The organism is Janthinobacterium sp. TB1-E2 (assembly GCF_036885605.1).
In the GTDB taxonomy this organism is placed as follows: domain Bacteria; phylum Pseudomonadota; class Gammaproteobacteria; order Burkholderiales; family Burkholderiaceae_D; genus Janthinobacterium; species Janthinobacterium aestuarii.
In genome coordinates this window covers 458,018-572,424 of the sequence record NZ_CP142523.1, presented here as the reverse complement: position 1 = coordinate 572,424, position 114,407 = coordinate 458,018, and the positions used below count along the sequence as shown (strand labels likewise).

The window sequence follows — 114,407 nt, the reverse complement described above, 5'->3', positions numbered from 1 at the left end:
GGCAGGTAATAGCCGATGGTGGCGCTGACGCACAGCAGCAACAGCAGCACGCTGCGCAGCTGCGCCGCCATGGCGCTGGCCGCATACAGGCCCAGCACGGTGGGAAACAGCAGGGCCAGCACGGTCTTCGCCGCAAAATACAGGGCCGGTGCGCTGGCTTGCCGCCAGCCCGCGTTCATGAAGCGCGTACGCAGCGGCGAACGTTCCCAGCCCTCTTCCGGCAGCGACAGCTTGCTGAACGGCTGCGCCACGCGCGCCACCCTCTCCACCCAGCCATTTTCCACCACCGCCTCGCTGGCGGCAGGCGCCGTGGCGCCAAACAGGCGCTGGCGCAAAGTGCCAGGAAAGAAGATCACCCACGCCAGCAGGGCCAGCGCCACCACCACGGCAAAGACGATCACGAGAAACAGCAGTTGTGCACCGCTCATAGCACCTCCTGTTTTAGATGCGGATGCGGATCACATTGCGCATCCAGACCACGCCCAGCGCCACCATGCCGGCCGCGTACCACAGCAGTTTGATGCCGCTGGGATCGGTCCACAGCAGGCGGATGTATTGCGGGTTGACCAGCGCCATGACGCCGATCATCACCACCGGCATCAGGCCCAGCACCCAGGCCGACATGCGTCCCTCGGCCGACAGCACGCGCACCTGCCCCAGCAGCTTTAGCCGGGCGCGGATGATGCGCGCGATGCTGACCAGCACCTCGGCCAAATTCCCCCCCGATTCGCGCTGCACCAGCACGGCGATGACGAGGTAGCGCAAGTCCGTCAGCGGAATGCGCGCGGCCAGGTTTTGCAGCGCCTCGTTCATCGGCACGCCGTAATTGATCTCTTCGTGCGCCATCTTGAATTCGCCGCTGATCGGCTCATTGAGTTCATCGCCGACCATCTGCAGCACGTTCGAAAACGAGTGCCCGGCGCGCAACGCGCGGGCCAGGAAATCGGCCGCTTCCGGCAGTTGCGCCTCGATCTTTTTCAGCCGCGCCGCGCGCGCGCGCAGCACGCACAAACACGGTGCGCTCACGGCGCAGGACAGTAGCAGCAAGGCGCCGGGCATGGGCATGGAGCATGCCGCCAACAGCAGCAAGGCCGCCAGCAGCAAGGCGCCGGTGCCGCCCAGGAACTGCGCCACCGACCAGGACAAGCCCGATTGCAGCAGCAAGCGGTCAAGCCGCGCCGCCTGCGGCAGGCGCCGCAGCCAGCGCTCGAGACCGGGCGAACGCGCATAGCGGCGCTGCTTGAGGATGGAGACCCGCTCGCCGCCGCCCTCGCCGCGCGCCGCCATCAGCCGCAAGCGCCGGTTGATGCGCCGCGCCGCGCTGCCGTGCGTGCCCGACCACCACAGCCAAACGCCCTCCACCATCAGGATGCAGGCGGCGAACAGCAGCACGGCAAAGCCGTAGAAGACCAGGTCCATGGTTCCCTCCTTACTCGTAGATGCGGTCGGGGTCGAACACGCTGTCTGGCACGGGCGCGCCGAACATGCGCAGCCGTTCCGTAAAGCGCGGCCGCACGCCCGTGGCGCAGAAGTGGCCCTGCACCTTGCCGTCGGCATCGACGCCCGTCTGCTCGAAGCGGAAGATTTCATGCATGGCGATGATGTCGCCTTCCATGCCCGTCACTTCCTGCAGGCTGACCAGCTTGCGCGCGCCGTCCGTCAGGCGCGACACTTGCATCACCACCGTCACGGCCGAACAGATCTGCTGGCGCGTGGCGCGCGGCGTCAGGTTCACGTTGGCCATGCCGACCATGTTTTCCAGCCGCGCCAGCGCGTCGCGCGCCGTGTTCGAGTGGATGGTCGCCAGCGAACCCTCATGGCCCGTGTTCATCGCCTGCAGCATGTCGAGCGCCTCGGCGCCGCGCACCTCGCCCAGGATAATGCGGTCGGGCCGCATGCGCAGCGCATTGCGCACCAGCGCGCGCTGGCTCACTTCGCCCTTGCCCTCGATATTCGGCGGGCGCGTTTCCAGGCGCACCACGTGCGGCTGGCGCAGCGCCAGTTCGGCCGCATCTTCGATGGTGACGATGCGTTCGCTGCCGGGAATGAAGCCGGACAGCACGTTGAGCAAGGTCGTCTTGCCGCTGCCCGTGCCGCCCGAGATCAGGATGTTGACCTTGGCCTGGCCCAGCGCCTGCAGCACCTGCACCATGGGCGGCGTCAGGCTTTTGTAATCGAGCAGGTTGGCGATGGTGAGCGGCTGCACGGCAAAGCGCCGGATCGACAGGATCGGTCCATCGACGGCCAGCGGCGGAATGATGGCGTTCACGCGCGAACCGTCAGGCAGGCGCGCGTCGACCATCGGGCTCGATTCGTCGACCCGCCGTCCCACGCGCGAGACGATCTTTTCGATGATCTTCATCAGGTGCGCATTGTCGTGGAAGGTCACGTCCGTCAACTGCAGCCGCCCGCCCCGTTCCACATACACCTTGTCGCAGGTATTGACGAGGATGTCTGACACGCTGGCATCGGCCAGCAGGGGTTCCAGCGGGCCAAAGCCCAGCATCTCGTGCTGGATGTCGAGCACCAGGCTATGCCGCTCATGCTGGTTCAGCACGATGCGCTCTTCCTCGATCACGCGCTGCACCAGCAGCGCCAGTTCGTGCTTGAACTGCTCCGCCGTCAGGCGTTTTAACCGTTCCAGGTCGATACGGTCGAGTATCGTCTGGTGCATGGTTTTTTTCAGTTCCTGGTAGGCGTGCAGCGCCAGCGCGCCTTGTCCATTCGTGGCGGGGCGCACCGTTTCATTCGCCGCCAGGCGTTCGCGTAAAGTCATCTCGGCTCCCATGATGGCTCCCGGCGGGAGCCTTGACATCGTTCATCGGCGACCGCGTCAAGCCTCGCTACGGCTGAACAAGCGGTCGAACAGGCCGCGGCTTTCCGTCACGCGGCGCGCCGTCACCAGTTCCACCAGTTCGGCCAGGCTGCGCGCCACGGCGCTGGTGCGCGACAGCTGCAGCAGCGGAATGCCCTGGTTGACGGAGTCTGTGGCGGCGATGTAATCGTTGGGCACCGTGTGCACCACTTCCGCGCCCAGCGCCTGTTCCAGGTCCGCCAAGCGCAGCCGACCGCCCTTCTCATAGCGGTTGACGATCAGGCGCAGGCGCTCGCCCGGATAGCCGAGCGAACGGAAAATGTCGAGCAGGCGGCGCCCGTCGCGGATATCGGGCAAGGCCAGCTGCAGCACCGGATAGATGGCGTCGGCGTTGTCGAGCGCGCGCAGCGACAGCGCATCGATCTGGCGCCCCACGTCGAGCACGATGTAGTCGTAGTGCTGGCGCGCCACGGCAAGGATGCGGTCCATGTGCTCGGGCTGCATGTCGACCTTGTGCGAAGGGTCGTCGGCCGCCGCCAGCACGCCGAAGTTCGGCGTCACGTGCACCAGGCACGAGGCAAGGAAGGCGCCGTCCATGCGCGCGATCTGCGCGCAGATGTCGGACAGGGTCATGGCCGGCTTCTGGTCCGACACGTACAAGGTGGCGTCGCCGAACTGGCCGTGCAGGTCGATCAGCAGCACCTTGCAGCCGGCCAGGCTGGCCAGCGCATAGGAAAAATTCGTCGACAGGAAGGTGGCGCCGCTGCCGCCCTTGCACGAGATGAAGGCGAGGACTTTACCGTCGCGCATCTGCGTCACGCCGGCCTGGATATCGACCCTGTCCATCGCCTCGTGAAAGGCCTTGTGCACCAGCGGCAGCTGCAGCACTTCGCGCATGCCGGCGCGCATGGCGCGTATCAGCACATCCTGCTGCTGGCCGCGCGTGAGCAGCATCAGCACGGCCAGCGGATACTGGCGCGCCAGGCGCTCGAGCAGGTCGGCTTCATCGGCATCGATGCCGCTGGCGTCGACAATCACCAGTTCCGGCGCTTCCGGCAGCATGCGTTCGACGGCGTCGCGCAGGCCGCTGCGCCGTTCCAGCAGGCGCAGCACGGGCATGCGGGCCGCCCCCTGCGCGGCAATTTCATCGTGCAAGCTGGCGTCGCGGCTAATCATCAAGGCTTTCATCGCACTTCCTCGCTTCTTTCAGGTCTACACATTCGGCTGCGCCGTCAAGTGGCGCTCAGGGACAAAAACCGGGATTGTCCGGATAGCCCAACGACTCGGCCACCGCCATGGTGGCGCCGTTGGGCAGGCGCACGGCGCCTGCTCCGGAGGGAAACATCACGTTCAGCAGCGGCAGGATGGGCCGGTATGGCACGCTCTCGCAACGCCCGCCGTCGCCAGGCACGCACAGGCGTGCGCGCACGAAACGGATGCAGCTGGCGCCATGCGGGTCGTCCAGGCAATTGATGCGGTTGCGTTGCGGGCAGCCCGGCAATACCGTCACCGGCACGGCCGCCAGCGCGGCGCCGCTGCTCGACTGCGACAGATAATCGATGCGCACATACGCGTCGTTGATACCACCGCCCAGCGGCAGCACACCCGGCGCGGCGCGCAGCACGGCGTGCGCGCGTACGGCCTGCAGCGCGCTTGCATTGCTGAAATCGGTGACGGCCGCGCCGCGCGCGGCACGCCGGGTAATCTCGTGCACCATATTCCATAGGTACACGGCGCGCGCCAATTCCAGCATGGCGAACAGGAAGAGCAGGAACAACAGCGCCAGCATGGCGAATTCGACGGCAAATACGCCGCCCTGGCGCTGGCGGCGCAGGCGCAGGTTAATTGACATAGCGCAATGTCGCGTTGGAACGCAAGGGGATAGGCGCCAGCTGCGGCAGCCACGCGCGCGTCAGGTCGGGCAAGAAGACGATGGGCATGTCCACCGACACCTTGATATGCACCTGCTGCGGCGGCGTCGCGTAATTGCCGCAGTTGTAGGAATCGTCGGCATAGGTACAGTCCACGCTGACCCGGACGGACTCCATCGTGGGCCAGCTTTCCGCCATCGCCTCGACCACCATCTGGCGCGAAAATGCGACGCCCTGGGTCGCCGTGCCGATACTGGCCATCTGCGACAGCGGCATGGTCGCCAGGTAGCGCGCCGCATCGTGCGTACTTTTCTGCAGGGCCGTGTACACCAGCAGAGCGCGGCCGAACAGCAGCACGAAGGGCAACAGGCCCATGAAAAACAGCATGATCAGCGCCAGCTCGATGGCGGCGACACCATGCTGGCGGCGTGGCGCGCGGCAGGGCGGCCTCATTGCAGCAACTCCGCGGGGCCCATCAGCGCGCCCTCGGCCGCCAGGCCGTCAAATTCGGCGCTCAGCACGCCATTGGTAGCCGGCGCCGTCATGAAGAAGCGGCCGATGCCGCGCACTTGCGCCAGCACGTCGCTGCCTGCCGGCAGAGGGCAGGCCAGCAGGGGAATATGCAGCAGGCGCCGCTGCGCCACGCCCGTGTTGCCGGTCGGCGCCGTCTGGAATCCAAGCGTCTGGTAGGGCGGCGTGGCAGGATAGCCGGACTTGGCGGCCGGCGCGGCGGGCAGGGCCGGATACAGCTTGGGCCAGTCGCTGGTGGCAAACGGCAGATAGCCGCCGGCCGGCTTCACGCTGCTGTACTTGACCGCCCTGCCAAACGACCACAGCGGCCCGTAACTGCCGACGGCGGGCGGCGTCGCGTTCGATTCCGGATCGGCCACGGACAGCAGCGGATTGCCGGTGCTCAGGGCGCTCGGCGCGTCAGGCGTGTTCGTCATCCACCAGTTCGCGGCCGCATTCGGATAGGCGCGGATATTCGTGTCGGGCGGCGACGTGACGGGATGGCAGCCGCTGCCCGCGTGCAGGTTGAAGCGTGCGTTGAAGGCCGGCCACAAGGTGGCGGGAAACGGCCGGTGCACGTGCACTTGCGCGCTGCCGATGCGCGGGTACAGCACCGTGCCGCTGCACACAAACGGCAGCACGCTGGTCTCGCCGACCTGCAGCGACGGTCCCACCACACCCGGCTGGCCCAGGGGATTGAGCACGAAATGTTCGGCCGCCGGGCCGTTCGGATTGAGTTTCAACAGGTTATACGCCACGCCGCGGCGAAAGCCATATTCCAGCAGCTCGACGGCCGGCAGCAGCGCCGCATTCGTACGCGCACTGGCCGCGCTGGCCGACAGCGCGCAAACGGCCAGCGGCGTCAGGTTCAGACTGGTACGTCCCGCCACGGCGCGCGCGCCCGTGTCCAGCGTGCGTAGCGCCGGCGACCAGGCGCCCAGGAACGCCGTCGCCACCCGCCCCAGCGACGGCTCATTGGCCTGCGTATCGATGCGCACGAACAGCGCCGTGGCCGCATCGGGCACAGCGCCCGCCGCATGCCATTCGCTGGCGGGCGCGTCGGGCACGCTGGCGAAGCGGATGCTGGCGTCCGACAGGATGGCGCCCTGCATGCGGCGCCGCCATGCGCTCTTGTCGGCCGCGCTGCTCTTGGCCTTCGTCACGGCAGCAAGCAAGCCTTCTGGCGTGCCCACCAGTTCCGCAGCCGCCGCCAGCGCCGCGTTGTCGGCCAGGTTCTGCAATTCCGTCTTGCGGCCGATGACCTGGCCCACGTCGAGCGCCAGGCCGATAAAACCCAGCACCAGGATGAGCAGGATGGAAAAGGCGATCAGCATCGCCCCGCGCTGGCCCTGGCGTCTATTTGCCATTGCCGCCTCCCAGCATGAACTGCACCGGCTGCGGCGCCTGGCCGTTCGGTTCGACGAACGAGGCGCGGTAGCGCTGCATGACGGCGTGCGCGCTGGGCCCGTCCAGGCCGTCGGCAGGCTGGCGATTTCCCGCGCTGGCCGGATCGCGCACCTGCTGCGTCATGGCCAGGCGCACGGCGTCGCCGAAGCGCGGGTCCAGCTGCGGCGTGCTGCTGTGTGCGCAGGCGGCCAGCTGCATGGCCAGAGTCAAGGCGGCCAGGCGCCGCAGCAATATCAGGAGCGAGTTCGGCATGGCGTGTCTCCCCGTCTCATTTCAACTCGAAGCCGTTGGCCGCGCGCGGTGGCGGCACGGACGGCGGCGCCAACGGCAAGGTGCCTTCCATCTTGCCGCGCAACATCAAGTCCGTGCGCGAAGGCGGCGCCAGCTGCGCCGTCGGCAGTACGGCGTCCGCCGGCAAAGGTTTCACGAGATGCGCGGTAATGACGAACAACAATTCCGTGCGGTCATGCTGGAAGTCCGTGCTGCGAAACAGCGCGCCGAGGATCGGCAGCTCGCTGAGCCACGGCACGCCCGTGATGTTGCTCACCTGGTTGTTCTTGATCAAGCCGCCGATGGCATAGCTCTGGCCGTCGTACAGCTGCACCGTGGTCGAGGCGCGCCGCGTGGTGATCACGGGCAAAATAGAACGTCCGCTGACGCCGGCGGCGGAAATGCCCACCCCCTCGCGCGACAGTTCCGACACTTCCGGCGCCACCTTCAAATTGATGCGCCCGCCCGACAGCACGGTGGGCGTAAAACGCAGGCCGACGCCATACTCGCGCTCTTCCAGGGTGATCTTGTTGTTGTCCTGGCCGACGGGAATGAATATCTTGCCGCCCGCCAGAAAACTGCCCTCCTGCCCGCTGATCGCCATCACCGTTGGCTCGGCCAGGATGCGCACCAGGCCATCCTGTTTCTGCGCCTCGATGGTCAGCTGCTGGCCATTCGACTTGCGCACGTCGAGCAGGCCATTGGCCGTGCCGCTCAGGAAATTCGACAGCAAGGTGGTGGCCCAGCTGCCGGACGCGAAGCGCAAGGTGGCGCCCACTTCCAGCCGTTCCAGCAGCGACTTCGACACTTCAGCGATCTGCACGGCCAGCATCACCTGCTGCGGCGCGCTGACGTCGAGCATATTGATGATGCGGCTGTTCGCACCACCAGCACCGCCAGCGGGCGCCGTGGCGGCCGCCGGCATGGCGGCAACGTCGGCGGGCTTGGGCAGCGCCAGCGGTGCGGTAGCGCGGCGCACATACGCGTGCGCCAGCTCGGTGGCGCGCAGCACGGCGCCCGCGTCCTGCACCGTGCCCGACAGTACCAGGGTGTCGGCCACGGCCGTGACGCGGATGGCTTTCTCTTCCGGCATCAGGGCCGCCAGGGTCGTTTGCAGGCCGGACGGGTCCATGCTGACGCTGACGTTCACCACGCTGCACACGCCGCTCCTGCCCTGGATGATCATGTTCGTGCTGCCCACGTCGACACCGACCACATATAAAGTGTCGGGCGCGACCAGCATGGCTTGCAGCATGGCCGGATTGCCGACGCTGCGGGCCAGCACGGCCTCGGGCAGGCGCAGCATGCTCGACTTGCCCACCTGCAGCTGCAAGTTGCCGGGCGTCGCCGCTTCGCCGCCGCAGCGGGGACCAGGATCGGCTGCCGCGCCGGCAAGCGGCAACAGCAGGCAGCACAGTGTCAGCAGGGCGCGGTTCATGAGCGTGTCCATGGTTGGCTAAAAACATTCGCGCGACTGGCGCGTCCCATCGATGACGGTGCTGCACTGGCGCTGTGGTTCCGGCGGCGCCTTCGCCACGCGCACCGGACGCGGCGCGGCGGCCAGCACGGGGGCGGCGGCAGGCACGGGAGCAGGCTCGGCGTCGTGCGGTCCGCCCAGCAAGGTCAGCTTGGTGGCGCCCGCCGTCACGCCCGGCTGCGGATCGACCTGGTTGCGCAGCACCAGCGACAGGCTGCCCACGCTGCGCGCCAGGTCCAGGTTTTCCGCCTGTTCCGGCGTCACTTCCAGGGTCACCGCGTTGACCACGCGCGGCTTGGTCTCGTCGCGCCCCACTTCCTGCGCCACGGCCAGCACGAGGATGCGTTCGAGCACGATCTTGGAAATGTTGCGGCTTTGCGGAAACGCGCGGTCGCCGGCATCTTGCTGGGTACTGACGATGATGTCGACATAGTTGCCCGGCAAGGCGAAGCCGGCCACGCCGATCACGTCGTTGACGCGCACGGTGATGGCGCGCCGCCCTTCCGTGATCAGGGCCGACAGGCCACCCAGGGTGCCGACGGGGGCCAGCTTGGCCTCGCTCAGCGGCTCGCCGCGCAGCACGCTGGTTTTCAGCACGCGTCCCGCCAGTTTTGCCGGGTCTTGCAGCGCGCCTTGCGGCAAGCTTTCCGCCGGCCACTCGGCCAGGCGCAGCATCTCGGGTGTCAGGCGCTGGCCCAGGTTGACATCGGTGGAGGCGACGACGATCTTGCCCTTGCCGGCCGGCGTCTGGCGCAGCAGCCAGTGCGAGGCCAGCAGCACGGCCAGCAGACCCAGCACCACGGCCAGGGCCATCATCAGGAGGGCGCGCCGGTTTTTCATGCGATACGCTCGCACAGGCTGGCGGCCGGCATGTCGCAGCTGGCAAACAGGCTGCTCCAGGCCTGCTCCAGGGCGGCCACCGTCAGGCGCGCTTCACAGCCGGCAAAGCCGGCGAAGTCGCCCATGCGCGCCAGCAATTCCTGCGGATAGCTGGCCAGCAAGGGCCGGCCCTGCGCGCCATGCAGCTGCAGCAGATGGTTCAGGACCAGCTCGTCGATGGCCATACCGGCCAGTCGGCATTGCTGGCGGAACAGGGCGCGATAGGCGTTCTCGGCCAGCGGCCCCACCTGCACCTTGTAGCCGATGCGGCGCAGCAAGGCGGCGTCAAACAGCTCGCCTGGCGGCACGTTCGTGGCCAGCACGAGGGCATTGTCGAACGGTACGCTGATCTGCACGCCGCCGGGCAGGCCCAGCTGGTCGCTGCCGCGCGCCAGCGGCTGCATCAGCCGCGTCAGCAATTCTTGCGCGCCCAGGCGCTGGCGGCCCAGGTCATCGACGATCAGCATGCCGTTATTCGCCCGCACATGGGGCGGCGCCTGGTAGCAGCCACCGCTGGCGTCATGGCGCAGTTCCAGCATGCCGGCGTCGAGCTCGGCACCCACGTGGATCACGGGACGCTGGCACAGCACCCAGCGGATATCCGTGCTGCGCCGTTCCAGCGCCTGCCGCGCATGGCTGACGTGCTGCGGCGCGGGCTGCAGGTGCTGGGCCGGATCGTACAACTGGATGATGTCGTGGCCGACGACGATGGCGTAGGGCACGGCGACGAGACCGTGCAGCAATTGGCCCAGCTGCAGCGCCAGGGTCGACTTGCCGCTGCCGGGCGGACCGTACAGCAGCAGCGAGCGTCCCGAATGCAGGGCCGCGCCGACCACGTCGAGCATGCCCGGCCCCGCATGGGCGCCACCGAGCACGGCGGCCAGGTCATCGCTGCCCACGCGCTGTTCCTGTGCCAGCCACGACTGGCGCGCCACCATGGCGCGGTACGCTTCCAGGGTGACGGGCGCGGCGCCGATATACGCGCAGCGTTCGAGGAAGGCGCTGGCGCGCTGCTTGCCGGCGCCCGTCAGCTGGTACTGCACGTCGATATCGGATTCGCCGCGCCAGGCCACTTCGGCCATCTGCTCCGTCACCATGAAATCGAGCACTTCGCGCAAGACATTGATCGACAGGCGCAAGCGCGTCGTCAGCACCGACAGGTGCGTCTTGCCGCCCACAAACATCAGCTTGGCAATCAATTCGACGACGAGGGGCCACTCGAGTCCCGTTTCACGCAAGCTCTTCGGCTGCGGCGGCAAGGGTGGCATCAGGTTCGCGTCGGCAGGGCGCGGCACGCTGTCGGTGCTCATGGAATAGTCGACCTCGGTCATGCTGCGTCTCCAAGCCGGTTAGGACTGCATTGAACAGAATTCATTCTAGCGAGCGAGAACTGGCGTCCATTGATTCAGAGCAATGAATGCCAATCAGAAATAATTCCGCCCTTGCACCACCAGGCAGCCCAAGGCAACGGCCAGTCCGTACGGCATGTTGCCCACGCTGGCGCCGCTGCCCAGCGCGCTTGGCGCCAGCGGAATGCCGGCCATGCGCGCGATCATCGGCCACATCAGCTGGCGCAGATTGCCGAGGCAAACGCGCCACTTGCCCTGCCAGGTGATCATCAGCACAGCCATCACGCCGCCCAGGACAAATGTGGCAAAACAGATCTGCAGCACGGGCCAGGGACCGACAAAGGCGCCCACCATGGCGATCAGCTTGACGTCGCCGGCGGCCATTCCGCGCAGCACGTACAAGGGTAAAAAGAGGAAAAAACCCGTTGCCATGCCGCCCAGCACCAGTTGCGGCACGCGGTGTGGCCACAGCCACAAATGCAGCGCCAGCGCGGCGAGCATGCCCGCCAGCACCAGCCAATTCGGAATCTTGCGTTGGATCAAATCACTGACGGCGGCCCCCGTCACAAAGCACAGCAGCAGCAGGTCGCACAAGGCAGTTGCAGGCATGGCACACCTCCCGAAAAAAACCCGCCACTGGCCGGCCAGCGGCGGGCACCCGCTTAGGGCGTCAACACCAGGTTCGACGAAATATCGGTGAGGACGGCCAGCAAGTTGGTCTTGATCAGCAAGAAACCGGCCGTGATGGCGGTAGCCATCAACGCCGCGATCAGGCCGTATTCGATTGCCGTAATGCCATCCTCATCCTTGACAAACTGCTGTACTGCCGACAGGAAGGTATGCATGACAAGCTCCCAAAAGTGAATCACAAGTCCCTGGCGCAATCGGGTGGGAAACATTGCCCTTTCCTGCTAATATGTTTCCTGCCGTAAATTTCTGCGCCATTACATTGACTATAAAGCGTCCACGTTTTGGCAAATTGACGCGCCACAAGTTTCCACATGGAAATTATCAAACTCTGGTGAAATGGCGGCTGGCGCAAACAAATGTTGCGATCCGGATTGAAAGCCTGCGTCAGGGCAAGTTTTTTGCAATGCAGTGCATGAATCTCATGTATTTACATGAAATATTGCATACGTTAATTGCCTATTAGGCAAAAAGACATTATCCTGCTTAGCTCTTCTTTGGAAAGGCCTCTCGCCCGGCGGTACAGAGCGTCATGCCACCAAATAAATCTTGGCTTCTTGTAGACGGACGCGAACATGCTCTTGCTTGATGCAATGCTGGTATGACGACACTTGTGTGACCACTTTCCAGAGATCGACAATGGATTCCCTACTGAAACACATGGTGGACATGACCGGGCACCGCGACCACACGATGCTCGACATCTCCGTGATCTCGGCGGTCCAGGAACTCGCTGCCGCGTCGCAGACCCGTGTGTTGGCGCTGACCACCGTGCGTGGCCAGGTGTTCGTGCGGTCGCGGGCCATCATCGTGGCGGGCAGCGTGGCCCGCATGGAAGAGCATAACGACCCGACCCTGCCAGGCGAACCGCTGTCCGACTACCCGGCTCTGGCCGCCTGCATCAAGCGCCATGAAGCGAGCGCCGACACCTTGTGCGCGGACGGCCGCCACCTGCTGTGGCTGCCCATCTGGATCGGCGACCAGGTCACCACCTGCCTGGAAATCACCAATCCCACGCCGTACACGGGCGCCACCATCCAGGTGATCGGCGGCATCGTCAGCGTGTACCGCAATTTCCAGAACCTGCTCGACTACAGCGAACGCGATTCGCTCACCGGCTTGTTGAACCGCAAGACCTTCGACGACCAGCTGGCGAAAATCCTGCACAGCCGCGGCGAACCGGAAGCGGAAAAGCCGCGTCCCGTCGATGAAGAGCGGCGCCACCATACGGACACCGAACGGCAATGGCTGGCCGTGATCGACGTCGATCATTTCAAGCTGGTCAACGATAAATTTGGCCACCTGTATGGCGATGAAGTGCTGATCCTGATCGCCAACCAGCTGCAATCGTCGTTCCGCTCGCAAGACCGCATCTTCCGCTTCGGCGGCGAGGAATTCGTCGTGCTGCTGCGCTCGATCACCCTGGAAAATGCGCAGAAAATCATCGACCGCTTCCGCACCAATGTCGAAGCGCACGACTTCCCGCAAGTGGGCAGAGTGACCGTCAGCGTGGGCTTCGTCAGCATCAACGCCTACGAAGCGCCCGTCATCATCCTCGGCCGCGCCGACCAGGCCTTGTATTACGCCAAGAGCCATGGCCGCAACCTGGCGTGCCACTACGACGAACTGGTGGCAAAAGGCTTGCTGACAACCATTACCTCGAACGATACGGCAGAGTTTTTCTAAGCGTCTGCAAGGGAAAGAAAACGCATGGGATCGACTTGCCACTTGGTGGCCGACTCATGGCCGACGATCTTGTCGGCGCCGCCGAAGCCGAAGCCGCGCGACAGGTCGACCGTTTCCGGCTTGATGTAGGTCTTGCTCTTCGTACTGAAAAACACATTGACCTTCGGCGCCAGCAGATTGCTTTCGTGCGCCTCGATGACGACGGCCAGACGGCCCGATTCCAGCATCACCATGGTGCCCACCGGATAAATTCCCACGCAGCGCATGAAATCCTGCGCGAACACGGGATTGAAGTGGAATTTGCTCCACTCATAGATCTTGCGCAAGGCTTCGGCGGCGGGAATACCCTTGTGATAGCTGCGGTCCGACGTCAGCGCGTCATATACGTCGACGATGGCGGCCATCTGCGCCAGTTCGCTGATGGCGTCGCCGGCCAGCTGGTCCGGGTAGCCGCTGCCGTCGCGCCGTTCGTGATGGTGCAAGGTAATGTCGAGGGGAATGGCGCCCACCTCGGGCGACTGGCGCAGGATGTCGTAGCCGTCGCGCGGATGGCGCTTGATCTGGATAAACTCTTCCGAGCTCAGGGGACCCGGCTTGTTCAGCACGCTATCGGGTACCAGCGCCTTGCCCGTGTCGTGCAGCAAGCCGCCGAGACCGGCCTGGTGCGTGGTGGCCGCATCGATGCCGCGCGAGCGGCAAAACGCCACCAGCAGCGCGCACACGCTGACGGAATGCAGGAAGGTGTAATCATCCTTGCTCTTGATGCGCAACAAGCCGACGAGGGCGCCGGGATTGCGCAGGATCGATTCGGTAATATCCTGCACCGTGTGCTGCACGCGGTCGAGCTCGACCGCCTTGCCCAGGCGCACATCAGCCATCACCGTGCGCACCAGGCTGGCCGCCTGCCGCCGCACCTGCGTGGCGCGCGCCAGTTCCATGCCCAGCGACACGCGCGTGACCACTTGCGGTGGCGTGGCGATCTGCACCAGTTCGCGTTCCGTGTCAGCCTGCGCCTGCGCCACCGTGGGCGCGTCCTGCACGTCGAGGCCCTTGCCGCTGTCGATCACCACGTCGTGGATGCCGGCCTGCACGATCTTGCGGATTTCATCGTCGCTGCGCAACAGGAAACGGTTGCGCACGAATGGATGCGTCATCCAGTCGCAGCTGAGGTCATGAATGTACATGCCCACTTTTAATTGAGACGAATCAACTTTCTTGAGCATGCTGTCATCCCACAAATACGCGGCTGGAACACCGAAGGCGTTAGAATGAGTATAACAAAATTGTTATTCTGCTGGCCGCGTTCGGCGCTGCGGCGCAATATGCTGCTTTTCCGCTCAACGCACCGCTTTTGGGACCCATGGAACTGCGCCAATTACGCTACTTTGTTGCCATCGTCGACCACGGCTCGCTGTCGCGCGCGGCCCTGATCCTGCACGTGGCGCAGCCGGCTCTGACGCAGCAGCTGCGCCAGCTGGAAGAGGAACTGGGCGTGCAGCTGCTGCACCGCTCGGCCCAGGGCGTGCTCAGCACGGACGCGGGCAAGGTGTTTTACGAACATGCGCAAGCGATCCTGAAACAGGTGGCCGACGCCCGCTCGGCCGTCACGCAAAGCGCCACGCGGCCGTCCGGCAACGTCACCCTGGGTTTGCCGCACAGCATATCGGGCGCGCTGGCCCTGCCCCTGCTGCTGGCCGCGCGCGAACGCTACCCTGAAATCACCCTGCAACTGACGGAAGAAATCACGGGCAACCTCAATGAACAGCTCAAATCGGGACGCATCAACCTGGCCGTGCTGTTCGACGATGGCCAGCTGACCCCGTTTGCCTGCAGTCCCCTGGTGGAAGAAGAGATGCGTTTCATCTGCCGCAGCGATTCACCGTTCGCGCCCGCGGGCTCGGCGCTGTCGTTCCCGCAGGCGTTGAGCGCCACCCTGATCCTGCCGGGCCTGCAGCATGGCGTGCGCCCGCGCATCGACAGCCGCGCCCGCGAACTGGGCCTGGAGACGGCGAACGTGATCGAGATCAACTCGATCGCCATCCTGAAATCAGCCATCCTGGCCGGCATGGGCGCCACCATCCTGCCAGCCGCGCCCCTGCTGGCCGAACTCGACAGCGGCGCCATGCGCAGCTACGCCATCCACAGCCCCGTCCTGTCGCGCACGGTCGCCCTGTGCGCCTCGAAAAACATTCCCCTGACGAACGCAGGCAATGCCGTGAAGAACCTCGTGCTGCAAGTGGCCGCCGAACTGTGCGGCAGCGGGCGCTGGGTGGGGGCGCATGTGCTGTAGCGAGCATTATTTTTCCAGCAATAATTTCTCAAAAGAAATAAAATGATGGTCTTATTCATTTCACCATCGTCATCATGTTCTTGCTTACCACTTCCTTGCGCCGTCTGGCGGCAAGCGCCGCCCTGCTGCTGCTAATGCAGGGCGCCCAAGCCGCCCGCCCGCAATCCGAATTTCCCTTGCGCGAAGTGCTACTCAGCGATGTTGCGCAGCCCATTGAAAGAAAAGAAATCGAGGTGGTGGTATTTATTGCGCCGGACAGTTGCACGCCCAAGACCCATGAAAGTACCTGGGGTACCATCGTCTCGTCGGACAACACCTCCCTGTTCAAAAGCTGGGCTTGCCGTGCCTATGTCGACGCTGCCAAGGATCCGAAAGAAGAACTCGCCTTCGTCCCCATGCCGCCCGCGTTCAAGCAACCATCCATCCTCGACACCGTGCAGGGACTGCCTGCCAGCACGACGGGGCGGCGCTACGTGGCTCTGGTGGACTGGAAATATGCAGATACCACGCTAGGAAAATGCAATAGCTATGGCTGCCGTTCTTCCTTCATCATGCTCATTGAAGCGGTGGTATATGACCGAGTGGCGAGTAAAACCATCTGGCATTCCATAGAAACGACGCGTGCCACCATGAAGGACCTTCACTACGATGCAAAAGAGGCCAGATCCATGGGACCACTTAACGTCTCTATTGCGCTGAATGGGATCATGGGACACAAAGCCCAGCACGAAGCAGAGGAACAAGGCCTGCACCGCACGACCGCCCTGGAGCCGTCAAGTGCGCCTGGGCAAGCAGGCACGGTACTCAACAGAAAAGCCAATCTGATCCTCTTTAACCGCATGCCGCAAGAAACGGTAGATAGCGAGAAATTCGAAGATGGCAGCACCTTCTACACTATCGAGGCCAGCCATCTACAGGGCAGCGCGAAAAAAAACCTCTACTATCATGATTCCGGCACACATGTGGCGCTGGAGCTGGCACCGGGCACATACGAGCTCGCATTCTACAAAAAGCGCACGACCGTCAATATCAAGGAAAATGGTCCTCCCATATATCTGAGCTTTGATACAGGTTTCATGAGTAGTCTCAGCGTCAATGAGCTTAGTCCCCAAAAAGCCCTGGAACTGACGCAAGACTCGCTCAATGGCTTGCTGCCCGAATTGACGCCAGTGGCCTATCCCTTGCGCGCGCGCAAGCTGCAATGGACGCAGCCCTAAAGCGTGCACGGCCAACATGGCCTGTCTTGCGGCGCAAGATAGGCCATCAATTTTTCTTATACCCCCATCGGCAAACCATATTTGCCCCTCTCCCCCGCTCGTTCTACACTGACCACATTAACTATTTTAAATTTAAAATAGTTATGTGCCGCCCACACGCGGCCATCCCGTCTGCACAGCGCGCGCCTTACCGGGCGCGTCCCTTGTACAGCCGTCATCTGAAACACCCTTTTGGAGACAGCCATGTCCGTAACCACGGAAAACGGCTCCGCAGCGTTCGCTAGAAACGCCGGTGCCGCGCCATCTACACCCCCCGACACTTCCCGTTTGACCACCGTCAGCCTCGACGACAAATACACAGCCACTTCCGGCGCCATCTTCCTGTCCGGCATCCAGGCCCTCGTACGTCTGCCCATGATGCAGCGCCTGCGCGACCAGGCTGCTGGCCTCAACACGGCCGGTTTCATCTCCGGCTACCGCGGTTCGCCCCTGGGCGGCCTCGATGAAAACCTCTGGAAAGCCAAGAAACAGCTGGAAGCGCACCACGTGCAGTTCGTGCCCGGCGTCAACGAGGACCTGGCCGCGACCGCCGTCTGGGGTTCGCAGCAGGTCGACCTGATCGGCCCGGCCAAGTACGACGGCGTGTTCGCCATGTGGTACGGCAAGGGCCCTGGTGTGGACCGCTGCGGCGATGTCTTCAAGCACATGAACCATGCGGGCACAGCCAAGCTAGGCGGCGTGCTGCTGGTGGCTGGCGACGACCATGGCGCCTATTCGTCGACCCTGCCGCACCAGTCCGACCACCTGTTTTCCGCCTCGATGATCCCCGTCCTGTATCCATGCAATGTGCAGGAATACCTGGACCTGGGCATCCACGGCTGGGCCATGTCGCGCTTTTCCGGCTGCACGGTGGCCTTCAAGGCCCTGGCCGACACGGTCGAATCGTCGGCCTCCATCGATGCCGACCCGTTCCGCGTGGAAGTGAAAATTCCGCAAGATTTCCAGATGCCCGAAGGCGGCCTGAACGCGCGCCTGTCGAGCATCCCGCTGGGCCAGCAGGCGCGCAATCAGGAAGCGCTGATGCAGGATTACAAGATCTATGCGGCCCTCGCTTACGCGCGCGAAAACAAGCTCAACCACACCACCATCGACAGCCCGAACGCCAAGCTGGGCATCATCGCTTCCGGCAAGTCCTACCTGGACGTACTCGAAGCGCTGGAAGAGCTGGGCATCGACGAGCAGATGGCGGCCGACGTCGGCATGCGGCTGTTCAAGGTGGCCATGCCGTGGCCGCTGGAACCGGACAGCGTGCGCGAATTCGCGCAAGGCCTCGATGAAATCCTCGTCGTCGAAGAAAAACGCCAGATCGTCGAATACCAATTAAAAGAGCAGTTGTACAACTGGCGCGACGACGTGCGCCCACGCGTGATCGGCAAATTCGACGAAAAAGGCGAATGGGTGGCGCCGCGCGGCGAATGGCTGCTGACCTCGAAGGCGGATTTTTCCGTCTCGCAAGTGGCGCGGGTCATCGCCAGCCGCATCGCGCGCCTGATTTCCGATCCCGTCACGTGCGACCTGATCAAGGCGCGCTTGAGCTTTCTCGACGCAAAGGATGCGGTATTAAAGAAAGCCGTGAACACGCCGTTCCGCCCCGCGTTCTACTGCTCCGGCTGCCCGCACAACACCTCGACCAAAGTCCCCGACGGCAGCCTGGCGCTGGCCGGCATCGGCTGCCACGTGATGGCCACGTCGATCTACCCGGAAATGAACAAGCTGACCACGCACATGGGCGGCGAAGGCGCGCCATGGATCGGGCAAGCCGCGTTCTCGGAACTGCCGCACGTGTTCCAGAACTTGGGTGACGGTACATATTTTCATTCCGGCTATCTGGCCATCCGCGCCGCGCAGGCGGCCAAGGTCAACATTACCTACAAAATCCTCTACAACGACGCCGTCGCCATGACGGGCGGCCAGCCCGTGGACGGCCTCATCACCGTGCCCATGATGGCGCAGCAGGTGGCGGCCGAAGGCATCGCCCGCATCGCGCTGGTCACGGAAGACCTGAGCCGCTACAGCGACCGCAGCAACCTGCCCGCCCACCTGACCTTGCACGACCGCAAGGACATGGATGCCGTGCAGCGCGAATTGCGCGAAGTGCAAGGTGTATCCGTGCTGATCTACGACCAGACATGCGCGGCCGAGAAACGCCGGCGCAGGAAAAAAGGCGAGTATCCGGACATAGCCAAGCGCATGGTCATCAACGACGCCGTCTGCGAAGGCTGCGGCGACTGCGGCGTGCAGTCGAACTGCGTGTCGATCTTGCCGAAAGAGACGGAATTTGGCCGCAAGCGCACCATCGACCAATCCTCGTGCAACAAGGATTACTCGTGCGCCAAGGGTTTCTGCCCCAGCTTCGTCACCGTCGAGGGCGGCAGCCTGAAGAAGACCAAGACGGGCGCGAACAAAGCAGGCGAGACGGACAACTTCGGCCCGCTGCCGGAACCCGTCCTGCCCGCTTGCGACGCGCCGTACAACATCCTGATCAACGGCATCGGCGGCACCGGTGTCATCACCGTCGGCGCCCTGATGGGCATGGCGGCGCACCTGGAAGGCAAGGGCGCGTCCGTGCTGGACATGACGGGCATGTCGCAAAAGAACGGTTCCGTCACCTCGCACGTGAAAATCGCCAAATCCCCCGCGCACATCCGCGCCCAGCGCATCGCCACGGGCGAAGCGGATCTGATCCTGGGCTGCGACATGCTGACGGCTGGCGCGCAGGATGCCGTGTCGAAAATGCGTCCGGGCCGCAGCCTGGCCGTCGTCAATCTGCACGAGCAGCCGCCGGGCACGTTTGCGCAGAATGCGGACTGGCAATATCCGACGGCGGAAGTGCGCCAGCTGATCGAGGAATCCGTCGGCGGCGCCGATGCGGCCGACTTCATCGACGCCACCAAACTGGCCACCGCGCTGATGGGCGACTCGATTGCCGCCAACTTGTTCATGCTCGGCTACGCCTGGCAAAAGGGCCGTATTCCGTTGACGGAAGCGGCCTTGCTGCGCGCCATCGAATTGAATGGCGTGGGCATCGAATCGAACAAGAAGAGTTTCCTGTGGGGCCGCCGCGCCGCCGTCGACGTGCGCAAGGTGACGCAAATCGCCACGCCAGCGCAAGCGATCATCGTGCAAATGCCGCAAAGCCTCGACAGCGTCATCAAGAAGCGCGTGGAATTCCTCACGGCCTACCAAAACGCCGCGTATGCGGATGGTTATGCGACCTTGGTAAAACAGGTGCGCGACCGCGAAAACACCCTGGGACTGGGCCAGAAACTGTCGATGGCTGTCGCCAAGAGCTATTTCAAATTGCTGGCCTACAAGGATGAATACGAAGTGGCGCGCCTGTACACGGATGGCCGTTTCGTCGAGCAATTGCAGCAGCAGTTCGAAGGGAATTTCTCCGTCAAATTCAACCTGGCGCCGCCACTGTTCGCCAAGAAAGATGCGAAAGGGCATCTGGTGAAAGCGGAGTTCGGTTCGTGGATGTGGCGCGCCTTCAAGCTGCTGGCCAAAGCCAAGGGCTTGCGCGGCGGCACTTTCGACCTCTTCGGTTATACGGCCGAGCGCAAGATGGAACGCGCGCTGATCGTCGAATACCGCGAACTGCTGGCCGGCCTGCTGGTCAACCTGACGGCGGACAACCTGGCCACCTGCGTGGAACTGGCATCGCTGCCCGAGAAAATCCGCGGCTTCGGCCACGTCAAGGAAGCGGCAGTCGATACTTACCGCAAGGATAAGGCGAGACTATTGGCCGTGCTGGCGGATGGAAGCAAGCACGCGGCATAAAAGACAACGCAGAGCCTCGGCTCTGCGTTTTTTTTATTCGGGGCAGCGCCCCACCGTCGCTCCCGGCAACAGCACCGGCTGCCAGATTTCCTGCAGCCGTTCCGGCGGCGTGCCGGCCAGCAGCGATTCCAGCATTTCGACCATCTTTGCGCCGGCGCGGCGCAGGTCGGGCTGGTCGATGGTGGTGACGTTGATGCCGATCAATGTGTCTTCCACATTGCCCCATACGATGACGGAAATCTCCTTGCCGATCTCGATGCCCGCATCCATCAGCGCGCGCACCACGCCCACGCCGGACAAATGGTTGTCGACGATGACGGCCGTGGGACGCGGCGAGCAGGCCAGCAATTGCTGCATGGCCTGGTAGCCGCTGCGGCGATCAAAAGTATTGTCGAGCAGATAGGCGGGATCGACCGGCAAGCCCGCTTGCGCCATGCAGCGGATAAAGCTTTCCTTGCGCTCATACGCAAAATGCAGATCCAGCGGCGCGCTCAGCAGGGCGATGCGCTGGTGGCCATGCGCCGCCAGGAAAGACACGGCCAGGTCGATGCCCGTGTCGTTGTCGTAGTCAAAATAGGCGTACGGCGCATCGATGCGCGTGCGGCCATTCGCGACAAAGGGAAAGCCGACTTTCGTCAGGTAGGCGATGCGTTCGTCGACCACCTTGGTGCGGCCCACCACCAGGCCATCGACCTGGCGCCCGCGCACCATGTTTTCATACGAGGGCTGTTCGTTCTGCGGCGACACGGGCGCGATGATCAAACTCATCTTCGACGCTTCGACGGCGTCGGACATGCCATTGACCACGGAAAGAAAGACGCTGTCGCCCAGGTCGCTGGGCAGCAAGGGGTAGATCATGCCGAGCACATTCGTGCGGCCGACGGCCAGGCTGCGCGCAAGCGGATTGGGCCGGTAGCCGACTTTCTTGGCGGCGGCCAGGACGATTTCACGGGTGCGGGAATTGACTTCCGGATAGCCGTTCAACGCCCTGCTGACTGTCGTTTTCGACATGCCGAGGGCAATTGCGAGGCTCTTGAGATTCATGTTAACTACCTGTCTGTATGGCAAAAGAAACCAACTCTGACCGTCCATTATAGCCCAGAGCGCCAAACAGGCCGCGCATTAGCGGGCGCAGACATGGTATAAAAACAACAATACATTGACTATCTAAAAAGCAACGTTTTAAATGTGAGCACTTGTGCCACTCTACGGCACGGCGTCACCGATGGCAGAGAAACAATGCTCGCAAGCGACAGCATGTACTCACTTCGACAATCATTGCCTCACCTTTGGCATGCCGCTTCGGCAACACAGGGCGCGCGCGATAGCATTATCAAGAAAACATATTGACTGGAACTGTGCGAGAATTTGTCCTACTCTTGATTCAGGTAAAGGTTACTGCCAGGCATGTTGCGTCTGGTGCAGCACATGGCCCGGGCCCCCTCCCTTCCCTGTACGCCTGGACATACTTTCAAAGGTGAACAATGTGGTATCGCTAACGTCCGTCAACAACTTGCAAGCCTCGCTGGCCACGGCGCAGCGCAGGGTCGAACAAGGCCAGAACCAGGTGCAGCGCGACAGCGAACAGCTGGCGCAAAGCCGCCAGTTGCTGGCGCGGGAACAGGAATCGCTGAGCCAAACGCAACGCAGCAGCCAGCAAGCGCAGGCCGATGCCCCGGCTGCCGTCAAGGCACCGCAGCTGGACCAGGCGATCAAGGTGGCCGTGCCGCAACAAGCGGCCCCGGCCGCACCGAAAAGCACGCCCCAGCTGAACGGCTATGGCCAGACCCTGGGACGCCTGATCGACGTGACGGCCTGAGCCAGCGTTACCGCGCCATCTCTTCTTCCAGCATTGCCAGCCACCATTTTTCGCCTTTTTTCGGCTGCGCCAGGTCGACCGCCTCGCCCATCTGCGGCGTGGCCAGGTTCACGCCCTGCTTGGCCGCCAGCCCCGTGATGCGGTCGAACGGTTCGTGCCAGGCATGCAGCCCCAGGTCAAACGTGCCGTTGTGTACGGGCATGAGCCACTTGCCGCGCAAGTCCTGGTGCGCTTGCAAGGTCTGTTCCGGCTGCATGTGCACGTCCGGCCACAGTTTGTCGTAAGCGCCCGTCTCGATCATGGTCATGTCGAACGGGCCGTACTTGTCGCCGATCTGCTTGAAACCGTCGAAATAGCCGGAGTCGCCACTGAAAAACACGCGCACGTCCGGAGCGTCGATGACCCACGACGCCCACAGGGTTTGATTGCTGTCAAACAGGCCGCGCCCCGAGAAATGCTGCGATGGCGTGGCGACGAGTTTCACGCCGGCAATCGTCGTGCCTTGCCACCAGTCGAACTGCTGCACCTTTTCCTTCGGTACGCCCCATTCGACGAGGGTATCGCCCACGCCCAGCGGCGCAACGAAGTGTTCGGTCTTGGCGGCCAGTTGCAGCACGGCGGCATAGTCGAGGTGGTCGTAATGGTTGTGCGACAGGATGATGGCCTTGATCGGCGGCAAGTCAGCGATGCTGATGGGCGGCTGGTGGAAACGTTTCGGTCCCGCCCACTGCACCGGCGAGGCGCGCTCGGAAAACACGGGGTCGGTGAGGAAGAATTCGCCGTTAAGTTTCAGCAGCAGGGTCGAATGGCCGAGGCGAAACAGGCTGTTGTCGGGCGCGGCCAGCAGCTGCGCCCGGGTCAAGGCTTGCACGGGAACGGCCGCGGCCGGCACCGTGCTATCCGGTTTATCAAAGACAAATGTCCACAGCAGCTTGAGCGTTGCTGTCGTGCCCAGCTTGTACATTTCCACGGGATTGCGGAACTTGCCTTCGTGGCGTTGTGGGGATTCAGCGGGCGCGGCAGGCGCGGCGCGCAAGGTGCAAGAACTCATGATGATCAGGACTCCCAGAAAGAAGAGACGACGTGCGGCTCGGTGCAAGTGCATATATGGCCCGGCAAGGAATTAACAAGGATTAAATTACACTACACAGTGTAGTTCCTATTTCTGGCAAAGTAAACCAAGAGGTGTAAAATATTGTTTTCAAAGGAGATTTTCAGCCATGGCCGCACCGCAACGCCTCACCGACCGCAAGCGCGTCGCCATCGTCGATGCCGCCATCGCCGAGTTCCGCGACCACGGCTTTGATGCGACCAGCATGGACAGGATCGCTGCCTCCGCCGCCGTTTCCAAGCGCACCGTGTACAACCATTTCCCCAGCAAGGACGAGTTGTTCGCGGAAATCCTGCAGCGCATGTGGGAAAGCAGCGTGTCCCAACCAGCCGTGCCCTATGTGGCCGACCAGCCGCTACGGCCGCAGGTGCTGGCGCTGGTCGAGCAGAAAATGGAATTGCTGTGCGATCCCACCTTCATCGACCTGGCGCGTGTGATCTTTGGCGAAACCATCCACTCGCCCGAGCGGGCGCAAGCCATGGTGGCGCGCCTGAATGAGAAGGAAACGGGACTGAATATCTGGATCCGCGCGGCGCAGCAAGACGGGCGCATCAAGGCGGGCGAGACCCTGGAAGTGGCGCATCTGCTGATGTCGCCTTTAAAAACCTTTGCCTTTTGGCCGCAGATCACCATGGGTGAGCCCCTGCTGGGCCCGGCACGCCAGCGCGAAGTAGCGGAACTGGCCGTCGATATCTTCCTGTGCTATTACGGCGTGGCAAAACAGACGGCATAAACGGGCGGCAAGTGGGCAGACAGCGTCTGCCAGTGTTCGCCCTCATCGCCCGAATACCAGGCGCCGCCCGTCGTCGACGCCATCAATAAACTGCGCCCGTCGTCGGCCAGCGCCAGCCCGTGGCGGTAGATGAGGTCGTAGCAATGCTGCTGCGGCAGTCCATCGCGCAACACTTCGAAAGTTTTTCCGCCATCGCGCGTGCGCGTGACGGCCAGCGCGCCGTCGATGGGAATGCGCAGCACGTCCGCCTGCGCCGGCACGAACCAGGCCGTACCGCCATCGCGCGGATGCACGGCCACGGCAAAGCCGAAATGCGACAGCGGCGCCGTCGTCACTTCCTGCCAGTGCCAGCCGGCATCGTCCGAGCGCCAGATGCCGTTATGGTGCTGGCACCACAGCGCGTCCGGCGTACCGGCGCTGCGCACGATGCGGTGCGGGTCTTGCACGGCTTCGTTTTCATCGAGCTCGGGCGGCATGTAGTCGGCGCGCATGCCCGTCGCGCTCAAGGCCCAGCTGGCGCCGCCATCGAGCGTTTGCCACACGCCGCCGCAGGACACGCCGACCAGCACTTTGTTGCTGTCGCGCGGGTCGACGCAAATGCTGTGGATGCCGGGCACGTCGTAGCCGCCGCCAAACCACTGCGCCCGCTGCGGCACGTTCCACAAGGACTCCACCAACTGCCAGCTCTCACCGCGGTCGTTGGAGCGGAACAGGCCGCCAGGCAAGGTGCCCGCCCACAGCACGCCGGGCTGATCCGCGCCGCCGGCCGCCAACGACCAGATTTGCCGCAAGGTCCAGTCCACGGTATCGGTGCTGTCCTCGGGCTTGGCGGGATAGGCGGGCACGGCGACTTCCTGCCACGCGCTGGCGCCCGCGTCGAGGCGGTGCAGCTTGGCGCCGAAGTGGCCCAGGTTCAGGGCCGCGTACACGGCACCGTCGCGGCCATCGTGCAGCAGCATGGAGACGGGATCGCCGGCAAACTGCACCAGCGCCAGCTGCCAGGCGCCGGCCGCATCGACATCGAACTGGAACAGCCCCTTGCGAGTGCCGAGATACGCGCGTTGAACCATGCCTTGTCCCATACTTAACCTCCGGAAAGTGCCTGCAAGATATAGACCTGACTGTCGGGCAGCAAGGCATCGTCGAGCACGCGCCGCTCGCGGCAACGGGCGCCGTCGATGAAGATCACCACGTTCGGGCGCAAGGCGCCCTGCTCGTCGAGCACATAACCGCGCAGGCGCGGCTGCTGCGCAAACGCGGCATCGAGGGCGGCGCGCAGGCGTGGTGCATCGACGTCCACCGTGGGGACGTCGAGGTAGCGTGCCAGTTGTTGCGTAAAATGCAGATGCGCCATGCTGCCCTTCGACGTCGTCGGCCTCGACTCATTCTAGTCCGCTTTGCGGCCAATACAATTAAAATAGCGGCAAGCACACAAGGAGGCCAGGCATGACGATTACCCCGGAAGAACTAGCGGTGCTGATGCAGGAAGTGGAGGTGGCCGATCCCATCGATTTTGCCGACCTGCCCTTCAACGAGCAGGAATTGCGCGGACTGATCGCCAACCACCTGTGCGAGATGGCCGACGCCATGGAAAGTTTCAGCCCGGAAGACCGCAACCTGGCCCTGCTGGCCGTGGCGGCCAAGCTGGTGCTGGAAAACCTCGTCTTGCACGTGCAGCTGCTGCGCCGCCACGGCTTGCCCGTCAGCGACAGCGTGGATGCGCTGCTGCAGCGGCTCAAAAGCCCGGGCAAGCCCTAGCCGCCGCGCGGCAAGCCGCTACTGCAGGTTGATGGCGGTCAAGACCATGCTGCTGCCGGGCAAATCCGTACCTTGGCGGATGTACAGCACGCCATGGCGCGACAGTGCCAGGCTGCCGCCCATGCGGTAGGTCCAGACGGCCTTGCGGCTGGCCAGGTCGATCGCATAGGTATTGTTGCGCCCGCCAACAAACAGCAGATTGCCGGTGACGATCAGATCGCCGCCAAAGTACTCATCGAGGGCCGTATCGAGGGGCCAGCGCCACAGGAGCGCACCATCGCCGAGCTGGCGCGCCTCGAGCGACCGGCTGGCCTGGTTGCCCACGTACACGACGCCCTGCGCCACCACCGGCTGCGTGCTGAACTGTCCCTGCACCGTCCAGCGCACGGCGCGGCTATCCACGTCAACCAGGCTCAGGCTATTATCCGCCACCTCGCCGGCCGGCGGTCGCTGATTGAGCACCAGCACACTGCCCGCATCGGCCAGCACGGGCGCCTGGCGCAAGCTGCTCTTGTTCAAGCCGCCCAGCACCTGACCCGGCACCGCCACGCTGAAGCGGGCCGTGCCATCGGCGATATTGAACGCCGTCAATGTCCCTGCCGCATGGCTGTACACCGTGCCCCCACTGACGGCGGGCGTCCAGTCGTTGACGTTGCCCAGCTTGGGCAAGCCGAGGCTGGCAGACCAGCGGGTCTGGCCCGCCGCCGCATCGATGCCGCTGATATCGTTATTGCCGCCCACGTAGACATTGCCGCCAGAAAAGGTGGGGGCCGTCGCCAGGGAAACGCCCAGCAGCGCGCCATTCGTATTCGGCGGACGCACGCCGAGCGGCGCGCCGCCAGCGAGCGCATCGAAGACATACACGGTATCGCTGCCGGCCATGGCCAGCTTGCCGCCCGCAACGGCTGGCGCGCCCAGATAGCCATCCGACGTGAGCGACTGGGTCCAGCGCGCCTGGCTGTCGCTCTCGCTGAGCGCCGTCACGGTCGAGGTGGTCACATATTTGGTGCTGCTGCCTTCCACCGGCGCGGCGGACTGCTGGCTGACATACACGAGGCCGTTGGCAGCCACCACGGGACTGCCGACGAAGCCGCGCGGGGAAGTGGGGCCCAGCCAGGTCCAGCGCCGCGTGAAGCGGCGGCTGTCGAGGGTGACCGGCACCAGGCCCGTATGCGCGGCATTGCCATTCACGCCTTCCCAGTCGCCCACGCCGGGCAAGGCCTGCAGCGCGCCCATGCTGCCGGCGAGCGGCGCGACAGTGACCTTGTAATCGATGCTTTCCGTCTTGTAGAGGCCCACTGTGGCGGGCAGGGACAGCTCGATCCTGCCCGTGTACACGCCCGGCGCCAGGCTCGGCAGCGTCTTGAACGTCAGCAGCCAGCTTCCATCGGCCTGCTTCTGGCGGTCGGCCATCTGCAGCACGCTAGCCGTGCCGCTGGCCGGTTGTTCATGCGGCTGGGGACGCGCATCGGTCACGCCATCGGCCAGACGCACTGTCACGCGGATATCGTCGCAGGTGGCGCCGGGCTGGGCGGTGCAGCTGCCGCTCACTGCCGACAGGGTCATGCCGGGTTTTTCCTGCAAGCCAGGCGGCACGCCAACGCTACTGCCGGAACCGCCGCCACAGGCGGACAAGGTAGTCATGATAGCCAGCGGCAATGCGGCGGCCTGCCACAGCGAAGGGAGTAATGTACGCATGCAATGTCCATGTTGAGGTTTCATTTCCTCCCCAATGGAGGTGTGCTGGAAACCTGGACTGAATGTTATAGCATGAGAAACATTGTTAAAATCTAACAGATACTCACGGCGACGCCTTACTTGCGCACGGCCCGCGCCTGCACCGTGAGATCGCTTTCCGCCACGGCCACGCAGGGCAGGATGTAGCCGTCGAGCCGTTCATCGGGGCTGATGCCGGGCCAGTCCACCGTGTAACGCACCTGGCCCGCCGGCATGTGGCAGAGGCAGGTGCGGCACGTACCATTGCGGCAGGAACTGAGCAGGCGGATGCCGGCCAGCTCGGCGGCAGCCAGGATGGTCGTGCCCGCTTCGGCCGGGAATTGCCAGCCTTGCGGGACGATGGTGATGGTAAAGGGAGGCGCGCTCATGCCTCCAGTTTAACAGTCCGCCAGCGCGGTCCAGCTGGCGCCCGCCGCATGGCTGCGCAGCACGGCTTCCGCAAAGGCCAGGCCCGCCACGCCATCGGCCACCGTCGGCAGCCAGCTCGCTTCCCTGGGCACGGGCGCGCCCGCCTGCAGGGCGCGGATGGCCAGGGCAGCATCCAGGTACAGCTGGGCAAACGCTTCCAGATACCCTTCCGGATGGCCGGCCGGCACGCGCGTGGCGTGGCGCGCGGCGGCGCTGTCGACCCGCCCCGGACGCAACAGCTGGCGGTTGCCGCCCTGCGGCGTACACCACAATTCGTTCGGTTGTTCCTGGTCGAAATCGAGCTGCGCCTTGCTGCCGAACAGGCGCAGACGCACCGTGTTTTCGCAACCGGTCGCTACCTGGCTGGCCCACAAGGTACCCTTGGCCCCATTCGCATAGCGCAGCATCACCTGCACGTGGTCGTCCAGGGTACGGTTCGGAACAAACGTCGATAGTTCCGCCAGCACGGCCTGCGGCGTCAATCCGCTGACGAACTGCGCCAGGTGGTAGGCGTGCAGCCCTACGTCGAGCAGGGTGCCGCCGGGCCCGGCTTTCTGCGGGTCGTTATGCCAGTTGCCTTCGTTCATGCCGCCCGCCGCAATCGCATCGGCCAGCCAATCCTGCGAATACTCGACTTGCACGAGGCGCAGTTCGCCGATCTCGCCCGCCTCGACCATCGCTTTCGCATGACGCAGCAGCGGGTAGCCGCTGTAGGTATGCGTAAGCGCAAACAGCAGATTTTTCTGCTCGGCCAGCGCCGCCAGCTTTTGCCCTTCCGCCAGAGAAATGCCCAGCGGCTTGTCGCAGATCACATGGATGCCCGCTTCCATGAACGCCATGGCGACCGGTGCATGCAAATGGTTGGGCGTGACAATGGCCACGGCTTCGATGCCGTCCGCCCTGGCGGCCTCCGCCTGCGCCATGGCGCGGTAATCGCTGTAGCAGCGTTCGGGCGCCAAATGCAGCGCGGCGCCGCTGTCGCGCGCGCGGTCCGGGTCGGACGACAGGGCGCCCGCCACCAGTTCATACTGGTCGTCGATGCGCGCCGCGATACGGTGCACGGCGCCGATGAAAGCGCCCTGCCCGCCCCCTACCATGCCCAGCCGTAAGCGTCGCTGCATGTCGTTTCCTTATTTCAAGCCAAGCAAATGATTGATTTGATGTTGATCCACCGCGCTGCCCGCGAAATCGTCGAACGCGCGTTCAGCCACGTGGATGATGTGCTCGCGGATGAAACGCGCCCCTTCGGCCGCCCCGTCCTCGGGATGCTTCAGGCAGCATTCCCACTCCAGCACGGCCCAGCCCGGGAAATCGTACTGCGCCATCTTGGAAAAGATCGCCTTGAAGTCGATCTGCCCGTCGCCCAGCGAGCGGAAGCGCCCGGCCCGGTCTTGCCATTCGGCATAGCCGCCATACACGCCCTGGCGCCCGTTCGGCCTGAATTCCGCATCTTTTACATGGAAGGCCTTGATGCGCGCGTGATAGATGTCGATGAATGCCAGGTAATCGAGCTGCTGCAGCACGAAGTGGCTAGGGTCATACAGAATCGACGCGCGCGGGTGGTCGTTGACGGCGGCCAGAAAGCGCTCGAAGGTCACGCCGTCATGCAAGTCCTCGCCCGGATGCAGCTCATAGCAAAGGTCGACGCCGGCGGCGTCGAAGGCGTCCAGGATGGGCAGCCAGCGTTTCGCCAGTTCCGCGAACGCCGTCTCCACCAGGCCGGCGGGCCGCTGCGGCCACGGGTACAGATACGGCCAGGCCAGCGCGCCGGAAAACGTCACGTGCGCCTTGAGGCCAAGGCGCTGCGAAGCGGTGGCCGCCCACAGCAGTTGCTGCGTGGCCCAGGCCGTGCGCGCAGCCGAGTCGCCACGCACATGCTCGGGCGCAAAGCCGTCGAACAGCGCATCGTAGGCGGGATGCACGGCGATCAGCTGGCCCTGCAGATGCGTCGACAATTCCGTCACCTGCAAGCCGTGGCGCGCCAGCAGGGCGACCACGTCGTCGCAGTACTGCTGGCTGGCCGCCGCCTGCTCCAGGTCGAACAGACGCGGCGCCGTCGGCAGCTGCAAGCCCTTGTAACCGAGGCCGGCCGCCCATTGCGCCAGGTGCTCGAGCGAGTCGAACGGCGCTTCATCGCCGAGAAACTGGGCCAGGAAAATGGCCGGGCCCTGGATGGTTTTCATGTCAATGTCCTGTTGGATAAAGCCGGGGTCAGACCCTCAATGCCGCTAACGCACAGGTCATTGCTAGCGGGCGAGGGGGTCTGACCCCAGAATTTAAAAAGGCGAGTTCGGAAAGTAGAATTGCTTGGCGTTCTCGCGCGTGATCAGCACCGATGGGATGATCGTGTTGGCCGGCAATTTATCACCTTTCAGGCGCGCTTCCGTCGTCAGCTTGATGGCGTCGTACATGAACTTGGGCGAGTAGGACACGTCGGCCACGATCAGCGGGTCGGAACCGTCCATGATCTTTTTCACGGCGCCCTTCGCACCCGCGCCGCCGAACACTTGCTTGATGTCCGTCCGCTTCGCTTGCGCGATGGCTTTTTGCACGCCGATGGCCATGTCGTCATCGGCGGCCCAGACGGCGTCGATCTGCTTGAAACGCGTCAAATAATCCTGCATGACCTTGAAGGCATCGTCGCGGTTCCAGTTGCCATACTTGGCGTCCAGGACCTTGATCTCGGGATGGCCCTTCATCACGGCGGAAAACGCGTCATAGCGCTCGTTGTCCAGGGTGGTCGGCATGCCGCGCAGCACGACGATATTACCCTTGCCATTCAGGCTTTTCGCCAGGTACTCGGCCGGCAGCTTGCCGAAGGCCGTGTTGTCGCCGGCGATATACGCATCCTGCGACTGCGTGTTCGTCAAGCCACGGTCGACCACGGTGACGTAGACGCCCTTGTTTTTCACTTGCGCGACAGGCTGCGTCAGCGAGGCCGATTCGATGGGGAAGATCACCAGGGTGTTGATCTTGTTCACCGTCAACATGTCCTGCAACTGGTTCGCCTGCTCGGGCGCCGTGGCGGCCGTCTTGACGATGATTTTCAGCCCCGGATGGGCTTTTTCCAGTTCCGCCTTGGCCTGGTTCGCCCACCAGACGATGCCCGACGTAAAGCTGTGCGTGGCCGTGGGGATGGCCACGCCGACCACCAGTTTTTCCGCCGCCTGCGCGCTCGGCAAGGCCCATGCCTGCATCACCAGCACTGCCATCCCTGCTACCCGTATAAAGCTCTTCATGCTGCTCTCCTCCAAGGTTGTGGGCGCCCGTTGGCTGCCCTTTCAGAACGCCGCTGTGTTTTTATTTGCGGCCTCGCTGCAGGAAGGCGACGGCGATGATCACCACGCCTTGCACTGCGGCATTCAGGTAGACACTGATGATGCTGGTCAAATTCAGGATGTTGCTGATCACGGACAAGAGGATGGCGCCGATCACGGTGCCGACGATGCGTCCCTCTCCCCCCTTCAGCGCCGTGCCGCCGACGACGACGGCGGCGATCGCTTCGAGTTCCCACAGCAAGCCCGTCGTCGGCGTGGCCGAACCCAGGCGCGGCACGTACAGTACCGTGGCGATGCCCACGCAGACGCCCAGCAGCATGTAGGTGGCGATCTTGACTCTATCGACATTGATGGCCGCATAGCGCGCCACTTGCTCATTGGAACCAATCGCCTGCACGTGGCGGCCAAAGGTCGTGCGGTTGAGGATGATGGCGCCGGCCGCGGCAACGAATAAAAAGATCCAGATCGGTATCGGCGCGCCCAGCACGCTCGTGTAGTAGACGGGGCTGTACAGCTCGGACAGGGTCGCGTCCAGGGTCAGCGCGCCGCCATCGGCCAGGTACGTCAACACAGCGCGGAAGATGCCAAGCGTGCCCAGGGTGACGATGAACGGCTCGATATTGCCCTTGCTGATCAACAAGCCATGCATCAGGCCGAATCCGGCACCCAGGACCAGGGCCATGGCGATGCCCAGCACCAGCATGGTGATCGGCGCCAGGTCGCCGCCCGCGCCTTGCGCCAGCGCATTCATGAAATAGATCATGCAGCCGGCGATCAGGGCCGCCATGGAGCCGACCGATAAATCGATGCCGCCCGAGATAATCACGAAGGTCATGCCGACGGCAATGATGCCGATGAAGGCCGTGCGCGTGAGCACGTTCATCAGGTTGTCGAGGGTGGCGAAGTCGCCATTGAGCAAGGTGCCCGCGATGCACAGAGATAACAGGCCCAACACGGGGCCAAAGCCCTTGATGCGCGCGCCAAATTGGGCCAGGGGGGATACGCTCGTATCAGTGCGTGCCGGTTGCATGGGCAATCAACTCCTCTTCAGTCAGGTGGTCAGCAGACAGGGTGGCTTGCAAGGTGCCGGAGCGCATCACGGCGACCCGGTGGCACAGGCCAATCAATTCGATCAGTTCGGATGAAATCACGATCACGGCGCGCCCTTCGGCGGCCAGGCGGTGGATCAAAAAGTAAATGTCGCGCTTGGCGCCCACGTCCACGCCGCGGCTCGGTTCATCGAGCACGACGACACGCGGGTCCGAATGCAGGTATTTCGCCAGCGCCAGCTTTTGCTGGTTACCGCCGGACAGCATGCGCGCGCGGCTGTCGAGGTCGCCCGTGCGGATATTGAAATCCCCGACGGCCTTGGCCAGCGCCGCTTTTTCACCGGCCACATCGAGCCACGGCCGTGCATAGCGCTCCATCGTCATCATCGTGAGGTTTTCGCGCAAGCCCAGGTTCACATGCAGACCTTTTCCCTTGCGGTCTTCGCTCAGGTAGGTCATGCCGTTCTGCATGGCTTGCTTGGGGGTGCGGATGTCCACGGGCCGGCCATTGAGTTCGATCGTGCCCGCGCTGCGCGGACGCAAGCCCAACAAGGCCTCGAACGATTCCGTGCGCCCCGCGCCCACCAGGCCCGCAAAGCCCAGCACTTCACCGGCGCGCACCTCGAACGACAGGTCCCTGGACCAGCCGGGCACGCACAAGCCCTCCACTTTCAGCAACACAGGAGCGTCTTTCGCCAACGCCACCTTGACCGGGAACATGTCCGACAATTCGCGCCCCACCATCAGGTTCGCCATCTGCTGGCGCGTGAGGCTGGCCGTCGGTTCGCGCGTGACGAAACGTCCGTCGCGCATGACGATGACCTCGTCCGTGTTGCGCTCGACTTCATCGAGCTTATGCGAGATATACAAAATCGTCACGCCGTCCGCTTTCAGCTGGGCCATCACGGCGAACAGGCGCTGCGTCTCCGACGACGTCAGGGTGGCCGTCGGTTCATCCATGATCAGAAAGCGGGCGCGGCGCGACAGGGCCTTGGCGATTTCCACCAGCTGCTTCTCGGCGACGATCAGGTCGCGGATTTTCGTGTCGGGCGACACGTCCAGGCCCACCTGTTTCAAATAGCGCGACGCTTCTTCGCGCATGGCGGCCTCGTCAAGCAGCCAGCCGCGCGTTTTTTCGTGGCCCAGAAACATGTTTTGCGCCACCGTCAGGTGTTCGGCCAGGTTGAATTCCTGGTGGATCAGCACGATGCCGGCACTCTCCGCCGCGCGCGAACTGCCAAAGCGCTGGGGCTGGCCATCGATCAGCAGCTGCCCTTCGCTGACGGCTTCATAGCCGGCGAGGATTTTCATCAGGGTCGACTTGCCGGCGCCATTTTCACCGAGCAAGCCATACACGCGCCCGGGCGACAGGCTGAAACTGACGCCATGCAAGACGCGCACGGGGCCGAAATCCTTGCAGACCCCCTCGAAACCGACGGCAACGCTCACTATGCACTCCCTCGCAGAATTAATTGGTGTTGCAGCAGCACGCCAGGCACACTGGCCGCCGGGTCCGCCAAACGTTGTAGCAGCAAGCGGGCCGCCGTCTCGCCCAGTTCGCGCATCGGCTGGGCAATCGTGGTGAGGCCGGGATCGATCTGCGCGGCGATGGCGATATCGTCGAAGCCGATGACGGCCACGTCTTGCGGCACGCGCTTGCCCAGCTGCCGCAGTGCGCTCAGCACGCCAATGGCCAGGGTGTCGGACACGGCAAAGATGGCCGTCGGTGCGTCGGGCTGCGCCATCATCCGCAACGTGGCGGCCGTGCCCGCTTCGTAATCGAGGCTTTGCACCGTGTGCACCCACTGCGGCTGCACGGGCAAGCCGGCCGCCGCCAGGGCGTCCAGGTAGCCCTGCTGGCGTTGCCGCGCGTACAGATAGCGCTCATCGGAATTGATCAGGCCGATGCGCGTATGGCCGCGCGACAGCAGATGCGCGACAGCGTCGGACGCGGCCCGGTGGTTGTCGATACCGACATAGGGCACGGCCACGGCGGGGTCGAACTCGCAGCACGCCACCCACGGCAGGGTGACGGATTCATGCGACAGGGCATGCTGCACCGTGTCCGGATCGAGGCAGATGGCGCCATCGGCACGGTGCATGCGCAGCAAGTCGAAATACGAGCGCTCGCGGCCCGCGTCGGCGCCCGTGTCGCACAGCAGCACGAAGTAGCCGTGTTCGCGCGCCACCGTATCGATGCCGCGCACGATCTGCGCATAGAACGGATTACCCACGTCAGGCACCATGGTGAGCAGCATGCGGCTCTCGGCCGTGCGCAGGCTGCGCGCCAGGTGGTTCATGCGGTAGCCGAGCGCGGCCACGGAAGCGAGCACCTTGTCGCGCGTGGGCGCCCGCACTCCCGCCTGCTCGTTCATCACGCGCGAGACGGTGGCCACCGACACGCCCGCATGCGCGGCGACGGCGCTGATGGAGACGGTTTCTGTCGGCAAAGGAGATGGAACGGCTGCAGGCATGGCGCTTTTCAACAAAATGTAATCGATTACATTTATAAGCCAGTCGCGCGCGCGATGCAAACATTATCGATGCTGCGGTGCGCAAAAAATGAGCAAAAAGCGGCCCTGTACGGGCCGTTGGAAAAGCTATTTCTGGGGCTGCAAGGCATTCTGCTGCACGGCAAAACCGGCGCGCACGGCGGAGAGGGCCGCCACCCACAAGATCAGCCCGGCACCGAGACAGCCGGCGGGATCGAGGGGGCCATGGCGCAGAGTCAGCGGATAACCGACAGCCCACACGCACAGGGCCATGCCGATGGCCAGGTGGCGGCGCGCCTTGAACAGCCAGGCCAGCGGAAAGAAATGCAGGCCCACGATCAAAATGACGGCAGGGATGAACCACGCCTGCAAGCCCATGTTTTTCAGGACGTTGCCGACGATGAAGATGGCGATCCACTGCCCGGCATTGACGACATTGAACAGCCGGCCCACGCGCTTGGCCTGCGGCGATTGTTCCGCCGCCGCATGCGCGGCGCGGTGGCGCCGGAACTGGCGCCACGCCAGCATGAGCAGCAAGACGGTGATTGCGGCCACCGGCAGCAGCCTTAAGGGATGCGCGCCATACGTCTGCACGCACCAGCCGGCCACCCACAGGCCGCCGAACAGGGAAAAGAACATGGCGCCGATGGCGCTGCCGGTAAGGTTGGCGGGGGTTGATGGTGGCATGGTCATGGCAGCACTGGGTGAGTGAAAAAACTTACTGCATCATCGCGCAAAACGTCTCGGGATTGCCGTCAAGGATGACGCCGCTGGGCCAGCGGTGGCTGCGCTGCTGCGCGCGCAACAGCGAGGCGGCCAGGGCCGAGTCACCATCGACCGCGTAGACGAAGACGGGCATATTCAAGCTGGCGGCATCGCTGAGCAAATTCGGATTGGCGTCCAGGCTGCGCGCGTCCACGTGCACGCCCGTGGGCATGCCGATCTGCTGCTGCACGCGCTGCAGCCACGGCTTGTCGAGCTTGGGCGGGCGGGCATTTTTCGCGATATAGCGGCTGACCCGGTTCGTACCGGCCGCCTGCGCATTGCGCGCGTCAAACACGAGCAAGCCCAGGTAGCCTTGCGGATCGGCGCGGCGCGCGCACGCGAGGTTGTTCGGCACGCCCGACGTCAAGAACCAGTTGCCATGCTTGATGTTCGCACGCAACTGCCCCACCAGGGTGGCGATCGGTGCGCACGACGACACGACATCCTTGATTTCCGCGTTCAGGGTTTTACTTGGGAACGCCGTGGCCAGATCGGCGACATCGCTGACGAACGGCGGTGTTTCCGGCGTGGCCACGCCACGGTTCTTCATGCTGGCGGCGCGCCAGTCGTCGGCCGTCAATTGTTTCACGGTGCGGGGCGAACCCGTGTCGACGACTCTGCCCGTCAACAGGTCGTGGTGCACCACCCAGTTGCCATCGCCGAGCAGCTGCAAATCCGTCTCGACGCCGTCCCAGGTGCCGAAATACGTGTTGCGCAGCGCGCTCAGCGAGTTTTCCGGCGCGTTTCCGGCGCCACGGTGGGCGTGCACCTTCATGCCCAGGCAGTCGGCCTGGACAGTCGTGCTGGCCATGGAAAGCAGCAAGGCCAGCGCGGCCGCCTTATTTTTGTCCCGGATGATAGCCATAGTGAATTCCCTGCAAAACGTGGATGCGGATCGCTTCGTTGACGGGGTAGCTGTAGCCCTGCCCCACCGCCACGACGTGCGTGATATTGGCCAGCAAGCCCTTGCCGGCGATTTGCCAGCGCGTACTGTCATCGGCGGCTTGGCGGTTCCAGTCCAGCATCTGGCGGAACAGCTCGCTCTTCGTGACATTATTGTCCGAGAGGGTAAAGATACCCCAGGTTCCCAGGAAGGCGCCAGCTAGCACGCCCGTGGCGATCCAGGCGGAACGGCGGCTCAGCTGGCCATCGGCGCCCGCCTGCTCGCCGCGGCGCGCCGCCAGCACCAGCAAGCCCACCGTGGCGATCAGGTACAGCAATTTCGAGAAGTGACCGATGGCGCCCAGCAAGGAGAAGAACAGGGCGACGGGCGGCACGATGGCCGCGCGCGCCGCTTCCTTACCCTCTTCAAAGTACTTGCCGCCCACTTCGAAATCGTTGCGGCTGGCGCGGTATTCCACGAGCTTTTCCGCCGTCTGGCGCGCGGCGAACTGGTCGAACAGACGGCTGAATTCGGCAGGACTCGCATACGCATCCTGCACCACGGCGCCTTTGGGCAAACGCAAGCCCTTGCTCGCTTCGCTGCCATCGCCGCCATCCGGCCCGTCGCGCAGCACGGCCTGGATGCCGGGGCGCGCGACGAAGGCGGCGAAGGACAAGCCCGGTGGAATGCGGTCGCCCTTGATATGCAAGCCCTTGCTGGCCGCTTCCGACGCATAGCGGCGCTTGACGGCGGCACGGAAGCTCAATTGGTCGGCAGGGTGCCAGTTGGCCGACACGGGCACCTTTTTGCGCACATTGTTGACAACGGCCGCCTTGCGCCGCGCCGGCACGGAATGCGGCTGCCAGCCGTGGCGCGACAGGCTTTGCCGGTAATCGTTCCACGCCGTTTCCTGCTGCTGGCGCAAGCCTGCATCGTCGTCGGGAATCATGCCTGAATACAATTTCCACTTGTCGTGCACTTCGCCAATCGCCTTCTGATACTTGTCATAGTAACCGGCCGCGCCGCCGGCGATCTTGCGGACATTAAAATTGATCAACTGTTCCTTGGCCGGCTCCATGCGCTCATCGAGGTGGCCCACCGAGACGGCCAGGAAGGGGAACAGCGCGAGGAAGGCCTTGCCCTCGGGCTTGGCAAACAGGGTGGCATCATCGACCAGGCCCTGCAATTGCAGGCTGCCGCCCACCAGCGAGCGCTGCATCAGGGTGGTGTTGAAAGCCAGGCGGCGAAATTGCGCGTCGCGCGTTTCGACCAGCACGGTGACCGTCGTTTTCAGAATGCCGAACACGACCGCCGCCGTGGCAACACAGCAAAAGACGATCTTTTTCCAGCTGGGGCCGCTGCCATTGTTCTTCAGGCGGCGGCGCCACATCAGTTGCAGCACCACCAGCGCGGCGGCGATGCCCGACAGGCTGCGGCCGTAGAATTCCACGCCTTCCACGTCCTGCGGCTTGACGTCGCCGCCCACCACGTCGAGCAAACGGGCATTGAAGCCCAGCTCGAAGCACAAATACATGATCGTCAGGACGATCAGGATCAGGGTCTGCCGGATCTGCAGACTGCGCAAGCTCGCGGCCATCTTATTTCCTCAGATCGATGACGACGGGCTTGATCTCTTCTGCCTGGAAGATCATCGGCGCCGCCGGGGCAGCCGCTGCGGCACGCGGCGCGGGCAGGCTGATGGCGGCGGGCGTTGCCACCTTGGCTGCGGTTTCCTGGCGACGCGGCTTGGCGCTGGCGCGGCTGCCCGTTTTCGGCGTGGCAACGGGAGCCGGAGCGGCCGCCGGCGGCGCCGGGATCACGCGCCCGCTGTCGCTGCCGGGCGTGGTGGCGATGGCCGGGCCCGTGCCGCGCAAGGCGTCGTCGGCAAACGGCTGGGCGCGCGTATCGACGCCGGGCGGCACGGCCACGCTGGCGTTGAGCAGGCGGTTGTCCGTGTAGATCATGCGCGACAGGCGGTTGTAGTTGGGGAAATCGATATTCAGCGATTTGCCATCGGACGCCACGTCCACGCGGGGGCGATCCTTGCAATTGCCGACCGTCCACTGCAGCACGTCCGTGCCCTGGAAAGCCAGCACTTCATAGCGGTAGGCGCAGCCGCGCTCCTGGGTTTCCACGATCACCACGGTGCGCTCGCCCACGTTTTCCACGCGCGCCACGCGGGCCGTGATGGCGTTGGCCAGCGGCACGACGCGAAACGCCTGCGACAACTTGATCGAATACTTGCCTTGCGGATCCTTGCGCAAGGTCCCTTCCGTGCCGTCGCGCAGGCGGAAGGTGGAAATCGGCGTGCCGAACAGCTCAGCCGTATCGAGGCCCATCAACACGCCGCCACGGCCGTTCGGCGTCATGGCGCAGCCCGTCAACAGGACGCCGGCAGCCACGCCGACGATCAATTTGCGCCAGTGCGCGGATGCAAAGTTCTTATACGTTGTCATGCTTGATAACTTTCTCTTATTTCTGGGTCAGGGATTGATGACGGCCAGCGGATTGCCCGGGCCTGGCGGCGGCAAGACTTTCTGGCGGTTGCGCGACAGCACGGTGAAGGCGCCCAGGGTGTCCGGTCCGGCGACGATTTCCAGCTGCTCGCGCTGCAGCCACGTGCGGATTTCCGCCTCCGTAGCCTCGGCACGGAACAGCACGCGCGTGCGCACGCCCGTCTCAACGCCGCTGCCGCCGCTGCGGAATTCCGCATTGCCGACGACGGCGCCTTCTTTCGGCAGGAACAGCCACGCCGATTGCACCACCATCACGCTGGCGGCCACGGCCGTAACGATCTTCAGCCAGCGGTTGGCATTGGCCGCCGTCACCGGCGTCTTCACCTGGGGCGCGGCGGCATCAGCCGAAGCGATCTGTAACTGCTGCAGCCCCTGGCGCAGCAGTTGCCGGTACGCCACGCGGCCGTCCTTGCCCAGCTCGCTCGACAGCGGTGTGCCGGTCAAGGCGTAATCATCGCCGGGCAAAGCCACGCGGGCGATCACGCCGGGCGCCGAAGCCGCTCCATTCGCGCGGCCATGCCGCTCCAGCCAGCGCGCCGCCTGCAGGCGCTCCTGGCTGAACACGCCCAGGCAGGCGCCCAGGTCCGTCACGGCCAGGGTCACGGGCATGTCGCACAGCACCAGGCCGGCGCGCGGGTCGGCGGGCGCATCGCGCTCCTCGACCACGAGGCCGCAGGCGTCCGCATACGATGCGTCCGGCGTGACGAGCCAGCCGCGCCAGCGCTGCCGCGTGCTGTCCCAGGCGTCGAGCAGCACGGCGCCAAAGCCGGGAAGGCGCGCCAGCAGGTGGATCTGTCCGCCGGCGATGGGCCGCGCGGCCAACGGCGCGGCATCGCTGCGGCGCTCGAAACGTTCCATCAGGTGTTCCGGCACGGCAATGCCGCGCCAGTCGGGGGTAGTCCCGGCCACTTCGCCCTCCAGCAGTTCGGCGGAAGATGGAGGCGACGGCAGGCGCGCGGCAACGATGGCCAGCGAGGGCGTCAATGCATTCATGCCGATGGCCTTTCATCAGGGTTCGGGTGGGTGGACACGGGGTCCATGTGCAGGGATAACGCGGCCACGCACAAGATATCCAAAACTATTTGCGCCGCCTGCAGGTCGCGTGCGGCCAGGGCATCGCCCACGCGCAGCTTGAGCAGGTTCAAGACCCAGCTGCCCAGTAAGGTGGCGCGGTGGGCCGGCTCGACGATCTGGCGCCCCGCGCTATTGGCCTCGCCCTTCTGCCTGTGCACCAGGCCTAATTTTCCGCCGTGGTAATGCGCGGAAGCGATCTGCTCGGCCAATTCCTTGACGGGCATGCCGCCGCAGCCGCAATGGCGCAGCAGCAAGATCAAATCATCGGGCAAGGTGGTGATGAAAACGTCGGCCGCGTCGCGCACTTGCTGCGGCGTGAGCTGGTAATCGCGCAGCGGTTCCGCATACGCATCGGGTGCCCGCAGCTCGCAGCCCTCTTGCGCATCGGCATCTTCGTCATCACGCTGCTTGCGCAGCTGGTCGATGATGAAGCGCTTGAAGTACAAAAACAGGGCACCGACGTGGTGGGGCGCGGCCTCGCTGTCGCCGTGCAGGACTTTTTCAATGAAGAACTGGTGGCGCAAGTCGGCCAGCGAGTCGCCCAGCGACGCCGCCTCGCGCGGACGGCACGGCGTCAGCGCGGCGATGACGCGCTGGTAAAACTCGCCGAGTTCGCCTTGTGTCAGCTGCTGGCGGCGGGTCCAGAAAGCATGAATCCGTTCAAATTGTTCCGATTGCAAAGCCGGTCCGATCGTGTGTTGGGCGGCACGCGCCACTGGCCGGCGGCGACGTACCGTGCGCTGGCCAGACAAGAGAAACTTGTCAGTAAGGTAAAATGCATTTAAGCAATTTTCTCATATCACAGTAAAAATCGCTAACTTTTGTTACTTTCACGACAATTCCCGAGACGCCGATGCATCGCCTGATTCCCCTGCTTTTGAGCCTCCTCTTTTTACTCTGCGGTAACGTCGCGCAGGCGGCCGTGGGCAACGCCGCCAGCGGTCCCGGCAAGCGCATCGCCCTCGTGATCGGCAATGCGGCCTATCCGCAACCCCTGTTAAATCCCGTGAACGATGCGCGTGCCATGGCCGAGCGCCTGCGCCGCCTGGGCTTTGACGTGCTGTTGCGCACGGACATCAATGCGCAACAGCTGCAAAAGGCGTCGGCCGAGTTTTCCACACAGGCACGCGGCGCCGATATCGCCCTCGTGTTTTACGCGGGCCACGGCGCCCAGGCGGGCGAAGCCAATTATGTGTTGCCGCTGGGCGCCAACATGAATGCATTGAGCGCGGCCGCCATCGCCGCGCAGGGCGTGTCCGTTTCCAGCCTGGCCGGCGACTTGCAGCGCACGGGCGCGCGCGGCGCTGTGCTGATCCTTGACGCTTGCCGCCAGGAATATACTCGGGGCGGCGCCGTGGCGATTCCCGGCGGCGGCAATGCGGCCAGCCACGGCTTTGCCGATACGGCCGCGCCACGCGGCGTGGTGATCGCCTATTCGGCAGGTCCCGGCGCCCTGGCGCGCGACTTCTGGTCGCCCGATTCGCGCAACAGCCCCTACACGAGCGCCCTGCTCGACGCGCTCGATGCGCCGGGCTTGCCGATGAGCGATGTGTTTTCGCAAGTGGCGGCCAAGGTTGCCGCCATGACGCACGACGTGCAAAAGCCCCGCGTGTCGTTTGGCGAAACGTCGGCGCGCCTGGTGCTGAACATGGGCAGCGGCAAGGGCGTCAGCCAGGCAACGCCGGGCGTGCTGGCCGGGGCGCAAGGCCAGGGCGGCGTGCGCGCGCCTGCCCCAACGGTGGAAAAGCCGTCCTTACCGGGCGCCAAGGTATGGCCAGGCAATGTACTGCAAGACATCAACTATGAAATCCGCATGCAGATCGCGGCCCGTCCATTTCCCCGCCAGCAACTGGAAAAGCGCGCACGGGGCGGCGACCTGGTGGCGCTGACTGCCCTCGGCTATGGCATCGGCGGCGGCGACGCTGGAATAAAACAGCCGAAGGCGGGCATGCAGTGGCTGGAAAAGGCGGCTGCGAAAGAATTTCCGATTGCCCAGACCTATTTGGCGGAATTGCTGATGGTCAAGGGCGACCCCGCTTCGCTGAAGCGGGCGGGCGTGCTGCTGGACGCGGCATCGCAAGCCGGCTACAGCCCCGCCCATGCGTATAAATTCGACCTGGCGCGGCGCACGGGCGCACCGCCGCAGGATGCGGCCCGGCATTTGCAGGATGCTTTCATGGGCTTGATGAAGGATTACCAGGGCGCCGCCAAGGACATGATGCAGCCGCCAAAAAATAATTCTAAATAATTTTAGATTTCCCTGAACTGCCCCCGTTATCCGTGGGTACATGCAATAGAGCATGACAGTGACCAGGGAAATCTCATGCAACCATCCAGCACGGCAGCAACCATTACCACCGGCCAGCGTGGCCGCATCCTCGCCTACCAATCGAGCGGACAGGGTTCCGTCAGCGTGGCCGGCATTCAACATGCGTTCGACGTGGCCACGCACTGGCGCTCGGACGTGGCGCCCGCCATCAACGCCGTCGTCGACGTGCGCTTCGATGAGGCCGGCAGCCTCGCCACCGTCAGCGCCGTGGCAACGCAGCAACTGGCGCAGGAAGAAATGGCCGGCGCGGCGAAACTGGCGCGCGACAAAAGCCAGCAGCTGTGGGGCCAGGCCGTGTCCGCCCTGGGCATCAAGGTGCTGGCCAGCCTGGGCGTCCTGATCGCCGGCGCCTTTATCTTCAACACCATCGGCATCCGTTTGTTCGCCTCCGTCTCGCGCACCTACTGGCAGTTGCTGGGCTTGTCCGCCGACAGCCTGGAAAGCTTTGCCCGCGATGGCGGCGGCGGTTTTACGTCGGCACAATTTTTCTTCCTGCTGGCCATTGCCGGATGCTGCGCCACCATGGTTAGCCGCCACCCGAAAGCGGCGCTGGGCAAGTGCGCCCCGCTGCTGTTCATCGTCATCCACAGCAGCGTGCTGTTCATCAAGATCAAGGGCGCCGTCAGCGACGCGGGCAGCGCCATGGGCGGCATCATGGGCACCCGCGCGGCCCGCATGGCCGAGCAGATGGCCAGCGAAATGCTGGGGCAAGTGTGGCAAGGCCTCTCGTTCGGCATCGGCTTTTACCTGGTGCTGGCGTCTTCCATCGTCCTGGCCGCTTACGGCGTCGGCGAATACAAACGTAAAACCATCGGCTAAGCCACCTCTTACACATTCATTGAAGGAAATATCATGCAACGTAGCCTCCCAGCCCTGCTCGCCATCGCCGTCCTGCTGTCCGCCTGCGGTAAAACAGAGACCGTCACACCGGCCGCCTCCGCTCCCGTCGCCGCGAATGTCGCCGACATGGCCGCCAAGGCGCAAGTGAAGGCCGCCGCCGCCAGCCTGCCGCAAGCGGACGCTGCCACGCCAACGTCCAGCTATGTCGACATCACCAGCGGCCACCAGCTGATGTACAGCTACCTCGCCCTGTCCGGCGTGCCGCCCGACTATGCGGCCGTGGCACAGCGCATCTCGCGCGAATATGCGGGCAGCAACGACGCCTTCCGCAAGCAGGAAGTGCTCGACGCCCTGAAACCGCAGATCGACGCCAAGGTCAATGAGGCCAAGGCGAAGCGCTACCTGCGCTACCAGATCAATGGCCAAGGCGCGCTGTCGCCGTACGCCATGGACAAGGCCGCCTTCCCCGCCAAGTTCGCCGACGCGGGCACGTATTACTACATGTACGACAACGGCGACTACAAGCTGGCGTTCACGAATGGCGACGGTTATTCGCTGCTGAAAGTGGACCAGGAGGCGGCGCGCAAGATCGAAGCGGCGCGCAGCGGATACAAGGATTTCGCCATCGTCGTGTATGCCTACGCCCAGGAAGCGGACATGGCCAGCAACCAGGTCAAGGCGCAGATCGTCAAGGTGGCGATCAAGCTGAACGGGGAAGAAATTCCCGTCAGCCAGGCACGGTAGAACGGGCTCGGTTACACTGTTCGCCACATTGCATCGGGATCGGGATCGGGACATATGGGCGAACAGACACTGGCGGAACAACATCTGGCAAACGGGCAAGGGCTGCAGCAGGCGGGCAAGCTGATCGAGGCGATCAACGCCTACCAGGCCGCGTATAAGCTGAACCCGGCCCTGGCCGAAGCCCAGCATTTCCAGGGACTGGCGATGCTGGAGCTGGGCCAGGGCGCCATCGGCCTGGGCTTGCTGAAACTGTCGCTCAAGCAGCAACCGGACAACGCCCTGTTCCACTACAACCTCGGCAACGTGCTGCGCGGCACGGACAGCGAGGCGGCGCTGGCCAGCTACGCCACGGCGGCGCGGCTGGCGCCGCACGAACATGATTTCGCCATCAGCCATGCGGAATTGCTGATGGGAAAACAGCGGCTGATGGAGACCATCGCCGAACTGGAACGGGCCCACGCCCTACGTCCGCAGCGCTGGCAAACCCTGCAGGGACTGGCCGAGCTGTACTACCGCACGGGACAGCAAGAGCTGGCGTTGGAACGCTACGCGCAAGGCCTGGCGCTGCATGCGCCACTGGCGCAAACGTGCCGCATCGGCTTTGCCAGCCCCGGCACGGAAAACACGGAACGGCTGACGGCGCCCGACGTGCCGGCAAGCTTGCACGATTTCCTGCGCGAAACGGATTTGCACATCCTCGACGATTTCCTGCCCGATCCCGCCGCCTGGCGCGCGCAAGCGCTGGCGTTGCCGTTCGAGCAGCAGCGCTATGCGGGGCAAAACTATCCAGGCAGCCAGACGGCGGGCCAGCCCAGCCAGGCCATCATGGAGCGCATCGCCACGGCGCTGGGCCGCCCCATCCGTTTTATCTCGCCCGACAACGGTTCCTACCGCCTCAGCTATGCGGACGCCATGGCGCGCACCGATATCCACGTGGACAACGAGACGGGGAACAATTTCAATTTCTATGCGGGCGTGCTGTATCTGAACCCGCCCGAGCAGTGCCAGGGCGGCACCACCTTCTGGCGCCACCAGCCCAGCGGCTGGTACCGGCGATTACCCGAAACGGACGTGAAAGCGGGCGGCTACGCCAGCTTCAAGGATTTCCAGAAACGCTGGCTGCCGAACAGTAAAGTGCAGAAATTCAACGACTTGCAGGAACAGCGCGACAGTTGGCAAGCGCTGCTGGAAGTGCCGATGCGCCACAACCGCCTGATCGTGTACAAGGGACACTATTTCCACTCGATCAGCAATGTGTTTGGCGACACGCCGGAGAATGGGCGATTGGTGCAGCTGTTTTTCTTTGAAGTACCGGATTGAGTGTAAGGGGCAATTGTCGGATTACGCCCTGCGGGCTAATCCGACCTACCATGCATGTGAACGGTAGGTCGGATTAGCGGAACGCGTAATCCGACAACACCAGCACAGCACTCAATACATATCCGCCGCCGTGGCCCGCACGGCCTTGAGCAGCATATCCGCCCCCGGCGACAGCAAATGATCCTGCTGGCGAATAATGCCGAACGCATCCATCTTGCACGGCAGCTCGATGGGCAAGATGCTCAGCACGTTCAACGATTCGTAGTAATGGGCCACTTCCGTCGGCATCACGTGCAGCGAGTCCGTCTGCTGTAGTAGCGACGTGATCAGGAGCAAGGCGGTGGTGTCGACCACGTCGACAGGCGGCTCCTGGCCCGCGCGGCGGAACATCATGTCGAAGCGGTGGCGCAGGATACTGCCTTGCGGCGGTAGAATCCACGGCTGGCCCGCCAAATCCTTCAATTGCAGATTCTTGCGCGACAGCAGCGGATGGCCATTGCGCGCCACGGCGCTGGCCGGCTCTTCCGTCAATTCCTCGTAGATGAGTCCCGCGCTGCTTTCCTTTTCCAGGATGCGCCCGATCATGAAGTCGAGGGTGCCGTGCTGCAGCATGTCCATCAGCGTATTGCTGTGCTCCAGGTGCACGCCGATGCGCATCAACGGTGCCTGCTGCTTGATGCGGGCAATCGCGCGCGGCAGCAAGGCCATGGCCGGCGTCATGATCACGCCCACCTCCACCTGGCCCGTCAGGCCCGACTTCAGGGCGACGATGTCGTCATGCGCCAAGGACAGGCTCGTCAGGGCCATGCGCGCGTGGCGTATCATCGTCTCGCCGTAGATGGTCGGCTCCATGCCGCGCGGCAACCTGTCGAACAGGCGCACGTCCAGCATCTCTTCCAGGTCCTTGATTTGCTTGGACGCGGCCGGCTGCGTCATGTGCAATTCTTCCGCCGCGCGGTGGATGTTGCGCTGCTCATCAAGGGCGATCAACAGCAGCAATTGCCGCGTCTTCAGGCGGGCTCGCAAGAACCAGTTGGGGTTGAGGGTATCCATGAATAAATCATATCATGATCGATATCAGTTTTAATTCAATATCGATGTTATAGATATCGGTATGTCTCCTTTTTATACTTGGTCAACAAGCGTTCACAATGCCTTGCAGGCGGCGCTCGGGTTGGCGGCCGGGCCAGCCGTTTGCTGGATGAATTCGATGGTGCCGTCCGGCTTGTATTTCAGCTCTTCCACGGCCACGGAACGCCGGTATTCTCCGCCGCCGGGCAACTTGTCGTTGTGATAGAAGATGTAGGACTTGCCATTGAACTCGATGATGGCCTGGTGAATGGTTTTCACGACGGCATTCTTGTCCATGATGGTGCCGCGGAAATGCCAGGGCCCCGTCGGCGTCGGGCCCGTCGAATACGCCGTCTCTTCCGGGAAATTGCGCGAGTACGACAAGTAATACGTACCGGCATGCTTGTGCATATAGGCCGCTTCCGTGAACGCATCCATGCCGAAGGTCAGAATCGGGCCGTCCAGCTCCGTCATATTGGCTTTCAGCTTGGCGTATTTCAAGACCGTGTTACCCCAGTAAATGTAGGCCTGCCCATCCGTGTCGATAAAGACGGCCGGGTCGATATCGTCCCAGGGAATGGCCGTCTGCTTCGTCATGTCGTTGGTGATCAGGGCGCTGCCGCGCGCATCGACGAACGGCCCGGTCGGGCTGTCGGAGACGGCCACACCGATGGCTTTGCCGGGAATGGTTTTATGGTCGACGGTCGAATAGAAATAATATTTATTGCCGCGCTTGACGATGTCACCGGCCCAGGCATCCTTGCCGGCCCACGCGAAGGTGGAAAAGCGCACGGGCGAGCCGTGATCCGTCCAGTTCGCCATGTCGCACGAGGAATACACGCGCCACTCGTTCATGCGGTAATCCGTATCCGTGGCGCTCGCTTCATCGTGGCCCACGTACAGGTAGACCCTGCCATTGTCGACCAGCGCGGCCGGGTCGCCCGTGTAGATATCCTTGACGATGGGGTTGGCTGCCTGTGCGACGAATGGGGCGCAGGCGAGCGCCGCCGCCATGCCGATGGCTGCGGCAAGTTTTATCTTGTGAAACATGGTATTAACTCCGATAGGTATTCTTCTGGCCCATGGCCATCAGTCTTTGCACGACGCAAAAGACGAATAGCAAGCCACCGATGACGATCTTGGTCCACCATGAGCTGAGCGTGCCGTCGAAGGCGATCAGGGTCTGGATGGTGCCCAGCACCAGCACGCCCGACAGCGCGCCCGCCACATAGCCATAGCCGCCGCTGAGCAGGGTGCCGCCGATGACGACGGCGGCAATCGCGTCCAGTTCCGTGCCTTGCGCATGCAAGCCATAGCCGGACAGCATGTAGAACGAAAACAGCACGCCGCCGAGCGCAGCGCAAAAGCCGCTGAAGGCATAGATAAAGACCTTGGTGCGGCCCACGGGCAGCCCCATCATCAGGGCCGACTGTTCATTGCCGCCGATCGCATACACGGCGCGGCCGAACGGCGTGGCGTGCGCCAGCCAGATGGCCAAGAGCAACGTGATCACGGCGATCACGACGCCGGGTGAGACAAAACCGCCGAGAAATTGCAATTGCGTCTGCGACATGGCCACGAACAACGGGTCGTCGATGGTGATGGAATTGATGCTGATCAAGTAGCACAGCCCGCGCGCCAGAAACATGCCGGCCAGGGTGACGATGAAGGGCTGCAATTTGAAGTAATGAATCAGCGCGCCCATGCTGGCGCCAAACACGGTGCCCAGTGCCAGCACCGTGACGATCACCAAGAGCGGCGGCCAGTGCGCCACGTTGAGCAGCCAGGCGGCGATCATGGTCGACAGGGCCAGCACGGAACCGACGGACAGATCGATGCCGCCGGAAACGATGACGAAGGTCATGCCGACGGCGATCACCAGCAAAAAGGCGTTATCGATCAACAGGTTAAAGATCACTTGCGTCGACAGCAGGCCCGGATAGGCGGCGCCGCCGAGGCCCAGCATCACCACCAGCAGCAGGACCGTGACGAGCGAGGTGAAATACGGGGTATGCAGCAAGCCCTTCATGCTTTTCTCCGATGCAGCAATTGCTTGAATTCCGACGATTGCGACAGGCAGACGAGGAAGACGACGACCGACTTGACGACCATGTTCACTTCCGGCGGCACGCCCAGCGAATAGATCGTGTAGGTCAGGGTCTGGATGATGAGGGCGCCTATCATGCTGCCCACGAGACTGAACTTGCCGCCAGCCAAGGACGTACCGCCCAAGGTCACGGCCAGGATGGCGTCGAGTTCCAGCATCAGGCCCGCATTGTTCGCATCGGCGCTCTTGATGTTAGAGCTGATCATCAGACCCGACAGGCCCGCGCAGGCGGCGCAAAACACGTAGACGAAAAAGATCAGCGTCGCCGTCTTGATGCCGGCCAGGCGCGCGGCGACGGGGTTGATGCCGACGGCCTGGATAAACAGGCCCAGGGCCGTCTTGCGCATCAGCACGGCCGTAATAATGAACACGGCAGCGACGAGGAACAGGGAAAACGGCAAGCCAAACAGGTAGCCGCTGCCGATGAAAAAGAACGGTTGATAATAGACGGTGACGATCTGCCCATCCGTCAGCAATTGCGCCAGGCCACGCCCCGCCACCATCAGTATCAATGTCGCGACGATGGGTTGCAAGCCGAGTCCCGCCACCAGCACGCCATTCCAGGCGCCGCACAGCAGGGCCGCGCCCAAGGCGGCCGCCAGGGCCCAGCCCATGGGGATGTTGCTCACGTAGGTCGGCACGCCGTTGTCCATCACCATGGTGCCGCCGATCAGCATGGCGGCCACGGTACCGGACAGGGCCACGACGGCGCCCACGGAAATATCGATGCCGCGCGTGGCGATGACCAGGGTCATGCCCAGGGCCGCCAGCATCAGCGGGGCGGCACGGTTGACGATGTCGATCACGCTGCCGTACAAGTGGCCGTCGCGCACTTCCAGGTGGAAAAAGCCGGGGATGGCAAAGAAGGCCACCAGCAACAGCAGCAACAGCGCGGCCAGGGGCCGGCTCAAGGGGTGGTGCAGAACGGTATGCAAGGCGGACGTACCCGTAGTGGAAGCCGGACGCGCCAGGGGCGCGTTCGATGGCGTGGATAAACTCATGTGGCGTCTCCGGCGATCACTTGCAGCACGGAGCTGTCGTCGAGCTCGCCGCGCGCATAGTCGCCGCAGGCCTTGCGGTCGCGCATGACGAGAATACGGTCGCTGCAGCGCAGCACTTCCGGCAGCTCCGACGAGATGAACAGGATGGCCATGCCCTTGCGGCACAGCTTGCTCACATAACTCATGATTTCCTGCTTGGCGCGCACGTCGATGCCGCGCGTCGGTTCATCGAGAATCAGCATGGCCGGCGACGTCACCAGCCAGCGCGCCAGCAAGGCTTTCTGCTGATTGCCGCCCGACAGGCTGCCAATCGGCGTTTCGATGCTGGCCGTCTTGATGCCCAGTGCCTTCACGTACTCGTCGGCCAGCGCCTGCTGGCGTTTGAACGGGATGGCGCGCAGCAAGCCCGTGCGGGCCTGCAAGGCCAATATGATGTTTTCGCGCACGGACAGCGACAAAATCGCGCCCTCGTGCTTGCGGTCTTCCGAGCAGAAACCGATGTCCTGGGCGATCGCGTCGCGCGGCACGTTGAACTGGCGTATCTTGCCCTGCATGACGATGCTGCCGGAATCGGCCTTGTCGGCGCCGAACAGCAAACGCGCCAGTTCCGTGCGGCCCGAACCGAGCAAGCCGGCCAGGCCCAGCAATTCGCCCTGGCGGATGTGGAAATCCATGGGCAGCAGGGCACCCTTGCGGCCGAGTCCCTGCGCTTCGAGCACAGTCGGACCGAAGCTGGCGGCGCCCGCTTCTTGCGCCAGGTCCGGCGTTTGCTCCTGCGTGTCGGCAGCCACACCGATCATTTTATTGACCAGCGCCAGGCGCGACAGTTCGCTGCATGCATATTCGCCCTCGCGCTCGCCATTGCGCATGACGGTGATGCGGTCGGAAATGGCGTAGGTCTGGTCGAGGAAGTGGGTCACAAACAGAATCGCCATGCCTTGCTCGCGCAGGCGGCGCAGCACGGAAAACAGCAGATTGACTTCAGCCTCGTCGAGGCTGGACGTGGGTTCATCGAGGATCAGCACGCGAGCCGAAATGTTCAGTGCGCGCGAAATGGCCACCATTTGCTGGATCGCCAGCGGAAAGCTGGACAGTTGCGCCGTGACATCGATATCGATCTGCAACTGCTGCAGCAAGGCACGCGCCTGCTGCTGCATGGAACGCCAGTCGATGGCGCCGAAGCGGCGCGGGTAGCGGCCAATAAAGATGTTTTCCGCCACCGACAGGTTCGGGCACAGATTGACTTCCTGGTACACGGTGCTGATGCCGAGCAACTGCGCATCCGAGGTGGACGCGGGCGCGATGGGCTTGCCGTCAAACAGAATCTGGCCGCTGTCGGGCGTGTAGACGCCCGTCAGCACCTTGATCAGCGTCGATTTCCCGGCGCCGTTCTGCCCCATCAAGGTGTGCACTTCACCCGGATACAGGCGCAGGGCAACGTCGCTGAGGGCTTTGACGCCAGGAAAAGACTTGCTGATGCCGCGCAACTCCAGCAAGGGAGCTGGCGCGGCGTTGTGTTGCGCTTGCGTATTCATCATGCGGCAAGCTTAATACTTACGGTTCGGGAATTCCTTGGCGGCCACCTCGGCAGGGAACACGCCTTCCACCGTCGTGATGCGCGCTGGCACGGGCTTGCCGGCCACCACGTCGCGGGCGATCGACATCAATTGCGGGCCCAGCAGCGGGCTGCATTCCACGGTGACGTTCAGCTTGCCGGCGATCATGGCTTCGAACGCGCCTTTGACGCCATCGATCGAGATGATGATGATGTCCTTGCCCGGTTTCATGCCCGCTTCTTCGATGGCCTGGATGGCGCCGATGGCCATGTCGTCATTGTGCGCGTACAGCACGTTGATCTTCTTGCCTTCGGCCTTCAGGAACGCTTCCATCACTTCCTTGCCCTTGGCGCGCGTAAAGTCGCCCGTTTGCGAACGGATGATTTTCAGCTTTGGATTCTTGCCGATGACTTCCTGGAAGCCTTCCTTGCGGTCGATGGCCGGCGCGGAGCCGACCGTGCCTTGCAGCTCGACGATGTTCAATTGCGCGTCCGGGGTTTTCTTGGCGTGCTCGAGCAGCCATTGGCCAGCGCGGCGGCCCTCTTCCACGAAATCGGAACCGATGAAGGTCACGTACAGCGATTTGTCGGTGACGTTGACGGCGCGGTCCGTCAGGATGACGGGAATCTTGGCAGCCTTGGCTTCGCGCAGGACCGTATCCCAGCCGGACTCAACGACCGGCGAGAAGGCGATCACGTCGACTTTTTGCGCGATGAACGAGCGCAGGGCCTTGACCTGGTTTTCCTGTTTTTGCTGCGCATCAGCAAATTTCAGCGTGACGCCATCTTTCTTGGCCGCATCCTTGATGGAGACGGTATTGGCGGTGCGCCATTCGCTTTCGGCGCCCACCTGCGAAAAGCCCATGACGAGGGGCTTGGCGGCAAAGGCGGAAGAAGTAGCGGACAGTGCCAACAACATGGCGCTGGCGAGGAGTGTGCGGCGTGTCAATTTCATTCTTGTCTCCAGTTTTTTTTGGAATACCATCACAGCCGGATGCCGGATGGGCGGTTTTTTATGAACCCATGGTAGGAGAAAGCAACATAGCCATCCAATCAATTCTTTTTCGCTTGTGATATCGATTTGCGTATCACCTGTCGCCCATCCCCTGGTCCACTTACCGTTTGGCGGCCGGCAATTGCCGGCTTTGATAGCGGTTCAAGTCGCGCGCGTCGACTTGCGGCCAGCCATCCTTGTCCCACGTCATGGGCAGGATCTTGAGCTTCTGCAAATAATTGTCCGCCGTTTCATAGGCGTGCAGCACCAGGTAATCCTTGCCGTCAAACGTATAGGCGCTGTTGTGGCCGAGGCCTTGCCAGTCCTTGTCGCCTTTCAGCAGCACCGTGCCGCCGCCCTGCGCCATGTCGCGGCCCTCCTTGTCCAGATACGGCCCCGTCACGCTTTTTGAGCGTCCCACGGCCAGGTTATACGTGCTTTTTTCCTTCTGGCAGCACAGGCCCCAGGAAACGAAGAGGAAGTAATCGTTGCCGCGCTGGAAGAAAAACGGCGCCTCGATTTCCTCGGGCGCGGGCTTGAATTCGCCTGCACGTGGCGGCAGGGGTACGCGTCGGGCCAGCGAGTGCCACTCTTGCGGTTCCGCAATACGGGTCCAGTCAGGCGTCAGTTTCACCAGCTTGATGCCATTCCAGAACGAGCCGAACGACATCCACGGCGTGCCCTTGGCATCGGTAATGATGTTCGAATCGATGGCATTCCACTCGTCGCGCTCGGGCACCGATTGCAGCAACATGCCCTGGTCGACCCAGCGGTAGTCGGGCGAGCGTGGATTCAAGGTCGTGTTGACGGTCACGCCGATGCCGGACGTGTTCTTGCCGAAGCCGGACACCGAGTAGTACAGGTAATATTTCCCGTCGTGAAATTGCACGTCGGGCGCCCAGATATGGTCGTCAAAGCTGGGAGCAGCTGTTTTTGCCCAGGTCGGCTGGCCCGCGAAGACGCGCCCTTCCGGCTGCCAGTCAACCATGTTTTTCGAACTGTAGAAGGTAATGCCGGGACCCGTGCTGTACAAATAATACGTGTCGCCTTCCTTGGCCATCACGGGGTCGTGCACGCTGACCTGGGCCGCGTGCGCGGCAGCCATGATCGCCAGGGTGCTCAGGATGGCGGCCATGCCGCGTGTCAATGTGTGCATCGTCTTCTCCAAAATGGTCAGCCGGCCCGTCATGCGGGCCGGCCTGATGAGTGACAGGTGAGCGACAGCTTAGTCGACGGCCACCACCACGACGGCCTTGGCGGGCACCGACACGGTCAGCTTACCGCCTTGCGCCTGGGCATTGAACGCCACCGGCTGCACGGCTTGCGGTTGCGCAAAGCTGTTGACGGCATCCATCTTGCCTGCGGTCAGCACGCGGCCCGTCACGCTGGCCACTTGCTTGCCGGCCAATGCCACGCTCACGTCGACCGCCTTGTGTGGGTTCGTGTTGACCAGCGACAGATACACCTTGCCATCCTTGCCGCGCGCGGCCGAGGCGCTCACTTCGGGAATGCTGACCTTGCCCAAGCTGTACTTGCCATTGCCCTGGATGGCGACCGGCAGGGACGTGGCATCCTGGAACGGCACGTACATTTCAAACGCATGATACGTAGGCGTGAGGAAATATTTGTCCTTGTCGGTGATGATCATCGCCTGCAGCACGTTGACCATTTGCGCGATATTCGTCATGCGCACACGGTCCGCGTGGGCGTGGAAAATATTGAAGTTCAAGGCCGCGACGAGGGCGTCGCGCAAGCTGTTTTGCTGGAACAGGAAACCGGTGTTGGTGCCAGGCTCCACGTCGTACCAGGTGCCCCATTCATCGACGTACAAGCCCGTCTTTTTCGAGGGATCGTTCTTGTCGATGGCGGCGATATTGTTCTTGATCAAGCTATCGATGCGCAAGGTGCGGCTCAGGGTCGAGATCCATTGATCTTCGCCAAAGCCCGTGGCCGCGCCCTTCTTTTCCCATACGCCGGTCGGCACCGTGTAGTAATGGAAACTGATGGCGTCCATCATGTTCGGCTTGATTTCGCGGCTCAGGGTGCTGGACCAGCTGATGTCGTCGTCATTGCCGCCGCTGGCGATGAATTTCGGGCGCGCGCTTTCCGGCGTCTTCATGAAGGTGTGATAGTGCTTGTACAGGTCGGCATAGTACTGCGGGCGCATATTGCCGCCGCAACCCCAGGCTTCATTGCCGATGCCAAAGTAATCGACTTTATACGGCTGGGCACGGCCATTCTTGCGGCGCAGCTCGGCCAGGGTCGACTTGCTGTCCGAGGTCATGTATTCGAGCCATTCGGACATTTCCTGCGGCGTGCCGGAACCGAGGTTGCCGTTGATATAGGTCTGCGCGCCCAGGAGCTCGGCCAGGTCGAAGAATTCATGCGTGCCGACGGCGTTCGATTCTTCCACGCCGCCCCAGTTGGTGTTGACCTTGGTCGGGCGCTTGTCGCGCGCGCCGATGCCGTCCTTCCAGTGGTATTCATCGGCAAAACAACCGCCTGGCCAGCGGACCAGCGGCACGTGCAACTGTTTCAGCGCGCCCAGCACGTCGTTGCGCCAGCCCTTGGTATTCGGAATGGAAGACTCCGGTCCCACCCACATGCCTTCATAGATGCCCGTGCCCAGGTGCTCGGCGAACTGGCCGTACACGTTCTTGTTGATCACGGCACCGGGCTTGGCCACGTCGATGGTGACCTTGACGGGCGCGGCAAAGGTGCTGCCGGCGGCCATGGCCAAGCTGAGGGCCACGATGCTGGTATGGATGAGTTTCATGCTGTCTCCTGTTTTTTAGTGAAAAGCAAGGGCCGGGATCAACGCGGCAATATGGATATGGCGATGCCTCTCCTGCCGCGGGGTTGGGGCGGCAAGAGCGGTGTTTCAAGATTGGAGGGCCGGTCAGTACCGGCGCGGATTAAACGATGCGCTAAGGCTTAGACCCAGCCAGCATCCACAATGAATTCCTGACTGGAGCACATCGCGCCGTCATCGGAAGCGAGGAACAGCACCATGGCGGCGATGTCCTGTGGCATCAACTTGCTGGGCAAGCATTGGCTTTTCTTGATTTCCACTTCGGCCGCGTCGTCGACCCACAGGTCGATCTGGCGCTGCGTCATGACCCAGCCCGGTGTGACGGTATTGACGCGGATATTGTGGGCGCCAAAGTCGCGCGCCAGGCCCCGCGTGAGGCCCACGACGGCGGCCTTGGTGGTGGCATACACAGGGTAGCCGCCCGACTTCATGTGCCAGGAAATCGAGCTGACATTGATGATGGAACCGCCGCCCTTGCGCTTCATGCCCTCGAAGACGGCCTGGCACGTGAAGAACATGGGACGTTGATTGATCGCAATGCGCTCGTTCCAGTATTCCAGGGTGACGTCCTGCGCCTGGTGGCGCTGGTCGTTGGCGGCATTGTTGACGAGGATATCGAAGTCGCCCAGCTTGTCGGCCAGTTCGGCCATGATGGCTTGCAGTGATGGAATATCCGTGATGTCGCAATGGCGAAAAATGGGCGCCGTCAGGCCCGCTTCGGCCAGGCGGCGGCACAGGGCCTCGCTCGCTTCCACGGCGATATCGACAAACGCCACCAGCGCGCCCTGGGCGGCAAATTCCGCCACCAAGGATTCGCCGATGCCGCTGCCGCCACCCGTGATGAACACGCGCTTGCCCTGCAAGCTGCCATATTTCGCCAATTGCTTCATCTTGTCTCCGCCTGTGTATTTTTATTTTTTGTGATTAAAGTTTGCCCAGCACGCCATCGTGACGACGCCAGATCCCCAGCGGATTATCGTCGCGCAGCGACTCCGGCAGCAAGTCTTGCGGCAGGTTCTGGTAGGACACGGGACGCAGGAAGCGGTTGATGGCTGCCGTACCGACCGAGGTGCTGCGGCCATCCGACGTGGCCGGGAACGGGCCGCCGTGCACCATGGCCGTCGACACTTCCACGCCCGTCGGGAAACCGTTGGCCAGGATGCGGCCCACGCGGCGTTCCAGCACGGGCAGCAGACGGCGCGCATCGTCCACGTCGCCGGCATCGATTTGCAGGGTGGCCGTCAGCTGGCCTTCCAGGCTTTCCGTAATCGCCAGCAATTGCTCGATGTCGCGGCAAGCGACCAGCAGGGAAGCGGGACCGAAGACTTCGTCGCGCAAGTCATGCTTGGCCAAAAACGCTTCGCCCGAAGTGACGAACAGGGCGGCGGCGCCCTTGCCTTCGTCGCCCGTGTTTTGCACCAGCGGCGTCACGTCGGCATGCTGCGCCAGGGCGGCGACGCCCTTGGCATAGCTGCTGGCGATGCCAGCCGTCAACATGGTGGCGGCAGGCGCCGGCGCCAGCGCTTCGGCGGCAGCGGCGGCAAACGCCGTAAAGTCAGGGCCTTCCAGGCCCAGCACGAGGCCGGGATTGGTGCAGAACTGGCCCACGCCCATGGTCAGCGAGGCAGCAAAGCCGCTGGCGATCGCCGCGCCACGGGCTGCCAGCGCTTGCGGCAACACGAAGACAGGGTTGATGCTGCTCATTTCAGCATATACGGGTATCGGTTGCGCACGTTCGGCCGCCACCTTCATCAGGGCGATGCCGCCCGAACGCGAACCCGTAAAGCCGACAGCCTGGATGGCAGGATGGGCCACCAGGGTCTGGCCGATGCCATTGCCCGTGCCCGTCAGCAAGGCGAACACGCCGGCTGGCAGCTTGCAGATGGCAATCGCGTTCACGATCGCGCGCGCCACCAGCTCCGACGTGCCCGGATGGGCCGAGTGGGCTTTCAGGACGACGGGGCAGCCGGCAGCCAGGGCCGAGGCCGTATCGCCGCCAGCCACCGAGAAGGCCAGCGGGAAGTTACTGGCCGCGAACACGGCGACGGGGCCCAGGCCGATCATGCGCAAACGCAAGTCAGGACGCGGCGGCACGCGGTCAGGCAGCGGGCTGTCGATGCGTGCATCGGTCCATGAACCCTCGCGCAGCAAGCCGGCGAACAATTTCAGCTGACCCACCGTGCGGCCACGTTCGCCTTCCAGGCGCGCGCGCGGCAAGCCGCTTTCCGTCATGGCGCGCACGATCAGGTCGTCGCCCAGCTCGAGGATTTGCGCGGCGATGGTGTCGAGAAAATCGGCGCGTTCCGCATCGCTGGTGGCGCGGAACGGATCGAACGCGGCTTGGGCCAGACGGCACGCCGCGTCGATTTGCGCGGCGTCGACCATGTGGAAAGCAGGCGCGATGTGCGCGCGCGCGGCCGGGTCCCACGCTTCGAAAGAGCCGCCGTTACCCTTGACGGCGACGCCGCCAATCAATGCATCACCGGTGATATTGAAACTCATAATGTGCTCACTTTCGCAAATTCGGTTGGGAAGACATCGAGGCGGTTGCGCAAGGCAGGGCCAAAGGCCGGCGCTTCGATTTCAAAGGTTTCGCCAGGCGCCACGCTCACGCCATCGGCAAAGCTTAACGTTGCCGTGCCAAAGAAGTGTACGTGCACGTCGCCAGGGCGCTTGAACAGCGGGTACTTGAAGTGATGGTGTTCCAGGTTGGCGATCGTGTGCGACATATTCTCTTCGCCGCTGACGAACGCTTTTTCCCAGCGTACATTGCCAGCCGCATCAAGCACACGCGAAGTACCGGCGATATGCGCGGGCAATTCGCCCACCAGCAGGGCCGGGCCCACGCTGCAGGCTCGCAACTTCGAGTGGGCCAGGTACAGATAGTTCTGGCGCTCCGTCACGTGGTCCGAGAATTCATTGCCGATGGCGTAGCCGACCCGGTAGGGCTGGCCGTCGTCGCCGATCACGTACAGGCCGGCGATTTCCGGCTCTTCGCCGCCATCGAGGGCAAAGTCCGGCATGCGCAGCGGCTGGCCGCCGGCGCGCACGATGGAGCCGTCGCCTTTATAGAACCATTCGGGCTGGGCGCCGGCCGTGCCGTCAGCCGGCTTGCCGCCTTCCACGCCCAGGCGGAACATTTTCATCGAGTCGCTCAAGGATTCCGCGTCGCCGCCGATCTTCTTGTGCATGGCGTCGCGCGCGCCGGCGCTGCCCAGGTGGGTCAGACCCGTGCCCGTCACGTAGCAGTGCGCTTCATCGGCGTGGTCGAGCGGCGCCAGCACACGTCCGGCAGCGGCCACGTCCGCATAGGAATGCGTGGTGTTGCCGACCGTGGCGTTGACCAGATCCGCCAGGCTCACCTTTTTGCGGATGGCGTCTTGCGCCAGCGCATACGTCGTGTTGTAGCCTTCGATGACGCGGATGGCGTCGTCTTGCAGCAGGCCGACGAGGCGCCCGCCGTGTTCATTCGTAAATTGCAGCAACAGCATGGGATTCTCCGCTTAGTGTGAGTGACGTGGCACGGCGGAACCGCGATTGCCGACCAGGAAGTCGAAATCGCAGCCTTCATCGGCCTGCAACACGTGTTCGATGTACAGCTGCTGGTAGCCGCTCTTCGGTCCGGGAGCGCTGCCCAGTTCGCGGGCCGCCAGGCGCTCGGCGATTTCCGCATCGCTGATGTCGATGTTCAGGCTGCCGTTGTGGCAGTCGAGGGCGATCATGTCGCCGTCGCGCACGATGCCCAGCGGGCCGCCGGCCATCGCTTCCGGCGCCACGTGCAGGACGACGGTACCGTAGGCTGTGCCGCTCATGCGCGCATCCGAGATACGCACCATGTCGGTGATGCCTTGCGCCAGCAGTTTCGGCGGCAAGCCCATGTTGCCCACTTCCGCCATGCCAGGATAGCCTTTCGGGCCGCAGTTCTTCATGACCAGCACGGAGTTCGCGTCCACATCCAGATCCGGATCAACGATGCGGGCCTTGTAATGTTCAAAGTCCTCGAACACGACGGCCTTGCCGCGGTGCTGCATCAGGTGTGGCGAAGCGGCCGACGGTTTCAACACGGCGCCGCGTGGCGCCAGATTGCCGCGCAACACGCAAATGCCGCCATCGGCCAGCAATGGGTTGTCCAAGGTGCGCACCACTTCATCGTTGTAGATCGGCGCTTCAACGCAGTTGTCCCACAGCGACTTGCCGTTGACGGTCAGCGCATTCTTGTGCGGCAGCAGATCGCCCTCGCCCAGGCGGCGGATGACGGCCGGCAAGCCGCCCGCATAATAAAACTCTTCCATCAGGAAACGACCCGACGGCAGCAAGTCGACGATGGTCGGCGTGCCGCGGCCTACCTTGGTCCAGTCTTCCAGCTCCAAAGGCACGCCGATGCGGCCGGCAATCGCTTTCAGGTGGATCACGGCATTGGTCGAGCCACCGATGGCGGCGTTGACCTTGATGGCGTTTTCAAACGCTTCGCGCGTCAGCACTTTCGACAGGCGCAGGTCTTCGTGCACCATTTCGACGATGCGGATGCCCGACATGTGGGCCAGCACGTAGCGGCGCGAATCGACGGCGGGGATTGCGGCGTTGTGCGGCAGGGACGTGCCCAGCGCTTCCGCCATGCTGGCCATCGTCGAAGCCGTGCCCATGGTGTTGCAGGTACCGGCCGAGCGCGACATGCCCGATTCGGCCGACATGAACTGGTGCAAGGTGATCGATCCCGCCTTCATCTGCTCGTGCAACTGCCATACGGCCGTGCCGGAACCGATGTCCTTGCCATTGAGTTTGCCGTTCAGCATGGGGCCGCCGCTGACGACGATGGTCGGAATGTCGACGCTGGCCGCACCCATCAGCAGCGCCGGCGTCGTCTTGTCGCAGCCGACCAGCAGCACGACGGCGTCCATCGGATTGCCGCGGATCGATTCTTCCACGTCCATCGACGCCAGGTTGCGCGTCAGCATGGCCGTCGGGCGCAAATTCGATTCGCCATTCGAGAAGACAGGGAATTCCACTGGGAAACCGCCCGCTTCCAGGATGCCGCGCTTGACGTGCTCGGCCAATTGGCGGAAATGCGCGTTGCAAGGGGTCAGTTCGGACCAGGTATTGCAGATGCCGATGATGGGCTTGCCGTGAAACTCGTGGTCAGGTATGCCCTGGTTTTTCATCCAGCTGCGGTACATGAAGCCGTTCTTGTCCTGCGAGCCGAACCACTCGGCAGAGCGCAGGGCAACCTTCTTTTTTGTCTCAGACATGCCATTCTCCTGGTTGTGCCATGCCGGATCTAATGTCGTCGGCCCGGGCAGCGATGTTGGAATACTAAAGAATCCTGCCATGCCTTTCCAATCAATTTTTAATGCGTTCCGATATCGAAAACGATATCCATCAGCACCAATGAAAACGCCCTGCGCGCGCGTGGCGGCAGGGCGTGAAAGGTTTTTGGGGTCTGCAACGATTATTCTGCGGAAAACCGATAGACCGTTTCCGTCTGATACACCTCGCCCGGGCGCAAAATGGTATTCGGGAAGTGCGGCTGGTTCGGCGAATCCGGAAAATGCTGGGTTTCCAGGCATAGCGCGCCGCGGTAGCGGATGGCGCCCTGCTTGCCCTGCTGGCTGCCGTCGAGGAAATTGCCCGAATAAAACTGGATGCCCGGCTCCTGCGTGTATACCTGCATCGCCCTGCCCGATTGCGGCTCGCGCACGGTGGCGGCCAGGTTCAGTCTGTCCCCCGGCTTTTGATTCAGCACAAAGTTATGGTCGTAGCCGCGGCCGATGCGCAGCTGCTCATGCGGCACATCGATGCTGCTGCCGATGACGGTGCTCTGGCGCAAGTCGAACGGCGTGCCGGACACGTCCGCCAGTTCGCCCGTGGGGATAGACCCCGCGTCCACGGGCAGGTAGCGGTCCGCGTTGATGGACAACGCGTGGCCGAGGATATCGCCCTGCCCCGCCAGATTGAAATAGCTGTGGTTGGTCAAGTTGACCGGCGTGGCCTGGTCCGTCACGGCGTGATAGCGCAGGCTCAGCGCGTTATCGTTGTCCAGTTCGTACACGACGGTGACATCCAGCTTGCCCGGGTAGCCGTCTTCGCCGTGCGGGCTGCTGCGCGTGAACGTGATACCGACGGCGTCGTCCCTGGTGAACGGCGCGGCTTGCCACATGACCTGGTGAAAACCCTGGTTTCCGCCATGCAAGTGATTGGGCGGGTTGTTGACGGCCAGCTGGTAATCCTTGCCGTCCAGACTGAAACGTCCCTCGGCGATGCGGTTGCCGAAACGGCCGATGACGGCACCCAGGAAAGCGCTGTTGTGCAGATACGGCTCGATGCGATCGAAACCCAGCACCACGTCGGCAAAGCTGCCGTCGCGGTCCGGCACGTGGATTTCGCTGATGATGGCGCCAAAGTCGAGCACCTTGACTTGCATGCCCTGGCGGTTCGTCAGGGTAAATACGCTGACGTGCTGGCCATCGGGCAGGATGCCGAACGGCAATTGCGTCACTGAAACAGAATCAACTGGGGTCATGGCGTCGGGTCCAGGTTTTACAGGGTCGATGAGCGGCCAAACACGGGCATGCCTTGCGCGTCCCAGCGCAACGGTTTGACAAACGTGTGGCGGTCCGGGTTCCACAAAGGGTCGCCAACGATTTCCGTGTAGGTGCGGGCATGGTACACCAGCAATACGCCATCGCCATCGCCGGCCGTGGTGAAGCTGTTGTGGCCGGGACCGTAAATGCCGTGCTCGTAGCAGGTGGCAAACACGGGCTCGGGCGACTTGGTCCACGCCGCTGGATCGAGCAGGTCGGCGGAGTCGTCGGCCCACAGCAAGCCCATCGCATAGTTTTCATCGGTGGCGCTGGCCGAATAGCTGATGAAGATCTTGCCGTTGCGCTTCAGCACGGACGGCCCTTCGTTGACCCAGAAGCCGCGGATTTCCCAGTCGAATTCCGGCTTGCTCAACATCACGGGCGGGCCGGCCAGCTGCCACGGCGTGGCCATCGGCGCGATGTACAGGTTCGAATTGCCCTCGATGGCCACATCTTTCTGCGCCCACAGGTAGTACAGCACGCCGTCGTGCTCGAACGTGGTGGCGTCCAGGCAGAAGGTGTCGATGCCCGTGTCGATCTGGCCCATGAATTCCCATTCGCCAATCAAAGGATTGGCGTTCGTATTGCGGATCGCATACATGCGGTGCTGGAACAACTTATGTTTGATCTCGCGGCTCGGCGCGGCGGCGAAGTACACATACCAGGCGCCCTGGTTGAAGTGCAATTCCGGCGCCCACACCAGTTCGCTGTACGGCCCCGTTTCCGGCTTGTGCCACACGTCGACCGTTTGCGCGTCGGCCAGGCCGGCGATGCTGTCGGCGCGGCGCAGTTCAATGCGGTCGTACTGCGGCACGGACGCCGTAAAGTAATAATAGCCGTCGCTGTGACGGTAGATATGCGGGTCGGCGCGCTGTTCGATCAGCGGGGTCAATATTTCTGTCATGTTATTTACTCCGTTCAGTTATTGCTTAGGCGGCCACAAAACCGCGCTTGTGCATTTCCGATTTGACACCGCTGTAGTACTCGTCGCTAATGCGGTACTTGAACATCAGCAAGCCCATCAGCAAGTGGAAGAAACCGGGGATGATCGACAGCATCAGGGCGATACCGTTCAGGGCGAATTGCGTTTGCTCATGGTTGGGCTGGTAGTCGAAATACGCGAGCAAAACGCCTACCAGGCCGCCCGCCACCGCCATGCCCGCCTTCTGGCACACGGAAATGCCGCCAAAGGCGAAGCCCGAGACGCGCTTGCCCGTCTTGACTTGACCATAATCGATGGTTTCCGCAATGGCCGACCAGAATACGGGCGCATGCAAATCCACGACAAAGGACAGCAGGAAATACAGGGCGAAGGCCAGCACGGTGTCGCTCGGTTTCACAAAGAAATAGATCGCCAGGCTGATCAGGGCGACGCCGATCTGTGTGTAGCGGAACAGTTTTACCTTGCAATAAAACTTGGTGATCCAGGTCGAGGCGATCATGGCCAGGATGGCGGCCACTACGCCCGTCGTGAGGAAGGCGGCCACCGTTTCCGTGCTGCCACCCAGATAGTATTTCGCGTAATAAATGGCGACGGAACCGCGCACCACGTAGCCGATGGTGCCCGTGACGCACACGCCGCACAGCACCAGCCACTGGTCGTTCTGCAGCAGCACTTTCAATTGGTCGAGCAGCGATTGCTTTTCCACCACGTGCACGACGCGCTCGGTGGTGGAGAAATAGCAGAACAGGAACAGGGCCACGCCCATGACGGCCATCACGGCCATGGCCGCCTGGTAGCCGACGGCCGGGTTGCCGCCGCCCCAGCGCTGCGACAGGATTGGCACGACGATGGTCACCATGAAGGCGCCGATCTTGGCGAAGAACAGGCGGTAGCCGTTGGCCGACAGGCGGTCCTGCGGATCGCTCGTCAGTCCGCTGATCAGGGAGATATACGGAATTCCCACGCCGGCCGTCATGATGGTCATCAGGATATACGTCGAGTATGCCCAGATCAGCTTGGCGTCATAGTGCCACTCGGGCGTGCTGAAGACAAAGAAGACGCTGACGCCATACGGCACGGCCAGCCACAGCAGGTATGGACGGTAGCGGCCCGATGCAAAGCTGTAGCGGTCGGTGATCTGGCCCATGACCAGGTCGGCAATGGCGCCGATGACTTTCACGGCCACGAACAGCAGGGCCAGGTCGGTGGTTTTCAAGCCATAGATATCGGTATAGAAAAAGGTAATGATCAACATCATCGACGAAATGACGACATTGAGCGCCATGTCGCCGGCGCCGAAGCCGACCTTTTCAACGGTAGATAATTTTTGCGTCTCCATGCTTTCCGTCCATTCTTTTTATGATGAATCGTGCGTGACTGCCCAACTGACAGGGGCGTTGCCGGCCGAAACCATGGCAACGCCCTTGATTTTTTACTGTGCGACCAAGTTACATTTTCCAGCGTAAAGAAAGACCCACTGTGCGGTCATAGCGGCGCGTGTCGCGCGGATACACGCCCGCAGTGTTCCAGTAATCCTTGAACTTGGTGTCGAGCAAGTTATTCCCATCGAGGGTCACGGTGAACTGGTCGTTGATCTTGTACGACAGCGAACCGTCAAGCTGGGCCGTCGGCGCCACTTTCAAGTCCAGGCCGGGGCCGCCCTGGTTGTAGCTGTCGATGAATTTCGAGCGCCAGTTGTAAGCCAGGCGGCCCGACCACGCGTCTTTTTCGTACAGCAGCACCAGGTTGTAGGCATAGCGCGACACGCCCGTGATGGCATGGCTGCCCGTCTCGTCATCGGTAGTGCCGCTCATGTAGGTACCGTTCGCTTGCAAGCCCAGGCCGCTCAACAGGCCAGGCAAGCCGTCATAAAACTGCTGGTAGCCAATTTCCAGGCCTTGCAGCTTGCCGGCGGCCGTGTTGTACGGGCGGTCCACGTCATAGGTCTTGCCGGCGATGGTTTCGCTGGAAATGCGTTGCTGGATATAACCGTCGAACTTGTGGTGGAACACGGTAGCCGTGACGGAACCGGCGGGCGCGAAATACCATTCCAGTGCCGCGTCAACATTGTCGCCCGTGACTGGTTTCAGATTCGGATTGCCGCCCGCGCCCGTCGCCTTCACCGTTTCCGTCGAGTTGACCAGGGCCACGCCCGGGTTCAACTGGGAAAAACCGGGACGGCTGATGGTGCGGCCGGCAGCGAAGCGGCCGACCAGATCCGAGCGCAGCTTGATTTTCAGGGCCACGCTCGGCAGCACGTCGGTGCTGGCCGTATCGCTGATGACAGGCGTGTAGACGCCATCTTGCGAACTGTTGCCTTGCAGGCTTTGTTCGGTGCGCACGACGCGCACGCCCAGGGTGCCATCGACGGGATAGGCGCCCAGCTTGAAGGCAACCTTGGCCTTGGTATAGATCGAGTACGTCTTTTCCGTATCCTTGAAGAACGAACCCGGGTCCATGGCGCGCGCCGCGCTGCTGCCCGTGACGGCTTCGCGGATGGTGCCCGTGTTATTGAGCAGGAAGCTGGCGCACGGCGTGTACCACTGCTTCAAGCCATAGTCGGGGCCGCCGCTGGACATCGGTTCCGACAGACAATTGAGGCCCGGAATCGACGTCACACTCTGGCGGCCGAACGGAAACGCGGCGCCGGACACGTCCGGTGCTTCCGCATTGCCCTCGAAACTCTTGATCGATTCGGCTTCGCGCTTCACGCCGCGCAGGCCGACGCTGATTTCCTTGAAGATGCCGCCCGCGCTCGGCGTGTACGCCAGGTCGGCGCGCACGTCGTTCGAGCTGCCCTGGTCCTTGCCGTAGCGGTCGAAGAAACCCTTCAGATAGTAGTTCGACGGGTCTTGCAAATCGCTGCCCGTGTAGTCCACGTGCAAGGTGCCGTTCTGGTTGGTATTGATGCGGGCATTCGGCACGACGGTAATCGCGTCGAGAATCGGGTTGCGCCAGGCATAGGTGCTTTTGGTGCTGGCCACTTCCGACGTGAAACGCCATTCCGGGTTGATATCCCACAAGCCGCCCACGGCAAATTGATGCGTCTTCGTCTCGTTCTTGTTCGCCTGCGTCGACATGATGGTGTTGACGTTGGTGGACGTGAGCGTTTGCAGCTGGTTGGTGCCAGGAATTTTTGTAGCCGACACGGGCGTGCCCCACCACGGCAAGCCGACAAAGTAATCGGACTCGGCATCGAGCAGGAAGCGCGTGGCCATGCCTTCCGCGTACAGCTCGACGTCGGCGTTCGGCCGCCATTGCAGCACGGCATTGGCGGTCGTGCGACGACGGTCGCCCTTGATCGGCAGCAAGCCCACCTGGTCCGGCCCCGTCAAACCCGGTGACAGGAAACTTTTATCCACAGGCGCCGTATTGAACGCGCGCTCTTCATGGTAGCGGTGCTGCTGCTGCGACAAGCCCAGCAGCGCGCCCACTTCGCCGATGCCCGTCTTCCAGCGGTTCGACAGCATGCCGCTGATGTTCGGGTCGGTGGCCTTGGATTTGTCGCTGTAGACGGCGCGCGTATTCACGCTGGCCGTGAAGTCCTTGAAATCGAACGGGCGGTTGGTGCGCACGTCGATGATGCCGGCCACGCCGCCTTCGACCTGGTCCGCGCCCTGCGATTTGTACACGTCAACGCGCTGCAGCATCGTGGCGGGAATGTCGGCCAGGTTGACATAGCGGCCCGTGGTGGTGAACAGTTCGCGGCCGTTGAGGAGGGTCGTGACATCGCGCAAGCCGCGGATCATGACGGCGCTCGCCTCGCCCGAATCGCGGCGGATCTGGATACCGGAAATGCGCGCCAGGGTTTCAGCCACGTTGTTATCGGGGAATTTGCCGATGTCGTCAGCCACGATGGAATCGATGACCTGGTCCGAGCGCATCTTGATCTGCTGGGAATTCTGCGCCGAGCGGCGCACGCCGCTGACGGTCACGACCGACACTTCCGCCGCCGGCTCGGCACTGGCATCGGCCGCCACCGCATCCTGCGCCCACACCGAAGCCGTGCTCAGCAAGCCAATACCGGCCAGTGCCGCAACGGCTGCCTTCAAGGTGAATGGACGAGGGGAAGTGGCCGCGAGCGGACCGGTGGCATTGCGCATCATGAATCTCCAGATATTGTATTGATATTTTTTGTATCGCTTGCATGTCGTTCGCATGCTCGGCGTTTATCTTAGGGGCTGGGCGATAATCTCTCCAATCAATTTTTCCACTGTTTCGATATCAATATTGATATCAGCGGCTGGAGGACTTTGGAGGTTGTAAACAGGCAACGGCAGGGGCGTCAGGGGCAAAAATGACGGGATTGATGCATACGGAAGTAACGCTGTGGGTCTGACAAAGTCGTACCCGACTTGGTGGAAGACATGCTCAGGGAAAACGGTAGTAATTACCCGATAGTCGCCGAGTGGGGCTTGTATATGCTGACAGATAGTGCCTTATCACAGGCTGACATCCTGCCTCGTCGAAGGCGACGACGCAGACATTGTTGACATTGCTGCAGTAACCCTCAGCCCAAACGGCCAGGATGGGCCGTTTGGGCTACGATACAGTTCAATCGACGGGAATCACATACGGATATCCAAAGATGTCCAAAGAAGTCCAAAAATAATCCAAAAATAGCCAAACCATTAAAGCGATGTCGTGCCATCATTTGGCACATAATATGCAGTGCGGCGCTCACCTCGCTGCAGAAGTTGGCCAGACTCTCGCAAACGTTTCAGCAAATTTTTCGCCTGCAGCGAAGTCAAGCGGCATAGCTCAGCCACCTCGGCACGCCGCACCGAACCATGTTGCTGTACATAGCTCAAAACCATTTGTTCCTGCTGAAGACCGCTGAATCCCATTTGCCGTGTATAGGCGGCTTTATCACCGTCAGCACGGTACAAACCAGCGGCCAAGGTGTACGTCCGGCCACGGGCCGTACCATGTGCCTGCGCCAATCCAACCTCAACGAGTGCCTCGAGGGTAGCTGTAGAAACAGGAATGCGGCGAAGTGAGCTAGCGTCTCTAACTTGGGAAGAAATTGATTTAAACAAACAAACAGCTCACTTGCCAACGGCAAAAACAAATGTTCCCCGCACAATCCCTTTGTCAAAAGCTGCAATAAAATCCTTGCGCGCCTTCGGCATAGAAAAAGAAGGTAGGTTGTTTGCACTAGTCGCAGAGTCGATGAGCCAAGCCTTTGAAAGTGCCTGCGAATCTCATCGGGGCAACATTAAAGGAGTTCGCTTTCAAGACCTACGACACGAGGCGACAAGTCGGCTCTTCGAAAAGGGTTTAAACGTTATGGAGGTTGCAGCTATTACCGGTCATAAAACGTTAGACATGCTTAAACGTTACACTCATCTAAGAGCAGAAGATTTAGCAAAAAACTTGATTGAATTTTTAATATCATCATCTATTTGGCTGGTTTCTCTGCAGCTTCCATTGAGTGAGCGGCAGCGAATTTCTTTGCCCCCCGCCCACTTTTATCCTTTGGAAGATGGTACAGAGAAATGGCAGTGTGACGGATTTTTATAGGCAGGCCCGTCGCCTCATGCTTATGCGTGGTAAAGAAAGCAAGCGGTCCACGGCGATTACACTCACTCAAAGAAAGATCAGGCAAAACCATACCCTCGACTTCCGTTCGCCATTCTTGCAAACAACCTACTGCATTGGCACGTTTTACATATGCCAAAATCCCGGCCTGAGCATGTAGCGGACTAGCATTTCGATAACGTGTAGTCAACTGCAACAACCCTTCTTTAAGCGAAGTATTAGTTGAGAATATTTTGGCTTCACCAATCCACGACCAAGTCGTTTTTTTACCCATCACCGTCAAATCCACATTCCCGCCCTGAGTCTGACCTTGGCGTGCATCAAACCCCGCCATAACTAACATATTGGCAAGCTCTTCGGTGATCTTATCTTCACCGATTGCGTCATCAAAGTATGATTGGGGACTTTTTTCTAACAACGCAAAAGCTTTATCAATACTATCGTAAACTGACTCAACGAATTCTTCGTAAGAGGAAACCCATTCTTTTTTTATAATATTTATAGCAAATTCACTAGTCGCAGCCATAGCGCCAAGCTCAGCTAAAGAGATTTCTCGTCCATGGAACTCCATCATTCGGAACTCCGAAGTGCAATCTTAGCGACATCCGATGGCAAGAAATACATAAAAATCTTTTTAGCGACATCCTCGTCATGCTGGCCAGTTAAAGGATTTATTTTTCCATCATATGCAGCACGTACTTGATCAGAATCCAAATCTTCAATGTCATCTTTTTCTATATACTCAAAGCCAGCATCTAACAAATTTATATGTGCACCACTGAAAAAATTAACAATATTCAAAATCACATCTGGAGCAGAAATATTTACGTTGTGTGCAATCTTAAAGAATTCTGAAACTGGGATATGCTTTGCATCCAAATGCAAAGATAAATATTCGACAACAACACGCCCGAAGTCAGCCTCTTGGCGACCACGCCAGATGCTCTCTAGTGCTTCTCTTACTTCGGTTTTGTTGTTGAATTTCACGGTTTGCTAGTAAATGTCATGAGTCTATTAAGAGTCCGTTCAAAAGATGATATTTGATGCGCTTTAACATAGCAGCCGTGCAAAGTCGGATCTTGGGATGCCAACTGACTGATGAGTCCATGTAGTTTTACGGTACCAACACCGTCAGGCGCTTTAAAGTTCCACTCGGCTTCTAATTCATAAGGCTTGATGTCCTGCCCTACAGCTTCCATACCCGCCTGGTGAAAAATTTCATCTCGGAGATCATCATCATCGCGGGTCATTCTTTCTCGCTTAATTGACCCAGTTAGAGTACGGAAAGCTAAAAATACAACCCGCCCCTCCTTTGGCTCCGTATAAATCGCTGACATCGCAGGAAAAAGATTATCAGGAGCTTTTGCACCAAATCCCACAAAATCAGAAAAATGTAATGCTCCGGAAGTCAAAATCTCCATAGGACGATCTTCGAAGCGTGCCCCAACCAATTTAGAAGGCTGATCAACAGATATTTCAATTCTTTCCAACTGACGACGTACTGTAATTACATCATACGACTGATAATACGTCTTTCTTACCGTAATAAGTCTATCAATTCCGTCATAAGCTTTTTTCACCAAATCAGATAATTGATTACTCTCATAAACATTCCGATCATCAAAATATCCGGCAGCACAGAAAACTAAAGACACATCGCCATTTGGAAAATTTCTAATTTCGCATAATGTTGGCGAACTAGGCGCAGCACGTATAGATTTTAGATCAAGTGGTAATGGATATTTTTCACTAAATTCTGATTTTAGAGGCGTAGATTTTTCTATAGCCTTTAAAAGCGAATCGATAAATGACTTCTCAACACTATAGATCTGGACATAACGCTCTCCAGCTATGATGGTTTCATCAAAGAAATCACTCAAGAACTTGCGAAGACGACTCCCTTCAGGCGTTGCCTCCTCCGCATTCGACGCGAGAGCTTTCCAGCCTAAACCAACCGGCAGCTTCGCTTGCTTGAGCGCCGTACGTAAAAGTGTCCAGTTGACTTTAGACTCTAAGGCAGCCACCAACTCAACAGTTGGATAACCAGCTACCGGAACCTCCACAGGTACCTGCGAAACCATGTATGTTGCCATAATTTTTACTGTCCTCTGCATTGTGACACTTGCGAGACCTCAAGCGCACACGATATTGCGATAACAACATCTCATTGCCAACTAAACAATTCAATATCTTCTCACAAATATGTCCCAGCGGAAAGTCTAATTAATTACAAATAACACCAAATAAAACGAGGTGTTCAGATAGTCGCATGACTTGTCCATCACTTGCCATACTCCCACCGCACAGTGCGCGTAGATGCTAATGCCGCGAACTAATCGAGGTCACTAGACCCTAGATGATGAACTTAAGAGACTGCAGCGCCACGTGGACTACACTCGTGAACACTCATTAAAGCCGACCTAGGTCACCACATTGTGCCAAGTACTTGAATTTCTGTGCCTATGTGGTGGCACAATTTTGTGCACAGTGAGTGTGCCAAAATGCGCAAAATAACGCATTAAATTGCAAACCAATGCAACAGCTAAGTAGTTGATTTTTTTAGGGGAAAACTGGTGCGGCTGGCGGGGATCGAACCCACGACCCTTGGCTTCGGAGGCCAATACTCTATCCACTGAGCTACAGCCGCGTAGGGGGAATTTCTGAAGTGATGCGAAGGATACCGTTTTTCTTTACCTACGTCTACGGAAACTGTCGTATCGCTGGCAATTGCATGTCACTGCTCAATTTTTGTGCCTATAATTGTGGGTTTCATAAAGGTTTACATCCAAGCATGTAAAAATGCTACCTTACACGGCCATCAGTTTCAAATCTGGACTAAGGACATCATGAGCGACGCACATAACGAACAACAATCAGCGATCAAAACGCCTAAACAATTGCTTGCCGCCGTAGCTGGCTTCTTCCTCGTCACCGTCATCGGCATCATCCTGCTGGTGCAGTTCGTCACGGCGCAAAAACTGACGGGCGCCGGTACGGACAGCCAGTCGCCGGAAGCCATTGCCGAGCGCTTGAGTCCGGTTGCCAATGCTGGCTTTACCTTCAAGGATGCCAGCGGTCCGAAAGTGCTACAAAGCGGCGAAGCCGTCTACACGGCCACCTGCGTGGCTTGCCATGGCGCCGGCGTGGCCGGTGCACCGAAATTTGGCGACGCGGGCGGCTGGTCTGCCCGTCTGGCCCAGGGCTACGATACAGTCCTGAAACACGCCATCGAAGGCTTGCGCGCGATGCCGGCCAAGGGCGGCAATCCGGACCTCGACGATGTGGAAGTGGCGCGCGCCGTCGTCTACATCGCCAACGCGTCGGGCGGCAAGTTCAAGGAACCGGAAGTGCCGGCACCGGCCGCGGCCGCTGATGGCGCTGCTCCTGCAGCCGAGCCTGCCAAATAATTCAGCCAGCGCGCTGAACCAGGAACCGCCCGGATGGGCGGTTTTTTTTCGTCCGCAGTTTGTGCCAGATTACACGGCGTAAAAAAGCCGCCCGGCTTGATAGCGGGGCGGCTCGGTGCTAGTGCGTCAGCACTGCTGTTACCACATGATGACGCGGTCTTTCGGCGGCAGATACATCTTGTCGCCCGGTTTCACGTCGAAGGCTTGATAGAAGCCGGGCTGGTTGCGCATGGTGCCGTTGGCACGGAACTGGCCTGGCGAGTGCGGGTCCGTTTTCAGCAAGACCAGTTGCTGCGCTTCACGCATCTTCATGCGCCAGACTTGAGCAAAGCCCGCGTAGAAGCGCTGTTCACCCGTGAAACCGTCGATGACGGGGGCTTTCTTGCCGTTCAGCGACAATTTGTATGCTTTGTACGCGATTGCCACGCCGGAATTGTCGGCGATGTTCTCGCCCAGGGTCAGTTCGCCGTTGACGAAGTGGCCTTTCACCGGGCTGAAGCCGTTGTACTGCGCCACCAGCTGCTTGGTTTTCTTGGCGAAGTTTTTATGGTCAGCCTTGGTCCACCAGTCGCGCAAATTACCGTCGCCGTCGTACTGGGCGCCCTGGTCGTCGAAGCCGTGGCTGATTTCATGGCCGATCACGCCGCCGATGGCGCCATAATTGACGGCATCGTCCGCGTTGGCGTCGAAGAACGGTGCTTGCAGGATGGCGGCCGGGAAGACGATTTCGTTCAGCTCAGGATTGTAATAAGCGTTCACGGTCTGCGGCGTCATGCCCCACTCGTCGCGGTCGATCGGCTGGCCCAGCTTGTTCAGCTCGCGGTTGTAGTTGAGCAGGTGCGAACGCTGGATGTTGCCGATCAAGTCGTCGGGCGCCACCGTCAGGCCCGAGTAATCGCGCCATTTGTTCGGATAGCCGATCTTGGTGGTGAACTTGGCCAGCTTGATTTGCGCCTGTTTCTTGGTGACGGGGCTCATCCAGTCGAGCTTGTCGATGCTTTGCTTGTAGGCCGTCATCAGGTTTTTCACCAGCGCTTCCATGCGCACCTTGCGCTCGGCCGGGAAATACTGCTCCACGTACAGCTGGCCCACGGCTTCACCCAGCGCGCCTTCGACGGCGCCCACGCCGCGTTTCCAGCGCGGACGCATTTCCGTCACGCCCGTCAGGGTAGTGCCATAAAACGCGAAGTTTTCGTCGACATACGCTTTCGGCAGGTAGCCGGCGTTCGCGTGCAGCAAATGCCACTGGAAGTATGCTTTCCACGTTTCCAGCGGCGTCTTGTTGGCGATCTCGGCAAAGCCCTTCAGGTAGCTGGGCTGGCTGACGATCACATAATTGACCTTGCCGGCGATACCCGTGTCCTTCAGGTAGCGGGCCCAGTCGTAGCCTGGCGCCACGCTGGCCAGTTTCGCCAGTTCCACCTTGTTGTAGGTTTTGACGGGGTCGCGGTTCTGCACATTGCTCCATTGCGCCTTGGCCAGTTCCGTTTCCAGCGCCAGGATAGCCTTGGCATTGGCGGCCGCGTTCGCGTCGCCAGCCAAGCTCAGCATTTTCTCCACGTGGGCCAGGTATTTGGCGCGCGTATCGGCCTTGCCTTCTTCCAGGTAGTAATCGCGGTCAGGCAAGCCCAGGCCGCTTTGCACGATGTCGGCCACGTATTTGGTGGAATCCTTGGCGTCCTGGTGGATGCCGAAGTCGTAAGGCGAGGTCACGCCCAGCTTGCTGAAATGGGCGATCACGGCCGGCAATTCCGCCTTATCCTGCAGCGCGGCGATCTTCGCCAGCTCCGCGTTCAAGGGCGTCAGGCCCAGGCTTTCCAGCTTGGCTTCATCCATGAAGCTGTTATAGAAATCACCGATTTTCTGGGCATTCGAACCGGCCGCGCGTGCCTTGTCGGCGGCAGCGCCTTCGACGATGCCGCGCAGCTGCGTTTGCGTATCGTCGGCCAGCTTGGCAAAGCTGCCCCAGCTCGACTTGTCGGCAGGAATGACAGTTTCCGCCAGCCATTTGCCGTTCAGGTGCTGGAACAGGTCGTCCTGCGCGCGCACGGCAGGGTCGACGTATTCGACGGCGATGCCCGACGTCAGCGCCGCAGCGGCGACGGCCGTGGCGGGAGCGGCGGCGGCTTTCTTGGCACTATCAGCGGCGCCAGCCATGCCGGACACGCCGGCCAGCAAACTCAGGGTCAATGCACTTAACAAATAACGATTCACGGTTGTCCTCTATATTGTATTGTGTGGAATATAAGGGTCAGAAGGCCCAGGGCTTCTGGCCCGGTTTTTGACTGTAGCATACCGGCCGAAATGACAGAAAGAACTTTGGCCAGAATGCAAAAAAGACCACGCAAGTGGTCTTTTTTGTTGTGACAAGATAACGTTTACATGGCGTAGGTCGGCTTAGCCCAGAGGGCGTAAGCCGACAACATTGTTTGCACCGGCGGTATCGTCGGATTACGCGCTTGCGCGCCTCGGCGGCCCCGCTAATCCGACCTACTTAGCTAAATCTCAATGGCACTTACCAGATGATCACACGGTTTTCCGGCGCGACATACATCTTGTCGCCCGGTTTCACGCCAAACGCTTCATAAAAACCTGGCTGGTTGACCATGGTGCCATTGGCGCGGTACTGGCCCGGCGAATGGGGATCGGTCTTGATCTGCACGATCTGCTGCGCTTCGCGCATCTTGCTGCGCCACACTTGGCCAAAGCCCATGTAGAAGCGCTGGTCGCCCGTCAAACCGTCCAGCACGGGCGCCGGCTTGCCACCCAGCGAGATTTTATAGGCTTTATAGGCGATCGCCACGCCCGAGTTGTCGGCAATGTTTTCGCCCAGTGTCAGCGCACCGTTGACGTGGTAGCCAGGCAATGGGCTGTAGCCGTCGTACTGCTTGGTCAGCGCGTCGGCCTTGGCCGCAAAATTCTTGCGGTCGGCCGGGGTCCACCAGTCGCGCAGGTTGCCGTCGCCATCGGACTGGCTGCCCTTGTCGTCGAAGCCATGGCTGATTTCATGGCCGATGACGGCGCCGATGGCGCCATAGTTGACGGCGTCATCCGCGTTGGCGTCAAAGAACGGCGGCTGCAGGATGGAGGCGGGGAAGACGATTTCATTCATCGTCGAGCTGTAATAGGCGTTCACCGTTTGCGGCGTCATGCCCCACTCTTCGCGGTCGATCGGTTTGCCCAGCTTGGCCACCTGGCGCGCGGAGCCGAAGTTGGCGGCACGCATCATGTTGCCCACCAGGTCGCCCGGGACGATTTGCAGCTTCGAATAATCGCGCCATTTGTTCGGATACGCGATCTTCGGCGTGAACTTGGCCAGCTTGGCTTGCGCTTCCTTCTTGGTCTCCGGGCTCATCCAGTCCAGGGTATCGATGCTGTCCTTGTAGGCGGCCAGCACGTTTTTCACCAGTTCCTGCATGTGCGCCTTGCGCTCTGCCGGGAAATATTGCGCGACATACAGTTTGCCGACGGCTTCGCCCAGCACGCCTTCGACGGCGCCCACGCCACGCTTCCAGCGCGGCTGGTTTTCCGTCACGCCGCTGAGTACCGTGCCGTAAAAGGCAAAGCTTTCATCGACGAAGTTTTTCGACAGGTAGCTGGCATAGCTGCGCAGCAACTGCCATTCGAAATACGCTTTCACGGTGTCCAGGTCGGCGGACGCAAGCACCTTGTTGTAGCCGGCCAGGTAGCTTGGCTGGTTGACGATGACGTAATCGACCTTGTTGGCGATACCGAGCGCGGCCAGGCCCGACTTCAGGTCGTAGCCCGGGGTCAGGTCGTTCAGCTTATTGATGTCGGTCTTGTTGTAGCGTTTGACGGGGTCGCGGTTCTCGACCTTGGTCCATTGCACTTCGGCCAGGGCCGTTTCCAGCGCAACAACCGCCTTGGCGCGCGCCGCGGCGTTCTTGTCGCCGGCCATGGCCAGCATTTTTTCCACGTGCGCCTGGTATTTTTCCTTGACGCCAGCCTGCTTGGCTTCCAGGTAGTAATCGCGGTCTGGCATACCCAGGCCGCTTTGGCTGACATATGCCGCATATTTCGTCGAGGCACGCGCATCCTGGCCCACGTAGACGGCATAGGGAGTCGACACGCCCGTCTGGCTCAGGTGGGCGATCAGGGCCGGCACGCCTTTCTTGTCGCGCAGCGAGCGGATGCGGTTCAGTTCGCCGGCCAGCGGCTTCGTGCCCAGCGCATCGAGCTTGGCTTCATCCATGTAGCTGGCGTACAGGTCGCTGATTTTCTGCGCTTCGGAACCGGCCTTCTTGTTTTTGTCCTGTTGCGTCGATTCGATGATGCCGCGCAATTGCGGCGTCGTGTCATCGCGCAGCTTGGCGAACGAACCCCAGCTCGACTTGTCGGCAGGGATCTCGGCCGTCGCCAGCCACTTGCCGTTCAAATGGGTGAAGAAATCGTCCTGCACGCGCACGGCGGGGTCGATGTACTGCACATCGATGCCGGAAACGACGCCAGCGGCGGCAGGCGCGGCGCCTGAGGCCACGGTCGGAGCGGCAGCGGCGGATACGGGTTCGGCGGCATGGGCAAACGCAGCCAACAGGGTCAGGGTCAGACTGCTCAAGAGATAGCGATTCACGAATTGTCCTTATGGGGCATGTCAAAAAGACCGGGCAGATAGCTGCGGGCGGATAGCCCGCCGCGCCAGGCGCTGCAGGAATGTAGCACGCGCCGCTCAGTTCGGCCAAGCTCAAGGGGCTTTCATTGTCCAGTCCGGCGAGCATGGCGTGGGCTGGAACAGCGCATGCAGCGTTTATCCATACAGATAAAGCAGGTCGTCGATCAGCGTCAGTTCCTGTTGCGTGAACTGCGTGTTGTTGAACTGACCGATAGCTTCGAGCACACCTCTAATCGGCACTTGCCGTGACGGATCCTGAACGATGTCGATCAGCAGGCCGGCATCAGGATCCCGCCCCCTCAGATACTTTTCAATCAGCGCTTCGAGCGAGACACGTGCCTGCAAATCAGTTAACATTTTTTATCTGCTGGGAAGAAAGAAGCTCCAGTCTAAATGAGCCGGAGCCCGCGGATAAAAAAAAGCCTGCGTCCGCGGACGCAGGCAAAACCACTTCGGGTCGAGAATGCGAGTCCACTATAGGGCCGCCGCACACGCTTTTTTTCGACTCTTACAAATGCTTACTCCCCTCAAGACTCCCTATACATCGCATACAAAACCGCAACATATGGCAAGCTGGCAGCCCCGTTTTCGCGCGTAGACTGGACCCAGGCACGCTTTTTCTACGGCCGGCCCACGCCGGCAGAGATTCAGGTCTATACTTTCAACAAAGCGCCGCTCCACGGGGACTGGCGCTTGTGCAAGACACGCTAGCTGCAAAGGTGCAATGATGGGCAAACTCAAAAATACCGGCTTGATCGGCCTGGGCGTGGTGGCCGGCGTCGCCGTGTCGCTGCAATTTTCCGCCATGGCGCAAAAGACCGTCGAGCCGCCCCTGCCGCTGGAAGAGCTGCGACAGCTGGCCGACGTGTTTGGCCTGATCAAGTCCGATTACGTCGAGCCCGTCGAAGACAAGAAACTGCTGGAAGACGCCATTTCCGGCATGGTTGCCTCGCTCGACCCCCATTCCGCCTACCTGGACAAGAAAGCCTACGCCGAGCTGCGCGAAGGCTCCGAAGGCAAGTTCGTCGGCCTGGGCATTGAAATTGGCCTCAGCGAAGACGGCTACATCAAGATCGTCTCGCCCATCGAGGATTCGCCCGCCTACCGCGCCGGCATCAAGGCCGGCGACCTGATCACCCGCCTCGATGGCCAGCCCGTGAAAGGCGTCAGCCTCGACGACAACGTCAAGCGCATGCGCGGCGAACCGGGCACCAAGGTGTCGCTGACCATTGCCCGCAAGGATGAAGCGCAGCCGCTGGCCTTCACCATCACGCGCGAGGAAATCCATCAAAAAAGCGTGAAGGCGAAGATGGTCGAGCCGGGCTACGCCTGGCTGCGCGTGTCGCAATTCCAGGAACCAACCGTCGACGACATGGCCGCGCAGATCACGGCGCTATATCAACAAGATCCGAACATCAAGGGCATGGTGCTCGACCTGCGCAACGATCCGGGCGGCGTGCTGCAGGGCGCCATCGGCGTCTCGGCCGCCTTCCTGCCGAAGGACGCGGCCATCGTCTCGACCAACGGCCAGCTGCCGGACTCGAAACAGGTGTTCTACGGCCGCGCCGAATACTATACTTTCCGCTCGGAAGGCGACGCGCTGGCGAAATTACCGGCCGCCATCAAGAAAGTACCGCTGGTGGTGCTCGTCAACACGGGGTCGGCCTCGGCCTCGGAAATCGTCGCCGGCGCCCTGCAGGATTACAAGCGCGCCACCATCATCGGCACGCAAACCTTCGGCAAGGGTTCCGTGCAAACCATCCGCCAGCTGACAGCCGACACGGCCGTCAAGCTGACGACGGCCCGCTACTACACGCCGAACGGCCGCTCGATCCAGGCCAAAGGTATCGTGCCCGACCTGCTGGTCGATGAAAATGCGGATGGCGACGGCTTGAACGGCTTGCGCATCCGCGAAGCGGACCTGACCAAGCACCTGAGCAACGACCGCGACAAGGAAAGCACCAAGGCCGCCCCCGTCAACGACGAGATGGAAGAGCAATTGCGCATCATCGCCCTGGAAAAGACCCGCAAGCCGCTGGAATTTGGCAGCAAGGACGATTTCCAGTTGCACCAGGCGCTCAATCACCTGAAGGGCTTGCCGGTGCAACTGGCCAAGACCGAACCGGTGGTGGTGCAGGCCGACGTCAAGAAAGAGCAGAAGAAGTAAGCAGTTTGGGGTCAGACCCGGCGGGTCTGACCCCATCACACGCAATACCCCCAGCACCGCTCCACGCGACAAAAATCAATCTTCCGCCACACATCGCCCTGCCCCGCAACACGAAACTCTCTACAGTCGAGCCTGTTTGTGTAAAATTTGCTTCACTTATCGGCGCCACGTCGATTGCCAAATTTGAAAGTTTAACCATGAAACAAGTCGTCATCAGCGGTACCGGACTGTACACGCCGCCATTTTCGATCTCCAACGAAGAGCTGGTCACCTGCTTCAATGCCTACGCGGAAAAGTTCAATGCCGACAACGCCGACGCGATCGCCGCAGGCACGGTGACGGCGCTGGACCTGTCGAGCGTGGCCTTCATCGAAAAGGCGTCCGGCATCAAGTCGCGCTTCGTGATGGAAAAGGAAGGCATCCTCGATCCGGCGCGCATGGTCTCGCGCATCCCGGAACGGGGCGATGACGAACTGTCCCTGCAGGCGGAAATGGCGGTCGCCGCCGCGCGCGACGCGCTGGCGCGCGCCAGCCGCACGCCAGCCGATATCGACATGGTGCTGGTCGCTTGCAGCAACATGCAGCGCGCCTACCCGGCCATGGCCGTGGAAGTGCAGGATGCGCTGGGCATCGATGGTTATGGTTTTGACATGAACGTGGCGTGCTCGTCGGCCACCTTCGGCATCCAGCAAGCCGTGGCAGCCGTGCAAAGCGGCCAGGCGCGCGCCGTGCTGGTCCTGAATCCCGAAATCACCAGCGGCCACCTGAACTGGCGCGACCGCGACAGCCATTTCATTTTCGGCGACGCCTGCACCGCCATCATCGTCGAAGCGAAAGACACGGCCGTGTCCCAGCACCAGTTCGAGATCATCGGCACGGAACTCAAAACGCGTTTCTCGAATGCCATCCGCAACAATTTCGGCTTCCTCAACCGTTTTGACGAGTCCGGCGTGGGCCAGGCCGATAAACTGTTCCGCCAGCAAGGCCGCAAGGTCTTCAAGGAAGTATGCCCGATGGCGGCCGAGATGATCAAGGCGACCTTGGCCAAGGCCGGCGTGGAAGTGGCGCAAGTCTCCCGCTACTGGCTGCACCAGGCCAACCTGAACATGAACCTGCTGATCGCGCGCCTGATCCTGGGCCGCGACGCGCAAGCCAATGAGGCGCCCGTGATCCTCGACACCTACGCCAACACCTCGTCGGCCGGTTCCATCATCGCCTTCCATAAATATCAGGATGACATGGCGGCAGGCAGCACCGGCGTCATCTGCTCGTTCGGCGCCGGCTATTCCATCGGCTGCGTGGTCGTGCGCAAGCTCTGAGCGCATGGGTGTAACATCGCCTGACTCCTGAATTAGGCGATGTTCAAGGTGGATAGGCATGCGTTCGTGGCCACCTGGACGAAGATATAGCACAGGTTTTTTGCAATAAAGCCGCAGGAAATTTTCCGGCAGGGGCTTTGATGCGTTTATACTTGGTCGCTGAGCAACATCTTTTTCTACCCGCACGTCCCCATAAGGAACCCCACACGCATGCCCCATGACATCAGCCTGATCACCACCATCGCCGCCGCCCTCGGGTTCGGCCTCATCTTCGGCTTCATCGCCGCGCGCCTGAAACTGCCGGCACTGGTCGGCTATCTGGCCGCCGGCATCATCATCGGACCGGCCACGCCCGGTTTTGTGGCGGATGCGGAAATAGCGGGACAATTGGCGGAAATCGGGGTGATGCTGATGATGTTCGGTGTCGGCCTGCACTTTTCCATCGAAGATTTATGGGACGTGCGCAAGATCGCGCTGCCCGGCGCCATCCTGCAGATCGGCGTCGCCACGGCGATGGGCATGGGCCTGGCCCACTGGTGGGGCTGGACCCTCGGTGGCGGGCTGATCTTCGGCCTGGCCCTGTCCGTGGCCAGTACCGTGGTGCTGCTGCGCGCGCTGGAAGAGCGGGGCATCCTCGACTCGCTCAATGGCCGCATCGCCGTCGGCTGGCTGGTGGTGGAAGACCTCGTCACCGTGCTGGTGCTGGTGCTGCTGCCGGCGTTTGCCGGCGCGCTGGGCGGCAAGGTCGCTCCTGGCGCCGAATCCGTCAGCCTGTGGCAGACCCTGGCCGTGACCCTGGGCCAAGTGGCCGGTTTCATCATCTTCATGCTGGTCGTCGGCCGCAAGCTGTTCCCGTGGATTTTGTGGCAAGTGGCGCGCACCGGCTCGCGTGAGCTGTTTACCCTGTGCGTGATCGCCGCCGCCGTCGGCATCGCCTACGCTTCGACCAAGCTGTTCGGCGTGTCATTCGCGCTGGGCGCCTTCTTCGCCGGCATGGTGCTGCGCGAGTCCGAACTCAGTCACCGCGCCGCGGAAGAGTCCCTGCCCCTGCGCGACGCGTTCGCCGTGCTGTTCTTCGTTTCCGTCGGCATGCTGTTCGAGCCGAACATCCTCATCGACAAGCCCCTGCAAGTGCTGGCCGTGTGCGCCATCATTATCTTCGGCAAGTCGATCGCCGCCTTTTTGCTCGTGATGGCGCTGCGCTATCCGCCAAAGACGGCCATCATCGTCTCGGCCAGCCTGGCGCAGATCGGCGAGTTCTCGTTCATCCTGGCCGCGCTGGGCCTGTCCCTGGGCCTGATGCCGCAGGAAGGCCAAAGCCTGATCCTGGCCGGCGCCATCCTGTCGATCGCCCTCAACCCGCTCGTCTTCAGCATGGCCAAGCCGCTGCTGCGCGTGATGAACAACAGCGATTTCGCGCGCAAGTTCGAACGCACGACCGACCCGCTGGCCGAGCTGCCGATGACGGTGCCGCAGGAAAAACTGTCGGGCCAGATCGTGCTCGTCGGCTATGGCCGCGTGGGCCGGCGCATCGCCGCCGCCCTGATGGAGCGGGGCATCCACTTTGTCGTGGCCGAGGAAAACCGCGAAATCGTCGACCAGCTGCGCAAGCAGGGCATTCCGGCCGTGGCCGGCAATGCGGGCGAACCGGCCGTGCTGATCCAGGCGCACATCACGCACGCCACCATGCTCGTCATCGCCACGCCGGACACCTTCCACGTGCGCGCCATGATCGAGACGGCGCGCGCGCTGAACCCCGCCATCCTGACGGTGGTGCGCACGCACAGCGAAGAAGAGGCGGAATTGCTGCGCGCGGAAAACGCGGGCAAAGTCTTCATTGGCGAGCACGAGCTGGCCAATGGCATGGCCGAGCACGTGCTGCAAAGTTTTGAGACGGCGAAGAAGGGGCATGGCGGGCATTAAGCCAGCGCCCTTTCCGTCCAGCAAGCCTGCCCTCTACCCAGCCGGCAGGCTTTCTTTTTACAGGCTGGCGGCCAGCTCCGCCCCTTCCCGTATCGCCCGCTTGGCATCGAGTTCCGCCGCCAGCGCGGCGCCGCCGATTTTATGGAAGCGCGGGCCTCCCGACGCCAGCGGCTTGCCATCCTTGTCGACTGGCGGCATGAGTTCCGTGAGACTATCCTGCCCCGCGCAGATGACCACGTTGTCCACCGCCAGCAGGCGCTGCTCGCCGCCCACGGTGATATGCAAACCCTGCTCGTCGATCTTGTCGTAGCTCACGCCAGCCAGCATGGCCACGCCGTTTCTCGCCAGCGCCGCGCGGTGCACCCAGCCCGACGTCTTGCCCAGCCCCGCGCCCACTTTTGACGTCTTGCGCTGCAACAGGAAGATTTGCCGTACGGGATGGGGCGCCACGGGCGGCACCAGGCCGCCACCGGTCGCCGCGTTCAAGTCCACGCCCCACTCGCCCGCCCACGTCGCCACGGCTTGCGGCAATGGATGCGCCGGGTCGTGCAGCAGATACTCTCCCACGTCGAAACCGATGCCGCCCGCGCCGATGATGGCCACGCGCGCGCCTACCGGTTTCTTGGCTTGCAGCACGTCCAGGTACGACAGCACCTTCGGATGGTCGATGCCGGGAATGGCCGGCAGGCGCACCTTGATACCTGTGGCGACGATGACGTCGTCATAGCCGCCGGCCAGCAATTGCTCGCGCGTCACGCGCTGGCCCAGGCGCAGCTTGACGTCCAGCAGCGCCAGCCTTCGCGCAAAATAGCGGATGGTTTCTGTGAATTCTTCCTTGCCGGGAATCTGCATGGCCACCTTGAACTGGCCACCCACGCTGTCGCTGCTGTCGAACAGGGTCACCGTATGCCCGCATTCGGCCGCCACGCAGGCGGCCGACAGGCCGGCCGGGCCCGCGCCGACGACGGCCACCTTACGCGGCACGGCCTTTTTCGCGTACACGAGTTCCGTTTCATGGCAGGCGCGCGGATTGACGAGGCAGCTGGCGCGCTTGTTGGCGAACGTGTGGTCGAGGCAGGCCTGGTTGCAGCCGATGCAGGTATTGATTTCGTCGGTGCGTCCCGAGGCCGCCTTGGCGACAAAGTCCGGGTCGGCCAGGAAGGGGCGCGCCATCGACACGAGGTCGCAGTCGCCCCGCTCGAGGATGGCGTTGGCTTCGTGCGGCATGTTGATGCGGTTCGAGGCCACCACGGGAATCGTCACTTCGCGGCGCAATCGGCCCGCCACGGCAGCAAACGCGGCGCGCGGCACCGAGGTGACGATGGTGGGCACCCTCGCTTCATGCCAGCCGAAGCCCGTATTCAAAATCGTCACGCCAGCCTGCTCCAGCGCCTTGGCCACCGCCACCACGTCCTCCCAGGTATTGCCGCCCTCGACCAGGTCGAGCAGCGAGTGGCGGTACATGATGATGAAGCTGGGGCCGACGGCGGCACGGATGCGGCGCACGATGTCCACGGGCAGGCGCATGCGGTTTTCGATCGTGCCTCCCCAGCGGTCCTGGCGCAGATTCGTGCGCGCGCACAGGAACTGGTTCAATAAATATCCTTCGCTGCCCATCACTTCGATGCCGTCATAGCCCGCCTTTTGCGCCAGGCGCGCGCAGCGCACATAGTCGCAGATCGTGCGTTCGATGCCACGCTCGCTCAAGGGACGGGGACGGAATGGCGAGATCGGCGATTTCTTGGCCGACGCCGAGACGACGAACGGCTGATAGCCATAGCGGCCCGCATGCAGGATCTGCATGACGATCTTGCCGCCCTCCTCGTGCACGGCGCGCGTCACCTTGCGGTGGTTGGGCACGTCGCCGAGGAAATTCAAGGTTCCGCCAAACGGCAGCAGCCAGCCTTGGCGGTTCGGCGAGATGCCGCCCGTGACGATCAGCCCCACGCCGCCGCGCGCCCGTTCGCGGTAAAAGGCGGCGAGCTTGCCATAATGATAAAAGCGGTCTTCCAGGCCCGTGTGCATGGACCCCATGATGACTCGGTTGCGCAAGGTGGTAAAACCCAGGTCGAGCGGGGCCAGCAGATGGGGATAGGCAGTCATGGTGATCGGTCCGGTAGAAGTGGTTGCAGGCCGTACGGTAGCAAGCATTGCCGATCGCCGCAGCGACTTTCTCTAGACCGGGAGTTCTAAATCGCCCGGCGCAGCGGCCGGCGATGGGTACAGCTTGTGCAGGGCGGTACTTTCCCGTAGGCTAGCTGGCATGAAGCGACTCTTCCTCTGCCTGCTGATGCTGTGCGCCGTCCCCGCTACCGCGCTGGCACAGGCGATACGCCTGGACAAGCTCAAGGTCGAGGTCAAGCGCATCGAGGTCGACGGGCAGCGCATGTATGAAGTCGATGCCAGCGCCAGCGTGCAGGCGCCGCCGGCGTCCGTGTGGAAGACCCTGACCACTTACGAGCGCATGAGTGAATTCGTGCCCGACCTCAGCTCCTGCCGCGTGCTGTCGCGCAACGGCAATGAAGTCATCATCGAGCAGCAGGGCATGGCGCGCTTCCTGTTCATGAACCACCCCATCCATCTGGTGGTGCGGGCCACGGAAACGCCGTTGACGTCCATCGACATCGCCCTGATCTCCGGCGACATGCGGCATTACGAATCGCGCTGGAATTTATATCCCGTGCCCGAGACGGGCGGCACGCGCATCGTCTTTTCCAGCCGGCTGATGCCGGGCTTCTATGTGCCCGGCATGCTGGGCACGACCATGATACGCGGCGATATCGAGCGCATGATGGCCGCCGTGCTGGCCCGCATCGACAGCCAGTACGCCGATAAATCCGGCTAAAATTACGCCAAGTAGGTATCGCGGTCGCGGATTTCCGCGAAATTTTCCAGGCTGCCCAGCTTCACCGTGACGGGATTCAGGCTGGCCTGCGGCTGCATTGAGCGCCAGGCGAACAGCCATTCCTGCTCGGGCGCTTCGGCGCGCGTCTTGGTAAAGGCGGCGCCCAGGGCGGCGCGCTGGCCGTATTCGACCAGGCCATCGATGCCTGCCCAGCTGGGCAAGGTGCGCTGCACGGCGCGGTGCAGGCGTTCGCCGAATTCTTCCGTATTGTGGATGATCAAACAAGCGTCGGCCGGAGCGAACAGGTCGAACAGTTGCTTGTCCCACACTTGCGAAAAGCTCAGGGTCAAACAATTGCCCGCAGGCGCCAGGCGAAACTGGCCCAGGCTCAACGCCAGCTCGAGTTCGCTGCGCTGGCCGTAGCGGTGCAGGGTGGGGGGACGTTTGTAATCGTGCATGCTGGACTCGTTCTTCAATAGTAGGGTAAACCGGCGCGCCGCTTAACGTGGCGGGCGGATATGGCGCCGGATGCGCTGGGCCGTCGCGGCCAGATAAATTTCGCGCAGTAAATAAATAAAACAGCCGATCAGGCAAATCACGGCCAGCACAAAGAAGGCCGCGATGTATCTGTCCAGGGTCAGGTTCAGAATATCGCCCAAAAACAGCATGGCGATGATGACGCAGACGAAGAAACCGCACGCCGTGCTCAGCGAAATCGAGTAATTGATCAGATGGGTACGCCGATACAGGGTATCTAGCTCATCCATATAGAAATCGTTGTAGCCGATGTCGAGCCGGTCTTCCAGCACGCGCGTGCGGTCGATGATGCGGCCCAGGCGGTTGGTCAGCACCACCAGCATGGTGCCGATACCGGTCAACAGGAAAACCGGCGCAATCGCCAGCTGGATGATATGGCCGATGTCGCCGATCTGTATGTTCATGGATAAAAAGTCGTGGGTTCACACCGGCGCCCGACCGTGGCGCCAGCACAGGCCATAGTGTAGCAGGTGGCGCACGCCGGCTGGCCGCTTTGCCAACCGGCATGTTGCAAGATCATGCGAAGCCGCGTCCCGGTACGAAGCGCTCGGTGGCGCGTACCAGCGCCGAAGCGATGCCGTGCTCGAGCGCGCCATGGCCCGCGTCCGGGATCATTTCCAGCTGCGCGCCTGGCCATGCCTGCTGCAGGCGGTAGGCCGACAGCGGCGGACAGATGGCGTCGTAGCGTCCTTGCACGATAACGGCCGGCAAATGCGCGATGCGTCCCATGTTGCGGATCAGCTGGTCTTCCTCGAAGAAACCGAGATTGGCCATGTAATGCGATTCAAGCCGGCCCACGCCCAGGTCCAGCGCATCGTTCGGCGCATCTTCCGGTTGTGGCATCAGGTAGACGCGGCGGCCTTCGAAGCGGCTCCAGGCGCGCGCGGCCGGCCAGTACACGTTTGGATCGCTGCTGAGGATGCGTTGCACGTAGGCCGCCAGCAGGTCGCCCCGCTCTTCCGGCGGTATCGGCGCGGCGAATTCCGCGTACAGTTCCGGATAGAACCAGCGCACGCCTTCGATGAACCAGTCGATTTCCGCCTGCGTGCACAGGAAAATGCCGCGCAGCACGAAACCGAGACAGGCATCAGGATGCGCCTGGCCATACGCCAGCGCCAGGGTCGAGCCCCAGGAGCCGCCAAACACCAGCCATTGGGCGATGCCGAACTGGGCGCGCAAGCGTTCGATGTCTTCGATCAGCAACTGCGTCGTGTTGTTGCGCCATTCGCCCAGCGGCGTGGACTTGCCGGCGCCACGCTGGTCGAACAGGATCACGCGGTAGCGCTGCGGGTCAAAAAAGCGGCGGTGCTGCGGCGACAGGCCCGCGCCGGGGCCGCCATGCAGGAACAGCACGGGAATGCCGTCGGGATTGCCGCACTCTTCCCAATAAATGGTGTGGATGTCATCGACCGCCAGCATGCCGTGCCGGTTCGGCGACAGGGCGGGGAACAAAGGAGACAGGGAATCGGGCATGGCGGTCCTTGGAGTGGCGGTCAGGGCGCCAGGCACGAGTCCTGGCAACTGTTCCAATTATAGTGCGCGCCCGGCGCCTCAGGCCAGCAGCAAAGGCAGGCGGTTCGACGACTTGATTTCGCGCATCGACAGGCTGGACTGGATTTCCGCCACGCCAGGCAGGCGGCGCAGCACGGTCGAGACGAATTCGCCATACGCTTCCAGGTCGCGCGCCACCACTTGCAGGAAATAATCGGCTTCGCCCGCCACGTTGTGGCAGGACAGAATTTCGGGAATCGTCGCGATGGCTTGTTCGAACTGCGACGGCTGCTCGCCGCCATGGTTGGCGAACACGACCCGTACGAACGCGACCAGGCCGATGCCCAGCTTCTTGCGGTTGAGCAAAGCCTGGTAGCCGGTAATAAAACCTTCCTCTTCCAGGCGGCGCAGACGGCGCCAGACGGGGGTTTCGCTCAGTTTCAAGCGCTCGGCCAGGCGCGCATTCGACAGCCTTCCTTCATCCTGCAACAGCCTGAGTATCTGCAAATCGGTGGCGTCGAGGCTAACTTCTGAAATTTTCATCTAATTTTTGTTTTTATACGAGTGGAATCTACCCGAATACTAGGGCATGCAGGGCAGGAAAAGCAAGCACATTTCATCGCCGCAAGAACATAATGGGGCCCGGCGAGCAGGCTGCACCGTGCGCATGCTCCCGCTTTCTTTTCGACTGGCCCATGTCCGATTCTACCTTCCTGATGTACTTGCTGGCACTGGCCGGCGCCTTTTTATTACCGGGCCCCGACATGGCGCTGGTGCTGGCCACGGGCGCCGCGCGCGGCGTGGCCACGGCACTGGTGACGGCCGTGGGCATCGCCGGCGCGCGCGCCGTCCACGTGGCGCTGTCGGGCGCGGGCCTGGCGGCATTGATGGTGACGCATCCGCAAGCCTTGCAGTGGGTCAAATGGGCGGGCGCCGCCTACCTGCTGTACCTGGCGCTGCGCTTGCTGCAGTCGGCCCTGTCGAGCAAAACGGCGCAGGAAGAAGCGGCACCCGCCACGGCGCACAGCGCCCGCGCCAGCCTGGTGCGCGGCTTCCTGACGAATCTGCTCAATCCGAAGGCACTGCTGTTTTGCAGCATGTTCCTGCCACAATTCGTCGCCGGCAGCGAACAGGTCGGCATGCAATACCTGCGCCTGGGCGCCGTCCTGGTGCTGATGGGCTTGCTGTTCGACGCCATCTACGCCGTGCTGGCCGCACGCCTGGCGCGCCGCCTGCGCGGCAAGCCTTCGCCTTACGGCAAGTTCGTGCTGCCCTCCGTCTTCGTGCTGCTGGCCGGACGGCTGGTGCTGGGCTGAACTGCTTTAGCGTCGGCAAAGAAGGCAGGATAATCGTTCAGCAGGCTGCGCTCAAGGTCGTTGACCTTGCGAAATTGCCGTAGCGACGGCGCCATGGCCCGGCCAGCATCCCAGCTGCGCCATGCATTTGGCGCATCGAATTGCGCCAGCAAGGCGTCGCCCAGATCCTGATACACGGCCGCCATCTGCGGCTTTGCCTGCAGCACTTGCAGATACAAGGCCGTCGCTTCCGGCCATTGTCCCAGCTTGGCGCGCAAATTCCCTTCGAACAAGGCCAGGACGGGCTGCTCCAGCCCCGTTCGCTTCCTCAATTCCTGCACGGTGGCCAGCGCGTCCGCTATGCCCTCCTTGTCCTTGGCCTGCAATCCCCGCGTCAAATCGTGGATGGGCTGGCACTCCTGCATGGCCCGTTGTTGCTGAAGCGACAGTTTTTCGACCAGCGCGCCCGTGGAAAAATGGTCTTCCAGCATGGTCAAGAAAGCCTCGAAGGGCTTTTCCGCGGCAAAGAGCTTTTCCGCTTCGGCGCGCAGCGCGGGATGCGCCTGGGGGCTCAACGGCGGCAACAGCGCCGCCTGCGCCAGCACCCGTTCGAGCGGCGGCGCGGCGGCCGCCAGCGGACGGGGCCGGTAGGTAGCCAGCGAATAGGTGGCGGGCGCCCCCGCCGTCAAGGCGCTGATGCGGAAATGGCGCGCGACCTTGCCGCCCACTTCCTCGTAGTGCAAGGTGAAGTCGGCGGGAATACGGTTGCCGTCGGCCAGCAGCTTCAGCACCAGCGGATGGCCGCCCCAGCTGTAGCGCACATACTGGGCAAACGCCGTCGCGTCGTCGCCGCTGACGGGGCTGCCGGCAATGCCCAGGCGCAGCAGGGGGTGCTTATCGAGCGACCACAGCACGGCGCCATCGAGCAGCTGGGGTAGCAGCGCGCCGCGCCGCTTGTTGTCCAGCACCGACAAAGCTTGCTCCTCATACACGGGCAGCGTTGCGTGCTGCTCAAGGCCGCCCGCCTTCAACATGCCGGCGATCCCCTGCCGGTGGCGCAGCTCGAAGACGCGAAAACCCGCCACGTCGAACAGCGAATACGTGTCGTAGGTGGACGCCGCCATATCGATGACGTGGCGCCGGCGCGTGGCAAAGTCCAACACGGACAAGGCCTTGCCATCGCGCACGCTCAGGTACTGTTCGCCCAGCACGACATCGCTTTCCTGCGTAGTGCGCGCGGGCAGGCTGGTTTTCACGCCGGGCTTGTTGACGCGCTCGGTGGTCACCGTGATGTGGAACGCGACGCTGGCCTGGGCCGCGCTGGCGCCCAGGAAAAGGATGGCGGCCACGCTGGCGCGGCGCAAGGCGGAAACAAGGGTCATGGAAATGATGCAGTGGAGAAATGCTGATTTTAAGGCAAATCCGGCCATCCCCTTGTTTTGCTGGCAAGCATAAAAAAAGACAGCCGAAGCTGTCTTTCTGTTTTACCTCAACAACGATTACGACATGTGCTGGCCGCCGTTGATGGAAATGTTAGCGCCCGTGACGAACGCCGCTTCATCGGAGGCCAGGTAAGCGACCAGGCCGGCCACTTCTTCCGGCTTGCCCAGGCGCGCCATCGGAATTTGCGGGATGATTTTGCTGTCGAGCACTTCCTGTGGAATCGCCATGACCATCTTGGTGCCGATGTACCCTGGCGAGATGGTGTTGACGGTGACGTTCTTGCGCGCCACTTCCAGCGCCAGCGACTTGGTGAAACCATGCATGCCGGCTTTCGCGGCCGAATAGTTGGTCTGGCCGAAGGCGCCCTTCTGGCCGTTGACGGACGAGATATTGATGATACGGCCCCAGCCGCGTTCCACCATGCCGTCGCAGACGGGCTTGGTCATGTTGAAGACGGAATCGAGGTTGGTGCTCATCACGGCGTCCCAGTTCGGCTTGTCCATCTTCTTGAACGTCATGTCGCGCGTGATGCCGGCGTTATTCACCAGCACGTCGACAGGACCGATTTCCGCTTCCACGGCCGCCACGCAGGCAGCCGCCGAATCGTAGTCGGCCACGTCGCATGGATACGCCTTGAAGTCATAGCCCATGTCCTTCGTCGTCGCCAGCCATTCCGCGACCTTCGGATTGCCTGGGGAATATGTGGTCACCACGCGATAGCCGAGCGCCGCCAGCTTGAAACACACCGCTTCGCCCAGACCGCCCATGCCACCAGTTACCAATGCAACTCTTGCCATTTTCATCCCCTCAGTGTCGTTCTATTGCTAAAAAGTTAATTATTTAGTGAAATTAGTCCACAACCGTTGAACCACAGCGCCGTACCGCACCGTATCCAAGCGTAGCGAGCGGCGATGATTTGTGGCTAAGAAGCGCAACCGTGCTCTAGCACGGTGAGCATCGCAGGCCGCAAAGCGCGCCGCGCAGTAGCTTGGGTGCGGTGCCAGCTACTTAATCCCGCTCGATCGCTAAAGCGACTCCCATGCCGCCGCCGATGCACAGTGCTGCCAGGCCTTTCTTGGCGTCGCGGCGTATCATTTCGTGGATCAGGGTGACCAGGATGCGCGCGCCGGACGCGCCGATCGGGTGGCCGATGGCGATCGCGCCGCCGTTCACGTTGATCTTGCTGGTATCCCAGCCCATTTCCTTGTTGACGGCAATCGCTTGCGCGGCAAACGCTTCGTTGATTTCCATCAGGTCCAGCTCTTCATGCGTCCAGCCGGCTTTTTTCAGGCACAGACGCGATGCGGAGACGGGGCCCATGCCCATGACGGCAGGGTCCAGGCCCGACGACGCGTAAGCCTTGATGCGCGCCAGGGGCTTCAAGCCCAGTTCTTTCGCTTGCGAAGCGGACATCATGATGACGGCGGCGGCGCCGTCGTTCAGGCCCGAGGCGTTTCCAGCCGTGACAGTACCGTCCTTGGCAAACGCGGGGCGCAGGCCGGACAGCGATTCCAGGGTCGAACCGGGCTTGATGTATTCATCGCTGTCGAAGACGACGGTGCCTTTTTTGTTGGCGATTTCCAGCGGCAGGATTTCATCCTTGAACTTGCCCGCTTTTTGCGCCGCTTCAGCCTTCAGTTGCGACTGCAGCGCGAATTCATCCTGCTCGGCGCGCGTCACTTCGTATTTCTTGGCGACGTTTTCCGCCGTGATGCCCATGTGGTACTGGTTGTATACGTCCCACAGGCCGTCGACGATCATGGTGTCGATCATCTTGAAGTCGCCCATGCGGAAACCGTCGCGCGAGCCGTTCATCGCGTGCGGCGACGCGCTCATGTTTTCCTGGCCGCCGGCGATGATGATGTTGGCGTCGCCGCACTTGATCGCTTGCGCCGCCAGGTGCGTGGCCTTCAGGCCGCTGCCGCAAACCTTGTTGATGGTAAATGCCGGGATGGCGCTGGGCAGGCCAGCCTTGATGACGGCCTGGCGCGCGGCGTTCTGGCCGACGGCGGCCGTCAGCACCTGGCCCAGGATCGCTTCGCCGATCAGGTTCGGGTCGATGCCGGTTTGTGCCATCAAGCCCTTGATTACATGCGCGCCCAGTTCGGACGCAGGAATCTTGGCCAGGCTGCCACCGAATTTGCCGACTGCGGTACGGCCAGCGGCCACGATTACGACATCATCCATTTATTTCTCCGATATGCAGGCCACGAGGGCCAAGGTCAAGGTGTTAATAGAATCCAATGAGAATCCGGGAAGACACAGCAAGCTGCGTTTCATTCTAGCGCGGCATGCGCCGCAGTTCCAGCGCCGCACCGCAGGCGGCGGCGATGACAGCCTGCTTGCGGTGGCGGCGGGCGGCCAGGCGCGGCGGATAGCCGCTGCCGGGCCGCAAAACGCTTACGCCTGGCGCGCAGGACGCGTGTTTTTATTTTTATCATACCCTTCATCTGCGCTGCCGAAAGTGGTTTTTAGAAAATTATTGAAGGGAATAATCAGGGGTACGGGGGTTTGCTTTACCACCTGCAACAGCTCGCCAAATTTTTGACGCGATGCAGCAAACTCACCCTTTGTCACAGTCTCGAATTTCTCCTGGGTTTCTTGGGCAACATCCTTTGCCTGGCGGCCATATGCACCGATGCGCTCGATGGCCAGTTGCGACTGCGTGCGCGACAGTTGCAGCAGCGCTTGCGGGTCCTTCACGGACAGCAGCTGATTGCCCGCCACCGTAGCGGCGGCCAGCGCTGCGCGGGCCGCATCGAGCTGCAAGTCCAGCACGCTGGCGCCGCTGTCGACGGCGGCCTGGGCATACGCTTGCGCGCTGATCAACTGCGCTTCCACCACGGCCTTGCCAGCCAGTGCCCATTGTTCGGAAAATGAAAACATGTCGTTCCTCCCCAAAGAGTAGGCAGCGCCATGTTGCGCCGCACAGTGCTCAACTGTAAGCGGTGGTTCATTGCTGAACCTTGATATTTATCAAGCTTTGCTGTTGGTTTGTTTCCAACTCAACGTTGATCAAGACAACAACTTGATACCATCGAGCGAGGCCGCGCACTGCTCGCGTATCACGCTGACGAAATCGCGCACGTACGCCTTGTCCTGCAACTGCTCGGGCACGGAGACATACAGGTCGCTCCACAGGCCATGCTCGCCCACCGGGCGCGCCACCACATAATCGTAATCGACGTAATTCTTGATGGCCCAGTTCGGCAAGGCGGCGATGCCGCGCCGGCTCGCCACCAGTTGCAGCACGGCGACCGTCAATTCGGCCGTGCGGCGCTCGAACTGGATGCCGGCCGGCCGCAGCACTTCGCGGATCAGGTCGATGCGCTCTTCCGGTACGGGATAGGTAATCAAGGTCTCGCCCGTAAAGTCGGCCGCCGCCAGCCGGCGCTGCGCCTGCAGCCGGTGCTTCTGCGCCATCACCACCAGCATTTCAAAGCGGAACAGGGGAAACACGGTGAAATCGGGGCCATACGGCGAGCCGATGACCAGGTCCGCCTCGCCCGAGCGCAGCAAGTCGGCTGGTTCGCTGTGAAAGCCGGAAACAAGATCGATTTCCACTTCCGGCCAGCGCTGGCGGAACGCATCCATCACGGGCATCAGCCAGTCGAAGCAGGTATGGCATTCGAGCGCCACCCTCAACTGCCCCTGGTCGCCCTGCGACAGGCGCGCCACGTCGCGCTCGGCCAGCTCGATCTCGGGCAGCAACTTGTCGGCCAGCTCCAGCAGCCGGCTGCCGGTGGCCGTAAACGCGATCGGCATCGACTTGCGCTCGAACAGGGGCGCCTTGTAGCGCTCTTCGAGCAAACGGATCTGGTGCGACAGGGCCGACTGGGTCAGGTTGAGCAGCTGCGCGGCGCGCACCAGGCTGCCGGACGAACGCAGGGCACTCAGGGTGCGCAGGTGGCGGATTTCTAGCATCGGGAAATTGGGGGCTGTACGTGAATTATTTTCATGTTATTCGTCAAAATGTTTCGTTTTGATTATAGACCAAGTTGCCGCACACTCTAGCGCATTCACATTAAATCTCGATGACATCATGCGCATTCATACTCACATCCTTGGCTTTCCCCGTATCGGCGCCGCGCGCGAACTGAAACTGGCGCTGGAAAGCCACTGGCGCGGCGAACTGTCCGAAACAGCGCTGGAAGCGACGGGCCGGCAATTGCGCGCACGCCACTGGGCGCTGCAACGCGATGCAGGGCTCGACTACGTTACCGTGGGCGACTTCGCCTTTTACGACCAGGTGGCCAACCATATCCAGCTGCTGGGCTGCGAACCGCCCCGTTTCAGCTTTGCGCCAGAGCAGTCGCCGCTGTCGCGCTATTTCACGATGGCGCGCGGTGCAGAGACCGGCACGCATACGGAGCACGCGGACTGCGGCCATGCACACGCCGCAGGCACTGCCGCGCTGGAAATGACCAAGTGGTTTGACACCAATTACCATTACCTGGTGCCCGAATTGTCGCCGCAGACCCGGTTTTCTCTCGCTTGCGAGCGCTTGCTGGCGGAAGTGGCCGAAGCGCAGGCGCTGGGCCACCAGGTCAAGGCGGCCCTGATCGGCCCCCTCACCTTCCTCTGGCTGGGCAAGGAAAAGACACACGGCTTCGACCGCCTGTCCCTGCTGGAACAATTGCTGCCCGTCTACGGCGCCCTGCTCGACCGCCTGAAACAGCAAGGCGTGGCGTGGGTGCAGGTCGACGAACCGATCCTGGGCCTGGACTTGCCCACCGCGTGGCGCAGCGCCTTCGAGAGCGCCTACTGGCAGCTGAACCAGGTAGGCGTGAATATCTTGCTGGCCACGTATTTCTCGCCGCTGGAAGAAAACCTCAGCCTCGCCTGCCGCCTGCCCATGGCCGGCCTGCACGTGGACGGCATCCGCGCGCCGCATGAACTGGTCAGCGTGACGGACTGGCTGCCCGCGCATAAAGTCTTGTCGATCGGCATAGTCGACGGGCGCAACATCTGGCGCACCGACCTTGACGCGGCCCTGGCCGTGCTGCAGCCGCTGGCGGCCAAGCGCAACGGCCAGCTGTGGCTGGCGCCGTCGTGCTCCTTGCTGCACGTGCCGTTCAGTCTGGAAGCGGAAACGAAGCTCGACGGTGAAATCCGGACCTGGCTGGCGTTCGCCACGGAAAAACTGGCGGAGATCGCCATCCTCAAGGGCGCGCTCGCAGGCCATCCTGATGACAGCGCACTGGCCGCTTCCCGTCAGGCCATTGCCGGCCGCCGTGCCAGCGCCCGCGTGCATCGCCCGCAAGTGGCGCAGCGCCTGCAAGCGCTGACGCCCACCGTGGACCGCCGCGATTCCAGCTTCCCGCTGCGCCAGGCCGTGCAGCGCGCGCGTTTCCAGCTGCCCGACTTCCCGACGACAACCATCGGTTCCTTCCCGCAGACGACAGCCATCCGCGCCGCCCGCGCCAGCTATAAACGGGGCGAACTGGCCATCGCCGATTACGAACAGCAGATGCGCGCCGAAATCGCCCACGCCGTGGGCCGCCAGGAAGCGCTGGGCCTGGACGTGCTCGTGCATGGCGAAGCGGAACGCAACGACATGGTCGAATACTTCGGCGAGCAGCTGGACGGTTTTATCTTCACGCGTCACGGCTGGGTGCAATCGTACGGCTCGCGCTGCGTCAAGCCGCCCGTCATCTATGGCGACGTGCAGCGCCCGGCCGCCATGACGGTGGCCTGGACGGTGCACGCGCAAAGCCTGACGCATAAACCGGTGAAGGGCATGCTGACGGGGCCGGTGACAATCTTGCAATGGTCGTTCGTGCGCGACGACCAGCCGCGCGCCACCACGGCGCTGCAGATCGCCCTGGCCATCCGCGACGAGGTGGCCGACCTGGAAACGGCCGGCATCGGCATCATCCAGATCGACGAGCCGGCCATCCGCGAAGGCTTGCCGCTGCGCCGCGGCCAGTGGGATACTTACCTGGCCTGGGCCACGCGCGCCTTCCGCATCGCCGCGTCCGTCGTCAGCGACGCGACACAGATCCACACCCACATGTGTTATGCCGAGTTCAACGACATCCTGCCGCAGATCGCCGCCATGGATGCCGACGTCATCACGATAGAGACGAGCCGCTCGGACATGGAACTGCTGACGGGCTTTGGCCAATTTCAATATCCGAACGAAATCGGCCCCGGTGTGTATGACATCCACTCGCCGCGCATCCCCTCGACACCCGACATGGTGGCATTGCTGCAAAAAGCCAGCGCCGTGATTCCACCGGCCCATTTATGGGTCAACCCGGACTGCGGCCTCAAAACGCGGGGCTGGGTGGAAACGGAAGCGGCTTTAAAGAATATGGTCGCGGCGGCGCGGCAGATGCGCGCGGCGGCATGACATAAGCCGACCCAGGCCGCATGCAGGGCTGCTTTCAGGGCGGCGCACCGGTTTTCCGGGGCGCCGCCCGTTTTTTTTGACATGAAGTAGGTGTTGCCCTGCGGAATAGCACGCGCCAGGCCCCTGACGCCGATTTTTTTGCAGTAGAATGCAAGAAATTTACTGCTTCCATTGTTGCCGTACGGAACATCTGGCCTGCCGCAGTTTCACTTTGATAAATGTTTATGTCCAAAAGCCCGTCGCAGAAGCCTATCGAAATCAAGATTTCCACCGTCGTTGCTGTCTCCGCCATCATGCATAGCGCCGATACACAGGCCCTCGATGCCGCCTTGCGCGACATGACGGGAGGCGTGGCCGACTTTTTCGAGGACGACCTGGCCGTGCTGGACGTGGCGGCCTTGCCGCCCGGCAGCGTGCCCATCGACTGGGCCGCCCTCGTGGCCCTGCTGAAGAAATACCGTTTGAATGCCGTGGCCGTGCGCAATGCGCCGGCCGACATGCATGACGCCATCCTTGCGCAAGGCTTGAGCCTCGACAGCGGCAAGACGCGCGACGATGCGCCGCCCAAGGATGGCCCCAAGGATACGCCCACGGCGGCGGCCCAGTCGGGCGCCGACGCCCAGGTGATGGTGATCGACACGCCCGTGCGGGCCGGCCAGCGCATTTATGCGCGCGGCTGCGACCTGATCATCACCGCCGTCGTCAACAATGGCGCCGAAATCATCGCCGACGGCAGCATCCACGTGTACTCCTCGCTGTACGGCCGCGCGCTGGCCGGCGCCTCGGGCAATCCCCAGGCGCGCATCTTCGCGCTGGCGATGGAACCGGAACTGGTCTCGATCGCCGGCGTGTACCGCACGTTCGAGGATGGTTTCCCCGCAGAAATGGCGCGCGGACCCGCGCAAATTCGTTTGGCTGGAGACAGAATCGATATACACTCTGTCAATCCGGTCACTCCCGTGAACCGCTCTTAAGCTGCACAATTCAAGAGATATCTGAAAAGGATTATTTGTGGCAAGAATTATTGTTGTGACGTCCGGCAAGGGCGGTGTCGGCAAGACGACCTCTAGCGCCAGTTTTTCCACTGGCCTGGCCATGCGCGGCCACAAGACAGCCGTGCTCGACTTCGACGTGGGCCTGCGTAACCTCGACCTGATCATGGGTTGCGAGCGCCGCGTCGTCTACGACCTGATCAATGTGATCAATAAAGAGGCCACGCTGAACCAGGCCTTGATCAAGGACAAGCACTGCGACAACCTGTTCATCCTGCCCGCGTCGCAAACGCGCGACAAGGATGCCTTGTCGGAAGAAGGCGTGGAACGCGTGTTGAACGACCTGATCAACATGGGTTTCGAGTTCATCATCTGCGATTCGCCGGCCGGTATCGAGCATGGCGCGCTGATGGCGCTGACGTTCGCCGACGAAGCCATCATCGTCACCAACCCGGAAGTGTCGTCTGTGCGCGATTCGGACCGCATCCTCGGCATCCTGCAAGCCAAGTCGCGCCGCGCGCAGACGGGCGGCGAGCCGGTCAAGGAACATTTGCTGATCACCCGCTACTCGCCGAAACGCGTGGAATCGGATGAAATGCTGTCCTACCAGGACGTGCAGGAAATCCTGCGCATCCCGCTGGTGGGCATCATTCCGGAGTCGGAGCAAGTGCTGGCCGCCTCGAACCAGGGCAACCCGGCCATCCATTTCACGGGCACGGACGTGGCGCAAGCCTATGAAGACGTGGTCTCGCGTTTCCTCGGCGAAGAAGTCGAGTTGCGCTTTACCAACTATGAAAAGCCTGGATTACTCCAGCGCATTTTTGGGGCGAAGTGATATGGCCTTGCTTTCTTTCCTCTTCCCCCCCAAGCCGAAGACGGCCACCGCGGCCAAGGAACGCCTGCAGATCATCATCGCCCGCGAACGCAGCGGACGCGATGGTCCGGACTTCCTGCCCGCCCTGCACAAGGAATTGATCGCCGTCATTTCCAAGTACACCAAGGTCAACGCCGACGACATCAAGATTTCGCTGGACCGCCAGGGCAACTTGGAAGTGCTCGACGTCAACGTGGTGCTGCCGGACGCGTAATAGTTAATCCGGCCTGACCGTGAGCAATTCCTGCGCCACCGCGGCGCAGGCGTTCACGTGCTGGTTGCCGATCTGGCGGAACACGGCGTAGCCGATGGCTGCCGCCACCGCCTGGCCGGCAAACGGCACGAAGCGCGCCACCTGCTTGGTGGCTATCTTGACGCCACTGCGCTTGAGCAGGTGGAGGATCAGTTCGCGCGACACCAGCTTTCCCACCAGCATGCCGCCCATGCCCACCGCCGCGCGGTAGGCCATCATCTTGAACTGCGGGTTCAGGCGCTCGATCTGCTCGGGCGTCAGGCCGAATTCGTGGTTGATATCGTTGATCAGCATGGAAAAAAGGCCCACGTCGGACATCAGGTCGACGCCGGGAATGGGAATGGCCGAGGCGCCCGCCGACATCATCGCGCGCCGCTGCACCAGGCGCCGGCAACGCTCGCGCACTTGCTCGATTTCCGCACGACTGGCCGGTATCAGTGTCCAATCGGTAGTGCTCTTGTCTGACATGGCCGCTTCTCCACAGTAGGGGGTAGATGAACAAGTGTAACGTAAAGGCTCCGCCCTCCGATTTCACTGGACACAGTTGCAATCTCTGTTATATTTCACTTGAGCATTCCTTAACATTACGATAAGCAGAGCAGACCGTCTGTTTGTTGCTACACACTCCAGCCAATTATGCGAATTGCCGTACTCGATAGCGACCATAGCCAGGCAGAGCTGATCTGCCAGGTGCTCACCGCCGCCGGCCACGCTTGCCACGAGTTTCAGAGTGGTAAGGAAATGCTGGGGCAACTGCGCAAGGACAGTTGCGACATGCTCATCCTCGACTGGCATGTGAGCGATCTGGACGGCGCGGAAGTCTTGCGCCGTGCCCGCGAAAAACTGGCGCCGAAGGCGCCCGTGTTGTTTATGACCAACAGTTCCGGCGAAGACGATGTAGTAGCGGGCATGACGGCAGGCGCCGACGACTACATGATCAAGCCCCTGCGGCGCAGCGAACTGACCTTGCGCACCCAGGCGCTGTTGCGCGTGGCCTATCCGGCCCAGAATGGCGCCGAGTACTTGCAATTCGGGTCCTACACGTTTGAAACCCGCCCCGGCCGCCTGCTGCGCGATGGCGAAGTGCTGGACGTGACGCACAAGGAATTCGCCCTGGCGCTGCTGTTTTTCCGCAACCTGGGCCGTCCCCTGTCGCGCGCCTACATCCACGAAGCCGTGTGGCAGCGCGACACGGCCCTGCCTTCGCGCACCATGGATACCCATGTCTCGCGCGTGCGCAACAAGCTGCAGCTGAAACCGGAACATGGCTACCGGCTCGTGCCCGTCTACAGCTACGGTTATCGCCTGGAAAAACTGGGCGGCTGAATGGCGGCAAATGGCTGACCTGCTCAAAGCGCGGGCACAAAGCGCTATAATGTCAGCATAAGTAACCCCAACAGCCCTGAAATGCAACTGCTCGCCGTCGGCCTCAACCATACCACCGCTCCAGTGTCGCTTCGCGAACAGCTGGCGTTTGCGCCTGAGCACTTGGGTTCGGCGGTGATGGCGGCGCGTACCTGGTTCCAGCGCATCGACTTGCGCGACAACGACGAAGCGGCCATCCTGTCGACGTGCAACCGCACCGAGCTGTATGCGGCCAGCCACGTGCCCAATCCGCTCGACGCGGGCGCGCATTTCCTGGCCGACTACCACCAGCTCAACTACAGCGAGCTGCGCCCCCACTTGTATATGCTGCCGCAGCACGATGCCGTGCGCCACACCTTCCGCGTCGCCTCCGGGCTCGATTCGATGGTGCTGGGCGAAACGCAGATCCTCGGACAGATCAAGGATGCGATCCGCACGGCCGACGAGGCGGGCGGCCTGGGCACGTATCTGCACCAGTTGTTCCAGCGCAGTTTTTCGGTGGCCAAGGAAGTGCGCAGCAGCACGGAAATCGGCGCCCACAGCGTGTCCATGGCGGCGGCCGCCGTGCGCCTGTCGCAGCGCATCTTCGACAAGATCGCCGAGCAGAACGTGCTGTTCATCGGCGCCGGCGAAATGATCGAATTGTGCGCCACGCACTTTGCGGCGCAAAACCCGAAAAGCATCACCATTGCCAACCGCACCATGGAACGGGGCGAGGAACTGGCGCACCGCTTCAACGGCAAGGCCATCCGCCTGGCGGACTTGCCCGAGCAGCTGCACCAGTTCGACATCGTCATCTCGTGCACGGCCTCATCGTTGCCGCTGCTGGGCCTGGGCCTGGTCGAGCGTGCCATCAAGGCACGCCGCCACAAGCCCATGTTCATGGTCGACCTGGCCGTGCCGCGCGACATCGAAGCGGAAGTGGGCCGTTTGAACGACATTTTCCTGTACACGGTCGACGACCTGGGCAAGGTCGTGCAGACGGGCCTGGAAAGCCGGCAAGCGGCTGTGGCACAAGCCGAAGCCATCATCGAGACGCGCGTGCAATCGTTCATGAGCTGGGTCGACGACCGCGCCATGGTACCCGTCATCCAGCATTTGCATGAAAACAGCGAATCGTTGCGCCTGATGGAAGTGGAACGGGCGCGCAAGATGCTGGCCAAGGGCGCCGACATCGATGCCGTCCTCGAAGCGCTGTCGAAAGGCTTGACGGCCAAGTTCCTGCACGGCCCGCAGCAGGCGCTGCACCACGCGCAAGGCGACGAGCGCAAGCAGCTGGTCACCCTGCTGCCGAAACTGTTCCGCCCCCGCCGTTAGCGCAGCCCCGCAGGCCGCCCGCGCGCGGCCGCCCCTGCCCGCCTGCCGTAGTTGCAGAACCTGCACCATCCCTACACTCTTTACCGCGAATCGCTATGAAACCATCCATGCTGGCCAAACTCGATCAACTGGCGAACCGCCTGGTCGAACTCGACGAATTGCTGATGCACCCGGACGCCACGTCGAACATGGACAGCTACCGCAAGATGACACGCGAGCACGCCGAACTGGGCCCGCTGGTGGCCCTGTACCGCTCCTACCAGGAAGCGGGCAACGATATTACGACGGCGCAAGAGATGCTCGGCGATCCGGACATGAAGGAATTCGCCCAGGAAGAAATCGAGGCGGCGAAAACCACCATGGCGCGCCTGGAGCGCGAACTGCAGACCATGCTGCTGCCGAAGGACGTCAATGACGAGCGCAACATCTTCCTGGAAATTCGCGCCGGCACGGGCGGCGACGAATCGGCCCTGTTCGCCGGCGATTTATTACGCATGTACACGCGCTTTGCCGAGCGCAACCGCTGGCAGGTGGAACTCGTGTCCTCATCCGATTCCGACCTGGGCGGCTACCGCGAAGTGATCGTGCGCGTGGTCGGCAATGGCGCGTATTCAAAGCTGAAGTTCGAATCGGGCGGCCACCGCGTGCAGCGCGTGCCGGCCACGGAAACGCAGGGCCGCATCCACACCTCGGCCTGCACGGTGGCCGTGATGCCGGAAGCCGATGAAGTCGAAGACGTCAACATCAACCCGGCCGACCTGCGCATCGACACCTACCGCGCCTCGGGCGCGGGCGGACAGCACATCAACAAGACGGATTCCGCCGTGCGCATCACCCACTTGCCGACCGGCATCGTGGTTGAATGCCAGGATGACCGCAGCCAGCACAAGAACAAGGCGCAAGCGATGAAAGTGCTGGCCGCGCGCATCAAGGACGTGCAGCTGCGCGAACAGCAGTCGAAGGAAGCGGCCACCCGCAAGAGCCTGATCGGCTCGGGCGACCGCAGCGAGCGCATCCGTACGTACAATTTCCCGCAAGGCCGCCTGACGGACCACCGCATCAATTTGACCTTGTACAAGCTCGACTTCATCATGGATGGGGATTTGACGGAGTTGACGAATGCGCTGGCGGCTGAGCATCAGGCGGAATTGCTGGCGGCACTCGGTGACTAAATGCTGGCGCCGTTGCGTCGGCTTACGCTGCGCTAAGCCGACCTACGCCGACCTACGCCGCGATTTGTAGGTCGGCTTGGCGCGCAGCGCGTAAGCCGACAGCTTTAAGTAGCGGCTAAGCAATAAAAATCGGCCCTTGTGCGAAAATGACCAGCTCGATTCCATCCACCTCACCGTGTCGCCCATGAAAAATTCACGCACCGTCCTCCTGTTGACCGCCGCCCTGTGTTTCCTGATGCTGGGCGTGGCCATGTATTTGCAGCATGCCATGAACATGGCGCCGTGCCCGCTGTGCGTGATCCAGCGCTACCTGTTCCTCGCCATCGGCATCGCCTGCCTGGCCGGCGCGGTGGCCAACCGGCCGAAAATTGGCGCCAGCGCCGGCTTGCTGGCAGCCCTGGGCGGCCTGGGCGTGGGCGCCAAGCATTTGTACGTGCTGGCCAATCCCGGCTTCTCGTGCGGCATCGATCCGGTGGAAACGGCACTGAACAAGGTCTTCACGGCCGAACTCATGCCCTTCATGTTTGAATCGTACGGCGCCTGCGAAAGCGCTGGCGAGCCGTTTTTCGGCCTGTCGATCCCGCAATGGGCATTCGCCTGGTTCGCCATCTTCGCCATCGCCATGCTGTGGACCTTGCTGCGCCGTCAGAAATAATTGAAAGCACCATGCCAGAAACCTTGATTCCCGCCGGCAGCACTGTCGGCGCCCTGCAAATCCGTCCGCTGCTCGATCCGCTCGATAACCGCATTTTGCTCGGCCACGCGCTGGGCCTGTCGCGCGTGAGCCTGATCACGCAATCGGAGCGTGTACTCACTCCCAACGAAACGGAACGGCTGTCGAACTTGCTGGCGCGCCGCCTGCAGGGCGAGCCGATCGCCTACATCGTCGGCCAGCGTGAATTTTTCGGCCTGCCGTTCGAAGTCAACGACGCCGTGCTGATCCCCCGCCCCGACACGGAAGTGCTGGTGGAACTGGCGCTAGAGCGCCTGCCACCGGGCGGACGGGTGCTCGACATGGGCACGGGCAGCGGCGCCATCGCCGTTGCGCTCGCGCACACGCGGCCCGACGCCGTCGTCACGGCCCTGGACGTGAGCAGCGCGGCGCTGGCCGTGGCGCGCCGCAACGCCAGCGCCAACGGCGTCAACATCACCTTCATGGCCAGCGACTGGTTCGAAGCGCTGGGCACGGAGAAATTCGACCTGATCGTCTCGAATCCCCCCTACATCGCCAGCGGCGACCGCCACCTGGCCGAAGGCGATCTGCGCTTCGAACCGACGGGCGCGCTGACCGACCACGCGGACGGCTTGTCGGCCCTGCGCACCATCGTCTCCGGCGCCGCGCGCCACCTGGCCTCAGGCGCCTGGCTGCTGATGGAGCACGGCTACGACCAGGCGGCATCCGTGCGCGGCTTGCTGGCCGACGCCGGCTACAACAAAGTGCAAAGCTGGCGCGACCTGGCCGGCATCGAACGGGTCAGCGGCGCCCGCCTGGGCTGACGGCCGCCACGTGCGCAAAGCTTGACCCGGCAGCGCGCCAGATCCCCCCGCAGTTTGTTAAACTATCAAGCGAATTCCTGACCGAAGCGCCGTCCCCGTTGCCCGGGACGGACGCTGGCGACGCGGCGTTTTTTGGGCCGGCGCCGACGCATTTGCCAAAATTCGGTTAATCTCAGCACAAATTATTTATATGCTGCACAAGAAAGGAAGCTCAAATTGCCCAACCTGTTGACTCGCCGCCTGGCATTGCTGACCGAAGATGCCAACCGCGCGCTGCTGGGCGGCTTGCGCGGCATCGAACGTGAAACCCTGCGCGTCGACCACGCCGGCCATCTGGCTTCCACGCCCCATCCCGCCGCTCTGGGCTCGGCGCTGACGCACCCTGAAATCACCACCGATTACGCCGAGGCGCTGCTCGAATTCATCACCCCGGCCGAAGCCGACATCGGCGTCACGCTCGACAAGCTCGACACCGTGCACCGCCACGCCTACAGCCGCCTCGGCGACGAGTTGCTGTGGAGCCAGTCGATGCCATGCCAGCTGCCGCCCGAAGCGGACATCGAGATCGCCAACTACGGCACCTCGAACATGGGCATGCTCAAGCACGTCTACCGGCGCGGCCTGGCCTTGCGTTACGGCAAAGCCATGCAATGCATCGCCGGCATCCATTACAACTACTCGCTCGACGAGCAGCTGTGGCAAGTGCTGGCCAGCAATCCGGACACCAGCGCCAGCGCCACGCAAGCAGCAGCCACGCCGAAAGACGTGCAGTCGGAAAGCTATCTGGCGACGATCCGCAATTTCCGCCGCTACAGCTGGCTCCTGATGTACCTGTTCGGCGCTTCGCCGGCCCTGTCCGCCGGTTTCCTGCGCGGCCGCGCGCACAAGCTCGACACCTTGTCCGACGACACCTTGTTCCTGCCGTACGCCACCAGCCTGCGCATGAGCGACCTCGGCTACCAGAACGACGCCCAGTCGGGCCTGCGTCCGCACGAAAACAGCCTGGAAGACTACGTCAACGCGCTCACGCACGCCGTCAACGACCCGTATCCGCCATATGCGGCGCTGGGCACCAAGAAGGATGGCGAGTGGATTCAATTGTCCACCAACGTGCTGCAGATCGAAAATGAATACTATTCGACCATCCGCCCGAAGCGCGTGATCCGCACGGGCGAGCGCCCGATCCAGGCTCTGTGCCTGCGCGGCGTGCAATACATCGAAGTGCGCTGCATGGACGTCGACCCGTTCGAACCGGTCGGCATCAGCCTGGAAACGGGCCGTTTCCTCGACGCGTTCCTGCTGTTCTGCGCGCTCGACGACAGCGGTCCCATCTCGGCCGAGCAAAGCGCCTGCTACACGAACAATTTCGCGCGCACCGTCAAGGAAGGCCGCAAGCCGGGCTTGACCCTGCGCCGCGACGGCGAGGAGATCACCCTGCAGGCCTGGGGCGAGGAATTGCTGGCACGCATCGCACCGGTGGCAGCCTTGCTCGACTCTCGCCATGGCGGCACGCAGCACGCGGACAGCCTGGCGGCACAAGCCGTCAAACTGGCCAACCCGGATGCCACGCCATCGGCGAAGGTATTGGCCGAGCTGCGCGCCAACGGCGGCTCGTTTGCCGCCTTCGGCCTGCAGCAAAGCGAACGCCATGCGGCGTTTTTCCGCGCGCATCCGCCCACACCCGAGCAAAGTGCGTATTTCGACGCGATGGCCGCCAGCTCGCTGGCCGAGCAGCGCGCCATGGAAGCGGCACCGGCCGGCAGCTTCGACGATTTCGTCGCCGCCTACCGCGCCAGCACCCTGTGTTCGCACACCTGATCCTGCCCGACTTTTCGCCTGGCACCCCATGCTGACCTTCTACAATGAATTGCACGGCCAGCACCGGGGCCGCTTCGAGATGTTTCGCGGGACCATGGTGCCCTGCTTCGAGACGCCCGAACGGGCCGACATGGTGGTGGCCGAGCTGGGACGGCGCAACCTGGGCCGCATCGTCACGCCGCACGGCGTGCCGCTGACGTCGTTAGAGCGCATCCACACGCCCCGTTACCTGCATTTTTTGCGCCACGCCTGGCATGACTGGCTGGCGCTCGACCCCGACAACGCGGGCAAGGATGCACTGCCATCCGTGTGGCCCGTGCGCACCTTGCGCAGCGATATCGAACCGGACGACTTCACGGCCAAGCTGGGCCTGTACTCGATGGACAACGGCACGCCGCTGACGGCCGGCACGTGGACGGCGGCCAAGACGGGCGCCGACTGCGCCGTCAACGCGGCCCACGCGCTGCGCCTGGGCGAGCGCGCCACGTTCGCCCTCACGCGCCCACCGGGCCACCACGCGGGCAGCGACTTTTTTGGCGGCTACTGTTTTCTGAACAACGCGGCCCTGGCCGCACAGCATTTGCTCGACGATGGCGCCCGCAAGGTCGCCATCCTCGATATCGACTACCACCACGGCAACGGCACCCAAAGCATCTTTTACCAGCGCGACGACGTGCTGTTCGCCTCCATCCACGCCGACCCGCGCAATGAGTATCCATTTTATCTGGGCCACGCCGACGAGACGGGCAGCGGCGCGGGGCTCGGCTACAACGTCAACCTGCCGCTGCCGGCCGGCAGCACCACGGCCAGCTGGTTCGCCGCGCTGGAAACGGCCTGCCTGCGCATCAATATGTACGCGCCCGACGCGCTGGTGGTGTCGCTCGGTGTCGACACCTTCGCCGGCGACCCGCTATCGCACTTCGCCCTGCAAAGCGGCGACTACCTGCGCGTGGGCGAGCGCCTCGCGCACCTGAACCTGCCCACCGCCTTCATCCTCGAAGGCGGCTATGCGGTGAAGGAAATCGGCATCAATGTCGTCAATGTGCTCGAAGGGTTCGAGACGGCGGAATAGGCCTGTAGTGATGTCGGCTTACGCCCTGGCGGGCCTCGGCGGCCCCGCTAAGCCGACCTACCCGACCTCACATATTCCGGAACAAGGCCATGAACGGCTGGCTCACGGCCCAAACTGCCAAGTGCGTTTTCCGGCGCAGCGGACAAGGCGGGATTATGCTGAAGTCTTACGGCGGCGTACCCGCGCAAGGTACATGAGTGCCAGGCCGGCGGGCAGCATCAACGCGACCGTTGGCTCAGGAACGGGCGCCGGGGAAATCGTGAAGGTCGTCTGATCGGACCAGTTATAACGATTTTCCCATCTTGTGCCCCGCATAAAATCTCCTCCACCGCGGAGGAGGTGACTGCCGATAACGTCATTGCTATACCAGGACATGGAACCTTCGTCATAGCCGTAGGTCCTGGCTTCATATTGAAGTTTACCTGTCAGTGTATAACTGAAATTTTTTACTTCACACCGGAGGTAGGAGGAAGTATTGCATCCATAGCTGCCTGGCGTGACAGGGAAAAACAGGTAGCCCCCGGAGCTGAAATAGCTCAACTCATCCAACACAATCACACCGTCCTGATTACTGTCCTCCCCGACAAAACTGCCCCCGAACTCCCGGCGAGAATCGAATACGCCGGTAGCCGCGTCGACAAAGCCTCGATAAGTAAAATCCCACGTCGTCGGCTGCGCATGGACAGTAGATATTCCGGCGACAAGTAAGGCGGCGCACAACAGGTTCTTTTTCATGGTTTCCTCATATTTTTGCAGAGCGTTAAAAAAGCGCTTCAGGAGACGTACCCATCACGTCTCACGGCATGCCGTCATGTTAATTTTATCATAATTAAATATAATTATGATAATAACTATGGGCGAAGAAAGTATGAAAAAAGTGTGTGCGACGGTTTTGAAAGGGCGCAATAGCGGCTACATATTCCGGAACAGCGCCATAAACGGCTGGCTCACGGCCAGCGTTTCCGGCCGCGTCTTGAGGCGCAAGGCGCCGCGTCCCACCTCGTCGCGCGTCACTGACGCCACCATCTTCATGTTGACGATGGTGGAGCGGTGGATCTGCTTGAAGATGGCAGGATCGAGCACGTCGAGCAGTTCGCGGATCGGCTTGCGCAGCAGCGCCTCGCCGTCCGCCGTCATGACGGCCGTGTACTTGGTATCGGACTGAAAATAGGCGATGTCTTCCACCATGATCAGCCGCGTATCCTTGCCGCTGCTGGCCGTCAGCCACACCAGCGGCGGCGACTTGGCGGCCGCAGGCAAGGCGCTGCTCAATTGCTGCAGCAAGCCGGCCAGCCCGCCGTCGCCCGCCCGGGCCTTGCCGGCCCGCGCCTGCACACGCTGCAGGGTCGCTTGCAGGCGCTCGCGTCCAATCGGTTTCAACAGATAATCGACGGCGCCCTTGTCGAAGGCATCGATCGCGTACTGGTCGTAGGCCGTGACGAACACCACCTGCGTGGCGGGACTCGCTTCGAGCGCGCCGGCCGCCACTTCCAGCCCCGTCAGGCCCGGCATGCGGATATCGAGGAAGGCGACGTCGGGCTTGTGCGTGGCGATGGCCTCGAGCGCCGTGCCGCCGTCGTCGCAGGCGGCGACGATGCGCAAGTAGGGCCACTCTTCGGTCAGCAGGGCCACGAGCGCGTCGCGCAGCAGGGTTTCATCTTCGGCAATGACGCAAGTCATCTCAGGCTGATGCATACGACACTCCTTGCGCCGTGCTGTCCGGCACCGTGATGGTGGCTGTCACGCCATCGGGAAAATTGGCGACAATGGCAAACGCGGCGGCATTGCCGTAGGTCAGGCGCAGGCGTTCGCGCACATTGCGCAGGCCGATGCCCGTGCCGGCACCATCGTCGCTGAAACCCTTGCCGTCGTCGGCCACCGTGACGATCACCGTGCCATCGCCGCTGCGCGCCATGATCCAGATGGTGCCGCCGCCGCTTTTCGGCTCCAGGCCATGCTTGATGGCGTTTTCCACCAGGGTTTGCAGCATCATCGGCGGCAGCTCCACCTGACGCAGGTATTGCGGCACTTCGATCTGCAGGTTCAAACGCCCGCCCATGCGGATTTTCAAAATATCGAGATAGGCGCGCGCCCGTTCCAGCTCCGTGCCCAGGGTCGACATCGCTTGCTCCGTGCGTGGCAGCGAGTGGCGCAGGTACAAAATCAGGTTGCCCAGCATTTCATCGGCGCGCACGGGGTCGCTGCGCGTGAGCAGCTGCGCGCTGGCCAGGGTGTTGTACAGGAAGTGCGGCTCGACCTGCGCATGCAGCAGGCTCAGCTTGGCCACCGTGAGTTCCTTTTCCGTCACCGTCTGGCGCGCCTCGGCCTGCTCGCCGCGCCGGCGCTGCGCCACGCGGCGCGTCATCGCCCGCGTCACCGCTTCCGCGTTTTCCAGGTTGCTGCCATGGTCGACGAGGAACCAGTCGGTCCAGGCATTGCGCGCCGGTTCGCAGATCAGGGTCACGCTGCCCGCCTCGCCATTCGGCGTGACGGTGGCGAGGATCTGGTTCGGCCGCGGCTCGAGGAAACCGAGCACGCGCATGCGGGGCAAACCCGTGTGCGTATAGGGCGCGGCGCGGCGCACTCTAGCCTGCACCTGCAGGCTGTCGCGCGCGCTTTCGACCACTTCGCTGCCCGGCAATTCGCGGATGGCCGCGTCGATCATGTCGAACGTTTCGCCCGCTTCGAACGGGATCTCGATCTGGCGCCGCTGGCGGCTCGACAGGGTGCCGGCATTGACGGCGCCGGCGATCAGGCGCACGCGCCGCACGTGCGAAAACGCATTCGTGATGACGGCGCTGGCCAGCAGCGCGCCGACGATGACAAAGAAGCCTTCCGTATTCCCGAAGATATAGCGCAGGAAGTTCTCGACCAGGATCGCCGTGGCGATGATGTAGGTGAGCATCGTGGCCACGGTGATGCGCAGGATAAAGAAGAGGCTAGTCATGATTTTTCCTTGGGGGTGTGAAGTGGGCCAAGCATAACCATCGGTCCCGGCGGCGGTGGCCATTATGCGATGGAAGCCAGGTAGTGGCGACAAAGGCTGCAAAATAAAGCATCAATTCGCGCCACCCCGAAATAAAATCGCTTGCAATTAAATAGCACGCGATATATATTATGTACATGGACGCCGGCAAGTGCTTCTGCAGACGGAGATCCTGGGGCGAGAGCTCACGAAACAAGTAGTACACTATTTAGTAGTCACCTATTTATATACCTAAAGGAAACCATCATGTCGATCAAACAAGTCCTGTACCGCGCTCAAGCCACCGCCACCGGAGGCCGCGAAGGCCGTGCCGTGTCGTCCGACAATGTGCTGGACGTCAAGCTGACCACGCCAAAAGAACTGGGCGGCAATGGCGCCGTCGGTACCAATCCGGAACAACTGTTCGCCGCCGGCTACTCGGCCTGCTTCATCGGCGCCATGAAATTCGTCGGCGGCCGCGACAAGATCGCCGTACCAGCGGACCTGTCCATCGAAGGCAACGTCGGCATCGGTGCCATCGAAACGGGCTTCGGCATCGAAGTGGAACTGAAAATCTCGCTGCCAGGCATGGAACGCGCCGCCGCCGAAGCACTGGTCGCCGCCGCCCACATCGTCTGCCCATACTCGAACGCCACGCGCGGCAACATCGACGTCACCCTGACGATCGTCTAATCCCCGCCGCATGAGTCGCACATCCCCGGCCGCGCCACCAGGCGCCGCCGGGGATTTTTGCTTTAGCGCAGCGCCTGCAGCAGCTTGTCCGCCAGGGCCGGCGCCGAGGCGGGATTCTGTCCCGTGATCAGTTCGCGGTCGACCACGACGTTGCTGGTCCACGGCGCCTGGTTCTGCACATACCGCGCGCCGGCCGCCTGCAAGCCCGACTGCGGATAGAACTTCATCGTTCCGCCCTTCAGCGCGCCTTGCGCCGCCAGTTCTTCCTGATTGCTGATCACCGTCATGCGGTAGCCGCTGTAGATCCAGTCCGCCGGCTTGGCAGGCGTGCGGCCCGCTTCCAGCGCGGCCGCAAACGCTGCCGCCTGCGGCAAGGCCGACAGCAGGGCGATGGGGCCATGGCACAGCAGCGCCGTCGGCTTGCCATCCGCGTGGAACTGGCGCAGCAAGGCGCCCAGGCTGGCATCCTTCAACAGATCCTGCATCGGTGCGTGGCCGCCCGGCACCAGCACGGCCGCGTAGTGGCCATAACCGATCTGTTCCACGCGCTTCAGGCTGATCACGGGCGAGCGGCCCGGCACCGTCAGCGCCAGCTGATCCAGCAGCGCCTTGTGCGCCGCGTGCGCGGCGGCGTCGCCGCCAAAGTAATCGACCGTATCCGAACTGGCGTCCAGGGTGGGCGCCTTGCCCTGCGGCGTGGCGAACGTCACCGTGTGGCCCGCGTCGAGCAGCTTTTTCACGGGCTGCATCAGTTCATTCAGATAAAAACCCGTCGAAAAGACCTTGCCGTCGCGCAGCTCGAGGTGATTGGCGTCCGACAGCACGACGAGGACCTCGGCCGCCTGGGCGTTGGAAAAGGCGGCGAGCAACAGGCTGCTGATCAGTAATTTTTTCATGGTGTGGCCTTTCTGTAGAGAGGTCACCAGCATATTCCGAATCAAAATGGGGAAAAATGATGAATAATGCACAGCACTGATGCAGAATAAGACCGAATAGAAGCGCCGAATAGGAATGAAATGGATAAATTGCAGGCGATGCAGCTGTTTCGCCGCGTGGCCGAGCTGGGCAGCTTTCGCCGCGCCGCCGATGAACTGGACCTGTCGGCGTCATATGTGAGCCGGCGCATCGGCCAGCTGGAGCAGGAACTGGGCGGGCGCCTGATGACGCGCACCACGCGCCAGCTGGCCCTGACGGAAACGGGCGCCGCCTACCTCGAGCACTGCCGCAAGCTGCTCGACGAGCTGGCGCAAGCGGAAGACATGGTGGCACACTCGACGGCGCACGTGACGGGCCGCCTGCGCATCAACGCGCCGCTGACCTTGGGCGTGGGCGAGCTGGCCGAAGGCCTGGCCGATTTCATGGCCGACTGGCCAGCCTTGCGCCTGGACGTCGACCTGAAGGATGAATATGTCGACCTGGCGGCCGCCAACTACGACCTGGGCTTTCGCGTCACCACCGCGCTCAACGATTCGAGCTACGTGGCGCGCCATATCCACGACTACCGCCTGCACATCTGCTGCGCGCCCGCCTACCTGGAACGCCACGGTCCCTTGCGGGAAGCCACGGACCTGACGCGCCAGCGCTGCTTCATCTACAGTCACGCGCTGTTCGGCAGCCGCTGGCCGCTGCGCCATGCGGGACCGCACAGCGACATCGAAGTGCCGAACTGGGTCCGCACGAACAACACGCTGTTCATGCGCAGCCTGATCCTGCGCGGCCTGGGCATCGGCATCCTGCCCACCTTTGTCTGCCGCGAGGAACTGGCCAGCGGCGCCCTGGTCGAGCTGTTTCCGGACATCGAGCGGCCCAGTCTGGCGCTGTTCGCCATCTATCCGTCGCGCCAGCTGGTCGCGCCCCGCGTGACGCGCTGCATCGAGCACCTGAAGCAGTGGTATGCGCAGCGCTATCCCACGCCGGCCGCGTGAAGCCGGTAAAATCACGCCACTCTCAATCAAGGATGACCCATGATCAGCTGGCAATGGAACACGTTCGACGAACTCGGCCCCCACGATTTGTACCAGGTGCTGGCCTTGCGCCAGCGCGTGTTCGTCATCGAACAGCAGTGCATTTACCCGGACCTGGACGGCCATGACCAGCAAGCTATGCATTTGCTGGGCTGGCAAACGGTCGATGGCCAGCGTCGTCTGGCCGCCTACCTGCGCGTGCTGGCACCGGGCGCCAAGTATGTGGAAATGTCGCTGGGCCGCGTGCTGACGGCGCCCGAAGCGCGCACCACGGGCGCCGGCAAACAGCTATTGACGGAAGGCATCGCGCGCGCCGAACGCCGGCACCCCGGCCACGCCATCCGCATCGGCGCACAGCAGTATCTGGAGCGCTTCTATCAATCCTTCGGCTTTGTCACCGTCAGCGCACCGTACGACGAAGACGGCATACAGCACGTCGACATGCTGCGCGCGGTGGAGCAAGCGGCATGACGACGGCCCTGATTTCCTGGAGCGGCGGCAAGGATTCCTGCCTGGCCCTGTGGCGCGCGCGCAACGCCGGCATGGACGTGCCGCTGTTGATCACGGCCATGGATGAAGATGGCCGCAAATCGCGCTCGCACGGCGTGCCGCCCGAGCTGCTCGCCGCGCAGGCGGCCAGCCTGGGCGCGCGCCTGCAGCGCTATCACGCCAGCTGGGCCAGCTACGAAGAGCAATTCATCGCCATGCTGCGCGCGGCCAAGGCCGAGGGCATCGATCACGCGCTGTTTGGCGACATCGACCTGCAGCCGCACCGCGACTGGGAAGAAAAAGTCTGCGCGGTCGCCGGCCTGACGGCGCACCTGCCCCTGTGGGGCGGGGATCGCCGCGCGCTGGTCGACGAATTTCTCGCCGCCGGCTTCAAGGCCATCGTCGTGTGCATCAATGGCCGGCACCTGCCGCGCGCATTTTGCGGACGCGAGTTCGACGCTTCCTTCCTCGCCGACCTGCCGCCCGGCGTCGACGCCTGCGGCGAAAACGGCGAATTCCACACCTTCGTCTACGACGGTCCCGCCTTCAGCGCACCGGTGGCGCTGCGCCGCACGCAAGTGCTGCAATATGACGCGCCGGCCAACCTGGGCGGCGCCACGTATTACTTCCAGGAGCTGGCCCCGCCCAAGGCGTAAAGGGCCCGCCAAAGCAAAAAGGGCGATTCCGTGGAATCGCCCTTTTGTTTGCTGCCCTGCGCGTGCCTACTTTTTCGTCACGCTCACCAGCTTGATCTCGAACAGCAAGCCGGCATAGCCAGGAATCTTCGGCGCGCTGCCCGCCTTGCCATAACCGAGGTCATACGGAATGGCCAGCACGCGCGTGCCGCCGACCTTCATGCCGACCAGGCCGCGGTCCCAGCCCAGGATGACCTGGCCGATACCGAGAGGGAAACTAAAACCGGCGCCAGTCTGGTTCGCATCGAACTGCACGCCCTTGTTGCCCGGCTTGCTTGCGTCATACAGCCAGCCCGTGTAAGTCACCAGCAGGGTGTCGCCCGCCGCCGCTGCCGTACCGGTGCCGACCACCGGATCGGTAATGGTCAGTTCTTTCACTTGCGTATTCGGGTCGAGCACGACCGGCTTCTCGGTGTTGGCAGCAGCACCGCAAGCGGTCAGGGCCACGGCACAAGCGAGGGTGGCGATCATTTGAAATACCGATTTCATGGTTTCCCTTTAAATATTGGTGTGTGGCTGAGGCCCGTACGGTGCGGACCGGTGCGAGCAGCAGTTTAACAGGAGTCGCGCAGCCAATTTGTAAGCAGACGTAAGCGCGACGGAAGATTACGCAACAATACAACATTGCCATAATAGCCATTCCGTCCCATTGTCACGTCTAGATTTCCACCTGCGTGCCCAGTTCGATCACCCGGTTGCTCGGGATCTGATAGTAGTCGGCCGCCGTGCGCGCATTGCGCGACATGGTGACGAACAGGTGCTCGCGCCACGGCATCATGCCGGCGCCCGGCGTCGAAATGATGGTCTGGCGCGCGATGAAGAACGACGTTTCCATCATCTCGAAATCCAGTCCCTGCTGCGCGCACTGGGCCAGCGCGGACGGAATGTCCGGTTCATCCTTGAAGCCGTAATGCACATTGACCTGGTAGCACTGATGGCCCAGGTCCACCACGCGCACGCGCTCCGATGGCGCCACCCACGGCTCTTCATGCATGAAGACGGTGAGGAAAATGACGCGCTCATGCAACACCTTGTTGTGCAGCAAGTTATGCAGCAGCGCATGCGGCACGCCATCCGTTTCGCCGCGCAGGAAAATGGCCGTGCCCGGCACGCGCAGCGGCGGCGCGATGAACAGCGACGAAAGGAAATCGTCGAGCGGGATCGCATGCTTTTCCAGGTTCTGAAACACCAGCTGGCGGCCGCGCTTCCAGGTCAGCATGACGATGAACAAAATCGAGCCCAGCAGCAGCGGGAACCAGCCGCCATGGAACAGTTTCAGGGCAGTTGCCGACACCAGGTTGACGTCGATGATCAGGAAAAAGCCCGTGGCGGCCCAGCACAGGGCCAGGTTCATCTTCCAGCGGTAGCGGATGACGAAGAACGTCAGGATCGTGGTCGACAGCATGGTGGCCGTCACGGCGATACCGTAGGCGGCGGCCAGGTTTTCCGAAGAACCGAAGCCGATGACGGCCAGCAGCACCACGGCCAGTTGCAGCCAGTTCACGGCGGGGATGTAGATCTGCCCGATTTCGCTTTCCGACGTGTGGCGCACGCGCATGCGCGGCAAGAAGCCCAGCGCGATCGCCTGCTTGGTCATCGAGAAGGTGCCGGAAATGGTTGCCTGCGAGGCGATCACGGTGGCCATGGTCGACAGGATCACCAGCGGGTACACGCTCCACGCGCCCAGCTGCTGGTAAAACGGATTCGTGACGGCTTCCGGATGCGCGAGCAGCAAGCCGCCCTGGCCCAGGTAATTCAGCGCCAGCGCGGGAAAGGCGATCAGGAACCAGGCCAGGCGGATCGGCTTCTTGCCGAAATGGCCCATGTCGGCGTACAGCGCCTCGGCGCCCGTCAGCGCCAGCACCACGGCGCCCAGGGCAACGAAGGCAACGAAGCCGTTATTCATCAGGAAAGTGGCCGCGTGCAGGGGATTGAGCGCGGCCAGGATGGCTGGCGACTTGATGATGTTGACCACGCCCATGCCGGCCAGCGCGGCAAACCACAGCACCATGATGGGCGCAAAATAGCGGCCGATGCCGGCCGTGCCGTGCGATTGCACCGAGTACAGCGCCA

104 protein-coding genes, 1 tRNA gene and 1 pseudogene (2 of these 106 running past the window's edge) are annotated in these 114,407 nt (G+C 62.3%); 33 read left to right on the top strand and 73 right to left on the bottom strand.

The window, feature by feature from the left end; translation table 11 throughout:
• The 13 genes from OPV09_RS02540 to OPV09_RS02480 form a co-directional block, all read right to left on the bottom strand.
• Positions 1–428, bottom strand: partial view of a type II secretion system F family protein gene (locus OPV09_RS02540; protein ID WP_070304505.1) — the 5' portion only. It extends 511 nt beyond the left edge of the window; only the first 428 of its 939 coding nucleotides appear in the window; it begins with the start codon at positions 426–428; its stop codon lies beyond the left edge, outside the window.
• 13 nt (positions 429–441) lie between these two features.
• Complete coding sequence (locus tag OPV09_RS02535) at positions 442–1,419, bottom strand: type II secretion system F family protein (RefSeq protein WP_338680421.1); 978 nt, start codon at positions 1,417–1,419, stop codon at positions 442–444.
• A gap of 10 nt (positions 1,420–1,429) precedes the next feature.
• On the bottom strand, positions 1,430–2,776 hold the full coding sequence (locus OPV09_RS02530) for a CpaF family protein (protein WP_080698639.1): 1,347 nt from the start codon (positions 2,774–2,776) through the stop codon (positions 1,430–1,432).
• A gap of 57 nt (positions 2,777–2,833) precedes the next feature.
• Positions 2,834–4,003, bottom strand: a complete 1,170-nt coding sequence (locus tag OPV09_RS02525) for an AAA family ATPase (RefSeq protein WP_034752983.1) — start codon at positions 4,001–4,003, stop codon at positions 2,834–2,836.
• A gap of 55 nt (positions 4,004–4,058) precedes the next feature.
• Entirely contained in the window at positions 4,059–4,667 is a 609-nt protein-coding gene (locus OPV09_RS02520; protein ID WP_051991344.1) for a TadE/TadG family type IV pilus assembly protein, read from the bottom strand.
• Positions 4,657–5,139: a TadE/TadG family type IV pilus assembly protein gene (locus tag OPV09_RS02515; protein ID WP_070304501.1), complete on the bottom strand. Its 483-nt coding sequence runs from the start codon at positions 5,137–5,139 to the stop codon at positions 4,657–4,659. The genes OPV09_RS02520 and OPV09_RS02515 overlap by 11 nt, the downstream gene beginning before the upstream one ends.
• Positions 5,136–6,563: a pilus assembly protein TadG-related protein gene (locus OPV09_RS02510; protein ID WP_338680417.1), complete on the bottom strand. Its 1,428-nt coding sequence runs from the start codon at positions 6,561–6,563 to the stop codon at positions 5,136–5,138. The genes OPV09_RS02515 and OPV09_RS02510 overlap by 4 nt, the downstream gene beginning before the upstream one ends.
• Positions 6,553–6,855, bottom strand: a complete 303-nt coding sequence (locus OPV09_RS02505) for a hypothetical protein (protein ID WP_034752980.1) — start codon at positions 6,853–6,855, stop codon at positions 6,553–6,555. Before OPV09_RS02505 ends, OPV09_RS02510 begins: the two co-directional genes overlap by 11 nt.
• Positions 6,856–6,871: 16 nt before the next feature.
• Positions 6,872–8,311, bottom strand: coding sequence for a type II and III secretion system protein family protein (locus OPV09_RS02500; RefSeq protein WP_338680416.1), 1,440 nt, complete (start codon positions 8,309–8,311; stop codon positions 6,872–6,874).
• Positions 8,312–8,329: 18 nt separating this feature from the next.
• Entirely contained in the window at positions 8,330–9,190 is an 861-nt protein-coding gene (gene cpaB, locus OPV09_RS02495) for a Flp pilus assembly protein CpaB (RefSeq protein ID WP_072455854.1), read from the bottom strand.
• Positions 9,187–10,560 carry an ATP-binding protein gene (locus OPV09_RS02490; protein WP_338680414.1) on the bottom strand — a complete coding sequence of 458 codons (1,374 nt, stop codon included), beginning with the start codon at positions 10,558–10,560 and terminating at the stop codon, positions 9,187–9,189. The genes cpaB and OPV09_RS02490 overlap by 4 nt, the downstream gene beginning before the upstream one ends.
• A 93-nt stretch (positions 10,561–10,653) precedes the next feature.
• Complete coding sequence (locus tag OPV09_RS02485; RefSeq protein WP_070304497.1) at positions 10,654–11,187, bottom strand: A24 family peptidase; 534 nt, start codon at positions 11,185–11,187, stop codon at positions 10,654–10,656.
• Positions 11,188–11,240: 53 nt separating this feature from the next.
• Entirely contained in the window at positions 11,241–11,423 is a 183-nt protein-coding gene (locus OPV09_RS02480) for a Flp family type IVb pilin (protein ID WP_034752975.1), read from the bottom strand.
• A 481-nt stretch (positions 11,424–11,904) separates the two neighbouring features.
• On the opposite strand from OPV09_RS02480, the gene OPV09_RS02475 reads away from it, so the two are divergent.
• Positions 11,905–12,951 carry a GGDEF domain-containing protein gene (locus OPV09_RS02475; RefSeq protein ID WP_034752974.1) on the top strand — a complete coding sequence of 349 codons (1,047 nt, stop codon included), beginning with the start codon at positions 11,905–11,907 and terminating at the stop codon, positions 12,949–12,951.
• On the opposite strand, the gene OPV09_RS02470 is transcribed toward OPV09_RS02475, so the two are convergent.
• The gene (locus OPV09_RS02470) at positions 12,948–14,174 is read right to left on the bottom strand and encodes an HD-GYP domain-containing protein (protein WP_338680413.1); all 1,227 of its coding nucleotides are present in this window, start codon (positions 14,172–14,174) and stop codon (positions 12,948–12,950) included. The genes OPV09_RS02475 and OPV09_RS02470 overlap by 4 nt on opposite strands.
• A 137-nt stretch (positions 14,175–14,311) precedes the next feature.
• Here OPV09_RS02470 and OPV09_RS02465 point away from each other — a divergent pair, with 137 nt between their 5' ends.
• The 3 genes from OPV09_RS02465 (at position 14,312) to OPV09_RS02455 (ending at position 20,298) form a co-directional block, all read left to right on the top strand.
• Positions 14,312–15,241: a LysR substrate-binding domain-containing protein gene (locus OPV09_RS02465; protein ID WP_338680412.1), complete on the top strand. Its 930-nt coding sequence runs from the start codon at positions 14,312–14,314 to the stop codon at positions 15,239–15,241.
• A gap of 74 nt (positions 15,242–15,315) precedes the next feature.
• Positions 15,316–16,458, top strand: coding sequence for a hypothetical protein (locus OPV09_RS02460; RefSeq protein WP_338680411.1), 1,143 nt, complete (start codon positions 15,316–15,318; stop codon positions 16,456–16,458).
• A gap of 243 nt (positions 16,459–16,701) precedes the next feature.
• Complete coding sequence (locus OPV09_RS02455; RefSeq protein WP_338680410.1) at positions 16,702–20,298, top strand: indolepyruvate ferredoxin oxidoreductase family protein; 3,597 nt, start codon at positions 16,702–16,704, stop codon at positions 20,296–20,298.
• Between the two features lie 33 nt (positions 20,299–20,331).
• Here OPV09_RS02455 and OPV09_RS02450 read toward each other — a convergent pair whose 3' ends face one another.
• Positions 20,332–21,342, bottom strand: coding sequence for a substrate-binding domain-containing protein (locus OPV09_RS02450; RefSeq protein ID WP_034752966.1), 1,011 nt, complete (start codon positions 21,340–21,342; stop codon positions 20,332–20,334).
• Between the two features lie 442 nt (positions 21,343–21,784).
• Between OPV09_RS02450 and OPV09_RS02445 the strand changes: the two genes are divergently transcribed.
• A complete protein-coding gene (locus OPV09_RS02445) occupies positions 21,785–22,117 on the top strand; it encodes a hypothetical protein (RefSeq protein WP_034753595.1) in 333 nt (110 codons plus the stop codon).
• Between the two features lie 7 nt (positions 22,118–22,124).
• On the opposite strand, the gene OPV09_RS02440 is transcribed toward OPV09_RS02445, so the two are convergent.
• A complete protein-coding gene (locus tag OPV09_RS02440) occupies positions 22,125–23,168 on the bottom strand; it encodes an MBL fold metallo-hydrolase (RefSeq protein ID WP_072455865.1) in 1,044 nt (347 codons plus the stop codon).
• A 169-nt stretch (positions 23,169–23,337) separates the two neighbouring features.
• On the opposite strand from OPV09_RS02440, the gene OPV09_RS02435 reads away from it, so the two are divergent.
• Positions 23,338–23,961, top strand: coding sequence for a TetR/AcrR family transcriptional regulator (locus tag OPV09_RS02435; RefSeq protein WP_338680409.1), 624 nt, complete (start codon positions 23,338–23,340; stop codon positions 23,959–23,961).
• Here OPV09_RS02435 and OPV09_RS02430 read toward each other — a convergent pair.
• Both OPV09_RS02430 and OPV09_RS02425 read right to left on the bottom strand, forming a co-directional pair.
• Complete coding sequence (locus OPV09_RS02430) at positions 23,934–25,031, bottom strand: exo-alpha-sialidase (RefSeq protein WP_338680408.1); 1,098 nt, start codon at positions 25,029–25,031, stop codon at positions 23,934–23,936. The genes OPV09_RS02435 and OPV09_RS02430 overlap by 28 nt on opposite strands.
• A 14-nt stretch (positions 25,032–25,045) precedes the next feature.
• Positions 25,046–25,315, bottom strand: coding sequence for a MoaD/ThiS family protein (locus tag OPV09_RS02425; protein WP_338680407.1), 270 nt, complete (start codon positions 25,313–25,315; stop codon positions 25,046–25,048).
• Between the two features lie 92 nt (positions 25,316–25,407).
• Here OPV09_RS02425 and OPV09_RS02420 point away from each other — a divergent pair, with 92 nt between their 5' ends.
• Entirely contained in the window at positions 25,408–25,719 is a 312-nt protein-coding gene (locus OPV09_RS02420) for a hypothetical protein (protein ID WP_046681950.1), read from the top strand.
• Positions 25,720–25,737: 18 nt separating this feature from the next.
• On the opposite strand, the gene OPV09_RS02415 is transcribed toward OPV09_RS02420, so the two are convergent.
• The 14 genes from OPV09_RS02415 to OPV09_RS02350 all read right to left on the bottom strand — a co-directional run bounded on the left by OPV09_RS02415 (position 25,738) and on the right by OPV09_RS02350 (position 40,601).
• Positions 25,738–27,417, bottom strand: a complete 1,680-nt coding sequence (locus OPV09_RS02415) for a PQQ-binding-like beta-propeller repeat protein (RefSeq protein WP_338680405.1) — start codon at positions 27,415–27,417, stop codon at positions 25,738–25,740.
• A 116-nt stretch (positions 27,418–27,533) separates the two neighbouring features.
• Entirely contained in the window at positions 27,534–27,824 is a 291-nt protein-coding gene (locus OPV09_RS02410; protein WP_072455873.1) for a 2Fe-2S iron-sulfur cluster-binding protein, read from the bottom strand.
• 9 nt (positions 27,825–27,833) lie between these two features.
• Positions 27,834–28,985 (bottom strand): Gfo/Idh/MocA family oxidoreductase, encoded by a 1,152-nt coding sequence (locus OPV09_RS02405; RefSeq protein WP_338680404.1) that lies wholly within the window; start codon positions 28,983–28,985, stop codon positions 27,834–27,836.
• 9 nt (positions 28,986–28,994) lie between these two features.
• Positions 28,995–30,047, bottom strand: coding sequence for a sugar phosphate isomerase/epimerase family protein (locus OPV09_RS02400; RefSeq protein WP_070304483.1), 1,053 nt, complete (start codon positions 30,045–30,047; stop codon positions 28,995–28,997).
• 93 nt (positions 30,048–30,140) lie between these two features.
• On the bottom strand, positions 30,141–31,076 hold the full coding sequence (locus OPV09_RS02395) for a substrate-binding domain-containing protein (protein WP_235194259.1): 936 nt from the start codon (positions 31,074–31,076) through the stop codon (positions 30,141–30,143).
• Positions 31,077–31,164: 88 nt separating this feature from the next.
• On the bottom strand, positions 31,165–32,172 hold the full coding sequence (locus tag OPV09_RS02390; RefSeq protein WP_034752947.1) for an ABC transporter permease: 1,008 nt from the start codon (positions 32,170–32,172) through the stop codon (positions 31,165–31,167).
• Entirely contained in the window at positions 32,153–33,640 is a 1,488-nt protein-coding gene (locus tag OPV09_RS02385) for a sugar ABC transporter ATP-binding protein (RefSeq protein ID WP_338680403.1), read from the bottom strand. Before OPV09_RS02385 ends, OPV09_RS02390 begins: the two co-directional genes overlap by 20 nt.
• The gene (locus OPV09_RS02380) at positions 33,640–34,665 is read right to left on the bottom strand and encodes a LacI family DNA-binding transcriptional regulator (RefSeq protein ID WP_338680402.1); all 1,026 of its coding nucleotides are present in this window, start codon (positions 34,663–34,665) and stop codon (positions 33,640–33,642) included. The genes OPV09_RS02385 and OPV09_RS02380 overlap by 1 nt, the downstream gene beginning before the upstream one ends.
• 126 nt (positions 34,666–34,791) lie before the next feature.
• Positions 34,792–35,370, bottom strand: coding sequence for a hypothetical protein (locus tag OPV09_RS02375; RefSeq protein ID WP_338680401.1), 579 nt, complete (start codon positions 35,368–35,370; stop codon positions 34,792–34,794).
• 31 nt (positions 35,371–35,401) lie between these two features.
• Entirely contained in the window at positions 35,402–36,313 is a 912-nt protein-coding gene (locus OPV09_RS02370) for a glycerophosphodiester phosphodiesterase (RefSeq protein ID WP_338680400.1), read from the bottom strand.
• Positions 36,288–37,928 carry a hypothetical protein gene (locus tag OPV09_RS02365; RefSeq protein WP_338680399.1) on the bottom strand — a complete coding sequence of 547 codons (1,641 nt, stop codon included), beginning with the start codon at positions 37,926–37,928 and terminating at the stop codon, positions 36,288–36,290. The genes OPV09_RS02370 and OPV09_RS02365 overlap by 26 nt, the downstream gene beginning before the upstream one ends.
• 1 nt (position 37,929) lies before the next feature.
• Positions 37,930–38,787 (bottom strand): hypothetical protein, encoded by an 858-nt coding sequence (locus OPV09_RS02360; RefSeq protein WP_338680397.1) that lies wholly within the window; start codon positions 38,785–38,787, stop codon positions 37,930–37,932.
• A gap of 27 nt (positions 38,788–38,814) precedes the next feature.
• Entirely contained in the window at positions 38,815–39,840 is a 1,026-nt protein-coding gene (locus OPV09_RS02355) for a hypothetical protein (RefSeq protein ID WP_338680396.1), read from the bottom strand.
• Positions 39,837–40,601 carry a hypothetical protein gene (locus OPV09_RS02350; protein WP_338680395.1) on the bottom strand — a complete coding sequence of 255 codons (765 nt, stop codon included), beginning with the start codon at positions 40,599–40,601 and terminating at the stop codon, positions 39,837–39,839. The genes OPV09_RS02355 and OPV09_RS02350 overlap by 4 nt, the downstream gene beginning before the upstream one ends.
• Before the next feature lie 173 nt (positions 40,602–40,774).
• Between OPV09_RS02350 and OPV09_RS02345 the strand changes: the two genes are divergently transcribed.
• The 4 genes from OPV09_RS02345 to OPV09_RS02330 all read left to right on the top strand — a co-directional run bounded on the left by OPV09_RS02345 (position 40,775) and on the right by OPV09_RS02330 (position 45,154).
• Positions 40,775–42,169 (top strand): caspase family protein, encoded by a 1,395-nt coding sequence (locus tag OPV09_RS02345; protein ID WP_338680394.1) that lies wholly within the window; start codon positions 40,775–40,777, stop codon positions 42,167–42,169.
• A gap of 75 nt (positions 42,170–42,244) precedes the next feature.
• Positions 42,245–43,069, top strand: coding sequence for a hypothetical protein (locus OPV09_RS02340; RefSeq protein WP_338680393.1), 825 nt, complete (start codon positions 42,245–42,247; stop codon positions 43,067–43,069).
• Positions 43,070–43,102: 33 nt separating this feature from the next.
• The gene (locus OPV09_RS02335; RefSeq protein WP_338680392.1) at positions 43,103–43,834 is read left to right on the top strand and encodes a hypothetical protein; all 732 of its coding nucleotides are present in this window, start codon (positions 43,103–43,105) and stop codon (positions 43,832–43,834) included.
• Between the two features lie 54 nt (positions 43,835–43,888).
• Complete coding sequence (locus OPV09_RS02330; RefSeq protein ID WP_338680391.1) at positions 43,889–45,154, top strand: DUF6445 family protein; 1,266 nt, start codon at positions 43,889–43,891, stop codon at positions 45,152–45,154.
• Positions 45,155–45,265: 111 nt separating this feature from the next.
• Here the strand turns inward: OPV09_RS02330 and OPV09_RS02325 are convergent, their stop codons facing one another.
• The 17 genes from OPV09_RS02325 to OPV09_RS02245 all read right to left on the bottom strand — a co-directional run bounded on the left by OPV09_RS02325 (position 45,266) and on the right by OPV09_RS02245 (position 67,158).
• On the bottom strand, positions 45,266–46,207 hold the full coding sequence (locus OPV09_RS02325; protein ID WP_034752932.1) for a LysR family transcriptional regulator: 942 nt from the start codon (positions 46,205–46,207) through the stop codon (positions 45,266–45,268).
• A gap of 93 nt (positions 46,208–46,300) precedes the next feature.
• On the bottom strand, positions 46,301–47,275 hold the full coding sequence (locus OPV09_RS02320) for a glycoside hydrolase family 43 protein (RefSeq protein ID WP_338680390.1): 975 nt from the start codon (positions 47,273–47,275) through the stop codon (positions 46,301–46,303).
• A 4-nt stretch (positions 47,276–47,279) separates the two neighbouring features.
• Positions 47,280–48,254: a galactofuranose ABC transporter, permease protein YjfF gene (yjfF, locus tag OPV09_RS02315; RefSeq protein WP_338680389.1), complete on the bottom strand. Its 975-nt coding sequence runs from the start codon at positions 48,252–48,254 to the stop codon at positions 47,280–47,282.
• The gene (locus OPV09_RS02310) at positions 48,251–49,333 is read right to left on the bottom strand and encodes an ABC transporter permease (protein WP_070304473.1); all 1,083 of its coding nucleotides are present in this window, start codon (positions 49,331–49,333) and stop codon (positions 48,251–48,253) included. The genes yjfF and OPV09_RS02310 overlap by 4 nt, the downstream gene beginning before the upstream one ends.
• On the bottom strand, positions 49,330–50,871 hold the full coding sequence (locus OPV09_RS02305; RefSeq protein WP_338680388.1) for a sugar ABC transporter ATP-binding protein: 1,542 nt from the start codon (positions 50,869–50,871) through the stop codon (positions 49,330–49,332). The genes OPV09_RS02310 and OPV09_RS02305 overlap by 4 nt, the downstream gene beginning before the upstream one ends.
• A gap of 9 nt (positions 50,872–50,880) precedes the next feature.
• Complete coding sequence (locus OPV09_RS02300; RefSeq protein WP_034752929.1) at positions 50,881–51,843, bottom strand: ABC transporter substrate-binding protein; 963 nt, start codon at positions 51,841–51,843, stop codon at positions 50,881–50,883.
• A gap of 160 nt (positions 51,844–52,003) precedes the next feature.
• The gene (locus OPV09_RS02295) at positions 52,004–53,038 is read right to left on the bottom strand and encodes an arabinan endo-1,5-alpha-L-arabinosidase (RefSeq protein ID WP_338680386.1); all 1,035 of its coding nucleotides are present in this window, start codon (positions 53,036–53,038) and stop codon (positions 52,004–52,006) included.
• A gap of 69 nt (positions 53,039–53,107) precedes the next feature.
• Entirely contained in the window at positions 53,108–54,658 is a 1,551-nt protein-coding gene (locus tag OPV09_RS02290; protein ID WP_338680385.1) for an alpha-N-arabinofuranosidase, read from the bottom strand.
• Between the two features lie 158 nt (positions 54,659–54,816).
• A complete protein-coding gene (locus OPV09_RS02285; protein WP_338680384.1) occupies positions 54,817–55,584 on the bottom strand; it encodes an SDR family oxidoreductase in 768 nt (255 codons plus the stop codon).
• A 34-nt stretch (positions 55,585–55,618) separates the two neighbouring features.
• Positions 55,619–57,196 carry an aldehyde dehydrogenase (NADP(+)) gene (locus OPV09_RS02280; protein ID WP_338680383.1) on the bottom strand — a complete coding sequence of 526 codons (1,578 nt, stop codon included), beginning with the start codon at positions 57,194–57,196 and terminating at the stop codon, positions 55,619–55,621.
• On the bottom strand, positions 57,193–58,185 hold the full coding sequence (gene araD1, locus OPV09_RS02275; protein ID WP_034752922.1) for an AraD1 family protein: 993 nt from the start codon (positions 58,183–58,185) through the stop codon (positions 57,193–57,195). Before araD1 ends, OPV09_RS02280 begins: the two co-directional genes overlap by 4 nt.
• 12 nt (positions 58,186–58,197) lie before the next feature.
• Positions 58,198–59,940 (bottom strand): IlvD/Edd family dehydratase, encoded by a 1,743-nt coding sequence (locus OPV09_RS02270; RefSeq protein WP_034752921.1) that lies wholly within the window; start codon positions 59,938–59,940, stop codon positions 58,198–58,200.
• 200 nt (positions 59,941–60,140) lie between these two features.
• Positions 60,141–61,211, bottom strand: coding sequence for an aldose epimerase family protein (locus OPV09_RS02265; RefSeq protein WP_338680381.1), 1,071 nt, complete (start codon positions 61,209–61,211; stop codon positions 60,141–60,143).
• Between the two features lie 17 nt (positions 61,212–61,228).
• Complete coding sequence (locus tag OPV09_RS02260) at positions 61,229–62,176, bottom strand: glycoside hydrolase family 43 protein (protein WP_338680380.1); 948 nt, start codon at positions 62,174–62,176, stop codon at positions 61,229–61,231.
• 25 nt (positions 62,177–62,201) lie between these two features.
• On the bottom strand, positions 62,202–63,554 hold the full coding sequence (locus OPV09_RS02255; protein ID WP_034752916.1) for an MFS transporter: 1,353 nt from the start codon (positions 63,552–63,554) through the stop codon (positions 62,202–62,204).
• A gap of 109 nt (positions 63,555–63,663) precedes the next feature.
• Positions 63,664–66,321 carry a TonB-dependent receptor gene (locus OPV09_RS02250; RefSeq protein WP_338680378.1) on the bottom strand — a complete coding sequence of 886 codons (2,658 nt, stop codon included), beginning with the start codon at positions 66,319–66,321 and terminating at the stop codon, positions 63,664–63,666.
• Between the two features lie 525 nt (positions 66,322–66,846).
• On the bottom strand, positions 66,847–67,158 hold the full coding sequence (locus OPV09_RS02245) for a DNA glycosylase AlkZ-like family protein (protein WP_338680377.1): 312 nt from the start codon (positions 67,156–67,158) through the stop codon (positions 66,847–66,849).
• Positions 67,159–67,183: 25 nt separating this feature from the next.
• Between OPV09_RS02245 and OPV09_RS02240 the strand changes: the two are divergent.
• A pseudogene (locus tag OPV09_RS02240) lies at positions 67,184–67,594 on the top strand (site-specific integrase); the annotation flags it as partial.
• 22 nt (positions 67,595–67,616) lie between these two features.
• Here the strand turns inward: OPV09_RS02240 and OPV09_RS02235 are convergent.
• The 4 genes from OPV09_RS02235 to OPV09_RS02220 all read right to left on the bottom strand — a co-directional run bounded on the left by OPV09_RS02235 (position 67,617) and on the right by OPV09_RS02220 (position 70,403).
• Positions 67,617–68,330, bottom strand: a complete 714-nt coding sequence (locus tag OPV09_RS02235; protein ID WP_338680375.1) for a hypothetical protein — start codon at positions 68,328–68,330, stop codon at positions 67,617–67,619.
• The gene (locus OPV09_RS02230; RefSeq protein ID WP_128140947.1) at positions 68,327–68,743 is read right to left on the bottom strand and encodes a hypothetical protein; all 417 of its coding nucleotides are present in this window, start codon (positions 68,741–68,743) and stop codon (positions 68,327–68,329) included. Before OPV09_RS02230 ends, OPV09_RS02235 begins: the two co-directional genes overlap by 4 nt.
• Positions 68,740–69,849 carry a hypothetical protein gene (locus OPV09_RS02225; protein WP_181877948.1) on the bottom strand — a complete coding sequence of 370 codons (1,110 nt, stop codon included), beginning with the start codon at positions 69,847–69,849 and terminating at the stop codon, positions 68,740–68,742. Before OPV09_RS02225 ends, OPV09_RS02230 begins: the two co-directional genes overlap by 4 nt.
• Positions 69,850–70,327: 478 nt before the next feature.
• Positions 70,328–70,403 (bottom strand) — tRNA-Arg (locus tag OPV09_RS02220).
• A gap of 199 nt (positions 70,404–70,602) precedes the next feature.
• Here OPV09_RS02220 and OPV09_RS02215 point away from each other — a divergent pair.
• Positions 70,603–71,163: a c-type cytochrome gene (locus OPV09_RS02215; RefSeq protein ID WP_338680372.1), complete on the top strand. Its 561-nt coding sequence runs from the start codon at positions 70,603–70,605 to the stop codon at positions 71,161–71,163.
• Positions 71,164–71,301: 138 nt separating this feature from the next.
• On the opposite strand, the gene OPV09_RS02210 is transcribed toward OPV09_RS02215, so the two are convergent.
• The 3 genes from OPV09_RS02210 to OPV09_RS02200 all read right to left on the bottom strand — a co-directional run bounded on the left by OPV09_RS02210 (position 71,302) and on the right by OPV09_RS02200 (position 76,150).
• On the bottom strand, positions 71,302–73,377 hold the full coding sequence (locus tag OPV09_RS02210; protein ID WP_128140944.1) for a M13 family metallopeptidase: 2,076 nt from the start codon (positions 73,375–73,377) through the stop codon (positions 71,302–71,304).
• 301 nt (positions 73,378–73,678) lie between these two features.
• Positions 73,679–75,754, bottom strand: coding sequence for a M13 family metallopeptidase (locus tag OPV09_RS02205; protein WP_338680370.1), 2,076 nt, complete (start codon positions 75,752–75,754; stop codon positions 73,679–73,681).
• A 174-nt stretch (positions 75,755–75,928) separates the two neighbouring features.
• Positions 75,929–76,150, bottom strand: coding sequence for a hypothetical protein (locus OPV09_RS02200; protein ID WP_338680369.1), 222 nt, complete (start codon positions 76,148–76,150; stop codon positions 75,929–75,931).
• A 367-nt stretch (positions 76,151–76,517) separates the two neighbouring features.
• On the opposite strand from OPV09_RS02200, the gene OPV09_RS02195 reads away from it, so the two are divergent.
• The 3 genes from OPV09_RS02195 to ybaL all read left to right on the top strand — a co-directional run bounded on the left by OPV09_RS02195 (position 76,518) and on the right by ybaL (position 81,202).
• Entirely contained in the window at positions 76,518–77,960 is a 1,443-nt protein-coding gene (locus OPV09_RS02195) for a S41 family peptidase (RefSeq protein ID WP_338680368.1), read from the top strand.
• Between the two features lie 197 nt (positions 77,961–78,157).
• Entirely contained in the window at positions 78,158–79,279 is a 1,122-nt protein-coding gene (locus OPV09_RS02190; protein ID WP_338680367.1) for a beta-ketoacyl-ACP synthase III, read from the top strand.
• Positions 79,280–79,489: 210 nt separating this feature from the next.
• The gene (gene ybaL / locus OPV09_RS02185; protein ID WP_034752902.1) at positions 79,490–81,202 is read left to right on the top strand and encodes a YbaL family putative K(+) efflux transporter; all 1,713 of its coding nucleotides are present in this window, start codon (positions 79,490–79,492) and stop codon (positions 81,200–81,202) included.
• Between the two features lie 57 nt (positions 81,203–81,259).
• Here ybaL and OPV09_RS02180 read toward each other — a convergent pair whose 3' ends face one another.
• Positions 81,260–83,305, bottom strand: a complete 2,046-nt coding sequence (locus OPV09_RS02180) for an NADPH-dependent 2,4-dienoyl-CoA reductase (RefSeq protein WP_338680366.1) — start codon at positions 83,303–83,305, stop codon at positions 81,260–81,262.
• Between the two features lie 160 nt (positions 83,306–83,465).
• Between OPV09_RS02180 and OPV09_RS02175 the strand changes: the two genes are divergently transcribed.
• Complete coding sequence (locus OPV09_RS02175; protein WP_338680365.1) at positions 83,466–84,047, top strand: SRPBCC family protein; 582 nt, start codon at positions 83,466–83,468, stop codon at positions 84,045–84,047.
• A gap of 2 nt (positions 84,048–84,049) precedes the next feature.
• Here OPV09_RS02175 and OPV09_RS02170 read toward each other — a convergent pair whose 3' ends face one another.
• The 4 genes from OPV09_RS02170 to OPV09_RS02155 form a co-directional block, all read right to left on the bottom strand.
• Positions 84,050–84,505 carry a hypothetical protein gene (locus tag OPV09_RS02170; protein ID WP_034752899.1) on the bottom strand — a complete coding sequence of 152 codons (456 nt, stop codon included), beginning with the start codon at positions 84,503–84,505 and terminating at the stop codon, positions 84,050–84,052.
• 42 nt (positions 84,506–84,547) lie between these two features.
• Positions 84,548–84,988: a DUF2721 domain-containing protein gene (locus OPV09_RS02165; RefSeq protein ID WP_034752898.1), complete on the bottom strand. Its 441-nt coding sequence runs from the start codon at positions 84,986–84,988 to the stop codon at positions 84,548–84,550.
• A 112-nt stretch (positions 84,989–85,100) separates the two neighbouring features.
• Positions 85,101–86,057, bottom strand: coding sequence for a prolyl aminopeptidase (gene pip / locus OPV09_RS02160; protein ID WP_034752897.1), 957 nt, complete (start codon positions 86,055–86,057; stop codon positions 85,101–85,103).
• A 78-nt stretch (positions 86,058–86,135) separates the two neighbouring features.
• Complete coding sequence (locus OPV09_RS02155; protein ID WP_034752896.1) at positions 86,136–86,618, bottom strand: Lrp/AsnC family transcriptional regulator; 483 nt, start codon at positions 86,616–86,618, stop codon at positions 86,136–86,138.
• A 152-nt stretch (positions 86,619–86,770) separates the two neighbouring features.
• On the opposite strand from OPV09_RS02155, the gene OPV09_RS02150 reads away from it, so the two are divergent.
• Entirely contained in the window at positions 86,771–87,391 is a 621-nt protein-coding gene (locus OPV09_RS02150; protein WP_338680364.1) for a LysE family translocator, read from the top strand.
• Here OPV09_RS02150 and OPV09_RS02145 read toward each other — a convergent pair.
• The 5 genes from OPV09_RS02145 to OPV09_RS02125 all read right to left on the bottom strand — a co-directional run bounded on the left by OPV09_RS02145 (position 87,328) and on the right by OPV09_RS02125 (position 92,737).
• Positions 87,328–88,752: a hypothetical protein gene (locus OPV09_RS02145; RefSeq protein WP_338680363.1), complete on the bottom strand. Its 1,425-nt coding sequence runs from the start codon at positions 88,750–88,752 to the stop codon at positions 87,328–87,330. The genes OPV09_RS02150 and OPV09_RS02145 overlap by 64 nt on opposite strands.
• Before the next feature lie 117 nt (positions 88,753–88,869).
• A complete protein-coding gene (gene phbB, locus OPV09_RS02140; protein ID WP_034752894.1) occupies positions 88,870–89,610 on the bottom strand; it encodes an acetoacetyl-CoA reductase in 741 nt (246 codons plus the stop codon).
• Between the two features lie 211 nt (positions 89,611–89,821).
• Positions 89,822–91,000, bottom strand: a complete 1,179-nt coding sequence (locus tag OPV09_RS02135) for an acetyl-CoA C-acetyltransferase (RefSeq protein WP_034752893.1) — start codon at positions 90,998–91,000, stop codon at positions 89,822–89,824.
• A 213-nt stretch (positions 91,001–91,213) separates the two neighbouring features.
• The gene (gene phaP, locus OPV09_RS02130) at positions 91,214–91,699 is read right to left on the bottom strand and encodes a TIGR01841 family phasin (protein ID WP_051991330.1); all 486 of its coding nucleotides are present in this window, start codon (positions 91,697–91,699) and stop codon (positions 91,214–91,216) included.
• A 129-nt stretch (positions 91,700–91,828) separates the two neighbouring features.
• Positions 91,829–92,737 (bottom strand): LysR family transcriptional regulator, encoded by a 909-nt coding sequence (locus OPV09_RS02125; RefSeq protein ID WP_338680361.1) that lies wholly within the window; start codon positions 92,735–92,737, stop codon positions 91,829–91,831.
• A 118-nt stretch (positions 92,738–92,855) separates the two neighbouring features.
• Between OPV09_RS02125 and metE the strand changes: the two genes are divergently transcribed.
• The 4 genes from metE to minE all read left to right on the top strand — a co-directional run bounded on the left by metE (position 92,856) and on the right by minE (position 97,248).
• Entirely contained in the window at positions 92,856–95,168 is a 2,313-nt protein-coding gene (metE, locus tag OPV09_RS02120) for a 5-methyltetrahydropteroyltriglutamate--homocysteine S-methyltransferase (RefSeq protein WP_338680360.1), read from the top strand.
• A gap of 224 nt (positions 95,169–95,392) precedes the next feature.
• The gene (gene minC, locus OPV09_RS02115; RefSeq protein ID WP_086137425.1) at positions 95,393–96,142 is read left to right on the top strand and encodes a septum site-determining protein MinC; all 750 of its coding nucleotides are present in this window, start codon (positions 95,393–95,395) and stop codon (positions 96,140–96,142) included.
• Between the two features lie 37 nt (positions 96,143–96,179).
• Positions 96,180–96,995 (top strand): septum site-determining protein MinD, encoded by an 816-nt coding sequence (gene minD / locus OPV09_RS02110; RefSeq protein WP_034752889.1) that lies wholly within the window; start codon positions 96,180–96,182, stop codon positions 96,993–96,995.
• 1 nt (position 96,996) lies between these two features.
• Positions 96,997–97,248, top strand: coding sequence for a cell division topological specificity factor MinE (gene minE, locus OPV09_RS02105; protein WP_034752886.1), 252 nt, complete (start codon positions 96,997–96,999; stop codon positions 97,246–97,248).
• 3 nt (positions 97,249–97,251) lie between these two features.
• On the opposite strand, the gene OPV09_RS02100 is transcribed toward minE, so the two are convergent.
• Positions 97,252–97,755: a hypothetical protein gene (locus OPV09_RS02100; protein WP_092713320.1), complete on the bottom strand. Its 504-nt coding sequence runs from the start codon at positions 97,753–97,755 to the stop codon at positions 97,252–97,254.
• Between the two features lie 168 nt (positions 97,756–97,923).
• Between OPV09_RS02100 and OPV09_RS02095 the strand changes: the two genes are divergently transcribed.
• The 7 genes from OPV09_RS02095 (at position 97,924) to OPV09_RS02065 (ending at position 105,528) form a co-directional block, all read left to right on the top strand.
• Positions 97,924–98,613, top strand: coding sequence for a response regulator transcription factor (locus OPV09_RS02095; protein ID WP_034752882.1), 690 nt, complete (start codon positions 97,924–97,926; stop codon positions 98,611–98,613).
• Positions 98,614–98,694: 81 nt separating this feature from the next.
• Positions 98,695–99,969 (top strand): glutamyl-tRNA reductase, encoded by a 1,275-nt coding sequence (hemA, locus tag OPV09_RS02090; RefSeq protein WP_338680358.1) that lies wholly within the window; start codon positions 98,695–98,697, stop codon positions 99,967–99,969.
• A 95-nt stretch (positions 99,970–100,064) separates the two neighbouring features.
• Positions 100,065–101,141, top strand: coding sequence for a peptide chain release factor 1 (prfA, locus tag OPV09_RS02085; RefSeq protein ID WP_034752877.1), 1,077 nt, complete (start codon positions 100,065–100,067; stop codon positions 101,139–101,141).
• 184 nt (positions 101,142–101,325) lie between these two features.
• Positions 101,326–101,796: a disulfide bond formation protein B gene (locus tag OPV09_RS02080; protein ID WP_319992041.1), complete on the top strand. Its 471-nt coding sequence runs from the start codon at positions 101,326–101,328 to the stop codon at positions 101,794–101,796.
• An 11-nt stretch (positions 101,797–101,807) separates the two neighbouring features.
• Positions 101,808–102,638: a peptide chain release factor N(5)-glutamine methyltransferase gene (gene prmC / locus OPV09_RS02075; RefSeq protein ID WP_046681907.1), complete on the top strand. Its 831-nt coding sequence runs from the start codon at positions 101,808–101,810 to the stop codon at positions 102,636–102,638.
• Between the two features lie 216 nt (positions 102,639–102,854).
• A complete protein-coding gene (gene gshA / locus OPV09_RS02070; RefSeq protein WP_338680356.1) occupies positions 102,855–104,456 on the top strand; it encodes a glutamate--cysteine ligase in 1,602 nt (533 codons plus the stop codon).
• A gap of 28 nt (positions 104,457–104,484) precedes the next feature.
• Positions 104,485–105,528, top strand: a complete 1,044-nt coding sequence (locus OPV09_RS02065; RefSeq protein ID WP_058049326.1) for a histone deacetylase family protein — start codon at positions 104,485–104,487, stop codon at positions 105,526–105,528.
• A gap of 153 nt (positions 105,529–105,681) precedes the next feature.
• Here the strand turns inward: OPV09_RS02065 and OPV09_RS02060 are convergent, their stop codons facing one another.
• The 3 genes from OPV09_RS02060 to OPV09_RS02050 all read right to left on the bottom strand — a co-directional run bounded on the left by OPV09_RS02060 (position 105,682) and on the right by OPV09_RS02050 (position 108,475).
• A complete protein-coding gene (locus OPV09_RS02060) occupies positions 105,682–106,263 on the bottom strand; it encodes a PEP-CTERM sorting domain-containing protein (RefSeq protein WP_338680354.1) in 582 nt (193 codons plus the stop codon).
• Positions 106,264–106,440: 177 nt separating this feature from the next.
• Positions 106,441–107,223, bottom strand: coding sequence for a LytTR family DNA-binding domain-containing protein (locus tag OPV09_RS02055; RefSeq protein WP_331778232.1), 783 nt, complete (start codon positions 107,221–107,223; stop codon positions 106,441–106,443).
• Positions 107,210–108,475: a histidine kinase gene (locus OPV09_RS02050; protein ID WP_338680353.1), complete on the bottom strand. Its 1,266-nt coding sequence runs from the start codon at positions 108,473–108,475 to the stop codon at positions 107,210–107,212. The genes OPV09_RS02055 and OPV09_RS02050 overlap by 14 nt, the downstream gene beginning before the upstream one ends.
• A 285-nt stretch (positions 108,476–108,760) precedes the next feature.
• On the opposite strand from OPV09_RS02050, the gene OPV09_RS02045 reads away from it, so the two are divergent.
• On the top strand, positions 108,761–109,186 hold the full coding sequence (locus tag OPV09_RS02045) for an organic hydroperoxide resistance protein (protein WP_034752862.1): 426 nt from the start codon (positions 108,761–108,763) through the stop codon (positions 109,184–109,186).
• 62 nt (positions 109,187–109,248) lie between these two features.
• Here OPV09_RS02045 and OPV09_RS02040 read toward each other — a convergent pair whose 3' ends face one another.
• A complete protein-coding gene (locus tag OPV09_RS02040; RefSeq protein WP_338680351.1) occupies positions 109,249–110,082 on the bottom strand; it encodes a type 1 glutamine amidotransferase domain-containing protein in 834 nt (277 codons plus the stop codon).
• Positions 110,083–110,202: 120 nt separating this feature from the next.
• Here OPV09_RS02040 and OPV09_RS02035 point away from each other — a divergent pair, with 120 nt between their 5' ends.
• Genes OPV09_RS02035 through OPV09_RS02025 form a run of 3 tightly spaced genes read left to right on the top strand, consistent with a single transcriptional unit; the run spans position 110,203 to position 112,295 of the window.
• Positions 110,203–111,111: a LysR family transcriptional regulator gene (locus tag OPV09_RS02035; RefSeq protein WP_070304446.1), complete on the top strand. Its 909-nt coding sequence runs from the start codon at positions 110,203–110,205 to the stop codon at positions 111,109–111,111.
• A 39-nt stretch (positions 111,112–111,150) separates the two neighbouring features.
• Complete coding sequence (locus OPV09_RS02030) at positions 111,151–111,621, top strand: GNAT family N-acetyltransferase (RefSeq protein WP_338680349.1); 471 nt, start codon at positions 111,151–111,153, stop codon at positions 111,619–111,621.
• Entirely contained in the window at positions 111,618–112,295 is a 678-nt protein-coding gene (locus OPV09_RS02025) for a diphthine--ammonia ligase (protein ID WP_338680348.1), read from the top strand. Before OPV09_RS02030 ends, OPV09_RS02025 begins: the two co-directional genes overlap by 4 nt.
• Before the next feature lie 66 nt (positions 112,296–112,361).
• On the opposite strand, the gene OPV09_RS02020 is transcribed toward OPV09_RS02025, so the two are convergent.
• The gene (locus OPV09_RS02020; protein ID WP_034752853.1) at positions 112,362–112,823 is read right to left on the bottom strand and encodes an FKBP-type peptidyl-prolyl cis-trans isomerase; all 462 of its coding nucleotides are present in this window, start codon (positions 112,821–112,823) and stop codon (positions 112,362–112,364) included.
• A gap of 169 nt (positions 112,824–112,992) precedes the next feature.
• Positions 112,993–114,407 carry the 3' portion of a potassium transporter Kup gene (locus tag OPV09_RS02015; RefSeq protein WP_072455948.1) on the bottom strand. It continues 463 nt past the right edge of the window, so 1,415 of the gene's 1,878 nt are visible here — the last part of the coding sequence; the start codon falls outside the window, past its right edge; it ends in the stop codon at positions 112,993–112,995.

Excerpts from the sequence above, each read along its gene's own strand:
- OPV09_RS02535 (WP_338680421.1), bottom strand. The coding sequence starts at position 1,419 with ATGGACCTGGTCTTCTACGGCTTTGCCGTGCTGCTGTTCGCCGCCTGC.
- OPV09_RS02530 (WP_080698639.1), bottom strand. The coding sequence starts at position 2,776 with ATGACTTTACGCGAACGCCTGGCGGCGAATGAAACGGTGCGCCCCGCC.
- OPV09_RS02525 (WP_034752983.1), bottom strand. The coding sequence starts at position 4,003 with ATGAAAGCCTTGATGATTAGCCGCGACGCCAGCTTGCACGATGAAATT.
- OPV09_RS02520 (WP_051991344.1), bottom strand. The coding sequence starts at position 4,667 with ATGTCAATTAACCTGCGCCTGCGCCGCCAGCGCCAGGGCGGCGTATTT.
- OPV09_RS02515 (WP_070304501.1), bottom strand. The coding sequence starts at position 5,139 with ATGAGGCCGCCCTGCCGCGCGCCACGCCGCCAGCATGGTGTCGCCGCC.
- OPV09_RS02510 (WP_338680417.1), bottom strand. The coding sequence starts at position 6,563 with ATGGCAAATAGACGCCAGGGCCAGCGCGGGGCGATGCTGATCGCCTTT.
- OPV09_RS02505 (WP_034752980.1), bottom strand. The coding sequence starts at position 6,855 with ATGCCGAACTCGCTCCTGATATTGCTGCGGCGCCTGGCCGCCTTGACT.
- OPV09_RS02500 (WP_338680416.1), bottom strand. The coding sequence starts at position 8,311 with ATGAACCGCGCCCTGCTGACACTGTGCTGCCTGCTGTTGCCGCTTGCC.
- cpaB (WP_072455854.1), bottom strand. The coding sequence starts at position 9,190 with ATGAAAAACCGGCGCGCCCTCCTGATGATGGCCCTGGCCGTGGTGCTG.
- OPV09_RS02490 (WP_338680414.1), bottom strand. The coding sequence starts at position 10,560 with ATGACCGAGGTCGACTATTCCATGAGCACCGACAGCGTGCCGCGCCCT.
- OPV09_RS02485 (WP_070304497.1), bottom strand. The coding sequence starts at position 11,187 with ATGCCTGCAACTGCCTTGTGCGACCTGCTGCTGCTGTGCTTTGTGACG.
- OPV09_RS02480 (WP_034752975.1), bottom strand. The coding sequence starts at position 11,423 with ATGCATACCTTCCTGTCGGCAGTACAGCAGTTTGTCAAGGATGAGGAT.
- OPV09_RS02475 (WP_034752974.1), top strand. The coding sequence starts at position 11,905 with ATGGATTCCCTACTGAAACACATGGTGGACATGACCGGGCACCGCGAC.
- OPV09_RS02470 (WP_338680413.1), bottom strand. The coding sequence starts at position 14,174 with ATGCTCAAGAAAGTTGATTCGTCTCAATTAAAAGTGGGCATGTACATT.
- OPV09_RS02465 (WP_338680412.1), top strand. The coding sequence starts at position 14,312 with ATGGAACTGCGCCAATTACGCTACTTTGTTGCCATCGTCGACCACGGC.
- OPV09_RS02460 (WP_338680411.1), top strand. The coding sequence starts at position 15,316 with ATGTTCTTGCTTACCACTTCCTTGCGCCGTCTGGCGGCAAGCGCCGCC.
- OPV09_RS02455 (WP_338680410.1), top strand. The coding sequence starts at position 16,702 with ATGTCCGTAACCACGGAAAACGGCTCCGCAGCGTTCGCTAGAAACGCC.
- OPV09_RS02450 (WP_034752966.1), bottom strand. The coding sequence starts at position 21,342 with ATGAATCTCAAGAGCCTCGCAATTGCCCTCGGCATGTCGAAAACGACA.
- OPV09_RS02440 (WP_072455865.1), bottom strand. The coding sequence starts at position 23,168 with ATGAGTTCTTGCACCTTGCGCGCCGCGCCTGCCGCGCCCGCTGAATCC.
- OPV09_RS02435 (WP_338680409.1), top strand. The coding sequence starts at position 23,338 with ATGGCCGCACCGCAACGCCTCACCGACCGCAAGCGCGTCGCCATCGTC.
- OPV09_RS02430 (WP_338680408.1), bottom strand. The coding sequence starts at position 25,031 with ATGGTTCAACGCGCGTATCTCGGCACTCGCAAGGGGCTGTTCCAGTTC.
- OPV09_RS02425 (WP_338680407.1), bottom strand. The coding sequence starts at position 25,315 with ATGGCGCATCTGCATTTTACGCAACAACTGGCACGCTACCTCGACGTC.
- OPV09_RS02420 (WP_046681950.1), top strand. The coding sequence starts at position 25,408 with ATGACGATTACCCCGGAAGAACTAGCGGTGCTGATGCAGGAAGTGGAG.
- OPV09_RS02415 (WP_338680405.1), bottom strand. The coding sequence starts at position 27,417 with ATGCGTACATTACTCCCTTCGCTGTGGCAGGCCGCCGCATTGCCGCTG.
- OPV09_RS02410 (WP_072455873.1), bottom strand. The coding sequence starts at position 27,824 with ATGAGCGCGCCTCCCTTTACCATCACCATCGTCCCGCAAGGCTGGCAA.
- OPV09_RS02405 (WP_338680404.1), bottom strand. The coding sequence starts at position 28,985 with ATGCAGCGACGCTTACGGCTGGGCATGGTAGGGGGCGGGCAGGGCGCT.
- OPV09_RS02400 (WP_070304483.1), bottom strand. The coding sequence starts at position 30,047 with ATGAAAACCATCCAGGGCCCGGCCATTTTCCTGGCCCAGTTTCTCGGC.
- OPV09_RS02395 (WP_235194259.1), bottom strand. The coding sequence starts at position 31,076 with ATGGCAGTGCTGGTGATGCAGGCATGGGCCTTGCCGAGCGCGCAGGCG.
- OPV09_RS02390 (WP_034752947.1), bottom strand. The coding sequence starts at position 32,172 with ATGCAACCGGCACGCACTGATACGAGCGTATCCCCCCTGGCCCAATTT.
- OPV09_RS02380 (WP_338680402.1), bottom strand. The coding sequence starts at position 34,665 with ATGCCTGCAGCCGTTCCATCTCCTTTGCCGACAGAAACCGTCTCCATC.
- OPV09_RS02375 (WP_338680401.1), bottom strand. The coding sequence starts at position 35,370 with ATGCCACCATCAACCCCCGCCAACCTTACCGGCAGCGCCATCGGCGCC.
- OPV09_RS02370 (WP_338680400.1), bottom strand. The coding sequence starts at position 36,313 with ATGGCTATCATCCGGGACAAAAATAAGGCGGCCGCGCTGGCCTTGCTG.
- OPV09_RS02365 (WP_338680399.1), bottom strand. The coding sequence starts at position 37,928 with ATGGCCGCGAGCTTGCGCAGTCTGCAGATCCGGCAGACCCTGATCCTG.
- OPV09_RS02360 (WP_338680397.1), bottom strand. The coding sequence starts at position 38,787 with ATGACAACGTATAAGAACTTTGCATCCGCGCACTGGCGCAAATTGATC.
- OPV09_RS02355 (WP_338680396.1), bottom strand. The coding sequence starts at position 39,840 with ATGAATGCATTGACGCCCTCGCTGGCCATCGTTGCCGCGCGCCTGCCG.
- OPV09_RS02345 (WP_338680394.1), top strand. The coding sequence starts at position 40,775 with ATGCATCGCCTGATTCCCCTGCTTTTGAGCCTCCTCTTTTTACTCTGC.
- OPV09_RS02340 (WP_338680393.1), top strand. The coding sequence starts at position 42,245 with ATGCAACCATCCAGCACGGCAGCAACCATTACCACCGGCCAGCGTGGC.
- OPV09_RS02335 (WP_338680392.1), top strand. The coding sequence starts at position 43,103 with ATGCAACGTAGCCTCCCAGCCCTGCTCGCCATCGCCGTCCTGCTGTCC.
- OPV09_RS02330 (WP_338680391.1), top strand. The coding sequence starts at position 43,889 with ATGGGCGAACAGACACTGGCGGAACAACATCTGGCAAACGGGCAAGGG.
- OPV09_RS02325 (WP_034752932.1), bottom strand. The coding sequence starts at position 46,207 with ATGGATACCCTCAACCCCAACTGGTTCTTGCGAGCCCGCCTGAAGACG.
- OPV09_RS02320 (WP_338680390.1), bottom strand. The coding sequence starts at position 47,275 with ATGTTTCACAAGATAAAACTTGCCGCAGCCATCGGCATGGCGGCGGCG.
- yjfF (WP_338680389.1), bottom strand. The coding sequence starts at position 48,254 with ATGAAGGGCTTGCTGCATACCCCGTATTTCACCTCGCTCGTCACGGTC.
- OPV09_RS02310 (WP_070304473.1), bottom strand. The coding sequence starts at position 49,333 with ATGAGTTTATCCACGCCATCGAACGCGCCCCTGGCGCGTCCGGCTTCC.
- OPV09_RS02305 (WP_338680388.1), bottom strand. The coding sequence starts at position 50,871 with ATGATGAATACGCAAGCGCAACACAACGCCGCGCCAGCTCCCTTGCTG.
- OPV09_RS02300 (WP_034752929.1), bottom strand. The coding sequence starts at position 51,843 with ATGAAATTGACACGCCGCACACTCCTCGCCAGCGCCATGTTGTTGGCA.
- OPV09_RS02295 (WP_338680386.1), bottom strand. The coding sequence starts at position 53,038 with ATGCACACATTGACACGCGGCATGGCCGCCATCCTGAGCACCCTGGCG.
- OPV09_RS02290 (WP_338680385.1), bottom strand. The coding sequence starts at position 54,658 with ATGAAACTCATCCATACCAGCATCGTGGCCCTCAGCTTGGCCATGGCC.
- OPV09_RS02285 (WP_338680384.1), bottom strand. The coding sequence starts at position 55,584 with ATGAAGCAATTGGCGAAATATGGCAGCTTGCAGGGCAAGCGCGTGTTC.
- OPV09_RS02280 (WP_338680383.1), bottom strand. The coding sequence starts at position 57,196 with ATGAGTTTCAATATCACCGGTGATGCATTGATTGGCGGCGTCGCCGTC.
- araD1 (WP_034752922.1), bottom strand. The coding sequence starts at position 58,185 with ATGCTGTTGCTGCAATTTACGAATGAACACGGCGGGCGCCTCGTCGGC.
- OPV09_RS02270 (WP_034752921.1), bottom strand. The coding sequence starts at position 59,940 with ATGTCTGAGACAAAAAAGAAGGTTGCCCTGCGCTCTGCCGAGTGGTTC.
- OPV09_RS02265 (WP_338680381.1), bottom strand. The coding sequence starts at position 61,211 with ATGACCCCAGTTGATTCTGTTTCAGTGACGCAATTGCCGTTCGGCATC.
- OPV09_RS02260 (WP_338680380.1), bottom strand. The coding sequence starts at position 62,176 with ATGACAGAAATATTGACCCCGCTGATCGAACAGCGCGCCGACCCGCAT.
- OPV09_RS02255 (WP_034752916.1), bottom strand. The coding sequence starts at position 63,554 with ATGGAGACGCAAAAATTATCTACCGTTGAAAAGGTCGGCTTCGGCGCC.
- OPV09_RS02250 (WP_338680378.1), bottom strand. The coding sequence starts at position 66,321 with ATGATGCGCAATGCCACCGGTCCGCTCGCGGCCACTTCCCCTCGTCCA.
- OPV09_RS02235 (WP_338680375.1), bottom strand. The coding sequence starts at position 68,330 with ATGATGGAGTTCCATGGACGAGAAATCTCTTTAGCTGAGCTTGGCGCT.
- OPV09_RS02225 (WP_181877948.1), bottom strand. The coding sequence starts at position 69,849 with ATGGCAACATACATGGTTTCGCAGGTACCTGTGGAGGTTCCGGTAGCT.
- OPV09_RS02215 (WP_338680372.1), top strand. The coding sequence starts at position 70,603 with ATGAGCGACGCACATAACGAACAACAATCAGCGATCAAAACGCCTAAA.
- OPV09_RS02200 (WP_338680369.1), bottom strand. The coding sequence starts at position 76,150 with ATGTTAACTGATTTGCAGGCACGTGTCTCGCTCGAAGCGCTGATTGAA.
- OPV09_RS02195 (WP_338680368.1), top strand. The coding sequence starts at position 76,518 with ATGATGGGCAAACTCAAAAATACCGGCTTGATCGGCCTGGGCGTGGTG.
- OPV09_RS02190 (WP_338680367.1), top strand. The coding sequence starts at position 78,158 with ATGAAACAAGTCGTCATCAGCGGTACCGGACTGTACACGCCGCCATTT.
- ybaL (WP_034752902.1), top strand. The coding sequence starts at position 79,490 with ATGCCCCATGACATCAGCCTGATCACCACCATCGCCGCCGCCCTCGGG.
- OPV09_RS02180 (WP_338680366.1), bottom strand. The coding sequence starts at position 83,305 with ATGACTGCCTATCCCCATCTGCTGGCCCCGCTCGACCTGGGTTTTACC.
- OPV09_RS02175 (WP_338680365.1), top strand. The coding sequence starts at position 83,466 with ATGAAGCGACTCTTCCTCTGCCTGCTGATGCTGTGCGCCGTCCCCGCT.
- OPV09_RS02170 (WP_034752899.1), bottom strand. The coding sequence starts at position 84,505 with ATGCACGATTACAAACGTCCCCCCACCCTGCACCGCTACGGCCAGCGC.
- OPV09_RS02165 (WP_034752898.1), bottom strand. The coding sequence starts at position 84,988 with ATGAACATACAGATCGGCGACATCGGCCATATCATCCAGCTGGCGATT.
- pip (WP_034752897.1), bottom strand. The coding sequence starts at position 86,057 with ATGCCCGATTCCCTGTCTCCTTTGTTCCCCGCCCTGTCGCCGAACCGG.
- OPV09_RS02155 (WP_034752896.1), bottom strand. The coding sequence starts at position 86,618 with ATGAAAATTTCAGAAGTTAGCCTCGACGCCACCGATTTGCAGATACTC.
- OPV09_RS02150 (WP_338680364.1), top strand. The coding sequence starts at position 86,771 with ATGTCCGATTCTACCTTCCTGATGTACTTGCTGGCACTGGCCGGCGCC.
- OPV09_RS02145 (WP_338680363.1), bottom strand. The coding sequence starts at position 88,752 with ATGACCCTTGTTTCCGCCTTGCGCCGCGCCAGCGTGGCCGCCATCCTT.
- phbB (WP_034752894.1), bottom strand. The coding sequence starts at position 89,610 with ATGGCAAGAGTTGCATTGGTAACTGGTGGCATGGGCGGTCTGGGCGAA.
- OPV09_RS02135 (WP_034752893.1), bottom strand. The coding sequence starts at position 91,000 with ATGGATGATGTCGTAATCGTGGCCGCTGGCCGTACCGCAGTCGGCAAA.
- phaP (WP_051991330.1), bottom strand. The coding sequence starts at position 91,699 with ATGTTTTCATTTTCCGAACAATGGGCACTGGCTGGCAAGGCCGTGGTG.
- OPV09_RS02125 (WP_338680361.1), bottom strand. The coding sequence starts at position 92,737 with ATGCTAGAAATCCGCCACCTGCGCACCCTGAGTGCCCTGCGTTCGTCC.
- metE (WP_338680360.1), top strand. The coding sequence starts at position 92,856 with ATGCGCATTCATACTCACATCCTTGGCTTTCCCCGTATCGGCGCCGCG.
- minC (WP_086137425.1), top strand. The coding sequence starts at position 95,393 with ATGTCCAAAAGCCCGTCGCAGAAGCCTATCGAAATCAAGATTTCCACC.
- minE (WP_034752886.1), top strand. The coding sequence starts at position 96,997 with ATGGCCTTGCTTTCTTTCCTCTTCCCCCCCAAGCCGAAGACGGCCACC.
- OPV09_RS02100 (WP_092713320.1), bottom strand. The coding sequence starts at position 97,755 with ATGTCAGACAAGAGCACTACCGATTGGACACTGATACCGGCCAGTCGT.
- OPV09_RS02095 (WP_034752882.1), top strand. The coding sequence starts at position 97,924 with ATGCGAATTGCCGTACTCGATAGCGACCATAGCCAGGCAGAGCTGATC.
- hemA (WP_338680358.1), top strand. The coding sequence starts at position 98,695 with ATGCAACTGCTCGCCGTCGGCCTCAACCATACCACCGCTCCAGTGTCG.
- prfA (WP_034752877.1), top strand. The coding sequence starts at position 100,065 with ATGAAACCATCCATGCTGGCCAAACTCGATCAACTGGCGAACCGCCTG.
- OPV09_RS02080 (WP_319992041.1), top strand. The coding sequence starts at position 101,326 with ATGAAAAATTCACGCACCGTCCTCCTGTTGACCGCCGCCCTGTGTTTC.
- prmC (WP_046681907.1), top strand. The coding sequence starts at position 101,808 with ATGCCAGAAACCTTGATTCCCGCCGGCAGCACTGTCGGCGCCCTGCAA.
- OPV09_RS02065 (WP_058049326.1), top strand. The coding sequence starts at position 104,485 with ATGCTGACCTTCTACAATGAATTGCACGGCCAGCACCGGGGCCGCTTC.
- OPV09_RS02060 (WP_338680354.1), bottom strand. The coding sequence starts at position 106,263 with ATGAAAAAGAACCTGTTGTGCGCCGCCTTACTTGTCGCCGGAATATCT.
- OPV09_RS02055 (WP_331778232.1), bottom strand. The coding sequence starts at position 107,223 with ATGCATCAGCCTGAGATGACTTGCGTCATTGCCGAAGATGAAACCCTG.
- OPV09_RS02050 (WP_338680353.1), bottom strand. The coding sequence starts at position 108,475 with ATGACTAGCCTCTTCTTTATCCTGCGCATCACCGTGGCCACGATGCTC.
- OPV09_RS02045 (WP_034752862.1), top strand. The coding sequence starts at position 108,761 with ATGTCGATCAAACAAGTCCTGTACCGCGCTCAAGCCACCGCCACCGGA.
- OPV09_RS02040 (WP_338680351.1), bottom strand. The coding sequence starts at position 110,082 with ATGAAAAAATTACTGATCAGCAGCCTGTTGCTCGCCGCCTTTTCCAAC.
- OPV09_RS02035 (WP_070304446.1), top strand. The coding sequence starts at position 110,203 with ATGGATAAATTGCAGGCGATGCAGCTGTTTCGCCGCGTGGCCGAGCTG.
- OPV09_RS02030 (WP_338680349.1), top strand. The coding sequence starts at position 111,151 with ATGATCAGCTGGCAATGGAACACGTTCGACGAACTCGGCCCCCACGAT.
- OPV09_RS02025 (WP_338680348.1), top strand. The coding sequence starts at position 111,618 with ATGACGACGGCCCTGATTTCCTGGAGCGGCGGCAAGGATTCCTGCCTG.
- OPV09_RS02020 (WP_034752853.1), bottom strand. The coding sequence starts at position 112,823 with ATGAAATCGGTATTTCAAATGATCGCCACCCTCGCTTGTGCCGTGGCC.